General features: G+C 47.6%; 101 protein-coding genes, 1 tRNA gene, 6 pseudogenes and 1 riboswitch (2 of these 109 running past the window's edge). Of the genes and pseudogenes, 86 read left to right on the plus strand and 22 right to left on the minus strand.

From position 1 onward, the window contains the following. The 16 genes and pseudogenes from DXD12_RS04475 to DXD12_RS04550 all read left to right on the plus strand — a co-directional run. Positions 1 to 623: the 3' portion of a CHC2 zinc finger domain-containing protein gene (locus DXD12_RS04475; protein WP_181975445.1), read on the plus strand. Its footprint begins 22 nt before the window's first position; 623 of the gene's 645 nt are visible here — the last part of the coding sequence; its start codon lies off the left edge, out of view; its stop codon occupies positions 621 to 623. A 13-nt stretch (positions 624 to 636) separates the two neighbouring features. After that, on the plus strand, positions 637 to 1,935 hold the full coding sequence (locus DXD12_RS04480; protein ID WP_015540959.1) for a virulence-associated E family protein: 1,299 nt from the start codon (positions 637 to 639) through the stop codon (positions 1,933 to 1,935). Between the two features lie 253 nt (positions 1,936 to 2,188). Further along, positions 2,189 to 2,386 carry a hypothetical protein gene (locus tag DXD12_RS04485; RefSeq protein WP_055052370.1) on the plus strand — a complete coding sequence of 66 codons (198 nt, stop codon included), beginning with the start codon at positions 2,189 to 2,191 and terminating at the stop codon, positions 2,384 to 2,386. Next, on the plus strand, positions 2,387 to 4,057 hold the full coding sequence (locus tag DXD12_RS04490) for a recombinase family protein (RefSeq protein WP_015540961.1): 1,671 nt from the start codon (positions 2,387 to 2,389) through the stop codon (positions 4,055 to 4,057). Positions 4,058 to 4,148: 91 nt separating this feature from the next. Continuing rightward, positions 4,149 to 4,232, plus strand: a pseudogene (locus DXD12_RS04495) (Maff2 family protein); the annotation flags it as partial. Positions 4,233 to 4,257: 25 nt separating this feature from the next. Next, the gene (locus DXD12_RS04500) at positions 4,258 to 5,124 is read left to right on the plus strand and encodes a VirB6/TrbL-like conjugal transfer protein, CD1112 family (RefSeq protein ID WP_002304374.1); all 867 of its coding nucleotides are present in this window, start codon (positions 4,258 to 4,260) and stop codon (positions 5,122 to 5,124) included. A 17-nt stretch (positions 5,125 to 5,141) separates the two neighbouring features. Continuing rightward, positions 5,142 to 5,576: a PrgI family protein gene (locus tag DXD12_RS04505; protein WP_002304375.1), complete on the plus strand. Its 435-nt coding sequence runs from the start codon at positions 5,142 to 5,144 to the stop codon at positions 5,574 to 5,576. Beyond that, positions 5,536 to 7,923 carry a VirB4-like conjugal transfer ATPase, CD1110 family gene (locus DXD12_RS04510; RefSeq protein WP_002588967.1) on the plus strand — a complete coding sequence of 796 codons (2,388 nt, stop codon included), beginning with the start codon at positions 5,536 to 5,538 and terminating at the stop codon, positions 7,921 to 7,923. The genes DXD12_RS04505 and DXD12_RS04510 overlap by 41 nt, the downstream gene beginning before the upstream one ends. A 3-nt stretch (positions 7,924 to 7,926) precedes the next feature. Continuing rightward, positions 7,927 to 9,663 carry a CD1108 family mobile element protein gene (locus tag DXD12_RS04515; protein ID WP_118637576.1) on the plus strand — a complete coding sequence of 579 codons (1,737 nt, stop codon included), beginning with the start codon at positions 7,927 to 7,929 and terminating at the stop codon, positions 9,661 to 9,663. Positions 9,664 to 9,677: 14 nt separating this feature from the next. Then, a complete protein-coding gene (locus DXD12_RS04520) occupies positions 9,678 to 9,935 on the plus strand; it encodes a DUF4315 family protein (RefSeq protein ID WP_002304378.1) in 258 nt (85 codons plus the stop codon). Next, positions 9,925 to 10,608, plus strand: coding sequence for a DUF4366 domain-containing protein (locus DXD12_RS04525; RefSeq protein WP_002578950.1), 684 nt, complete (start codon positions 9,925 to 9,927; stop codon positions 10,606 to 10,608). The genes DXD12_RS04520 and DXD12_RS04525 overlap by 11 nt, the downstream gene beginning before the upstream one ends. 151 nt (positions 10,609 to 10,759) lie before the next feature. After that, positions 10,760 to 11,992, plus strand: a complete 1,233-nt coding sequence (locus tag DXD12_RS04530) for an ATP-binding protein (protein WP_002304383.1) — start codon at positions 10,760 to 10,762, stop codon at positions 11,990 to 11,992. 177 nt (positions 11,993 to 12,169) lie between these two features. Then, the gene (locus DXD12_RS04535; RefSeq protein ID WP_002578949.1) at positions 12,170 to 14,245 is read left to right on the plus strand and encodes a DNA topoisomerase 3; all 2,076 of its coding nucleotides are present in this window, start codon (positions 12,170 to 12,172) and stop codon (positions 14,243 to 14,245) included. After that, on the plus strand, positions 14,242 to 15,087 hold the full coding sequence (locus DXD12_RS04540; protein WP_002304387.1) for an LPD16 domain-containing protein: 846 nt from the start codon (positions 14,242 to 14,244) through the stop codon (positions 15,085 to 15,087). Before DXD12_RS04535 ends, DXD12_RS04540 begins: the two co-directional genes overlap by 4 nt. A gap of 13 nt (positions 15,088 to 15,100) precedes the next feature. Continuing rightward, complete coding sequence (locus DXD12_RS04545) at positions 15,101 to 15,697, plus strand: YodL domain-containing protein (protein ID WP_002304389.1); 597 nt, start codon at positions 15,101 to 15,103, stop codon at positions 15,695 to 15,697. Beyond that, positions 15,694 to 15,900, plus strand: a complete 207-nt coding sequence (locus DXD12_RS04550; RefSeq protein ID WP_002578948.1) for a transposon-transfer assisting family protein — start codon at positions 15,694 to 15,696, stop codon at positions 15,898 to 15,900. The genes DXD12_RS04545 and DXD12_RS04550 overlap by 4 nt, the downstream gene beginning before the upstream one ends. 48 nt (positions 15,901 to 15,948) lie before the next feature. Here the strand turns inward: DXD12_RS04550 and DXD12_RS15555 are convergent, their stop codons facing one another. Continuing rightward, entirely contained in the window at positions 15,949 to 16,542 is a 594-nt protein-coding gene (locus tag DXD12_RS15555; protein ID WP_021386789.1) for a hypothetical protein, read from the minus strand. Between the two features lie 163 nt (positions 16,543 to 16,705). On the opposite strand from DXD12_RS15555, the gene DXD12_RS15560 reads away from it, so the two are divergent. The 5 genes from DXD12_RS15560 (at position 16,706) to DXD12_RS04570 (ending at position 26,457) form a co-directional block, all read left to right on the plus strand. Continuing rightward, positions 16,706 to 17,044 (plus strand): TnpV protein, encoded by a 339-nt coding sequence (locus tag DXD12_RS15560; RefSeq protein ID WP_118199520.1) that lies wholly within the window; start codon positions 16,706 to 16,708, stop codon positions 17,042 to 17,044. 1,502 nt (positions 17,045 to 18,546) lie between these two features. Next, positions 18,547 to 24,249: an LPD11 domain-containing protein gene (locus DXD12_RS04555; RefSeq protein WP_223385287.1), complete on the plus strand. Its 5,703-nt coding sequence runs from the start codon at positions 18,547 to 18,549 to the stop codon at positions 24,247 to 24,249. Beyond that, entirely contained in the window at positions 24,249 to 24,581 is a 333-nt protein-coding gene (gene mobC / locus DXD12_RS04560) for a plasmid mobilization relaxosome protein MobC (RefSeq protein WP_002578947.1), read from the plus strand. The genes DXD12_RS04555 and mobC overlap by 1 nt, the downstream gene beginning before the upstream one ends. A 116-nt stretch (positions 24,582 to 24,697) precedes the next feature. Next, positions 24,698 to 24,982, plus strand: coding sequence for a hypothetical protein (locus tag DXD12_RS04565; protein WP_002578946.1), 285 nt, complete (start codon positions 24,698 to 24,700; stop codon positions 24,980 to 24,982). A 62-nt stretch (positions 24,983 to 25,044) separates the two neighbouring features. Beyond that, a complete protein-coding gene (locus tag DXD12_RS04570) occupies positions 25,045 to 26,457 on the plus strand; it encodes a relaxase/mobilization nuclease domain-containing protein (protein WP_002578945.1) in 1,413 nt (470 codons plus the stop codon). A gap of 352 nt (positions 26,458 to 26,809) precedes the next feature. On the opposite strand, the pseudogene DXD12_RS04575 reads toward DXD12_RS04570, so the two are convergent. The 3 genes and pseudogenes from DXD12_RS04575 to DXD12_RS04590 form a co-directional block, all read right to left on the minus strand. Continuing rightward, a pseudogene (locus tag DXD12_RS04575) lies at positions 26,810 to 26,998 on the minus strand (topoisomerase DNA-binding C4 zinc finger domain-containing protein); the annotation flags it as partial. A gap of 169 nt (positions 26,999 to 27,167) precedes the next feature. Then, on the minus strand, positions 27,168 to 27,905 hold the full coding sequence (gene erm(B) / locus DXD12_RS04585) for a 23S rRNA (adenine(2058)-N(6))-methyltransferase Erm(B) (RefSeq protein ID WP_118219131.1): 738 nt from the start codon (positions 27,903 to 27,905) through the stop codon (positions 27,168 to 27,170). A gap of 18 nt (positions 27,906 to 27,923) precedes the next feature. Then, positions 27,924 to 28,556 (minus strand): N-terminal phage integrase SAM-like domain-containing protein, encoded by a 633-nt coding sequence (locus DXD12_RS04590; RefSeq protein WP_235844072.1) that lies wholly within the window; start codon positions 28,554 to 28,556, stop codon positions 27,924 to 27,926. 382 nt (positions 28,557 to 28,938) lie between these two features. Between DXD12_RS04590 and DXD12_RS04595 the strand changes: the two genes are divergently transcribed. Next, complete coding sequence (locus DXD12_RS04595; protein WP_002578940.1) at positions 28,939 to 29,316, plus strand: helix-turn-helix transcriptional regulator; 378 nt, start codon at positions 28,939 to 28,941, stop codon at positions 29,314 to 29,316. 162 nt (positions 29,317 to 29,478) lie between these two features. Here DXD12_RS04595 and DXD12_RS04600 read toward each other — a convergent pair whose 3' ends face one another. Together DXD12_RS04600 and DXD12_RS04605 are read right to left on the minus strand one after the other, a co-directional pair. Further along, positions 29,479 to 30,033: an ImmA/IrrE family metallo-endopeptidase gene (locus tag DXD12_RS04600; RefSeq protein ID WP_002304410.1), complete on the minus strand. Its 555-nt coding sequence runs from the start codon at positions 30,031 to 30,033 to the stop codon at positions 29,479 to 29,481. Between the two features lie 51 nt (positions 30,034 to 30,084). Next, a complete protein-coding gene (locus tag DXD12_RS04605; protein WP_002304411.1) occupies positions 30,085 to 30,534 on the minus strand; it encodes a helix-turn-helix transcriptional regulator in 450 nt (149 codons plus the stop codon). Positions 30,535 to 30,820: 286 nt separating this feature from the next. On the opposite strand from DXD12_RS04605, the gene DXD12_RS04610 reads away from it, so the two are divergent. The 24 genes and pseudogenes from DXD12_RS04610 to DXD12_RS04730 all read left to right on the plus strand — a co-directional run bounded on the left by DXD12_RS04610 (position 30,821) and on the right by DXD12_RS04730 (position 48,019). Next, positions 30,821 to 31,384, plus strand: a complete 564-nt coding sequence (locus DXD12_RS04610; RefSeq protein WP_002304412.1) for a hypothetical protein — start codon at positions 30,821 to 30,823, stop codon at positions 31,382 to 31,384. Positions 31,385 to 31,646: 262 nt separating this feature from the next. Further along, positions 31,647 to 31,952 (plus strand): helix-turn-helix transcriptional regulator, encoded by a 306-nt coding sequence (locus DXD12_RS04615; RefSeq protein ID WP_002304413.1) that lies wholly within the window; start codon positions 31,647 to 31,649, stop codon positions 31,950 to 31,952. Positions 31,953 to 32,466: 514 nt separating this feature from the next. Then, positions 32,467 to 32,874, plus strand: coding sequence for a type II toxin-antitoxin system PemK/MazF family toxin (locus tag DXD12_RS04620; RefSeq protein ID WP_002578938.1), 408 nt, complete (start codon positions 32,467 to 32,469; stop codon positions 32,872 to 32,874). Positions 32,875 to 32,880: 6 nt separating this feature from the next. Continuing rightward, a complete protein-coding gene (locus tag DXD12_RS04625; RefSeq protein WP_002304418.1) occupies positions 32,881 to 33,117 on the plus strand; it encodes a helix-turn-helix domain-containing protein in 237 nt (78 codons plus the stop codon). Between the two features lie 117 nt (positions 33,118 to 33,234). After that, complete coding sequence (locus DXD12_RS04630; protein WP_002304420.1) at positions 33,235 to 33,858, plus strand: helix-turn-helix domain-containing protein; 624 nt, start codon at positions 33,235 to 33,237, stop codon at positions 33,856 to 33,858. Between the two features lie 4 nt (positions 33,859 to 33,862). Continuing rightward, positions 33,863 to 35,236, plus strand: a complete 1,374-nt coding sequence (locus tag DXD12_RS04635; RefSeq protein WP_002304423.1) for a site-specific integrase — start codon at positions 33,863 to 33,865, stop codon at positions 35,234 to 35,236. A gap of 85 nt (positions 35,237 to 35,321) precedes the next feature. After that, positions 35,322 to 35,627: a hypothetical protein gene (locus DXD12_RS04640; RefSeq protein WP_002304425.1), complete on the plus strand. Its 306-nt coding sequence runs from the start codon at positions 35,322 to 35,324 to the stop codon at positions 35,625 to 35,627. 751 nt (positions 35,628 to 36,378) lie between these two features. Further along, complete coding sequence (locus DXD12_RS04645) at positions 36,379 to 36,993, plus strand: ParB/RepB/Spo0J family partition protein (protein WP_242995809.1); 615 nt, start codon at positions 36,379 to 36,381, stop codon at positions 36,991 to 36,993. Continuing rightward, positions 36,911 to 37,246, plus strand: a pseudogene (locus DXD12_RS04650) (AAA family ATPase); the annotation flags it as partial. The gene DXD12_RS04645 and the pseudogene DXD12_RS04650, both read left to right, overlap by 83 nt. Next, a pseudogene (locus DXD12_RS04655) lies at positions 37,240 to 37,542 on the plus strand (NifB/NifX family molybdenum-iron cluster-binding protein); the annotation flags it as partial. The pseudogenes DXD12_RS04650 and DXD12_RS04655, both read left to right, overlap by 7 nt. A gap of 264 nt (positions 37,543 to 37,806) precedes the next feature. Continuing rightward, the gene (locus tag DXD12_RS04660) at positions 37,807 to 38,016 is read left to right on the plus strand and encodes a DUF6219 family protein (RefSeq protein WP_015516636.1); all 210 of its coding nucleotides are present in this window, start codon (positions 37,807 to 37,809) and stop codon (positions 38,014 to 38,016) included. A 3-nt stretch (positions 38,017 to 38,019) separates the two neighbouring features. Beyond that, a complete protein-coding gene (bcp, locus tag DXD12_RS04665) occupies positions 38,020 to 38,475 on the plus strand; it encodes a thioredoxin-dependent thiol peroxidase (RefSeq protein WP_118293336.1) in 456 nt (151 codons plus the stop codon). Continuing rightward, entirely contained in the window at positions 38,475 to 39,224 is a 750-nt protein-coding gene (gene yaaA / locus DXD12_RS04670; protein ID WP_118522287.1) for a peroxide stress protein YaaA, read from the plus strand. The genes bcp and yaaA overlap by 1 nt, the downstream gene beginning before the upstream one ends. Positions 39,225 to 39,351: 127 nt before the next feature. Then, positions 39,352 to 39,759, plus strand: a complete 408-nt coding sequence (locus DXD12_RS04675; protein WP_107000938.1) for a transcriptional repressor — start codon at positions 39,352 to 39,354, stop codon at positions 39,757 to 39,759. Next, complete coding sequence (gene rbr / locus DXD12_RS15765; RefSeq protein WP_107000937.1) at positions 39,752 to 40,933, plus strand: rubrerythrin; 1,182 nt, start codon at positions 39,752 to 39,754, stop codon at positions 40,931 to 40,933. The genes DXD12_RS04675 and rbr overlap by 8 nt, the downstream gene beginning before the upstream one ends. A 16-nt stretch (positions 40,934 to 40,949) precedes the next feature. Then, positions 40,950 to 41,249, plus strand: a pseudogene (locus tag DXD12_RS04685) (L-lactate dehydrogenase); the annotation flags it as partial. A gap of 27 nt (positions 41,250 to 41,276) precedes the next feature. Continuing rightward, complete coding sequence (locus tag DXD12_RS04690) at positions 41,277 to 41,651, plus strand: desulfoferrodoxin family protein (RefSeq protein ID WP_107000936.1); 375 nt, start codon at positions 41,277 to 41,279, stop codon at positions 41,649 to 41,651. 90 nt (positions 41,652 to 41,741) lie between these two features. Then, complete coding sequence (locus DXD12_RS04695) at positions 41,742 to 41,900, plus strand: rubredoxin (protein ID WP_107000935.1); 159 nt, start codon at positions 41,742 to 41,744, stop codon at positions 41,898 to 41,900. A 573-nt stretch (positions 41,901 to 42,473) separates the two neighbouring features. Beyond that, a pseudogene (locus DXD12_RS04705) lies at positions 42,474 to 42,746 on the plus strand (antirestriction protein ArdA); the annotation flags it as partial. A 116-nt stretch (positions 42,747 to 42,862) separates the two neighbouring features. After that, positions 42,863 to 44,296 carry a phospholipase D family protein gene (locus DXD12_RS04710; protein ID WP_118570494.1) on the plus strand — a complete coding sequence of 478 codons (1,434 nt, stop codon included), beginning with the start codon at positions 42,863 to 42,865 and terminating at the stop codon, positions 44,294 to 44,296. Between the two features lie 18 nt (positions 44,297 to 44,314). Beyond that, the gene (locus DXD12_RS04715; RefSeq protein ID WP_107000933.1) at positions 44,315 to 44,986 is read left to right on the plus strand and encodes a response regulator transcription factor; all 672 of its coding nucleotides are present in this window, start codon (positions 44,315 to 44,317) and stop codon (positions 44,984 to 44,986) included. After that, on the plus strand, positions 44,986 to 46,029 hold the full coding sequence (locus DXD12_RS04720) for a HAMP domain-containing sensor histidine kinase (protein ID WP_118482275.1): 1,044 nt from the start codon (positions 44,986 to 44,988) through the stop codon (positions 46,027 to 46,029). The genes DXD12_RS04715 and DXD12_RS04720 overlap by 1 nt, the downstream gene beginning before the upstream one ends. 31 nt (positions 46,030 to 46,060) lie before the next feature. After that, the gene (locus tag DXD12_RS04725) at positions 46,061 to 47,149 is read left to right on the plus strand and encodes an FUSC family protein (protein WP_118637578.1); all 1,089 of its coding nucleotides are present in this window, start codon (positions 46,061 to 46,063) and stop codon (positions 47,147 to 47,149) included. A 246-nt stretch (positions 47,150 to 47,395) separates the two neighbouring features. After that, positions 47,396 to 48,019 carry a DUF6088 family protein gene (locus DXD12_RS04730; RefSeq protein WP_147354007.1) on the plus strand — a complete coding sequence of 208 codons (624 nt, stop codon included), beginning with the start codon at positions 47,396 to 47,398 and terminating at the stop codon, positions 48,017 to 48,019. 387 nt (positions 48,020 to 48,406) lie between these two features. Here the strand turns inward: DXD12_RS04730 and DXD12_RS04735 are convergent, their stop codons facing one another. From DXD12_RS04735 to DXD12_RS04740, 3 genes are read right to left on the minus strand one after another with little or no spacing between them, the layout of a single operon-like run. Next, the gene (locus tag DXD12_RS04735; RefSeq protein WP_118637582.1) at positions 48,407 to 49,156 is read right to left on the minus strand and encodes a hypothetical protein; all 750 of its coding nucleotides are present in this window, start codon (positions 49,154 to 49,156) and stop codon (positions 48,407 to 48,409) included. After that, positions 49,153 to 49,521 carry a hypothetical protein gene (locus DXD12_RS15130; RefSeq protein WP_147354008.1) on the minus strand — a complete coding sequence of 123 codons (369 nt, stop codon included), beginning with the start codon at positions 49,519 to 49,521 and terminating at the stop codon, positions 49,153 to 49,155. The genes DXD12_RS04735 and DXD12_RS15130 overlap by 4 nt, the downstream gene beginning before the upstream one ends. Continuing rightward, positions 49,439 to 50,530: a hypothetical protein gene (locus DXD12_RS04740; protein WP_118637584.1), complete on the minus strand. Its 1,092-nt coding sequence runs from the start codon at positions 50,528 to 50,530 to the stop codon at positions 49,439 to 49,441. The genes DXD12_RS15130 and DXD12_RS04740 overlap by 83 nt, the downstream gene beginning before the upstream one ends. Positions 50,531 to 51,155: 625 nt before the next feature. On the opposite strand from DXD12_RS04740, the gene DXD12_RS15575 reads away from it, so the two are divergent. The 5 genes from DXD12_RS15575 to DXD12_RS04765 all read left to right on the plus strand — a co-directional run bounded on the left by DXD12_RS15575 (position 51,156) and on the right by DXD12_RS04765 (position 57,002). Beyond that, positions 51,156 to 52,454: a DUF5688 family protein gene (locus DXD12_RS15575; protein WP_279221039.1), complete on the plus strand. Its 1,299-nt coding sequence runs from the start codon at positions 51,156 to 51,158 to the stop codon at positions 52,452 to 52,454. A 475-nt stretch (positions 52,455 to 52,929) separates the two neighbouring features. Continuing rightward, positions 52,930 to 53,121 carry a hypothetical protein gene (locus DXD12_RS15580; protein WP_243105347.1) on the plus strand — a complete coding sequence of 64 codons (192 nt, stop codon included), beginning with the start codon at positions 52,930 to 52,932 and terminating at the stop codon, positions 53,119 to 53,121. A 509-nt stretch (positions 53,122 to 53,630) separates the two neighbouring features. Further along, positions 53,631 to 55,271, plus strand: coding sequence for a hydroxylamine reductase (gene hcp, locus DXD12_RS04755; RefSeq protein WP_118637586.1), 1,641 nt, complete (start codon positions 53,631 to 53,633; stop codon positions 55,269 to 55,271). A gap of 382 nt (positions 55,272 to 55,653) precedes the next feature. Next, positions 55,654 to 56,139: a YbaK/EbsC family protein gene (locus tag DXD12_RS04760; RefSeq protein WP_118637588.1), complete on the plus strand. Its 486-nt coding sequence runs from the start codon at positions 55,654 to 55,656 to the stop codon at positions 56,137 to 56,139. Between the two features lie 26 nt (positions 56,140 to 56,165). Beyond that, complete coding sequence (locus DXD12_RS04765) at positions 56,166 to 57,002, plus strand: Tim44-like domain-containing protein (protein WP_118293331.1); 837 nt, start codon at positions 56,166 to 56,168, stop codon at positions 57,000 to 57,002. Between the two features lie 135 nt (positions 57,003 to 57,137). On the opposite strand, the gene DXD12_RS04770 is transcribed toward DXD12_RS04765, so the two are convergent. Together DXD12_RS04770 and DXD12_RS04775 are read right to left on the minus strand one after the other, a co-directional pair. Then, complete coding sequence (locus DXD12_RS04770; RefSeq protein ID WP_118637590.1) at positions 57,138 to 58,091, minus strand: alpha/beta hydrolase; 954 nt, start codon at positions 58,089 to 58,091, stop codon at positions 57,138 to 57,140. 66 nt (positions 58,092 to 58,157) lie between these two features. After that, the gene (locus tag DXD12_RS04775) at positions 58,158 to 59,966 is read right to left on the minus strand and encodes a phosphatidylglycerol lysyltransferase domain-containing protein (RefSeq protein WP_118637592.1); all 1,809 of its coding nucleotides are present in this window, start codon (positions 59,964 to 59,966) and stop codon (positions 58,158 to 58,160) included. 489 nt (positions 59,967 to 60,455) lie between these two features. Between DXD12_RS04775 and DXD12_RS04780 the strand changes: the two genes are divergently transcribed. Further along, positions 60,456 to 61,646: an iron-containing alcohol dehydrogenase gene (locus DXD12_RS04780; RefSeq protein WP_022359140.1), complete on the plus strand. Its 1,191-nt coding sequence runs from the start codon at positions 60,456 to 60,458 to the stop codon at positions 61,644 to 61,646. Positions 61,647 to 61,834: 188 nt separating this feature from the next. Here the strand turns inward: DXD12_RS04780 and DXD12_RS04785 are convergent, their stop codons facing one another. Continuing rightward, complete coding sequence (locus DXD12_RS04785) at positions 61,835 to 63,124, minus strand: RelA/SpoT domain-containing protein (protein WP_118637594.1); 1,290 nt, start codon at positions 63,122 to 63,124, stop codon at positions 61,835 to 61,837. Between the two features lie 413 nt (positions 63,125 to 63,537). On the opposite strand from DXD12_RS04785, the gene DXD12_RS04790 reads away from it, so the two are divergent. Beyond that, positions 63,538 to 64,521: a 3'-5' exonuclease gene (locus tag DXD12_RS04790; RefSeq protein ID WP_118637596.1), complete on the plus strand. Its 984-nt coding sequence runs from the start codon at positions 63,538 to 63,540 to the stop codon at positions 64,519 to 64,521. A gap of 158 nt (positions 64,522 to 64,679) precedes the next feature. Here the strand turns inward: DXD12_RS04790 and DXD12_RS04795 are convergent, their stop codons facing one another. Further along, on the minus strand, positions 64,680 to 66,896 hold the full coding sequence (locus DXD12_RS04795) for a TIGR01906 family membrane protein (protein WP_118637598.1): 2,217 nt from the start codon (positions 66,894 to 66,896) through the stop codon (positions 64,680 to 64,682). 440 nt (positions 66,897 to 67,336) lie between these two features. On the opposite strand from DXD12_RS04795, the gene DXD12_RS04800 reads away from it, so the two are divergent. After that, the gene (locus DXD12_RS04800; protein WP_107000922.1) at positions 67,337 to 67,999 is read left to right on the plus strand and encodes an HAD family phosphatase; all 663 of its coding nucleotides are present in this window, start codon (positions 67,337 to 67,339) and stop codon (positions 67,997 to 67,999) included. 140 nt (positions 68,000 to 68,139) lie between these two features. On the opposite strand, the gene DXD12_RS04805 is transcribed toward DXD12_RS04800, so the two are convergent. Beyond that, positions 68,140 to 69,042, minus strand: a complete 903-nt coding sequence (locus DXD12_RS04805) for an SH3 domain-containing protein (protein ID WP_118468986.1) — start codon at positions 69,040 to 69,042, stop codon at positions 68,140 to 68,142. Between the two features lie 576 nt (positions 69,043 to 69,618). Between DXD12_RS04805 and trmB the strand changes: the two genes are divergently transcribed. From trmB to trxA, 3 genes are all read left to right on the plus strand, one after another. Continuing rightward, the gene (gene trmB, locus DXD12_RS04815) at positions 69,619 to 70,254 is read left to right on the plus strand and encodes a tRNA (guanosine(46)-N7)-methyltransferase TrmB (RefSeq protein WP_022359132.1); all 636 of its coding nucleotides are present in this window, start codon (positions 69,619 to 69,621) and stop codon (positions 70,252 to 70,254) included. A 217-nt stretch (positions 70,255 to 70,471) separates the two neighbouring features. Then, entirely contained in the window at positions 70,472 to 70,615 is a 144-nt protein-coding gene (locus DXD12_RS15245) for a hypothetical protein (protein ID WP_181357206.1), read from the plus strand. A 61-nt stretch (positions 70,616 to 70,676) separates the two neighbouring features. Continuing rightward, complete coding sequence (gene trxA / locus DXD12_RS04820) at positions 70,677 to 70,994, plus strand: thioredoxin (RefSeq protein ID WP_022359131.1); 318 nt, start codon at positions 70,677 to 70,679, stop codon at positions 70,992 to 70,994. Positions 70,995 to 71,255: 261 nt separating this feature from the next. On the opposite strand, the gene DXD12_RS04825 is transcribed toward trxA, so the two are convergent. Beyond that, positions 71,256 to 71,328, minus strand: a tRNA-Lys gene (locus DXD12_RS04825). A gap of 735 nt (positions 71,329 to 72,063) precedes the next feature. Between DXD12_RS04825 and nrdD the strand changes: the two genes are divergently transcribed. Together nrdD and nrdG are read left to right on the plus strand one after the other, a co-directional pair. Beyond that, on the plus strand, positions 72,064 to 74,253 hold the full coding sequence (nrdD, locus tag DXD12_RS04830) for an anaerobic ribonucleoside-triphosphate reductase (RefSeq protein ID WP_022359130.1): 2,190 nt from the start codon (positions 72,064 to 72,066) through the stop codon (positions 74,251 to 74,253). A 47-nt stretch (positions 74,254 to 74,300) separates the two neighbouring features. Next, positions 74,301 to 74,804 (plus strand): anaerobic ribonucleoside-triphosphate reductase activating protein, encoded by a 504-nt coding sequence (gene nrdG, locus DXD12_RS04835; protein ID WP_118637602.1) that lies wholly within the window; start codon positions 74,301 to 74,303, stop codon positions 74,802 to 74,804. A gap of 178 nt (positions 74,805 to 74,982) precedes the next feature. Here nrdG and DXD12_RS04840 read toward each other — a convergent pair whose 3' ends face one another. Both DXD12_RS04840 and DXD12_RS04845 read right to left on the minus strand, forming a co-directional pair. Next, on the minus strand, positions 74,983 to 75,222 hold the full coding sequence (locus tag DXD12_RS04840) for a helix-turn-helix transcriptional regulator (protein ID WP_022359127.1): 240 nt from the start codon (positions 75,220 to 75,222) through the stop codon (positions 74,983 to 74,985). A gap of 215 nt (positions 75,223 to 75,437) precedes the next feature. After that, the gene (locus DXD12_RS04845; RefSeq protein WP_118637604.1) at positions 75,438 to 76,355 is read right to left on the minus strand and encodes an AraC family transcriptional regulator; all 918 of its coding nucleotides are present in this window, start codon (positions 76,353 to 76,355) and stop codon (positions 75,438 to 75,440) included. A 436-nt stretch (positions 76,356 to 76,791) separates the two neighbouring features. Between DXD12_RS04845 and DXD12_RS04850 the strand changes: the two genes are divergently transcribed. The 25 genes from DXD12_RS04850 to DXD12_RS04970 all read left to right on the plus strand — a co-directional run bounded on the left by DXD12_RS04850 (position 76,792) and on the right by DXD12_RS04970 (position 108,012). Then, positions 76,792 to 78,735, plus strand: a complete 1,944-nt coding sequence (locus DXD12_RS04850; protein ID WP_118637606.1) for a beta-L-arabinofuranosidase domain-containing protein — start codon at positions 76,792 to 76,794, stop codon at positions 78,733 to 78,735. A gap of 105 nt (positions 78,736 to 78,840) precedes the next feature. Continuing rightward, a complete protein-coding gene (locus tag DXD12_RS04855) occupies positions 78,841 to 79,776 on the plus strand; it encodes an ABC transporter permease (protein ID WP_118524694.1) in 936 nt (311 codons plus the stop codon). Between the two features lie 11 nt (positions 79,777 to 79,787). Then, a complete protein-coding gene (gene opp3C, locus DXD12_RS04860) occupies positions 79,788 to 80,912 on the plus strand; it encodes an oligopeptide ABC transporter permease (protein WP_227589457.1) in 1,125 nt (374 codons plus the stop codon). An 11-nt stretch (positions 80,913 to 80,923) separates the two neighbouring features. Then, positions 80,924 to 82,003, plus strand: a complete 1,080-nt coding sequence (locus DXD12_RS04865; RefSeq protein ID WP_022359122.1) for an ABC transporter ATP-binding protein — start codon at positions 80,924 to 80,926, stop codon at positions 82,001 to 82,003. Further along, positions 82,000 to 82,938: an ATP-binding cassette domain-containing protein gene (locus DXD12_RS04870; protein WP_022359121.1), complete on the plus strand. Its 939-nt coding sequence runs from the start codon at positions 82,000 to 82,002 to the stop codon at positions 82,936 to 82,938. Before DXD12_RS04865 ends, DXD12_RS04870 begins: the two co-directional genes overlap by 4 nt. Positions 82,939 to 83,131: 193 nt before the next feature. Beyond that, positions 83,132 to 84,820, plus strand: a complete 1,689-nt coding sequence (locus DXD12_RS04875; protein ID WP_227589458.1) for a peptide ABC transporter substrate-binding protein — start codon at positions 83,132 to 83,134, stop codon at positions 84,818 to 84,820. Between the two features lie 257 nt (positions 84,821 to 85,077). Continuing rightward, entirely contained in the window at positions 85,078 to 85,785 is a 708-nt protein-coding gene (locus DXD12_RS04880) for an FCD domain-containing protein (RefSeq protein ID WP_118493254.1), read from the plus strand. 585 nt (positions 85,786 to 86,370) lie between these two features. Further along, positions 86,371 to 86,490: riboswitch (molybdenum cofactor riboswitch) on the plus strand. Positions 86,491 to 86,683: 193 nt separating this feature from the next. After that, positions 86,684 to 87,124: a DVU_1555 family C-GCAxxG-C-C protein gene (locus DXD12_RS04885; RefSeq protein WP_107000907.1), complete on the plus strand. Its 441-nt coding sequence runs from the start codon at positions 86,684 to 86,686 to the stop codon at positions 87,122 to 87,124. 85 nt (positions 87,125 to 87,209) lie between these two features. Further along, complete coding sequence (locus DXD12_RS04890) at positions 87,210 to 90,131, plus strand: molybdopterin cofactor-binding domain-containing protein (RefSeq protein ID WP_022359117.1); 2,922 nt, start codon at positions 87,210 to 87,212, stop codon at positions 90,129 to 90,131. A 414-nt stretch (positions 90,132 to 90,545) separates the two neighbouring features. After that, positions 90,546 to 92,840: a pyridine nucleotide-disulfide oxidoreductase/dicluster-binding protein gene (locus tag DXD12_RS04895; RefSeq protein WP_182457027.1), complete on the plus strand. Its 2,295-nt coding sequence runs from the start codon at positions 90,546 to 90,548 to the stop codon at positions 92,838 to 92,840. 5 nt (positions 92,841 to 92,845) lie between these two features. Continuing rightward, positions 92,846 to 93,082, plus strand: a complete 237-nt coding sequence (locus tag DXD12_RS04900) for a DVU_1557 family redox protein (RefSeq protein ID WP_022360474.1) — start codon at positions 92,846 to 92,848, stop codon at positions 93,080 to 93,082. A 169-nt stretch (positions 93,083 to 93,251) separates the two neighbouring features. Beyond that, positions 93,252 to 94,778, plus strand: a complete 1,527-nt coding sequence (gene trsS / locus DXD12_RS04905; protein ID WP_207665260.1) for a radical SAM (seleno)protein TrsS — start codon at positions 93,252 to 93,254, stop codon at positions 94,776 to 94,778. Positions 94,779 to 94,807: 29 nt separating this feature from the next. After that, on the plus strand, positions 94,808 to 96,697 hold the full coding sequence (locus DXD12_RS04910) for a DVU_1553 family AMP-dependent CoA ligase (RefSeq protein ID WP_118637610.1): 1,890 nt from the start codon (positions 94,808 to 94,810) through the stop codon (positions 96,695 to 96,697). Between the two features lie 129 nt (positions 96,698 to 96,826). Beyond that, positions 96,827 to 97,228 carry a NifB/NifX family molybdenum-iron cluster-binding protein gene (locus DXD12_RS04915; RefSeq protein WP_022360477.1) on the plus strand — a complete coding sequence of 134 codons (402 nt, stop codon included), beginning with the start codon at positions 96,827 to 96,829 and terminating at the stop codon, positions 97,226 to 97,228. An 11-nt stretch (positions 97,229 to 97,239) separates the two neighbouring features. Continuing rightward, on the plus strand, positions 97,240 to 98,925 hold the full coding sequence (locus DXD12_RS04920) for a DVU_1551 family NTP transferase (protein WP_118637612.1): 1,686 nt from the start codon (positions 97,240 to 97,242) through the stop codon (positions 98,923 to 98,925). Positions 98,926 to 98,946: 21 nt separating this feature from the next. Further along, positions 98,947 to 99,966 (plus strand): molybdopterin-binding protein, encoded by a 1,020-nt coding sequence (locus DXD12_RS04925; RefSeq protein ID WP_118637614.1) that lies wholly within the window; start codon positions 98,947 to 98,949, stop codon positions 99,964 to 99,966. A gap of 69 nt (positions 99,967 to 100,035) precedes the next feature. After that, complete coding sequence (locus DXD12_RS04930; protein WP_182457028.1) at positions 100,036 to 101,112, plus strand: XdhC/CoxI family protein; 1,077 nt, start codon at positions 100,036 to 100,038, stop codon at positions 101,110 to 101,112. Positions 101,113 to 101,503: 391 nt separating this feature from the next. Continuing rightward, positions 101,504 to 102,364 carry a molybdate ABC transporter substrate-binding protein gene (modA, locus tag DXD12_RS04935; protein WP_118468947.1) on the plus strand — a complete coding sequence of 287 codons (861 nt, stop codon included), beginning with the start codon at positions 101,504 to 101,506 and terminating at the stop codon, positions 102,362 to 102,364. A gap of 262 nt (positions 102,365 to 102,626) precedes the next feature. Beyond that, positions 102,627 to 103,406 (plus strand): molybdate ABC transporter permease subunit, encoded by a 780-nt coding sequence (gene modB / locus DXD12_RS04940; RefSeq protein WP_118637618.1) that lies wholly within the window; start codon positions 102,627 to 102,629, stop codon positions 103,404 to 103,406. Next, positions 103,403 to 104,491 carry a sulfate/molybdate ABC transporter ATP-binding protein gene (locus DXD12_RS04945; RefSeq protein ID WP_118471667.1) on the plus strand — a complete coding sequence of 363 codons (1,089 nt, stop codon included), beginning with the start codon at positions 103,403 to 103,405 and terminating at the stop codon, positions 104,489 to 104,491. Before modB ends, DXD12_RS04945 begins: the two co-directional genes overlap by 4 nt. A 22-nt stretch (positions 104,492 to 104,513) precedes the next feature. Next, the gene (locus tag DXD12_RS04950) at positions 104,514 to 105,503 is read left to right on the plus strand and encodes an NTP transferase domain-containing protein (RefSeq protein ID WP_182457029.1); all 990 of its coding nucleotides are present in this window, start codon (positions 104,514 to 104,516) and stop codon (positions 105,501 to 105,503) included. Beyond that, positions 105,478 to 105,954, plus strand: coding sequence for a cyclic pyranopterin monophosphate synthase MoaC (gene moaC, locus DXD12_RS04955; protein WP_022360485.1), 477 nt, complete (start codon positions 105,478 to 105,480; stop codon positions 105,952 to 105,954). Before DXD12_RS04950 ends, moaC begins: the two co-directional genes overlap by 26 nt. Then, complete coding sequence (moaA, locus tag DXD12_RS04960; RefSeq protein WP_118637622.1) at positions 105,951 to 106,931, plus strand: GTP 3',8-cyclase MoaA; 981 nt, start codon at positions 105,951 to 105,953, stop codon at positions 106,929 to 106,931. Before moaC ends, moaA begins: the two co-directional genes overlap by 4 nt. 125 nt (positions 106,932 to 107,056) lie before the next feature. Further along, entirely contained in the window at positions 107,057 to 107,494 is a 438-nt protein-coding gene (locus tag DXD12_RS04965; protein WP_022360487.1) for an MOSC domain-containing protein, read from the plus strand. A gap of 29 nt (positions 107,495 to 107,523) precedes the next feature. Continuing rightward, the gene (locus tag DXD12_RS04970; protein ID WP_118637624.1) at positions 107,524 to 108,012 is read left to right on the plus strand and encodes a MogA/MoaB family molybdenum cofactor biosynthesis protein; all 489 of its coding nucleotides are present in this window, start codon (positions 107,524 to 107,526) and stop codon (positions 108,010 to 108,012) included. 176 nt (positions 108,013 to 108,188) lie between these two features. Here the strand turns inward: DXD12_RS04970 and DXD12_RS04975 are convergent, their stop codons facing one another. The 5 genes from DXD12_RS04975 to DXD12_RS04995 form a co-directional block, all read right to left on the minus strand. After that, a complete protein-coding gene (locus DXD12_RS04975) occupies positions 108,189 to 108,890 on the minus strand; it encodes a response regulator transcription factor (protein WP_118637626.1) in 702 nt (233 codons plus the stop codon). Next, a complete protein-coding gene (locus tag DXD12_RS04980) occupies positions 108,883 to 110,844 on the minus strand; it encodes a DUF4118 domain-containing protein (RefSeq protein WP_118637628.1) in 1,962 nt (653 codons plus the stop codon). The genes DXD12_RS04975 and DXD12_RS04980 overlap by 8 nt, the downstream gene beginning before the upstream one ends. Positions 110,845 to 110,925: 81 nt before the next feature. Then, positions 110,926 to 111,210 carry a hypothetical protein gene (locus DXD12_RS04985; protein ID WP_147341938.1) on the minus strand — a complete coding sequence of 95 codons (285 nt, stop codon included), beginning with the start codon at positions 111,208 to 111,210 and terminating at the stop codon, positions 110,926 to 110,928. A 17-nt stretch (positions 111,211 to 111,227) separates the two neighbouring features. Next, positions 111,228 to 111,875 (minus strand): TrkA family potassium uptake protein, encoded by a 648-nt coding sequence (locus tag DXD12_RS04990; protein ID WP_022360492.1) that lies wholly within the window; start codon positions 111,873 to 111,875, stop codon positions 111,228 to 111,230. A gap of 13 nt (positions 111,876 to 111,888) precedes the next feature. Further along, positions 111,889 to 113,229 (minus strand): potassium transporter TrkG, encoded by a 1,341-nt coding sequence (locus tag DXD12_RS04995; protein WP_118637630.1) that lies wholly within the window; start codon positions 113,227 to 113,229, stop codon positions 111,889 to 111,891. Positions 113,230 to 113,593: 364 nt separating this feature from the next. On the opposite strand from DXD12_RS04995, the gene DXD12_RS05000 reads away from it, so the two are divergent. Beyond that, positions 113,594 to 114,361: an NAD(P)-binding domain-containing protein gene (locus DXD12_RS05000; RefSeq protein WP_118637632.1), complete on the plus strand. Its 768-nt coding sequence runs from the start codon at positions 113,594 to 113,596 to the stop codon at positions 114,359 to 114,361. Between the two features lie 261 nt (positions 114,362 to 114,622). Beyond that, positions 114,623 to 115,343, plus strand: partial view of an ATP phosphoribosyltransferase regulatory subunit gene (locus DXD12_RS05005; protein WP_118637634.1) — the 5' portion only. The gene runs 452 nt beyond the window's last position; the window shows 721 of its 1,173 coding nt (coding positions 1-721); it begins with the start codon at positions 114,623 to 114,625; the stop codon falls past the right edge of the window.

Genomic DNA, 115,343 nt, shown 5'->3' on the forward strand with positions numbered 1-115,343 from the left:
AGCAGTCTGTTACCACCCGGCAGGCTGCTGAGCATTACGGTATCCGGGTAGGAAGAAACGGGATGTGCGTCTGCCCCTTCCATGACGATAAAAATCCCAGCATGAAGGTAGACCGGCGCTTCCATTGCTTCGGCTGTCAGGCAGACGGGGATGTGATTGACTTTGTTTCCCGTCTGGAAAACGTCAGCCCCAAGGAAGCCGCCCTCATGCTGGCGCAGGACTTCTCCATCCCCTATGAGGATAAGGAGCCGCCAAGCAGGAGCCGCCGCCCCCAGCCCCGGCAGGAAAGCCCGGAGCAACAATTTAAGCGCATGGAACGCCACTGTTTCCGGGTACTGTCCGACTATCACAATCTGCTGCGCCGCTGGAAGCGGGACTATGCCTCCAAGACACCGGACGAGGAATGGCACCCGCTTTTCGTGGAAGCCTTGCAGAAACAAGCCCATGTGAAATATCTGCTGGATGTGCTGCTGTTCTCCGACATAGAGGAACGGGCTGCCCTGATTGCCAGCTACGGAAAGGAAGTGAGGAACCTTGAGCGGAGAATGGCAGACCTTGCCGCCCGAACTGCGGCAGGCCGTGACAGACACCATCGAAGCCGCACCCCCGCCCCGGAGCGTTGAGGAAGTCAAGGCCATGCTGGAAAGCACCGAGAAAGGCGGCGTGCGGAACAGTATCCACAACTGCCTTACCGTGTTCCAGTATGACCCCATCCTTTCCGGGGCGGTTGCGAAAAATCTCCTGACCGAGCGCATTGACCTTCTAAAGCCCATCGGCAGGAAACGCAGAACCGGCAGCAAGGCCATGACCGACACGGATATGAAATATATCCGGCTGTATCTGGAAGATACCTACGGCCTGACCAGCGAGAAAAAGATAGCAGACGCCGCCGATCTGGCCGCAGACGCCAACAGCTACCATCCCATCCGGGACTATCTGAGCGGCCTTGTCTGGGACGGGAAAGAGCGTATCCGCTACTGCCTGCGGCACTTTCTGGGAGCCGACACGGACAACTTCACTTACCATTCCCTGCGGCTGTTCCTGCTGGGAGCCATCCACCGGGCTTTCAGCCCCGGCTGTAAGTTTGAGGTCATGCTCTGTCTGGTAGGCGGTCAGGGAGCCGGGAAATCCACCTTCTTCCGGCTGCTGGCCGTAAAGGACGAGTGGTTTTCCGATGATTTGCGGAAGCTGGACGATGATAACGTGTACCGGAAGTTACAAGGCCACTGGATAATTGAAATGTCGGAGATGATTGCCACTGCCAACGCCAAGAGCATAGAGGAAATCAAGTCATTTTTAAGCCGCCAGAAGGAGGTCTATAAAATCCCCTACGAAACCCACCCGGAGGACAGGCTGCGGCAATGCGTGTTTGGCGGGACTTCCAATGCGCTGGACTTCCTGCCCCTTGACCGTTCCGGGAACCGGCGCTTCCTGCCGGTCATGGTCTACCCTGAACAGGCCGAGGTACACATTTTGGACGATGAAGCCGCTTCCAGAGCCTATATCGAACAGGTATGGGCGGAAGCCATGACGACCTACAAAAGCGGCGATTTTAAGCTGTCTTTTACACCCGAAATGATACAGTACCTCAAAGAACACCAGCGGGATTTCATGCCGGAGGACACCAAGGCCGGGATGATACAGGCATACCTTGACCGCTACACCGGCAGCGCCGTATGCTCCAAGCAGCTTTTTAAGGAAGCCCTGAACCACCCCTTTGACGAGCCGAAGCAATGGGAAATCCGGGAAGTCAACGACATCATGAACCACTGTATCACGGGATGGAAGTATTTCTCCAATCCCCGGATATTTGAAGGATACGGCAGGCAAAAGGGCTGGGAACGGGAAGCCCCGGCAACGGGCGCTGACAACGGGCGTGAAAAAACGCCGGACGGATTTGTGGAAGTGACCGAGCAGATGGAACTTCCCTTCTGAAAAATCCGGGGAAACCACAGCCGGTTGCCGACCCCGTTGCTATCCCGTTGCCGAGCCGGTTGCCGGGAAAAAGCCCGTAACTGCGGGCTTTTCTCCGCTCTGACAACCAAAGCAACAGAAAAATAAAAGAAAAAGTAAATAAACAGTAACCCGCCAGACAGAGATTGTTTTCGAGGTTTTTTGAAGCCCGTTGCCGGACTTCGTTGCCGACCCTCTCCTGTCTGGCTTATTTCATTTATGGAGGTAACTGCCTATGGCAAAAAGCAAAACTGAAATCCATGTCACAACGGTATTTGACGGCGAACTGGACGCTACGGACGTTTTCGTGAGCCTGATTGCACAGAAATACAGCCAGAGAAATGATAAAGAATATCTTGTGAAAAAGCAAGATTTAGAGTATAATAAAGACAAGGTTCAGCATGACCGTGTTCCGTCTGGATTGTGCGGGTAAATGGTTATGATGAACGGAATGGAATATACAGGCATGGACGCAATACTGGCGGGCAGCTTCCGGGCGGCTATCTATTGCAGGCTTTCCAAGGACGATGACCTTGACGGGGAGAGCGCCAGCATTGCAAACCAGCGGGATATGCTGGAAAACTACTGCGAGAAGCAGGGATGGGAGGTTGTTGCAGTCTATCAGGACGATGGCTACACGGGGCTGAACATGGAGCGCCCCGACCTGAAACGGATGTTGAAAGCCATCGAGCGCAGGCAGGCCAACCTTGTGATAACGAAAGACCTATCCAGACTGGGTAGGAATTACTTGCAGACCGGCTTCCTGATTGAAGATTTCTTTCCCCGCCACGGCGTCCGGTATATCGCCATGAATGACGGTATCGACACCATGCGGGACAACAACGACATTGCACCGTTCAAGAATATCCTCAACGAGATGTACAGCAAGGACATTTCCAAGAAGGTTCATTCCTCTTATCTGCTGAAAGCCCAGAAAGGCCAGTTTACCGGCTGCCTTGCCCCCTTCGGCTACCAGAAAGACCCGGAGGACAAAAACCACCTGCTGATTGACGAGGAAACAGCTCCCATTGTCCGGCGTCTGTTTGCATGGGCGCTGGAAGGACACGGCCCCAACTACATCCGGCGCAGGCTGGAAGAAGAAAAAATCCCCTGCCCGACCTACTGGAACCGGGTACGGGGGCTGCGGAACGTGTCAACCAAGTGGGAAAAGAAAGACCCGGTAAACGGGCGGTATATCTGGGACTTTACCGTGATTAAGGACATCCTGATGAACCCCGTCTACACCGGCGCTATCGCTTCCCAGAAGAAGGAATACCGCTTCAAAATCGGCACCATCGGGGAGAAAAAGCCGGAGGAATGGATTGTCGTGGAGAACCAGCATGAGCCGCTTGTTGACCGCAAGACCTTTGACATCGTGCAGCGCAAGCTGAAATCCCGGCAGCGCCCCCGCCAGACCGGGGAAATCAGCCTGTTTGCGGGGCTTATCAAATGCGGCGAGTGCGGGAAGTCGCTGACTATCCGCTACACCAACGAGAAGCACCCGAAGCAGATTTATTCCTGTAAGACCTACAACGCCTACGGAAAGCAGCACTGTTCCCAGCACCGGGTTGAGTACGACACCCTGTACCGGCTTGTCCTGAACAAAATCCGGGAGTGCGCCAGAGCAGCCCTGATGGACGGGGAGGCCGTTGCCGAGAAGCTGTCCGACACCTGCGAAGCCGAGCAGAAAGGCCAGCGGGAAGCGTTGGAGCGTTCCCTTGCCAAAGACGAGGAACGGATTGACGTTCTGGAAAAGATGGTGCTGCGGCTGTATGAGGACATGGTTGCCGGACGTATCAGCGAAGCGAACTTCAATCTGCTGATGGAAAAGACGCAGAAGGAACAGGCCGAGTTGAAAACAAGGGTTGAGGAAGGCCGGAAGAAGCTGGCCGATGAAATCCGGCTTGCGTGTGACGCCCGCCAGTGGGTAGAAGCCATTCAGGAATACGCCGACATCACGGAACTGGACGCCGCCACCCTCAACCGCCTGATTAAAGAAATCGTTGTCCATGAGAGCATAGACAGCGATAAGACAAGACACATTTCTATCGAAATTCATTTCAATCTCAAACCCATCCCGGAAGTGGAGCAGGTCACAGCCTGACCTGCCCCGCCGGGGCGGTTCTTAAAAAACTCCATAGATATTTCTTGACACGCCGCCGCCCGCCATCGAGCCGGTTTCCTACACCTATTTGGGTATGAAACAGCTCATGGCTGGCGGCGGTGTTGCCCTCATCGGCACCACCCTTGTACCTCTGCTCTCCGGACTGTTCGGTTAATCACAAAACAAGGAGGTAATCGCCTTTGGACAGCATACTCCAACAGATCACAGACTGGCTGAAAGAAATGCTCGTTTCAGCTATTATGGGAAATCTGTCGGGGATGTTTGAGTCCGTCAACAACCAGGTTGGCGAGATAGCAACCTCCGTTGGCATGACCCCGGCGAATTTTTCGCCGGGTGTCTTTGCCATGGTACGAAACATCTCCGAGTCAGTGATTATCCCAATCGCAGGCTTGATTCTGACCTTCATTGCCTGTTATGAGCTAATTCAGATGATTATTGACCACAACAATCTGGCAAATTTTGAAACCTGGATCTTCTTCAAATGGGTGTTCAAGACTTTTGTTGCGGTCATGTTAATCACAAACACATTCAATATCACGATGGCTGTGTTTGATGTGACACAGCACGTTATAAACGCAAGCGCCGGTATCATATCCGGAAATACTGCCATAGATGCTTCGGCATTGGAAACAATGGAAGAAACGCTGATGGCAATGGATTTGGGTCCTTTGCTCGGCTTGTTCCTGCAATCCTTTATCGTGCAGGTCACGATGTCCGCTTTGGCAATCATCATCTTTGTGATCGTCTACGGTCGAATGATTGAAATTTATCTGATGGTCAGCCTTGCCCCGATTCCGCTTTCCACTTTTGGAAACAGAGAACAGAGCAATATCGGACAGAATTATCTGCGTTCGCTGTTTGCAATCGGATTCCAGGGATTCCTGATTATGATCTGCGTGGGCATTTATGCGGTGCTGATTCAGTCTATCGCATTCAGTGATGACATCATCGGTTCTATCTGGGGTGTTATGGGCTACACCGTCCTTTTGTGCTTCACCCTGTTTAAGACTGGTTCGCTTGCGAAGGGTGTATTCAGCGCTCACTAAGGGAAGGAGGAAATTGTTTGGCAGCGTATATTCCCGTACCTCGTGACCTGACGAGGGTAAAAACAAAAGTGTTCTTCAATCTGACGAAACGGCAGTTACTTTGCTTTGGTGCGGCGGCGCTCATCGGAGTGCCGATTTTCTTTCTGGTCAAAGCAACCGGAAATGTGAGCCTTGCAGCACTGTCCATGATGATCGTCATGTTACCGTTGTTCTTTCTGGCAATGTATGAAAAGGATAGTCAGCCGTTGGAAGTGGTTGTAGAACACTTCATTCAGACCAAATTCGTTCGTCCCAAGGTTCGCCCTTATCAGACGGACAACTATTATGACGCTTTGATGCGTCAGTACAAACTGGAAAAGGAGGTTGAACGAATTGTTTTTCAAAAAGAAGCCACAGGCAAGAAACATCAAAATGCCTGCAAATCTGAATCGGAAGCAGCAGCGAGAAATTAAAGCTGTTGTGGAACGGGCAAAGAAGGACAACGGTATTCCGCAGACTGCACAGCAGTCCATTCCCTTTCAGAGAATGTTCCCGGATGGCATCTGCCGTGTCACTGACAGTTATTACACCAAGACCATTCAGTTTCAGGACATCAACTATCAGCTGGCACAGCAGGAAGATAAGACTGCCATCTTCGATGAGTGGTGCAGTTTCCTGAATTTCTTTGACAGCTCCATTCACTTTGAGCTTTCCTTTATGAACCTGAGTACCGATGCTGAAAGCTTTGAAAAGAGTATCCGTATCCCGTTCAAGAAGGACAGCTTCAATCCCGTCCGTGCCGAGTATAGCCAGATGCTGAAAAAGCAGTTGGCGCAGGGCAACAACGGCTTGACCAAAACCAAGTACCTGACATTCGGCATTGAAGCCGAATCCATGCGGCAGGCAAAGCCGAGACTCAACCATATCGAAAACGATCTGCTCAATAACTTTCGGCGTTTGGGTGTCATTGCCACTACCATGAACGGCAAAGAGCGGCTGCATCTGATGCACTCTATGTTCCACATGGGTGATAATGATAAGTTCTTCTTCGATTGGAAGTATCTTGTGGAATCCGGGCTGTCCGTAAAGGACTTCATTGCTCCGACGGCGTTTGCCTTTAAGACCAACCGCACCTTCCAGATGGGCAGTATCTTCGGTTCGATGTCTTATCTGGCAATTACGGCATCAGACCTGTCTGATCGTATGCTGGCGGATTTTCTGGATATGGAATCCACGCAGATCGTGACCATGCACATCCAGTCGGTTGACCAGACTGCGGCGATTAAGACCATCAAGAGAATCATCACCGAGCTTGACCGTTCCAAAATCGAGGAACAGAAAAAGGCTGTGCGTTCTGGCTATGACATGGACATTATCCCATCTGACCTTGCTACCTATGGTAAAGATGCGAAGTCACTTCTGAAAGAATTGCAGAGCCAGAATGAGCGAATGTTCATGGTGACATTTCTGGTGCTGAACACCGGGCGCACCGAGCAGGAACTGGAGAACAATGTGTTCCAGGCACAGAGCATCGCCCAGAAGCATAACTGCAATCTGCGTCGTTTGGATTTTCAGCAGGAATCCGGACTGATGAGCAGCCTGCCTTTGGCACAAAACCTGATTGAGATTCGTCGTGGCCTGACTACCAGTTCCACGGCTATTTTTGTGCCTTTCACCACGCAGGAGCTGTTCCAGAATGGTGGAGAAACGCTCTATTACGGGCTGAATGCTCTGTCGAACAACCTTATCATGGTGGACAGAAAGAAGCTCAAGAACCCCAACGGACTGATTCTGGGTACTCCCGGTTCCGGTAAATCCTTTTCCGCAAAGCGTGAAATCACCAATGCGTTCCTGGTTACGGATGACGATATTATCATCTGCGACCCCGAAGCGGAATATGCGGCTCTGGTTCACAAGTTCAATGGTCAGGTGGTAAAAATCAGCTCCTCCAGTACCAACTATATCAACCCTATGGACATCAACCTGAACTACTCTGAGGATGACAACCCGGTAGCACTGAAAGCTGATTTTATCCTGTCCCTCTGTGAGTTGATTATGGGCAGTAAGGATGGCTTGCAACCTATCGAAAAGACGGTTATCGACCGTTGTGTGCATCAGATCTACCAGAGATATTTCGACAATCCTGCACCTGAGAATATGCCGATCCTTGAGGATTTGTATGATGCCCTTCTGAAGCAGGACGAAAAAGAAGCTCATCATGTAGCGACCGCCTTGGAAATCTATGTTAAGGGTTCTCTGAAACTGTTTAACAACAGAACCAATGTGGATATTCAGAATCGTCTGGTATGCTTCGACATTAAGGAACTTGGCAATCAGCTGAAGAAAATCGGTATGCTGATCGTTCAGGATCAAGTCTGGGGGCGTGTAACTGCCAACCGTTCTGCCGGTAAATCGACCAGATATTATATTGACGAGTTCCATCTGCTTCTGAAGGAAGAACAGACGGCAACCTATTCCGTAGAAATCTGGAAGCGATTTCGTAAATGGGGCGGCTTGCCGACCGGTATTACCCAGAATGTCAAAGACCTGCTTCGTTCCCCGGAGATTGCCAACATCCTCGAAAACTCTGATTTCATCTATATGCTGAATCAGGCAAGCGATGACCGAAGTATTCTGGCACAGCGGCTGAACATTTCGCCGCATCAGCTGTCCTATGTAACCAACTCCGGCGAGGGCGAAGGACTTCTGTTCTATGGCAATGTGATTCTTCCGTTCATTGACCGATTCCCGACCGATCTGGAACTGTATCGCATTATGACCACGAAGTTAAACGAGGTGGCACAGGAAAAGGAGGCGTAATGTATGGCGAAAAGACCTATACGACTCCGTTTTACCGAAGATGACCTTGCAGATTCTCATGTGAAGAAAGCTGCCGACCGTGCAGATAAGGCGGTTGACAAGGCTGAGAAAGCGGCAGATAAATTGGCTTCCAAAAAGGCAAAGCCGAAGCTAAAGCTGGAAACAGATGCAACCGGTTCCCGTAAAGCAAAGCTCCGTTTTGAAAAAGCGGAGTTTGCGGAAATCGAGCGCCCATCTGTGGTAAAGCACATGGCAAGCCGTGGTGCCGCAGTCACGCTCACATCCAAAGCACATCGGGCGGTGTCAGAATATGAGGATGATAATATCGGCGTTCAGGCTGTGCAGGAAACGACCAAGGCTGTTGAATCCACTGCCTATACCGTCGATCATGCCGTTTACAGCCACAAGCTGAAAGCCTACGACAAGGCAGAAAAGCTGGTAGAAAAATCAGATAAGGCAAATGTAAATGCCCTGTATGAGAAGTTCAAAAAGGACAACCCCGATGCCGGTTCCAACCCGTTCTCCCGTTGGCAACAGAAAAGGGCAATCAAGAAAGAATATGCTGCCGCCAAAGCTGGTAAGAATACCGCTTCGACAACAGCTTCTGCATCTAAGGGTGCAGGCAAGGCAACGGGCAAAGCAGCTCAGGGAGCCAAGAACATCACAGAAAGAGTAACGGAGTTTTGCACCACACACTCTAAAATGATCCTGTTTGTTTTGATCGCTGGACTGCTTTTTATGATCCTCTCAGGGATGTTCTCGTCTTGTTCGGCTATGTTCCAAGGCGGCACACAGATCGTTCTGGGAACTTCTTTTACCGCAAAAGAGGAAGATATTATCGGTGCGGACAATGATTACAAGGCTTTGGAAGCTACGCTCCGCAATAAAATCAATAATATCGAGCGTACTCATAGCGGATATGACGAGTACCGGTATGACCTTGATGAAATCAACCACAATCCTTACGAGCTTGCGGCATATCTGACGGTAAAATTCGAGGACTACACCAGAGATGAGGTGCAGACTACCCTGCAATGGCTGTTTGAGCAACAATATGAGCTGACCCTCACAGAAGAAGTGGAAACCCGCACAAAAACTGTCACCTACACTGACCCGACTACTGGAAAAACCAAAACAAAAACGAAAGAGTATAAGTATTATATTCTGAATGTGAAGCTCAGAAATAAGGGCTTGAACAGTGTGATTTCAAATTCCGGCTTGTCGGAAGATGATATGGAGCGATATAGAATTTTGCTTCAGACAAGGGGCAACAGACCGGATATTTTCGGAAATGACATTTACGCCACCCCTGGCGGCGAGTACACCGATTATGATATTCCGGGCGAAGCGCTGACAGACACAAGATTTGCCAATATGATTCGGGAAGCTGAAAAATATCTGGGATACCCGTATGTGTGGGGCGGCAGCAGCCCGTCTACCTCCTTTGACTGCTCCGGATTTGTTTCCTATGTAATCAATCACTGCGGAAACGGTTGGAGTGTTGGTCGTTTGACCGCAAACGGTTTGATGGGCGTATGCGACATTATCCCGAAAAGCTCTGCCAAACCGGGAGATTTGATTTTCTTCCAAGGCACTTATGATACCTCCGGTGCATCACACGTTGGTATCTATGTTGGCAATGGTATGATGATCCACTGCGGAAACCCCATTTCCTACGCTTCTATCGAATCGAATTACTGGCAACAGCATTTTTACTGCTTCGGCAGAATCAGAAACTAAAGGAGGGATGGCGATTGAGTGCCAAGTTAGACAGAATAGGTGCAGACCTTGAAAAAGCCCGTAAGAAACGGGCAGAATGGGATGCTAAGGTGAAAGACCTGGAACGCAGATACCGTGAGGAGGAAAATTCCGAAATCCATGAGATGGTTCATGCTGCGAACCTGAATCCCGAACAGCTTTCCGAGCTGCTCCGTATGTTTGCTGCGGATATGGCTCCGAAGCCTGATACGATCAATACTATGAATGAGGAGGAAACGCAGAATGAGATTTAAGAAAATTGGAGCCGCATTGCTGGCGTGTGCAATGTGTTTTGGCGTGTTTTCTACAACGGCATTTGCCTATGTAGATGAAAGCGTAGCGACTGAAGAACCTGCGGTCGAAGAAAAAGTTCCCGAAACAGAGCCGGAGGAGCCGATGCTACCGCTTACTCCCGACGGCAATCTGACTTTGGTTGATGACGCTGGCTCGCCTACGAAAAGCGGAAAGCAGTTCATTACCGCTGTAACCAAAAACGGAAACTACTTCTATATCATCATTGACCGTGATGATAAGGGCGAGGAAACCGTGCATTTTCTGAATCAGGTGGATGAAGCCGACCTGCTCAAGCTGATGGACGAGGAAGAAGTTGCAGAGTTCACCAAGCCGGTTGAGGAAACAAAGCCGGAAGTAGTTGAAACAGTTCCTGAAATTACAGAACCGACACCGGAGGAAAAGCCGAAATCCACAAATATGCTCCCGGCGATTCTTACTCTGATTGTGCTTGCCTGTGGTGGTGGATTCTTCGTATTTAAGAAAGTCCAGGAAAAGAAGAAGGCACAGGAAGCGGCAAAGCCTGACCCAGATGCTGATTATGTGGACGATGACGAGGACTATGGGTACGATCCGGAGTTTGAGGACGACGATGAAGATAGCTCCGTCGATGAAGATGATAATGAACCTGTGTAAACAGGATAGGCTTGATGCCTGGGGCAGCCTTCGGGTTGCCTTTACATAGTTTCCGCTTTCAAAAAATAAAAAAATTTGCGTTTTTGAAAGTGACATCTTGCATATACTATTAGCAGACAGTATAATAAGTACAGCGAAGCGGTTTCGAGAAATGAAAAAACTTCAATTTTTGAAAGCGGGTGACTATATGAAAACAATCACGAGAGCAAAATATCTCGATAGAATCATTGAACTGAATGGTACTCCTGACATCAAGATCATCACGGGCATTCGTCGATCTGGTAAGTCCAAATTGATGCAGGCGTATATTGCGTATCTGAAAAGCAATTTTGAAAACATCAATATTATCTTCATCGACTTCATGGATTTGGCGTATGAAGAAATCAAGGAATACCATGCCTTACACGCCTATGTGGAAGAACATTATCAGGAAGGAAAAACGAACTACCTGTTTGTAGACGAGGTTCAGATGTGTCCCAAGTTTGAGTTGGCAATCAATAGCCTGTACTCTAAGGGAAAATACGACATCTATGTAACAGGCTCTAATGCTTTCCTGTTGAGTGCAGATCTGGCAACTCTGTTTACCGGACGCTATATTGAAATTCATGTGTTTCCTTTCAGCTTCCAGGAATATTGCCAGTATTATGATGATATTAGTGACAAAGATAAGCTCTTTGATGAGTACGCTATCAAGGGCGGTTTAGCAGGTTCCTATGCTTATAGAACCGAAAAAGACAGAACAAACTATATCAAAGAGGTCTACGAAACGATTGTTACAAGGGATTTGGTACAGAAATATACTCTCCCGGACACTTTGGTTTTACAACGTCTGAGCGAGTTCCTTATGGATAATATCAGCAACCTGACTTCTCCGAATAAGGTCAGTCAGCTACTGACAGCAAATGAGACTCCAACCAATCATGTAACCGTCGGCAAGTACATTAAGTATTTGTGCAATGCTTTTGTATTTTATGATATTAAGAGATATGACATCCGAGGTAAGAAATACCTTGAAAGCTCTGAAAAGTTCTATTTGTGTGACAGCGGTATTCGATATGCAATACTGGGAAGCAGAAATATAGACTATGGCAGAGTATATGAAAACGTTGTTTGTATCGAGCTTCTTCGCCGTGGATATGATGTCTATGTCGGCAAGCTCTATCAAAAGGAAATCGACTTTGTTGCTCAGAGAGGTAGCGAAAAGATTTATATTCAGGTCAGCGACAACATTTCCGGGCAGGAAACATTTGAGAGAGAATGCTCTCCTCTGCTTCAGATTCGAGACGCTTATCCGAAAATGATTATTGCCAGAACCAAACATCCCCAATATAGCTATGAAGGAATCGAAATTCACGATATAGCCGATTGGTTGCTACAAGAATAAGCAAGGTGAAATATCTCCGTCATTCTCTTTTGAAATGATGGAGATATTTTTATTATGACGGAGATTGTAGAACAGAAAATTGTATCAGGTTGCAAAAATCCTTTCCGAACTTTTTACATAGCAGTCATGCACTACGGTGTGTGGCTGCTTATTTTTTTGTGAAAGGAGCAGATGCAAATGAAATTAGTTTTGGCTGAAAAGCCTTCGGTTGCACAGAGTATTGCCAAAGTGTTAGGTGCTGCCAAGCGTGAGGATGGCTACTTAGAGGGAAACGGATATGTGGTCAGCTGGTGTGTAGGGCATTTGGTGGAGCTGGCACAGCCGGAAGTCTATGATGCGAAGTACAGCAAATGGGCTTATGCAGACCTTCCTATCTTCCCGATGGACTGGCAGTATGAGGTTTCTGCCGGTACGAAAAAACAGTTTGGGATTCTGAAAAAGCTCATGGCCAGAGAAGATGTTGCGAGTCTTGTGTGTGCAACAGATGCCGGTCGTGAGGGCGAGCTGATCTTTCGGTTGGTGTACCACAAAGCCGGGTGCAGAAAGCCGTTTGAGCGGCTTTGGATTTCCTCGATGGAAGATGTAGCAATCAAGGAGGGCTTTGAAAATCTCAGGTCTGGAACGGAATATGATGCTTTGTATGAAGCAGCACTGTGTCGAGAACGAGCCGACTGGATTGTTGGTATTAACGCTACTCGACTTTTTTCGACCCTTTACGGGCAGACCCTGAATGTTGGTCGTGTTATGACCCCTACCCTTGCTATGGCTGTTATGCGAGAAGCTGCCATTTCCGCATTCAAGCCTGAACTGTTCTACACAGTTCAGATTGGATTGGATGGTTTTACGGCTGCAAGCGAACGCTTCAAAACCAAGGCAGCAGCCGAAGCTGTCAAACAAAGCTGTTCGGTGGCAATCGTTCAGAAAGCTGAATGTAAGGAGAAAACAGAAAAGCCGCCTGCGCTCTATGACCTGACCAGTTTACAGAGAGAAGCCAACCGTGTGCTTGGCTACACGGCACAGCAGACCTTGGACTACACGCAGAACCTCTATGAAAAGAAACTGGTCACTTATCCCCGTACCGACAGCAGGTTTCTGACGGAAGATATGGCACATAGCCTGACCGACCTCGTAAAGCTGGCTTTCCACACATTCCCCGTGGAGGATGTGGATAACATACCAGTTCATGCAGAGCAGGTTGTGAATAACAAAAAGGTCACAGATCACCATGCCATCATTCCGACCAGAGAATTGCAGAAATGCAATCTGAGCGAACTTCCCAAGGGTGAACTTGCAATTTTGCAACTGATCTCGAATCGGTTGTGCGTAGCTGTTGGCGATCCGCACCGATACGCAGAGACAGTTATTGAGCTGGACTGTGGCGGTACCGTGTTTTCCACCAAAGGCAAAACTGTTGTGCAGGATGGATGGAAAGCTCTGGTTCAGAAAAATGATTCGACAAAATCCGACGAAAACGTGCAGACACTCCCTTCTGTTTCCGTTGGTGACGAAATGACCGTCAGCGGCACGGAAATCAAGGAAGGGAAAACATCTCCCCCTAAACACTTTACCGAGGATACTCTGCTTTCTGCTATGGAAACTGCCGGTGCGGACGAAATGCCTGATGAGGTGGAGCGCAAAGGTTTGGGAACGCCTGCGACCCGTGCCGGTATCATTGAGAAGCTGGTTCGCATCGGTTTTCTGGAGCGTAAGGGTGATAAGAAAACCAAACACCTGATTCCGACCCACAAGGGTACGGCTCTGGTAACAGTCATGCCGGAACAGATTCAGTCCCCATCCATGACGGCGGATTGGGAAGAAAAATTGTTGCTCATTGAGAAAGGCGAATATGCCAGCGAGGACTTTATGGACGAGATCAAAGATGTGATTGCCGGTCTGATTCAGAACTATGAAGTAATCCGTGATTCCGAGGTTATGATGTCGAAAGAAGCCAATTCTATCGGCAAATGCCCGCTCTGCGGCAGTGCTGTAGAGGACAAAGCCAAGGCATTTTTCTGTTCCAACAGAGCTTGCAAATTTGCCCTCTGGAAAAACAATCGCTACTTTGCGAGCATCGGCAAGAGCATGACTTCTGCCACGGCGCAGAAATTGCTTGGTTCCGGCAAGGTAAAGCTCAAGAATTGCAAGTCCGAAAGAACGGGCAACACCTTTGATGCCACCGTCTTTATGGAGGTATCAGATGATGGCAAAACGAAGTTCAGTATGGAATTTGAAAATGGAGGAAAGCGCAAATGACAAATGAGTACAACCCGGATGGTAAGGAAATCCGATTTATCGACAGCCATTATAAGGATTTGTTTCATATCCCCGATGGCAGCTGTGTGCAGATTCACTACCCGGATGAAATGGTTGTGAAGCCCTGCACCTTCATTGACGAGTATCATACGCAGATCGGATACAATGTGTTTCATATCTGCCAGTTTGCAGAAATTATGGAGCGCAACGGCGCAAGCTATATGCCGGAGCCTGAGATTATGGGCGATGAAGCCGCATGGAAGGTCGGAAAGGATAGAATCCTTGCGGTGCAGACCTGCGAAGATGGTTACGACTACACCCTGTTGGATGAAAACTACAACGAGATTGATGGCGGTCAGGTTGATAACCCTGAACTGTCCATGCTCGAAGTCCGCCGGGATATTCTGGAATCCTTCGGGCTGGAGCGCCGGGAACTGCGGGCAATGTTCTATGAGGATGTCATGGAGCAGGCTTTTGAAGTCGGCAGACAGGCGGTGGTGGTCAATGACCCTATCGCTGAGCTTGCTTTTAAGCTCGACCGTTTTGCAGAGAACTTCGACCCCTATGAATATATGGATCAGGTCGATGATGTGCAGGCGCATATCCAAGAAATCAAGGCAGATCTTGCCGCTGGTAATACGGCTCCGTATCGTGAGTTCCTGAATACAGCCATTGAAGAAGCCCGTGAGGAAACTGCGGTTGAGGTTGCCAAAGTGCTGAAAAGTCAGCTGGATAAGCTCGACTCTCCGAAGCGTGAGTCGGTCATGGAAAAACTGGCACAGGCCGCAGAAAAAGCTGCGCCTGCCAGTCCCTCTCCCAAACGCAAAGAGCCTGAACGATAAGGAGGACACGGATATGAAAAACGAAAAATGGGATGATGTTCACGGAAATACCACCCCGGATGACAGAATGGTTGCTTTTCTGGAAAGCCCCACGGATTCCTATGCGATTCTTCAGCTGCGGGAAGATGTAGACGATAATATCCCGCTCATGTTTGCAAATTACAGCTACCTTCAGAAGAAAGAAATGGAGCCTGAGATTGACCGTTACGAGGTGGTCTATCATGGCTCCATTTCTATGTCCGAGGATGTGAATCGGCAGCTGGAAGATTTGTATGTAAAGTTCAATATTGACCACCCGGATGATTTCCGTGGTCACAGTATGTCGGTCAGCGACATCGTAGCCTTAAAGGTAGTCGGTGAGGTATCCTTTCACTATGTAGATTCTGTTGGGTTTCAGAAGCTGGAAAACTTTATGAAGTCCGAAAACTACCTGAAAAACGCAGAGATGGCAATGGAAGATGATTATGGGATGATTGACGGTATCATCAATAACGGAAAAGCGTCCGGATTAGAGGAACGTCCTTCGGTGTTGGAGCAGTTAAAGGAAAAGCCCGTGCCGGATGTTTCCCATAAGCCGCCCAAGAGCCACCCGGAAAGGGAGATTGAATGATGGATTTCACACAGGATGAGCGGAACATGATGATGCTTTACAGCCCTGGCACAAGGTCAGGGCTGTGTGAAGCACTGACACTGATGAAGGAACAGCTTTCGGAGGACGAGTCAGAGCTTTTTGCTTTGGCAGACTCGGTTCTCCGTAAAGTTTCAGCCATGGACGATGCCGCCTTTGAGAAGCTGAACCTTTATCCGGATTGATAGGATTGGAGGGATACAATGAACGCAAAAGAGCGATTTTATTCCGGATTAGCAAAAGAAACGATTGGGAAAATCACCTCGAACACAGATAACTGGACTTCGTTTTTGAGAACGATGTCCCGCAACTATGAGTTCACCTATCCGGAACAGGTGATGATTTATGCTCAGCGCCCCAATGCGACCTTTTGCAAGCCCTATGAGGACTGGAACGCTGAAAATTACCGCAGATATGTAAAGCGTGGCTCTACCGGCATTGCTCTGTTTGTGATGAACAGGGATAAACCGTATCTGCGCTATGTGTTTGATGTGGCGGATACCGGCGTTCGCCGTTCTTCCCCGGAACTGAAACCGTGGGAGGTGACGCCTGAAAACCGCTCCTATGTCATGGAAGCGATGGAGCGTACCTTCGGTGTTGCCGCTGACGGGGTACTGGAAGCACAGCTTGAAGATATTGCATCCGCACTGGCGGCTGAGTATTGGGACGATTACAAAAAGCAGTTCCTCGACATCGTTGCCAACAGCTTCCTTGAGGAGTATGATGAACTCAACATCGAAGTAGCTTTCAAAAATGCGGTGGCAAACAGCGTATCCTATACGATGTATTGCCGGTTCGTGGAAAGTCCCGACAACTACTTCGAGCATGAGGATTTCCAGAAGGTGTTTGATTTTAACACCAGACAGACGGTAAATGCCCTTGGTACTGCGGTGAATGCCATCAGCACAAGGATGTTTCAGGAAATCGAAAAAGCGATTGGAGAACATGAGCAGATTAAAGCTACCGAAAGGAGTACAGATTATGAGCGAGATGACTTACAGACAGGCCGGAGATTATCAGATTCCGAACCTTCAGTTGGAGAACGAGGGAGAGAAACCTCTGGGCAAGTACGGCAGGATGCGTCGAGCATTTTTGGAACAGAACAATCCGATGCTCCTGAACGACATGATTCTGACGGAGAGCCTGTTCCCGCACCTGTGGGAGATCGAGGAAACAGCGAAAGCCAGAGTGGAGTTTCTGATGGAGCAGTACCTGAAGGACAGCCCCGCACCGGACAAGGAAACGCAGCAGATGGCGTGGGTGCAGCACATGAACAGCCTGAAAGCACAGGCGGAGGAAGTCGTGATGACGGAGCTTATCAACAGCTGAGTCTGAACCTTTTCCTCTCCGAAAATGAACAAATCAGTTTTATCGACCGAGCAGAGAGCTTTACGCCCTCTGCTTTTTCTTTTGCCCAGGAAGAAATCGACCACTTCCTTCTGCTTGGTAGCAATACCGATGAAGCCCGAAAAGTCGTAGCGCTGGAATATATGAAGCAGAAGCCGTTGGAAGAAATCGTTCAGACCTTAAAGCAGGTCTATCACGGCGGCTATGGTCTGAAAGAAGATAGCGGGAATATCTGTGCGTGGTATGCCGAGGACGGTATCCACCTTGCCAAAGGTTCCTCTGCCATTGACAGCCCCAGAGCGCAGATCGTTTCTTGGGAAACGGTTGCCGAGCGCATTGGAGAACTGCTTGAAAATGGTCGGTTCGCAACTAATGTGGAACTGGTAGAAGCATCCGGATATGAGCGTCAGAAGTTGGCAGAATCCCTGTGGCATCTTTATCACGATTTGAGTGAAGAAGCCCGTTCCAGCAACTATCTGGCAATTCTTCATCAGGAACCGTTTCGTGGTTTCCCTGACGAAACCGCAGACTTGGCTGAAAAGTTGGATGACCCTCGTTTCCACGCAACCTTGGTACAGCAGTATTCGGAATTTAGAAAAACCCTTGCGGAAAATCCCGATCTGCTTCGTTTTCACTATCACAAGCTGAATCTCATTCAGAAACAGCTGTATGAGTTGAATATGCCTTTGCGTGAGTATCAGACCGATATGATGCAGATGCCCCTTGTCCGCCAGTTCATTACGGATGATGAAGTCAATGCAGACTTGACCCGTGGAAGCGGCTTTTCCGGTGGTAAAGCCCGTATTTATAACTACTGGCAGGAGAATCATTCTGCCAAGGAAAAGATGGACTTCCTGAAGCATGAATACGGAACCGGTGGTCATTCCCATGCCTGCTCTGGTGCAACGCACAGCGGTCAGGATCACGATGCCAAGGGTGTTGCTTACACCAAGAGCGGTTGCGATAAATTGCAGATGTCCTGGGCGCAGGTGGTGCAGAGAATCGACGGTCTGATACGAAAGGGACGCTACCTCAGCCCGGAGGAAGAAGCGGAACGACAGGCTATCGAAGAAGCTAAAACTGATCCGTTGGAAGATGTTTATGACCGTTTCGCAGTGATTGATACCGAGGATGGCGAGTATGCGATCTGGGATAATCAGACCGATGACTACTATGTAGACCCGGAAGGCGTTACGGAATACTTCACGGACGAATGGCTTGCCAATGACTATTTGGAGGAAGTTCGTCAGTCCGTAGCTGCGATGGAGTCGGTTCAGCCAGAAGCGCCTGTGGCAGAGCCTGCCGAAGTTGTGGAAGCATCTGCTTCCGAGGAACCGAAATGGAATTATCAGGTCGGTGACACGGTATATCTGGACGATACAGCTTTCCGTGTGGAGCAGATCACGGACAGAGAAGTTCAGCTGCGTGACCCTACGCTTGCTTATCCCATCTTCCGTGCCGAGAATCGTGAGAATTTCGAGCGTATGCTCTCTCAGGACGAAAGAAACCATGCGGTAAGGGTTGATGCCCAAACCGAAGAAAAGCCCGTTACAGAGGATTTTCTGGGCAAAACCGAACCGAGGGACTACACCCCTGAGTATCAGCTGTTAGACCGTCTGCGTATGGACTGCGAATACTTCCTTGGTGCAGGACAGCACAGCGAAAAGCATCTGTGGGCAGGCAACCGCCATGCACAGATTGCCAAGATGCGTGAGCTGTATGAAATGATTCCCGACAAACCAGAATGGCTGACACCTGAGATGATTAACAGCTACGAGGAGCGCATGGCTCCCCGCTATCTGGTTGCCGCCTACCATCACTTTGAAAACGGCTTCGATGATAAACTGGACTACTACACTCTGGAAGAAGCGGAAAAAGCTGCCCAGGGCTATGTGGACGGAACCATGGAGGATGACGGATTCAAGTACGATGGTGCTGCCGTTTACGATCAGCAGGAGCATAAGTGCATCCGTATCTATGGGGACTACCCTGACGAAAAGGCACACGCACAGGTCAGAGCCAGTGCGGAACCCGAACAGCAGGAACCGGAACACTTCATCGATCATTTTTATGTTGCCGAGGACATTCAGAAGCGGGGTGCGCTGGACATCAAGGAATACAGTTCCTTTGATGATGCCCTGCGAGCCTACTATGCACTTCCTGACACGCAGAGAAAAGCCCTGGGTGCAATGAATACCAGAGATCTGCCGGGTAGTCTGGACTTCGTACAGTGCGTAGATGGAAAGGACACCATCATTCAGGATTATGCCCAGGTGGACGGATGGCAGAATGCCGAAGTCATGGACATTATCGCTCAGCTTGAGCAGTCCATCACCACCAGAGAAATCCCACCTGTTCCTGCGGTGAACTTCCACATCACGGATGACAACATCGGTGAAGGTGGACCGAAGCAGAAATTCGCAAGAAACATCGCAGCCATTGAAACTCTGTTCAAACTGGAAAGCGAGAACAGGAACGCCACTACCGAAGAACAGGAGATTTTGTCGAATTATGTCGGTTGGGGCGGTCTGGCAGATGCCTTTGACCCGGACAAGGGAAATTGGGCGAAGGAGTATCAGACACTGAAAAACCTGCTTTCCGAAGATGAATATGCTGCGGCAAGAGCTTCCACCCTGAACGCACATTACACCAGCCCTACGGTCATTCGCTCCATCTACGATGCGGTCGGACAGATGGGCTTTGAAACAGGAAATATTCTGGAGCCTGCTATGGGTATCGGCAACTTCTTTGGTATGCTCCCTCCTGAAATGCAGAGCAGCCGTTTGTATGGTGTGGAACTGGATTCCATCACCGGCAGAATTGCTCAGAAGCTCTATCCCAACGCAGAAATCAAAGTAGCCGGTTTTGAAACGACAGACCGCCGAGACTTTTACGATCTGGCTGTGGGTAATGTCCCTTTCGGCAACTACAAAGTGTCCGACAAGCCGTATGACAAGCTGGGATTCTCCATTCACAACTATTTCTTTGCCAAGGCTTTGGATCAGGTTCGTCCCGGTGGTGTGGTCGCTTTTGTGACAAGCCGTTACACCATGGATTCCAAGAACTCTGACGCAAGGCGATATATGGCGCAGAGGGCGGAACTGCTTGGTGCAATCCGTCTGCCAAACGATGCCTTTAAGAAAAACGCAGGCACGGAAGTCGTGTCCGACATCCTGTTCCTGCAAAAGCGTGACCATCCGATTGACATTGTACCGGAATGGGTAAACCTTGACCGCACCGAAGAAGGACACACCATGAACAGCTACTTTGTCGCTCATCCTGAAATGGTTCTGGGCGATACGGTGGAAGAAAGTACCGCCTACGGCATGGACATTACAGTGCGTCCCATTGAGGGCATGGAACTGTCCGAACTTCTGAAAGAAGCAGTTTCCCACATCCAAGGAACCTATCAGGCTGTGGAGCTTCCCGAAGCTGACAAGGGTAAGGAAATCGAAACCATTCCTGCAACCCCGGATGTAAAGAATTTCTCTTATACCGTGGTGGATGGCAATGTGTACTTCCGTGAAAACTCCCTGATGCGCCGTGTAGACCTGAATGAGAAAGCAAAAGACCGTGTGATGGGCATGGTGGAACTTCGTGGTATCGTCAACGAGCTGATCGAATATCAGCTTGAGGATTACCCGGATGAAATGATTACTCAGAAACAGGCAGAACTGAATGATGCCTACGATGCGTTTGCCGCAAAGAACGGGCTTATCAATAATCGAGCCAATGGTCAGGCATTTGCTGACGATTCCTCCTACTATCTCCTGTGTTCTCTGGAAAATGTGGATGAGGACGGCAATCTGAAAAGCAAGGCGGATATGTTCACCAAGCGAACCATCAAGCCGGAACGCAGAGTGACGAGCGTGGATACGCCGTCCGAAGCTCTGGCAATCTCTATCGGTGAGCGTGGCAAGGTGGATTTGCCGTTTATGGCACAGCTGCTTGGAACACCTGGAGAATACGATGCGATTCAGGCAGAGCTTCGAGGGGTGATCTTCAAAGACCCGATGGCTCCCGATGCTGTGGAAGTTGGATGGCAGACTGCCGATGATTACCTTTCCGGTGATGTAAGAAGCAAGCTGCGTGTCGCACAGATGGCGGCAGACAGGGATTCTTCCTTCCACATCAATGTGGAAGCCTTGCAGAAAGCACAGCCGAAGGACTTGGATGCGTCCGAGATTGATGTGCGTTTGGGTGCAACATGGATTGATGCCGATTATATTCAGCAGTTCATGGAGGAAACCTTTGAAACGCCGTATTACTTGCGCCGTTCCATTGAGGTCAAGTTCTCCGAGCTGACCGCAGAGTGGCGCATCAACGGTAAGAGTTCTCCCAACTACAACGATGTGGCGGCGTATGTCACCTACGGTACAGAGCGAGCCAACGCATATCGGATTCTGGAGGAAACGCTGAATCTGAAGGATATTCGTATCTATGATACGATTGAAGATGCAGATGGTAAGCAGAAGCGTGTCCTCAATAAAAAAGAAACTACCCTGGCACAGCAGAAACAGCAGGCAATCAAGGATGCGTTCCGAGATTGGATTTGGAGAGATCCGCACAGACGAGAAACCCTTTCCACCAAGTACAACGAACTTTTTAACTCCACCAGACCTCGTGAGTATGATGGCTCTCATATCCGTTTCGGCGGCATGAACCCGGATATTACCCTCCGTGAACACCAGAGAAATGCTATCGCTCATGTGCTATATGGTGGAAATACGCTGCTTGCACACGAAGTTGGTGCGGGCAAGACCTTCGAGATGGCTGCATCGGCTATGGAGAGTAAACGGCTTGGATTGAGCCAGAAATCCCTGTTCGTTGTGCCGAATCACTTGACCTTACAGTGGGCAAACGAGTTCCTGCACCTCTATCCGAGTGCCAAGCTCCTTGTTGCCACCAAGAAGGATTTTGAAACAGCAAACCGTAAGAAGTTCTGCGCTCGTATCGCAACGGGTGACTATGATGCAGTCATCATCGGTCACAGCCAGTTTGAAAAAATCCCGCTTTCTGCCGAACGACAGGAACGGCAGCTGCGGGAGCAGATTGATGAGATCGAGGGTGCGATTGCGGAGCTGAAATGGCAGCGTGGCGAAAACTTCACGATCAAGCAGATGGAGAAAACACGAAAATCATTGGAAGCCAGACTGGACAAGCTCCTTGCCGCTGACAAGAAAGATGATGTCATTACCTTTGAGCAGTTGGGTGTAGACCGGCTGTTTGTGGACGAAAGCCATGCGTTCAAGAATTTGTTCCTCTACACAAAAATGCGAAATGTGGCAGGTCTGTCCACCTCCGAAGCCCAGAAATCTTCGGATATGTTTATGAAGTGCCGCTATATGGATGAGCTGACCGGCGGGCGTGGTGTGATCTTTGCAACCGGTACTCCAGTAAGTAACTCGATGACCGAGCTTTATACGGTCATGCGCTATCTCCAGTACAGTACGCTCCAGCAAAAGAACCTGACCCATTTTGATTCCTGGGCATCGACCTTCGGAGAAACAACAACTGCGATTGAGCTTGCACCGGAGGGAACCGGCTATCGTGCCAGAACCCGATTTGCGAAGTTCTTCAACCTGCCTGAACTGATGAATATGTTCAAGGAGGTTGCCGACATCAAGACCTCTGACCAGTTGCATCTCCCTGTTCCCGAAGCAAAGTTTGAAACGGTTGTGGTTCAGCCCTCTGAGTACCAGAAGGATATGGTGGCTTCCCTTTCAGAGAGAGCAGCAGATGTTCATGCCGGTATTGTAGACCCGTCCGTCGATAATATGCTCAAGATTACCAGCGACGGACGAAAATTGGGACTGGATCAGCGGCTAATGAACACCCTGTTACCCGATGACCCTGACAGCAAGCTCAATGCCTGCGTGGGAAATATCCTGCGTATCTGGCAGGACGGTCAGGCTGACAAATTGACCCAGTTGGTGTTCTGCGACCTTAGCACACCGAAAAATGATGGAACCTTCAATGTCTATGATGATGTCAAAACCAAGCTGATTGCAAACGGTGTGCCTGCGGAAGAAGTTGCCTTTATCCATGATGCAGATACCGAGGCAAAGAAAAAAGACCTCTTTGCCAAGGTTCGTACCGGGCAGGTGCGAGTGCTTCTTGGCAGTACGCAAAAGATGGGTGCAGGAACCAACGTCCAGGACAAATTGGTGGCAGTTCACCACTTGGATGTGGGTTGGCGTCCGTCTGATATGACCCAGAGAAACGGTCGTATCATCCGTCAGGGCAACCGGAACAAAGAGGTTCAGGTGTATCAGTATGTGACCGAGGGAACCTTCGATGCCTACCTGTATCAGACCTTGGAAAACAAGCAGAAGTTTATTTCTCAGATTATGACCTCCAAATCACCGGTTCGCTCCTGTGACGATGTGGATGAGCAGGCGCTGTCCTATGCGGAGATCAAGGCGCTGTGTGCCGGCAATCCGCTTATCAAGGAAAAGATGGACTTGGACATTGATGTGGCAAGGCTGAAGGTGCTGAAAGCTGACCACCAGAGCCAGCAGTACCGTATGGAAGATAAGCTTCTGAAATACTTCCCGGCTGAGATTGAAAAGCAGACAGGCTATATTCATGGCTTTGAAGCTGATATTAAAACCGTGGAAGCACACCCGCAGATTGCCGATGGCTTTTGCGGCATGGAAATCATGGGCAAAGCCTACACCGAAAAGGCAGATGCCGGTGAAATCCTCCTTGCGGCTTGTAAGGACACGAAAAGTGCCGATCCGGTTCCTCTTGGCAGTTACCGTGGCTTTCAGATGGAGCTTTCGTTTGACAGTTTCCGGAACGAGTTCGATGTGACCCTGAAGGGCGCTGTGAGCCACAGAGTAGCCCTTGGAACGGACGCACGAGGAAATATCACCCGACTGGACAATGCCCTTGCAGGCATCCTTGAGCGCTTAGAACGAGCCAATGAGCAGTTGAATAATCTCTACAATCAGCAGGAAGCAGCCAAGGCGGAGGTTGGAAAACCGTTCCCGCAGGAAGCAGAGCTGACAGCCAAAAGTCAGCGACTGGCAGAACTGGATGCAGCCCTGAATATGGAGGACTCTGTGGAAAATCGTGACGAAAGAAGCGAGTCAGAGCGTCCTTCTGTGTTGGCTGATCTGAAATCCAAAGCGGAGCATATCCCGCCTGCAAAATACTCTGAAACCCGTGAGGAGGTGTTGTAATGGCAAAGCGAGATCAGGATGTTCATTTCCTTGCATCCAAGGAGGAGGTCGAGCGAATCCATGAGAAGATGGACGAGCTTGGCATCCGCAGCATGGGAGCCTATCTGCGGAAAATGGCTCTGGATGGTTACTGTATCAGACTGGATTTGCAGGATGTGAAAGCCCTGGTTTCGCTCCTGCGAATCTGCTCCAACAACCTGAACCAGTACGCAAAGCGAGCGAACGAAACAGGCAGCATCTATCGTGCTGACATTGAGGATTTGCAAAAACGGCTGGAGGAGATCTGGACGGACATGAGAGAAGTTCTTGTTCGCCTGTCCTCAATCCAGTAATCCGACAACTTGTTGGGAAGTCGCAGTTTCGGCTGCGGCTTTTACATAAGGGTTGACATCATTGCGTTATGGCAGATACCCTTGTACAATATAATTAAAAGAAAGGGGTTGAGCCTATGAAGCTGGTATTGAAGATATTGGCACTGCCGGTGCTGTTCGTTGTAAAAGTGATTTGCATTCTTGGAAATCTGCTTACAAATGTTGTGTCCTATGTAATTGGTTTATTGCTCTTGGTCATTGGCGGATCTGCGATTTACTGCATTGTAAAGGCTTTGTGGCAGTCCCTGCTTATTCTTGTGGTTCTTGGAATTGCGACAATAGCAGCGGTGTTCTTGCTCGTCTGGGCTGTTATGAAAGTCGAGAATATTGGAGAAAGTCTGGGAGCATTTATCAGGTCATAAGATAATATCAGAGAAAAGTCACCGACCGGTGGCTTTTTCTTTTTGGGAAGGAAGTGATGGGAATGGCAGCTACAAGATTGATTGCACTCCATGTGAATAAGGGAAAGACGGTCGCTCAATGTTTGGCAGACAGAACCGACTACTCACAAAATGCCGCAAAAACCAATGATGGCGAATTTATCAGTTCCTATGAGTGTGATCCAAAGACAGCAGATGAGGAATTTCTGCTTTCCAAACGGCAGTATCAGCATATTACCGGCAGACAGCAGAAGAACAATATCATCGCATACCAGATACGCCAGTCCTTTAAGCCGGGAGAAATCACCCCGGAAGAAGCGAACCAAGTCGGCTATGAAACAGCGATGCGATGGACAAAGGGAAAACACGCTTTCATCGTTGCGACCCACATCGACAAATCCCACATTCACAATCATATCATTTATAATTCGACCTCGCTGGATGCCACACGGAAATTCAAAAACTTCTTTCTTTCCGGTCTGGCGGTGCAAAGACTCAGTGATATGGTTTGCCTGGAACACGGGCTGTCCATTATTACACCGAAGCCGTATCGGGAGCGCCAGAAAAGAACTGTTTATCCCAAGAAGCGTACCCAGCGTGACGAATTATGTGATGCGATTGATGCGGTGCTGAAGCAGAAACCAAAGAGCTTTGATGGCTTTGTTCAGGCTCTGGCTGACATGGGATTTGAGTTCAAGGATGGAAAGCAGCCTGCGTTCAAGGGCGAGAATCAGAAGCGTTTCATTCGGCTGCGTTCCCTGGGCGAAGGATATAGCAAAGAGGAAATTCAAGCGGTTATCTCCGGCAAGAACCTGCACAAATCAAAAGGCGGCTCTGCCAAGGCTCCTGCCCCGAAGCAGTTCCAGATGCTGATTGATATTCAGGCAAAGATGGCCGAGGGCAAGACGGTCGGTTATGAAAAGTGGGCGAAGAAGTTCAACCGAAAAGAAGCTGCCCGAACGGTAATCCTACTGAAAGAAAAAGGCTTGGGCAACTACGACGATCTGACTGCTCATATTGAAAATCTGTCTGCCCGGTTCGATGCGCTTTCTGATTCTATCAAGGTCGCAGAGAAACGTATGGTTGAGGTTCAGGCGTTGCAGCAGCACATCAAAAATTATCGCAACACAAGGCAAATTTATATCGAGTACCGCAAGTCTGGATATAGCAAAAAATTCTTTGAAGAACACCGTCAGGAAATCACAATTCATAAAGCGGCGAAGCAAGCCTTTGATGAATTGCAGATTACAAAGCTCCCGTCCATGCAATCATTGTATGAGGAGTTTCATCAGCTGGCAGTCCAGAAAAAGCAGGACTACGCTGAGTACCGTCAGATCAGAAAAGAGAAAGAAGAACTGCTGATTGCCAAACGGACGGTTGAAACGATTTTGAATATCGACAGGCAGAAAGAGCAGGAAAAAGAGAAAGAGAAAGAGGAAAAGAAGAACTTCCGTTAAAGCAAAAAGCCACGGTCTGCACTCCCCAAAGGGTGCGGATCGTGGCTGCTTTTTTGCTTTTCGATTTCGGTGCTTTCAACCATGGGCAAATTTTTATTCTACTGTTCTTTGAGAAACGATTGAAAATCGTGTAGCCATCATCGGCAGATGATGTTCAAAGGGGATTGGGGATGCTTCCCCAACAAGCAAATTTGCGAAGATTGCACCGAAGGGAAAATCGAGAAAATGAGTGAACCTGTACAGGTTTACACTGCTTGCCAATTTGTGAGATTATGAATTTAGTATCGAGAATAGGGTACACCTAAATTTTGCAATGCTGCAACCCTATCATCGTTGCATGGATGAGTTGAGTATCTTTCGTTTTGATTCCTTTTACCAGGGTTTCTTTTCCCTCTAGTAATTCTTTTACATTTGTTTTGGTGAGTTTTTTCTTTCTAAAATGTTCAGCTAAAGTGAAGGTACATTCAGGATAATTTGAACAACCATAAAACGATTTTTTTAATACAATATTGTTGCCACACTTAGGACATTTTCCTACAAGGGGTCCCGAGCGCTTAGTGGGAATTTGTACCCCTTATCGATACAAATTCCCCGTAGGCGCTAGGGACCTCTTTAGCTCCTTGGAAGCTGTCAGTAGTATACCTAATAATTTATCTACATTCCCTTTAGTAACGTGTAACTTTCCAAATTTACAAAAGCGACTCATAGAATTATTTCCTCCCGTTAAATGATAGATAACTATTAAAAATAGACAATACTTGCTCATAAGTAACGGTACTTAAATTGTTTACTTTGGCGTGTTTCATTGCTTGATGAAACTGATTTTTAGTAAACAGTTGACGATATTCTCGATTGACCCATTTTGAAACAAAGTACGTATATAGCTTCCAATATTTATCTGGAACATCTGTGGTATGGCGGGTAAGTTTTATTAAGACACTGTTTACTTTTGGTTTAGGATGAAAGCATTCCGCTGGCAGCTTAAGCAATTGCTGAATCGAGACTTGAGTGTGCAAGAGCAACCCTAGTGTTCGGTGAATATCCAAGGTACGCTTGTAGAATCCTTCTTCAACAATCAGATAGATGTCAGACGCATGGCTTTCAAAAACCACTTTTTTAATAATTTGTGTGCTTAAATGGTAAGGAATACTCCCAACAATTTTATACCTCTGTTTGTTAGGGAATTGAAACTGTAGAATATCTTGGTGAATTAAAGTGACACGAGTATTCAGTTTTAATTTTTCTGACGATAAGTTGAATAGATGACTGTCTAATTCAATAGACGTTACCTGTTTACTTATTTTAGCCAGTTTCGTCGTTAAATGCCCTTTACCTGTTCCAATTTCGTAAACGGTATCGGTTTCTTTTAAATTCAATTGTTTTATTATTTGGTTGAGTACTTTTTCACTCGTTAAAAAGTTTTGAGAATATTTTATATTTTTGTTCATGTAATCACTCCTTCTTAATTACAAATTTTTAGCATCTACTAATATACCAATATTGCAGGAATCAAGATTAGAATACAAGTATTGGCATAATTTTTCCTGTTCAGCACGACTCAAAACTCTCATTTCCTTCGTTTGACGTTTTATCTGTATAGATCGTGCGTCACAAGAAATGGCTTTCCCGTTTCGGGTGGCAAATTGTAAGACATTTCGAATTAGAGATAAAATATCTGAAACAGTTTTAGAGGAAAGTCCATTCTCCTTTAATCCACCAGAAACAAGGAAAAAATTACACTGCGTTTCAATAAACTCGTGTGTTATATCACGCAATTGTTTGCTTCCGAACACAGGAAGTATATACGAGCTGAGAAGATTCCTATATTTGTTGCTTGTAGATTCCTTCACTTTAGGACATATAGCTTGAAACCATTCCATAGCAACCTGTTCAAATTGATCTGAGCTAATTTCTGGATCGACAGTGACAGAATTACTCGTGCACGAACTTTGACTGATAAGTTTTGCCTTGACTTCTCGATATGACTTTGCATAAACATAACCGTAATTGGCTTTGCCTGTAGAAGATCGGGACTTAATGTATCTTCCTTCCCATCTGCCGTCTTTCCTTTTGTAAATATTTTCTCCTTTTCGTGCCATAAGGTACACCTCCTTCAATATGACTATAATTCTGACGGCAAATTGTGACTTTGGAACTTTCTAAGATGGATTTTTGTGCAAAACCTCGTGTTTTATGTCCCTAACATATTGACAAACAGTGCGACAATTTGTAAAATAAAGATATAAACTAAAAAAAACAGAGAAGAATGCGATTCGTGGAGTAATGTACTCTACGAATTTTTTATTTTAAAGAACCTCAAGATAGCTCATATTGTCGTCTTGGGGTTCTTTTCATTCTATCATTTAATGCAATCTGCCTATAAAATTTTATCATATTGCATTTATAAATGCAACTTGCACCCGATGTTGGTTGTTGAGATTTTTGGTACATTTTATAATGTATAGCAGAATCATACACAGCATGGAGGTGATTGAAACGCAACCGGAAATTGATTACGTTAAGATTGGTCAGCGCATTAGAGCTGCCCGACTGGAAAAGGGTTATAGTCAGGCTGATTTGGGTGCGTTGGTTGGTTGCTCGAACAATCATATGAGCCATGTTGAAGTTGGACAGACGAAAGTTTCTTTGGCAATGCTTCTAAAACTGGCATTCGTCTTGGAAAAGAACTTTGACTATTTTTTACTGGATACCCCATATGCAAAATGCGACAGCATCATTGATAATGAGATTGCTGCAAAACTGAAAAAGTGTAATGTAACAACATTGATAACCGTAGGAAAGTTGATTGATGTCTTGATTGACCAGCAAGAGATGATAAAAAAAGCGGAGCTTGATTGATATAATGAAAAAGAAGCCCATTGACGGTACAGAGTGAACTGCTATGGGGTTCTTTTTTGCAGCACAATATACTGATTCTTTAAGAAGCAAAAAGTCCACCAGTCATGATGCACTACGCATCGTACTGGTGGACTTTTTCTGTAAAGATATAAAAATAGATATTCATATATCGCCATAACCAATGTCGTTATCGTAGGCATGAAGATCTTCTTTCAGGAAATCTGCTTTACGAATATACATCGAATTTACCAGCTCTCCTTTTTCGTGGAGCAGGCTGAATTTGTAGTCTAATAATGCTGCCGGTACATAGAGCATTTTAGCCGTTTCAAAAAATGTGTGTTCCGAAAGGCATTCCAGGACTTTCCCATCTTCTAACAGAAGCTCCGCCGCAAAGAAGTTTGCTTCATTTTCTTCGATTGATCTATCATCAAAAACTTCCATTTCTTGAAAGCCGTGCATCATAGCGATTTTTGTATGCAGGACAGCGTGTCCTAATTCATGTGCGACTAATATACGCTCCAGGATACCGTTCACATTGTGATCTATCACGATATTCTTTTGTCTGGACTGGTAATAGAAGAAGCCCTTCAATTTCTTCTGTAAATCGTAATAGTGGATTTTGATACCTAACAGCTGACATAGCTCGTAAGGGTCTCTGGTGTGATATTTTCGCACAAGCTTATCGACAGTTTCAATGATATGCTCTGCCGTTTTCATTTGCTTCACCTCCGAATCGCACACAGAAAACATATTCTGTGCTTGAGGATTTTACTCTTTATCTTTATGCTTTCTGTATTTCTTCGGAGTGTACTTTTCCCGTGCTGTTTTCTTAGAGTCCATATAAACTGACATAATCGCCTGGAAGAATACATCTTTTGCGTCCTCGTCCAATTCTCCACCGGCAAACAGAGAATTTACACGACCCAACACTTCCTGAGCTTCTTTTGCTCCTTTTGAACCGAAGTTTTCCTTTGCCTCTAAAATAAACATATCCTGATCTATATGGCTCTGGCTATCCGTTTCAGATTCGTCCAAAAGATAGGACACAGAGATATGCAGTGCTTCAGCAAGTTTTCTGATGTTGCTTTTTCTGGGGAGTGTTCCGAGCTGCTCATAGGTGTAAAGGGATCTTTCGGAAATGCCGGTCATCTGGGCAAGCTCCGTTTGAGATAGGTTCATAGCCAAACGAGCTTCTTTAATTTTTTCTCCAAATGTCATGGTAGTATCCTTCCTTTCAAAAAATATTTATTCGTAACTTCCGATTATTTGTTGACAAACTTCTGGAAAATGCTATAATAAGAATCATAACAGAAGTTTTAATTCCACTTAATTATATATCGGAACTTTTATAAAGTCAAGAACTTCCGATTTCACTTCTGTTATTTTAATCAAATATCGGAAGTTATAGTCATTCTTGTCCCATGGTATTTGTTTCCCTTTAGCCAAGTGACAGGAGTTAGAAAGGAATTCTTATTTTATGGATTAGGCTGAAAGGAGATTCTGAATGAGCAGATATAATACACAGGTATTAAGCAGTATTCGAATGCTTTGCCGGATGCAGAACATTGACGAGAAGGTTCTGTATGAAAGAGCAAAGCTGATTTTATCCATATATCGAGAGGTGTGCTGGTCTACCATTGATCGTGCGAATGATGTATGTGATACCCTTATTTGTACTTACGGTGACAGCTTAGATGGTGCATTGATTTATCTGGAGAACTTTGCTCCGGATGAAGCGAGAGAACGATTTGAAGAACGCATTCGCAGCTTATTTGAGACAAAGTGGATCATTGAACTGGTAGATATGGCTATGTTGAAAATCAGAGAATATCCAGATAAAGGCGCTCTGTACTGTGAGATTATCTCAAAGGCATATCTCAACCGCTTCAAGTACAGGGAATCAGAAATGCTGGAGGTTTTGAATATGGAACGCAGCACCTACTATGACCGAAAGAAAGAAGCGATACTGTTATTTGGTCTGTCACTTTGGGGAACAGCCATTCCTAAATTGAAAGATTTCCTGGAAAGTGCCCGGGAGGAAGAAGCATTGTGTTATTGTGAATGCTAAGACAGGATTTTAGTCCGACTAAAATCCGATGAAAATACGACGGTTCCCCTACTGAAAGTCCGACTTGTCCAGTGTTAAAATGGCTATGCTGGGAGATAGCGGCATAAAATTGAATAGAGAGAGTTACGCCTCGTGCCTGTAATGGGTACGGGGCTTTTTTTATACCTGCCTATTTTCCCCCATAATTAACACAAAGGCATGAACGAGAGCTTGGAGTAATTTACTCCGGCTCTTTTTTTATGCCTGCAAGGAGGACAGGCAGATGGCAAAGGGTATTGAGAATCGGGCACGATCTCCTCCCGCTGTTTTTGATTTTGCAACTTCACAAATTCAAAAACACGGAGGAACGAAAATGTATTACGACTTGGTTGAAAGCGGAAAAAGAATTAAAGCCTTGAGAAAGGAACATGGGCTTACACAGGAACAGCTTGCGGAGCAGTTAGGTGTTGCCGCAAACACCATTGCACGAATTGAAACCGGCAACAGAGGTATCTCTATTGATTTGGCAATCGAACTGGTTGTGCGCTTTGAGACAACCCTTGATTACATATTTTTAGGTCGTGAATAACCTCAAAACTATACCTACGAGGCAATAAAAACTTGCATGAGGAACAGGTACAATTTAGATACAGCCAAAGAAAATCGGCTGCTTGATCCTTGAAAACTGAATACACAGTCATCGAATACGTTCCTGTTGCCGGTGCGAGAGCATCAGCCACATCAGCGGTACGCCGAGACGTATCGGATAGAGAAACAGAACGACTTTCTTCTATAAATTAAGCGCTTGTCTCTCTCCCGATGCCAGCGATCAATACTGGCTTGTAAATATTGGGTTGCTCCCAATACGGCCATGAAAGCAACAGGATTAAAGATACTTCTCTACGGAGCTGGCGGAGAACCCGGCAGAGGTTAGATTCCTATGGAACTGATTCGCAATCAGTCGTTCGGTGATTCCCTGAGGGCGTAAGCCCTCTTTCCCAGGGGTGCGTGGCAAATATGGGACACATAGACTTTTGGACTGACTGCCTGATTCCTTTCTGGCAGTCAGTTATTACATAGCCAACGAAAGGAGGTCATGGCACATGATGAAAGAAAATTGGGTATATTGCCGTGGTGATATTTATTGCGCCAAGCTGGACCCGGTAGTTGGGTCGGAACAAGGCGGCATCCGTCCGGTTATCGTCATTCAGAACGATACCGGTAATAAACACGCTCCCACATTGATTGTGGCAACGGTCACCACCAGAATCCATAAGAAAGCGAATATGCCGACGCACTTTGTTATTTACGACAATCCTGCATTCAAAGAAGCGTCCGTTGTTCAGCTGGAACAGATTCGTACCATTGATAAAAGCAGGATTGATAATTACTTAGGTAAGGTAACGCCCCGTGAAATGGTAGCGATTGAGAAAGCCTTATCTGTCAGCCTGGCAATGGAACAGCTGAAAAAGCGTTCCCCAAAACATAAAGCAAAGAGAGCGAAGGAGTGAACATAAATGTTTGAAGAAAGAATCGCTGCCATGAATCAGCGCACCGAAGAAGCGATGGCTGCTAACGCAGTTCAGTTTGATAAGAGAACCTATACGGTTGATGAGATTCAGGATATTCTGGGCATCAGCAGAACCAGCGCATACAACCTTGTGAAAAAGAAAGTTTTCCATAGCGTCCGCATCGGTGGCAGTATCAGAATCTCCAAAAAGAGTTTTGATGAGTGGTTGGATCATCAAATGTAAGATTTGTCAAGGGCGTCGTACAACCCGGCGACAAACTTCAAAACATATTGAGAGTTCGATAAAATGTAGCCATGACAAGAAACACATGGCTACATTTTTTACATAGGAGGTTGTACGATGGCAGAAATGAGAAAACGCACGAGTATGTCTGTTCTGGAAATGGGCAGGATGCTCGGTCTTGGTAAAACGGAGTCATACTGGCTCATTAAGAAGAATTACTTCAAAACCATTCTTGTCGGCAACACCATGAGGGTGATGATCGACAGCTTTGAAGAATGGTATGCCAATCAGTTCAAATACCAGAAGGTCGATGGAACCCCTCCCGGCGAGGAATTGAAGAAAACTACATATTCAATGGAGGAGCTTGGACAGCGCCTTGGGCTGAAAGAAGCGACTGCTTACGAACTGGTTGCCAAAGGGCATTTTGATGTGGTCGATGTCCTGGGCAAGCGCAGAGTGACAAAGGAGAGCTTTGAAAGATGGTATGCTTCTCAAACCGATTACCGCACGGTAGAGGATCAGGAACTGGATGCAGATATTATGGCATCCACCTACGGTCTGCCGGAAATGGCAAGAATGCTTGGGGTACATCGTCAGACCATTTACTATATCGTTGCCAATGAAGATTTTGAGCTTATCAAGGTTGGCAGGTATAAGCGAGCTACCAAAGAGAGCTTTGAAAAATGGTATCACAATCAGACCCGCTACCAGTTAGCGGAAGATAGACAGGAAAGGAGCTGATTACATGGCATCTATCGTTAAGAGAAAAAAGAAGTATTCTGTGGTTTATACATACACCGATGAGAACGGCAACAAGCGTCAGAAGTGGGAAACCTTTGAAACGAATGCCGAAGCAAAGAAAAGGAAGTTGCAGGTTGAATATGAGCAGGAGTCCGGAACCTTTATTCCCCCTTCTGCTAAAACCGTCAATGATCTTTTGGATGAGTATATGTCAATCTATGGTGTGAACACCTGGGCGATGTCTACCTATGAAAGCAGAAAGAGCCTGATTGCAAACTATATTCGTCCCCTCATCGGTGATATGAAGCTGGAGGATGTCACGCCGAGAATCATGGACAAGTATTACCGAGATTTGCTTTCTGTCAAAGCGGTTTCTTCTAAGTATGTAAAAGCCCGTACAGAATATCTGACTCCGCATACTGTCCGAGAGGTTCACAAGACATTGCGAAATGCTTTCAATCAAGCGGTCAAGTGGGAATTGATGACCAGAAACCCTGTGGAGCACGCTACGCTGCCGAAAGAAGAACACAAGACCAGGGATATCTGGACAGCAGAAGTGCTCCAGAAGGCTCTGGAAGCCTGTGACGATGATATTCTTCGTCTGGCTATTAACCTTGCCTTCTCCTGTTCCCTGCGAATGGGCGAGCTTCTGGGGCTTACCTGGGACTGTATTGACATTTCCCCCACCAGTATTGAACTTGGTCAGGCAAGCATCTTCGTTGAAAAGGAGTTGCAGAGAGTAAATCGTGAAGCGATGGCAGATCTGGACGGTAAGGACATCATGTTCAAGTTCCCACCGACCTTCGCCAGTACGCATACCGCATTGGTTCTCAAAACTCCTAAGACCAAAACAAGTGTCCGCAAGGTGTTCTTACCGAAAACCGTAGCGGAAATGTTGGTACAGCGAAAGGCTGACATCGAAGAACTGAAAGACCTTTTCGGTGACGAGTTCGTAGACTTCAATCTGGTTTTCTGTTCTTCCAATGGCAAGCCGATTGAGGGGCAGGTTATCAACCGTGCTTTCAATAAGCTGATTGAGGAGAAGGGACTGCCGAAAGTGGTTTTCCATAGTCTCCGACATTCCAGTATCACTTACAAGCTGAAGCTGAACGGCGGCGATATGAAATCCGTTCAAGGCGATTCCGGTCATGCACAGGTCAAGATGGTAGCGGATGTTTACTCCCATATCATCGACGATGACCGCAGACTGAACGCTGAAAGAATGGAAGCTGCGTTCTACTCAGGCAGACAGGCAACGCCTGAGCCGGTTCAACCAGCCGCAACGGAAAGCTCCGCTGATGATAAAGAACTTCTTCTGAAGCTTCTGCAAAATCCGGAAATGGCAGCACTCCTGAAGTCGCTGGCAAAAACATTATAGTAACTGCAAGGGCAGATCCTTTTACATAGCTACAATAGCTGTAAAAGGGTCTGCCCTTATTTTTTTGTTATGGAGGTCAACGAGTATGGATAGAATCTTTATGGACGAGTATTACGAGCATCTGAGAGCTGACAATATCGAGGCATTTTCCAAGGAAAGGAACGACGAATATGTTGGCAGAGCTGAGGAATACAAAGCAGCAAAGTCGGCATTGCTTGAAGGATTGGGACTTGAGCATTTGTTTGACCATAGCCATGAACTGACTCCGAAAGAGAAAGAAATATGGATGCTGTTCGATAGGGTTGATGTAGCAGAGCTTCTTGCAAGGGATGCTTTTGCCAAGGGTGCTTATATGCTCGGCGCTGAGGATAGAGAGATTATGCTGAAATAAAAAAAGACCTGCTTCGGCGGGTCTAAATTACATAGAATCATTGAGTCTGAAAAACCTTTGAAATTCTTAATAATTCTGGTTGAAAAATTCATTTTGAAATGATATATAAAACAGACTGAAATCTGTGTCTAAGGACACCCGCACCCTCACACGAGAATGAATAGGATTTCCTATCATTTCGCATCACGAGAAGTTACATAGTGACATTTACTTGCACTTGCAACGTCCACCAAAAATCGAAAGACTTGCTAATTTCGAGCCAATCGGACGGTGTAAAATCCCTCTGAATTAGCTATCACAGCGTAGTATCAGATGGGATTTGAAATGCTGAAAAACCTTGTATTTCCAAGCATTTTTAAGCATTAGATGCCACTTCCCGATGTCGTATCGGGTCTACTCCTAAGCACTAGTTGAGGGTTCGATTCCCCCTGGGAACGTGCATTTTTTGCAGCAATGATCGTAAAAGTTCATTGCTGCTTTTTCTTTTTTCCGGTGCTCGTGAGCACCGAGAGAACACTTAAACGCAGATATTGAGCACCGAAATTTCTTAACGGGCACCAATGCAATAATTCAATCCTGGTACCGAACGGAGATAACTACAGCGTAGGATAAGGATTGGGGTGTCAATGAATGTAAATATGGTTTTCTTGCCTGAACAAAACAGGCCTGACGGATCTATCCGCTCAGATTAGATTAAGAATCTATTCTGGGCGGATTTTTTCGTTACAGATATTTTAGAGGAGGATAGCTTATGGATAAAAAAACGGATGTAAGAGATCCGGATGAAAAAGTTGTTGAGATTGAAATGGAACGGTTAAGAGCATTTTCAAATCATCCATTTAAAGTGATCGGAGACAGTCAGATGATTGAGCTGCAGGACAGCATAAAAAAGTATGGTGTACTGAATCCATTGATTGTTCGTCCAAAGATTGAAGGCTACTACGAAATTATTTCTGGCCACAGAAGAAAATATGCGGCTGAGAAGCTGGGATATAAGAAAATTCCGGTAATCATTTGTATGTTGCAGGATGATGAAGCAGTAGTGATCATGGTCGATTCCAATTTGCAGAGAGAGCAAATTACACCAAGTGAAAAGGCCTATGCCTATAAGATGAAATATGATGCCATCAAAAAAAAGGCAGGCAGAAAGAATTGTAGTCAAGTTGACCACAATACAGGAAAGAGGAGTATTGACGTAATCGGAGAACTTTGTGGTGACAGTGCGAAGCAGGTGCATAGCAGTATCAAATCAAAAAGGTGGAGTTGGAAAGACGGTATCGTGCGTGAATTTAGGAATCGGATTGGCACAGGAAGGGAAAAAGGTTCTTCTGATAGATGCAGATCCGCAGGGCAGTCTCACAATTAGTTTAGGGTATGAGGAACCGGATGAAATGGAGTATTCTCTTGCAACGCTGATGCTAAATATTGTGAATGATGAAAAACTGAACATGGAAAAAACAATCCTTCATCATAAGGAAGGTGTGGATCTGATACCGGCCAATATAGAATTATCAGCGATTGAGGTATCTTTGGTAAACGCAATGAGCAGGGAACTGATTATGAGGTCACTTATTGAGAGATTAAGGGAATTTTATGATTTTATCATTATAGATTGTATTCAGAAGTAGTAGATACGAATGGAAGCGGACATGGTGCATTGGCAGGAGTTCTTAATGCATTAAATGCCGATGTTTTGATCTGCGGCGGAATAGGAGGAGGTGCCCAGACTGCGTTAGCGGTAGCAGGCATTAAGCTTTTTGGCGGAGTTTCAAGAGATGCAGATAAAGCAGTAGAAGCTTTTATCAATGATACACTTGATTATAATCCAGATGTTAAGTGTTCTCACCATGAGCACAGCCACGGAGAGGGACATACATGTGGTAAACATGGATGTGGAAACCATAGCTGTCATTAAGAAGAATAGCAAAAAATACAATACGAAAGGATGCGTCAAGGTAATGGGAGAATTATCGTGATACATCCTTTTGTATTATTTGATAAGATGGCAGATTACATTTTCAATAAGGCGGTTAAAAACTGTGAATGCTACATCGATCTCTACATGGATTGAGTATTTTTCTTTTCTTACTTGTAGAAAGTGATGAATGGAAGGTATAATATTGTTAATGATCCAGAGATATTTATTTTGGAAACAGCTTAATCAATTTGGAGGTATAAAATGAAAGCACATAAATATTGGTCAATCGGAGCAATAGTTACAATGGTTGGAACTTTTTATACAGGATATAAAGGGTTAAAAGCAGCACACAAATACTTTGCATTTGGCTCTCTGATATGCATGATTATGGCAGTCTATTCTGGTCATAAAATGATTTCAGGTAATAAAAGAACAAGAAAACAGGTGGAAAATACAAAAGCGGAGGAATAGTAAATGTTAGAGATAGGAACAAAAGCACCGGATTTTGAATTGCCGGATCAGAACGGAGAAGTGCATAAATTAAGTGATTATTTAGGTAAAAAAATAATTTTATATTTTTATCCAAAGGATAATACACCAGGATGTACGAAGCAGGCATGTGGCTTTTCTGAGCGTTATCCACAATTCACCGAGAAAGGTGCGGTGATCCTTGGAGTCAGTAAGGATTCTGTAGCCTCTCACAAGAAATTTGAGGAAAAATATGGATTGGCATTTACACTTTTGGCAGATCCGGAGCGTAAGGTGATCGAAGCATATGATGTCTGGAAAGAAAAGAAAAAATATGGCAAGGTTTCTATGGGTGTGGTAAGAACCACATATCTTATTGACGAGCAGGGAATCATTAGAAAGGCAAATGATAAAGTCAAGGCGGCAGATGATCCTGAAAATATGCTTAAGGAATTAAATTGATGAAGATTATATTGTCACCTGCAAAAAAGATGATTGTAGATACAGATAACATAGCACCGGTTGAACTGCCTGCCTTTATTGATAAGACAGCAGAGATATTGAGCTGGATGAAAAGCAAATCAAAAGAGGAACTGAAAGCTATCTGGAAATGTAATGACAAGATTGCAGAGCAGAACTTTCACAGATTGGAAAATATGGATCTTTATAACAGACTTACTCCGGCTGTTTTAGCATATGAAGGAATTGCATTTCAATATATGGCACCAGCTGTGTTTGAAATCCAGCAGTTTGAGTATCTGCAAAATCATTTAAGAATCCTGTCTGCGTTTTATGGCATTTTAAAACCACTGGATGGTGTGACTCCTTATCGCCTTGAAATGCAGGCAAAAGCTGAGATTGAAGAAACAACAAATCTATATGATTACTGGGGGGACCGGTTATATCATTCAGTAATTGATGACAGCAGGATTATCATTAATCTTGCATCAAAAGAATACTCGAAATGTATAGAAAAGTATCTGACACCACAGGACAGATATATTACGATTGTATTTTGTGAGTTATCCGGAGATAAATTGGTAACAAAAGGTACCTATGCCAAGATGGCTCGTGGTGAAATGGTCAGATTCATAGCGGAAAATAATATTGAAAATCCGGTGGAGATTCAGAAATTTGACAGACTCGGATATTCGTTTAGGTCTGATTTATCTTCAGATTCAGAATATGTATTTGAACGCAAAATAAAATAGTTATTCAGGTAAAAGATGCTCAGTTTAGCACCTTTTATAATAATGAGAATTATTACTATTTTTATTGACAACAGGATGATGGCGGTATATAATCCTTATTAAGAACTAATCCTAATAAGGAGGACGGATGACAAGTAGGAGAAATACCATTCAAAAAGATCTCGTAAGAAATACCGTATACGAAATGAGAAGACACGTTACGGCAATTGAAGTGTATGAATTTATAAAAGAAGCATATCCATCAATTGGAAAAGGAACTGTATATAGAAATCTTGATATATTGGTAGAGGAAGGTGCATTAAGAAAGGTTGAAGTTCCGAATGGACCGAACCGATTTGATTTTACATTGAAAAATCATTACCATGTAAGATGTATAAAGTGCGGTGAAATTTTTGATGTGGATATGGATCAAATACCGGATTTGCTGGAAAGAATTCATAACACTCATGGAATTGAATTTGTGGATTACGATATTTCATTTAAAGGCATTTGCCCGAAATGCAGGGAGAAGGTAAAGGAGGAACAGCATGGATAGGAAAGCAATGTATAAGTTGAGTTATGGACTGTTTATATTGACCGCTAAAGAAGCAGAAAAAGATAACGGATGCATCATTAATACAGCCATTCAGGCAGCTTCGGAACCAAACCAGTTAAGTATCTGTGTAAATAAGGCAAATTATACGCATGATATGATTCAAAGAACCGGAAAATTTACTGTATCAGTCTTAAGTCAGAAGGCACAATTTGAATTGTTCAAACATTTTGGCTTCCAATCAGGAAGAGATACCAATAAGTTTGAAGCATTTGAGCAGTGTGCCAGGGGCACGAATGGTATTTATTATATTACAGAAGGTACAAATGCATACATTTCTGTGACAGTTACTAAAACAGAGGACTTAGGTTCACATACGATGTTTATCGGTGAGATAACCGATATGGAAGTTTTAAGCAATGTTCCTTCAGTAACATATGATTATTATCAGAATAACATTAAGCCTAAGCCACAGGAGGTTGGAAAAACAGAGGACAGTCAGACAATATGGCGTTGCAGAATTTGCGGATATGAATATGTAGGCGAGGAATTACCGGATGACTTTATATGTCCTTTGTGCAAGCACCCGGCATCAGATTTTGAAAAAGTAGTAAAGAAAACGGAGGTAAAAGAGATGGCAGAAAACAAATATGTAGGAACACAGACAGAGAAGAATTTACAGGAGGCATTTGCGGGGGAATCACAGGCAAGAAATAAGTATACCTATTTTGCTTCTGTAGCGAAAAAGGAAGGTTACGAGCAGATGTCAGCATTGTTTTTAAAGACTGCAGATAATGAGAAAGAACATGCAAAGATGTGGTTCAAGGAATTAGCAGGAATTGGTGATACAAAGGAAAACCTGGCGGCAGCGGCAGAAGGCGAAAATTATGAGTGGACAGATATGTATGACGGCTTTGCTAAAACAGCTGAGGAAGAAGGATTCCCTGAGCTTGCAGCAAAATTCAGGGCAGTAGGTGAGATTGAGAAGCACCATGAGGAAAGATATCGTGCACTTCTTAAGAATATTGAAACTGCACAGGTATTTGAAAAGAGCGAAGTTAAGGTATGGGAATGCCGTAACTGCGGACATATTGTGGTAGGAACAAAGGCTCCTGAGGTATGTCCGGTATGTAACCATCCACAAAGCTATTTTGAAGTACATGAAGAGAATTATTAAGGAGATAAGATTATTAGCAGTCAAGAACAGTGCTTATGAAATAATAAATAAAAAGCACGCTACATATTATGGAATGGCAATGTCTGTAAAAAGAATCTGTGAAGTAATTATGAGAAATGAAAAATCAATACTTCCGGTATCGCACATAATTCATGGCGTATATGATATTGACGGAGTATCGTTAAGTATGCCAGTTATTGTAGGTGTTGATGGTATTGAGTCTAATATACCTATTAATTTAAGTGGTGAGGAAGCATTAAAGCTTAAGAAATCTGCAGATTCTTTGAAAAAGATTATAGAGACGATTGAACTATAAATTATACACATGGAAGGAGATAAAAGCATGGAAGTAAAGTATTATATATGTAAGCATTGTGGAAACATTGTTGAAAAGGTAAAGGATAAAGGTGTTCCTGTAATTTGTTGCGGAGAACCTATGCAGGAATTAAAAGCCGGTGTGACAGATGCGGCTGTTGAGAAGCACGTGCCTGTATATACAGTGGAAGGCAATTATGTTCATGTCGTGGTCGGAGAGACAAAACATCCAATGCTTGAAGAACATTTCATTGAGTGGATTACATTAAATACCAATCAGGGAATATACAGAAAACAGTTAAATCCAGGGCAGGAGCCGATAGCAGATTTTTGTCTTTGCGATGGTGAACAGGTAGAAGAAGTATATGCATATTGTAACCTGCATGGATTATGGAAATGCTAAAAGCATTTATACATATTAAGATTTAAGAACAACACAAATATAACCGTAATATAGGCTGTGTATTAATGTATTTACAAGGAGGAACAACAAATGAAATATGTATGTGATGTTTGCGGATGGGAATACGATGAGGAGAAGGGATATCCAGAAGGTGGTATTGCACCTGGTACAAAGTGGGAGGATATTCCGGAAGATTTTGAATGTCCGTTATGTTTTGTAGGCAAAGACCAGTTTTCAAAGGCTGAATAAAAATGAAAGCAGGACTAATGGATGTATGAAATGAAACCAGAATATTATAATGGAATAAATATGATAGAATTGACATAATATTGGAAAATCTTCGTGATTATACAGTAAAACACTTTACTGATGAAGAGCAGTATATGGAATCTATTAATTATAAGAAGTTATTTACACAGAAAGTTCAACATCTGAAATTTATACACAAACTTGATGAATTTATAGAACATCATAATGATGAGATAGAAGATCAAGATGAACAGATTATGGTTATATGTGTAGAGTCTGCGGATAGAGGATAGGGGAATGTGCAGCATGTTTCCGTATTACTCCCATGTTGTTACCAATTGCTATCCTTTTGCTACCATTCTACCTCTTTTTTTCAGAATTGACCTGTGCTAATATTATCATAGACAAATGAGACATGAGCTACAAACTTACATTTCATTTGTTTCTCTTTTGCAAAAGAATACGGACAAAATATAAAGCGTCTGCTCATTGCCGGAATGGTGATGAGTATGGCGCTTTTTTTGATGCCGAAAACCGGGTGATGACCTGAAAAATGAAACAGGAGGAAATAGCATGGCATATGAATATGGCCACGATTGCCCATTTGAAGCTTACATCACGAATCTCGGAAAATATAACGAAGGGGAGTTGGTAGGCGAATGGGTAAAGTTTCCTACCACATCAGAAGATCTGAAAAAAGTATTTGAACGAATTGGAATCGGTTCAAAAGATGACTTTGGTAATCCTTATGAAGAATGGTTCATAAGAGATTATGACTGTTATGTCGATGGGCTGTATGAAATGCTGGGAGAATACGAAAGTCTGGATGAACTCAATTATCTGGCTTTCTTTAAAAAGAAGCCGGTCATATTTTTTTATGAAAAATAAATTTTGTTGAGGTTAAATTGAGATTGACTTTGTATTGTATAAGTATGAAATAAAAAGGAATCAGGTGCTGTACAATGAAAAAGCATAAAATATGTAAAATCCTTCTTGTTATACTGGCAATTTTTTTATGTGTGGCTTTTTATGAATTGCTCGGAATCTGCGTTGCATATAAAAAGCAGCCGGAAGTGTCCAATACAACCAAAAAAGAAACAAAAAATGGGTCATGGAACGAATGCAGTGAAAATACAGAACGGGCAGTAATCATAGAAAAGAATCCAGAAGCGCTTTTACAAAGAGTGCGTTTGATCAAGAATGCAAAAGAAGACATTATTCTTTCTACTTTTGCATTTCAATCCGATGAAAGTGGAAAATTGATCTTAGGAGCACTGCATGATGCGGCAGACAGAGGTGTGCATGTTCGTCTGTTAGTAGATGGAATGGAGAGCTGGATTGATATGGAAGGAAATCCGTATTTCTATGGATTATCTTCCCATGAGAATGTTGAAATTAAACTGTATAATAAGGCCAATCCGTTGAAACCATGGAAGATGATGGGGAGAATGCATGATAAATATTTGATTGCAGATGGTAAGACATATATTCTTGGTGGAAGAAATACATACAATTATTTCCTGGGTGATTTTCTGGGACATAAGAACTATGACAGAGATGTGTTAGTGGTTTGCAATGAACCTGAGAAAGAAAATTCAGTTAACCAGTTGTTAGAGTATTTTGAAACGATATGGGAACAAGAAGACAGTGGTTATTTTCATGACAATAAAAAACTGGCAAATAGAAAATCTGTAAAGAACGCAGTTTTAGAGCTGCAGAACGGCTATCAGAAATATTTTGAAGAGAATAAGGAAAGAATCTGCGATACCGATTACACGGACGAAACTTTTGAGACAGAAAAGATTGCATTAGTGTCAAATCCTATCCACACAGGTCCCAAGGAACCAGTAGTCTGGTATCAACTGGGAGAACTAATGAAAAATGCAAAAGAGCGCGTGAAAATTCATACACCATATATTATCTGCAATGATATGATGTATAATACATGGAAAGAGATTGCGGAGAGAGTTCCGGATTTTTCTATCATGACCAATTCGGTTGCCAACAATGGAAATCCGTTTGGTTCTGCTGATTATGCGAGAAACAGAAACAGAATTTTAAATACAGGAATTGATATCTGGGAGTATGAAGGCGGCTATTCTTACCACGGAAAAAGCATCCTGATCGATGATGATCTATCCGTAATCGGTTCCTTTAACATGGATATGAGAAGCACGTATCTGGATACGGAACTGATGCTTGTAATACGTAGCAAAGAGATTAATAAACAGTTGGAAGAAGGCATGATGGAATATGAAAGAGTGTCCCGACAGGTATTGGAAGATGGAACCTATCGTGATCCGTATCATGTAGAGCCAATTGAATTGACAAAGAAGCGTCAGAGAAACGTACTTTTGGTACAGCATCTGCTTGGATGGGCAAGATATCTGTTCTGATAAAGGAGGAAGAAGATCGTGTTTCAAATATTAATTGTAGAAGATGATAAAGAATTAAGCCAGCTATTCCAAAAAGTGCTTGAGAAGAATGGATATCAGGTCAAAAGTGCATCGGATGGAGCACTGGCATTAGAAATATTGGATAAAGAGTATATTGATCTGATCATTTCCGATATTATGATGCCGGTTATGGATGGTTATGAACTGGTGTCGAAACTCCGTTCAGCAGGATATCAGATACCGGTACTTATGATCACTGCGAAAGGTTCCTTTGATGATATGCGCCAGGGATTTCTTTCGGGAAGTGACGATTATATGGTAAAACCGGTAAATGTGAATGAAATGGTTTTAAGAGTCGGAGCACTGCTTCGCCGTGCACAGATACTGAATGAACACAAAATTGTGATCGGTTCAACAGAGTTTGATTATGATGCAATGACGGTTACAACTGATAAGGAAAGTCTTGTTTTGCCTAAAAAAGAATTCCTGCTTTTATATAAGCTTGCAGCTTCGCCAGGCAGAACATTTACAAAACAACAGTTGATGGATGAAGTATGGGGATACGAGACGGAGGCAGACCCACATACGATAGAGGTACATATAGGAAGAATCAGGGAGCGTTTGAAAGATAACCCTGATTTTGAAATCGTAACAATGCGTGGAATTGGATACAAGGTGGTGAAAAAATAATGGAACAAAAGAAAGAAAAAGGATTGCGGATCCGATCCTGTCTGACTGGTGCAATCTGGCTGGCACTTGTATTTTCAACAGTCATATCTGCGTTATTATTTGCTTTTTTGAATCATTTTTTTAATCTGCCTGGTAGCATACCTGTGCTTGGCTGGCTTTTGATTTTTAATACATTGATTGCAGGGCTGATCACTTCCTTTATCAATGCAAAGTTACTGGAACCAATTACCAGACTCAGTAAAGCAATGAAGGAAGTTTCGCAGGGAGATTTTGAACAGCACTTGGAAACGAACAGCCGTATCGCAGAAGTTGGAGAATCTTATCAAAGTTTTAATGTGATGACAAAAGAGCTTCGTGCAACAGAAGTACTGCAGATGGATTTTGTCTCCAATGTTTCTCATGAGTTTAAGACCCCGATCAATGCCATTGAAGGATATACAATGCTGCTTCAGGGAGAAGAACTGTCTCCGGATCAAGAGGAATATGTAGAAAAAATCTTATTTAACACCCAAAGACTTTCTGGATTGGTTGGTAATATTTTGCTGTTATCCAAGTTAGAGAATCAGAACATACCAATGAAAAAAACAGAATATCGTTTGGATGAACAGATCCGTCAGGCATTTCTTTCCCTGGAGACAAAATGGACAGAAAAAGAAATTGGTTTCCAGGTAGAGCTGGAGGAAGTTAAATATACTGGGAATGAAGGACTTTTTATGCATATATGGATGAATCTTTTAGATAATGCGATTAAGTTCAGTCCTGCAAAGGGGACAATTATGATGTTTCTGAAGCAGGAAAAGGATTCTGTAATGTTTATTCTGGAAGATGAAGGACCGGGAATAGAGGATGATGTGAAAACCAGAATATTTGACAAGTTCTATCAGGCAGACGGTTCTCACAAAGCAGAAGGAAATGGTCTCGGCCTTGCACTTGTGAAACGGATCGTAGATAGTGCTGGCGGGACGATCAAGGCAGAAAACCGGGAATATGGAGGATGCAGATTTGTTGTAGAGCTTCCAATACAGAAAGATGAGGCCATATAAGTTTAAGAAAAACAGATAGAGGAGGAATTACATGACATTTTATCAGGAATTGCAGTTAAATCAGGCAGGTTCTAAAAATCTGTTGAAAAAGAGTGAAACAGTGAAAGAAAAATTATATCATATGTGGGTATATCTGGTGAAGATAGCTGTTACAATGGCATTTTGTTTTTTATTTGTTACTATTTTCAGTATCTTATTTGGAAATGAGAATAGTATTGTGGGTGTAGTAGTTTTATTATGCCTTATGGTATTTCGGAATGCGGATCTGGGGATCCACACCGGACAATCTACGATGCTTTTGGCTTTGTTCTTTGTAATTATGACTGTATGTCCGCATTTAGCAAATCAGTTTTCACCGGTACTTGGAATGCTGTTAAATATTGCGGCACTGGCTGTGTTGATTCTGTTCGGATGCCATAATCCATTCATGTTTAACCAATCCACATTGGTTCTTGGTTATCTGTTATTGTATGGATATGATGTAACAGGAAAAAGTTATCAGATGCGATTAACCGGAATGGCATTAGGTGCAGCACTTACCTGTTTCGTATTTTATCGAAATCATAAAAACAGAACGTATAAAAGAAATTTGAATGATTTGGTACAGGAATTTGATATATCTTCTTCCAGAACAAAATGGCAGATATGTCAGATTTTATGCGTACCGATTGTCCTTTGCATTGCAGAACTTTGTAATATGCCACGTGCAATGTGGGCTGGTATTGCGGCCATGTCCGCGATTTTGCCGTTTATGGAAGATATGCACTACAGAGTCCGTAAAAGGATTGTCGGAAATATTGCAGGTGTTATATGTTTTACAGTATTATATTTTCTGCTTCCTTCGTCAATCTATGCATATATAGGAATCCTTGGCGGAATTGGTGTAGGACTTTCTGCAAAATATGGCTGGCAGGCAGTATTTAACACATTTGGTGCTTTGGCCATTGCTACAGAGAGTTATGGACTAAAAGGAGCAGTTGGTCTTAGAGTGATTCAGAATGTTTTTGGCGTTGTATTTGCATTAATATTTTGTTCTATGTTTTATTGGCTTATGTCGAAAAAAGGAAACAGTGGTAACCGTGGCTGCAAAATAACGTGGGTTAGAAAGAAAAAAGGTTAATCCGGAGATGGCAGCTTTGCTGACGAGTCTGGCAAAGAGTATAAAGATGTAAGGGAAAATGTAAGATCTGTTGGCTTTGGGAAGAATCCTAAGGGTGACAGATCTTTTTTTTTGTTTTATTCTGCTTTGGATATACTAACCATAGTGCTAAAATTACATTGCCAGATCGTGAAAACAGGATATAGAATATAATTAACAAAAATAATCATATAGGTTATAAATATTTAGGAGAAAGGAATGAGGTTTATGTTATATGAATTTTTGAAAGACAATTATAAGGAAGCAGAGCCTATATTCTTTTCTGATATAGTGATTAAGGGAATTACAAAATCTGCAGTAAATCAGCAGCTAAAAAAGCTGTGCGATGAGGGAAAACTACAAAAATATGAGAATGGCATTTATTATTTGCCTAAGAAATCACGACTAAAAACAAAGGTGGGCGTAAATGCAGATACGGTTGCCAGATACAAATATGTTTCCAGAGGTGGAAAAGTAGATGGTTTCTATTCTGGTAATACATTTGCTAATCAGCTGGGAATTTCAACGCAGGTTCCCAATAAAGTTGAGATTGTTAGCAATAACATGGCGGCAAAAGTACGAGAAGTTCCAATTGGAAAGAGAATGTTCATAGTAAGAAGACCAGTGGTTCCGGTAAATGAAGAAAATGTCTATGTGCTGCAGTTACTTGACTTATTAAAGAATCTGGATGTGTATCTGGATGAAAGCTATGATGTGGCTCATGACAAAGTATCTCAATTTGTGCGGATACATGGCATCACAAAAAAAGACGTGGATAGTTATATAAGAGAGTTTCCGATTGCAGTATTTAAATATTATTATGAATTGAGGTTGGATGATGTATTTGCATAAAGATGATAACTGTAAAACAGAACTACATTGAACCGGTCAGAAGTATATTACGATAAGAGATAATTCACCCACAGACAAGCCAAGATTATCGCGTTAAGATAAAGAAAAAGCAAAGGAGATAATCTTATGGCAATCACAGTTAATGAAGCAGAAAAAAGATGCTAAGAGGCTATTCTGTTGCCTCTTTGATTTCCGGCTTTCTGGTATAGCGGTTCATGATGGCAAGCTCATGGAGGGTTCCGATCTGGTCGGTGCTCTCAATCTGGTAAGCCAGCCTCTTTTCGCTTTCGGTTAGGTTTATGGTTTGGCTCCTTTCTAAAAATGGGCGTAAAAAAACGCCATAGGTTGTTAGCTTACAACGTAAAAAGACGCCTACAAGAGACGTCTTTAAATACTTTGAATTATTTGTTTTATGGAATCAATATTGTCATGGTTATAGTCTTTAAGAAAACTATGATAATCTGAAGATAAACGTAATGCAATTTTTTTTGCTTTAATTAAATCAAAGAAAGATTTACCATTTGCTATTTGCTCATAATCTTCAAGCATGAATGTGAGAATAAACATTTCTCTGTTGTTTTGATATTTTTCGATAATGCGTAAAACTTTAGTGAGACCATAGGCATCATGAAATTCGTTTTCATTTCCTGTTAGTCCTTTTTGAGTAAAAATAATTCCAAAAGGGACATCCGTACTTACTAATAGACTGTAGAATTTTCCAACATAAGTAACATTTAAAGTAGAAGCATAGTTTTTGCATTCTCCTAATGCTATATCGGATTCTATTTCAAGTATATCTCTAGCAAGATTGAACTCATGAAGTGCTTGTTTGCCTCTTTCTGAAAGGATTATTACCTCATCAATCTCGTTAGTACCAGTATGAATATTTCGATATATTTCAAAAAAATAAGATTTCTGTATTAGGAAAGAAACTAAATTTTCAAGGCGATCACCTTTCTCTTTGGTCGTTTCGGTTGATTTGTCAAAAGGTCGCTTTAAGTTTGCTAATAAGACAGAAAAATCTTGTTTATCTTCCTCAGACCAAGCGGTTAACTCATAAAAGATATCTAGTGGTCTTTGAATGATTTCTTGAAGATACTCTTTAATACTATAATTCTCTTTTTTTATATCAGTCATATGTGCAACACCTTATAAAGAACAATTATATCTTCAGAAACAGATAAAGCACTATTACAAAAATCACAAGTATAGTTTTCGTTGAAATCCGTTAAGGTATCTAAAAATATTCCTTTACTTCTACCACATTTCATGCAATAAACTTCGTAAATATTTCTTACAAAACCAGCCTTCTTTAAATCCTCCATAAATAAATAGGCTGTTTTTATATCAATGACTAATTTCGATTTTAAATGACCTGGGTAAATAAAGTCACCGGGATGAATTACAGAGAAGAAACTATCACATTGTTTTTTCTGATATGGGGTCAGATTGTATGAGATTTTCAAGTTCTCTATTACATCCAATAAGGTAATTTCTGACATAACTCATCACCTCCTTATCTCCTAGAAGTTCACCGTAAAACATAAATAGACTATAATCAGTTCCCTTGTAATTATGAGTAATACCGAATTTTATATCGCGATCATCCAGTTTTACTTTTACCATTGGCATATCAGATTTTATTTCAATTTCTTTGATAAAGGCTTCTAGTTTATCTTTAATCAAATTTGTATTGATATCGGTATCAAACAGTTCCTTATTCTCTTTGATAAAAGCTCTTAGTTCTCCAAGAATTGGCATGACACCATCACCATCATCATATGCTTCTAAGTATGCAGTAGTACCATTACGTTGCATTCTTTGCGCATAAATGGAAATATTATCTTTTTCTGATTTTATATAGTCTATTACTGCCTTAAAATCAATGTTCTCTGTTGTAATACCCAGTGTAGAACTTAAATAATCAAGAATTTCATTGATTTTATCCCGATAGAAATTGTATGAATTTTTATATGCAATACCAACTCGATCAAAACGAAGTTCTATTATATTATGTTCTTTATCTAAAACACAGATAACAACAAAATTGATTTGGTTTCCAGTATCATTATTAAGTAAATTAGAAAACTTTAAATACACTAGATTACCAACAATATATAATGACGGTTTCTGATATTCATCAATTAGAGAATTTCCTTTTTTGTCGAATAAATTTACTGTTTTGTTTTTTACCAGTTCTTCAATTTTTGTTGAAGCAATTTCAGAACATTTAAAATAACAAAAATGTCGATATTGACGTTTATACTCAAATTCCTCAATAAATTGCAATACATTATCCACGTGTAAAATATTATTGATTTTCTCATCAAGAGAATCGTATTCAGAAACATCAATAATATCTGCAAAATTTAGAGAGAGTTGAGGCGTTTTCTTGCGATTATTTATAACTAGTCCGTCGTTGACTGCCTGTTTTAAAAGCTCTTTTTTTAAATATGCAGGAAAAAATTCTGCAATTGTTTTCTGCATGTTAGTTTTATATAAATGCTCCATAAACGTCTCCTCCAAAATCGCATAGTTAATTATAGTATATCACATGAGAGAAGTATATGCAATTTTTTTAAAAAAACACTTGACTTTTTTTACGTGAAGTGGTATAAGAAAATAACAAAATTTCTAAAGGAGAGCCGTTAAATCAAAATTGAGATTTCAGATTCAGAGTAATATATCTCGTAAGTCATTGTGTTCTTGCTAAGAATTTGCTAATTGAACACCTTGAAATCGGGCGAAATCCGTTGAATGAGGTGTAATACTTTAACAGGTCAAACGCCCGAAAAACCCAGTAAAATCAATGGTTTTCTTGAATAGGAAGTTATGTAGTCGGAAACCGCACGAGGTGGTATGCCATACTCCTAAGCGTGGGGGCGGAGGTTCAAATCCACTTTGGGACGCCAGCTAACAACGCCGAAAGCCTTTGTTTTCAAGGGTTTTCGGCTTTTCTTATTATTAAAATGCCTGAATTTGAAAATCGGGAAGCACGCACAAGAAAATATACTTTTTCGTGACAGAATAAAATCGAACTTTTGCCAGAAAACAAAAAATCTTGCTAATCATTAGCAGAAAAACGGCTGTTTTTGCTAATGAAAAATAGCTTCCTGCTAATTTGCCGAAAAGCCTTTTGGGAACTTTCCCTCACATTTCCGTAGAGCCTGCGGAGGTTACGAGGTTGCAGGGAATGTCTTATTCCGGGATTACGGTCAGACAGGAAGGTGCTCAGATGTCTATGACGGTCAATCTGGATTCGTTCTATCGGGACTATGAATCCGGTGCTGTTTATGAAGATGTTCTGCAAGGCATTACCGATTATGTGGTCACGCACATTTCACAGACACTGGAGTTTGATTTTGATGTGCTGAAAAGTTACGAAAGTATGCGACCGTATCTGACGGTTCAGATGGTTGAGAAGAACCGAAATGCAGAAAAGCTTGCAGAAATTCCTTATGAGATTGTTGAGGATATGGCGGTTGTGTATCGGTTTCAGGTGGGAGATTTACCGGATGGTACGGCTTCAATCCTGATAACAAATCCGATGCTGGAACATTACGGCATTACGCTGGGACAGCTTCATCAGGATGCAATGGAAATGGCACAGAAGAATGAGCCGTTGTCGATTAAAAACATGGACGAGATCATGTATGAAATGACAAATGGCTTTATGGGTTCGTTGGATGATGCCGATTCTCCAATGTATGTAGCCACCAATGCCAGTAAGGTAAATGGTGCTGCTGTGATGAATTATCCTGATTTTATGGAGCAGGCAACAGAAAAACTGCAAGGAAGTTTTTATATCCTGCCTTCGTCTATCCATGAGCTGATTATGATTCTGGATTCATTTGGGATGCGGTCGCAAAAGTGTTTGAACAGGCAGAATACTTTGAGTATTGTTCCCGAAAAGACAGGCTATGTTCACAGCGATTATCTGGAAGTGCTGGAAGCTGCGGAAAGCAACAGCAAACTGGATACGGCACTTCTGATGATGCTGATGAATCTGCTGATGGAAAATCAGAACCAGACACAGATGGGCAATGATAATGCAGCTCTGACACTGGACGGCAATCTGACTCTGGTTGACGATGTGGGTTCGTCTACGGGTGCGGGCAAGCAGTTCATTACGGCAGTCACCAAGAACGGCAACTATTTTTATATCATCATCGACCGTGATGAGGACGGGAACGAAAATGTCCACTTCTTGAACCAGGTGGACGAAGCCGATCTGCTCAATCTCATGGACGAGGAAGAAGCGGCACAGTACACCCAGCCTGAGCCTGAGGCGACTACAACTCCCGAACCGGAAGTCAAAGAAACAGAGCCGCAAGTGACCGAGCCTGTGACGGAAGAAAAGGCAAAAACGAATTTGCTGCCTGCGATTCTTGCTGTCATTGCACTTGCCGCTGGCGGTGGGTTCTTTGGTTATTAAAAGCTCAAAGAAAAGCAGAAAGAAAAAGAAGCGGCAAAGCCTGACCCGGATGCGGACTATGTGGATGATGACGATTTGGACTTCTCCGATGAGGAGGATAACGAGCCGGTGTAAGGCTTGTTGGTAATCTTCGGATTGCCTTTACATAGGAACTACTGGCTGCAAACAGTTTTGGAACGGAAAAATGTAAAAAAGTTGCAAAAATCCTTTCCAGAATGAGTATATTCCCTGTGGATGTGGGGAGTTTATCTCCGTCATACCTATTGAAATCTCCGTCATTTGGCGATAAAATGATGGAGACAAATCTGAAATGAGGGAGATTCCTATGAGAGATTTTGATTATATTACAAGTCCTGCGAAGTTACTGATACCTGAAATTGTTCAGATGGTTAGCGGCATCCACGAACATAAAGGCAAATAGGAATTATTTCTCGAAGTCAATGTAGATGAACTGAAAACACTCTTAGAAGTTGCTTTGATTCAGAGTACGGGAGCATCCAATCGAATCGAAGGTATTTTTACAAGCGATAAGCGTTTGGAAGAATTGGTAAGCCAACTAACAGATGACTTGCACAAAGTAGTCGGCTTTGAAACAGACTATGAATTTATTACAAAACGAAAAATGAAAGAAATTCAAAAACTAAGCAAACAGCCACCCGAAAAATAAGGAAAAACACATTTCTTAATTCTCATCAAAAAAAGACTATATTGTAAAACGAAAAAGCACCGCCGGAAAAGCTATATAGAATAAGCCTTTCTGCGGTGTTTGTCCAAATATTACTGTCAAAGACGGGATTATACCACAAATGCCGAGCTTTTCGAAGCTCGGCGTTTTATGTTGGATAAAAACACGAAGCTGCCGCACATTAGTGCGACAGCCCCGAAGTACTCTGGCTGGGTGGCTTAATGCCACTCAGGGGCAGGTACCAGAAACGATGGAAAACTTATAGGAACTTACACCCGGAAAGAGCTGAGGTTCATATTCTGGAAGATGAAGAGAAAAAAAGAAGTAGCCGCAACCTTAAGTACAGAAGGCCTAAAGCTGAGTGACAATGATTTTGGTATGCTGCAGGAGATTAAGAGCGGTAAACTTTTGGCTCTATCCCTATCAAGAATATAAATCACGCAAAATGCAGATTATATAAGACACGATAGATGCGATAGGAGGAGTGAACAATGGAACAGAAAATGTTTTGTTATCAATGTCAGGAAACGGCCGGATGCAAGGGCTGTACGGTGGTCGGTGTCTGCGGTAAGCAGCCGGATGTGGCGGCAATGCAGGATTTGCTCGTGTGGGTGACGAAGGGTATCAGCGCGGTGACGACACGGCTTCGCGAGGAGGGACGTGCGGTGGCAGATGAGGTCAACCATCTGGTTACCGAAAATCTGTTTACGACGATCACGAATGCCAATTTTGATAAGGCGGCGATTGAAAAAAGAATTGAAAAGACGCTGGAAATGAAGACGGCACTGTGGGAGCAGCTGGAACGTCGGGACAATCTGCCGGAGGCGGCTGGCTGGACAGGTGAACCGTCTGAATTTATAAAAAAAGCGTCGGAAGCGGGCGTTCTGATCGGGCAGAACGAGGATATTATTTCCCTTCGCAGCTTGATTACGTATGGCTTGAAAGGTTTGTCTGCCTATACCCGGCATGCGAACGTTCTGCTGCAGGAGGACCGGGAGGCGGATGCATTTTTACAGCGGGCGCTTGCGGCGACGCTGGATGACAGCCTGAGTGTGGATGATTTGATTCACCTGACGCTGGAAACTGGCGAATATGGTGTCCGGGGAATGGCGCTTTTGGATCGAGCAAACACAGAGACTTATGGAAATCCGGAGATTACTACGGTTGATATCGGTGTCGGAAGTAATCCGGGTATTCTGGTTTCGGGACACGATCTGCGCGATATGGAAATGCTTCTGGACCAGACGCAGGGAAGCGGCGTCGATGTATATACGCACTCGGAGATGCTTCCGGCGCAGTATTATCCGGCATTTAAGAAATATCCGAATTTTAAGGGTAATTACGGCAATGCGTGGTGGTGCCAGAGGGAGGAATTTGAGACGTTCAACGGACCGATCCTGATGACAACGAACTGCATCGTGCCGCCGAAGGACAGCTACAAGGATCGCCTCTACACAACCGGTGCGGCGGGATATCCGGGCTGCACATATATCAACGGTGGAATTGGAGGAAAGAAGGATTTTTCAGTGATCATCCAGCATGCGAAGCGCTGTGAGCCGCCGGTCGGGATTGAGCAAGGACAGATTGTCGGCGGCTTCGCCCATGCACAGGTGCTGGCACTGGCAGATAAGGTAGTGGATGCGGTCAAATCGGGAAAAATCCGAAAGTTTGTCGTCATGGCGGGGTGTGATGGGCGTGCTAAGAGCCGCACTTACTACACCGATTTTGCAAAGGCGCTGCCGGAGGACACGGTAATTCTGACGGCTGGCTGTGCGAAATACCGCTACAATAAGCTGAATCTGGGCGATATTGAAGGGATTCCGCGTGTCCTAGATGCGGGGCAGTGCAATGATTCATATTCCCTGGCGGTCATTGCGATGAAGCTGCAGGAGATTTTTGGGCTGGATGACATCAACGACCTGCCGATTATTTACAATATTGCCTGGTATGAGCAGAAGGCGGTCATCGTTCTTCTGGCGCTTCTCTCACTCGGTGTCAAGAATATCCATCTTGGGCCGACGCTTCCGGCATTTTTAAGTCCGAATGTGGTAAATGTATTGGTGGAAAAGTTTGGAATCGCGGGAATTGACAGCGTGGAGAGCGATATGGAATTATTTTTTGGAAAAAAATGATAAATACAGGACGGAACTGGATAAAAGGGAATCAAACAAAGTCGGAATTTGGAACTGAAATCTGGAGATAGATTTGCAAAAAATCTGTGTTGGTTTTACAAAAAGCGGTCGGAACGATCTTGAAAATGGCAGTTAGTGAAATAGGGGGCGGTTCTCTGGCAAATGCAGGGAACTGCCTTTTTCGTGTAATAGGAAATTCCTTGGAATTCCCTATTACACAAAAAGACACTAACGTGCCAATGATGTGCATTCTTTTTTATTTATAGAAATATTGATATGGAAAATGAAAGTGTGATATGATGGGAAAGATGAATGAGTTCTAAAATATAAAAGAAATTGATACGGCAGATCAATCGATAGAGGATACGGGAGGAAAACAACCATGTCACTGGAAAAAGCAGAAAATTACTTAAAGGAAGCCGGATTTTTGGATCATGTTATCGAGTTAAAAGAGTCCACAGCGACGGTTGCGCTGGCAGCGGAGGCATTAGGCGTGGAGCCGGGGATGATTGCGAAAACGATGTCCTTTTTGCAGGGAGAACAGCCGGTATTGATTTTGACAGAAGGTACTGCGAAAGTGGATAACCGGAAATATAAAGATACGTTTCACGTGAAAGCAAAGATGATCCCGTTTGAGCAGGTGGAGGAGGTTACCGGTCATGCGCCGGGTGGGGTCTGCCCGTTTGGTATCAAGAATGGAATCGAAGTGTATCTGGATGAGAGCCTGAAGCGTTTTGAGACGGTTTATCCGGCAGCGGGAGACGACCACAGCGCGGTACGTCTCACGATCCCGGAGTTGGAAGAAGTGTCTGGAGCGAAAGGCTGGGTGGATGTCTGCAGGGAGCCGGAGGATCAGCAGCACGAGTAGGTGTGGGAGATTTTAGGAGAATTCATATGAGAGATGTGAAAGCAACGGGGAGAAGCTGGGGAGAAAATGAAAACGGCGGAATCAGGGTGGGTTCCAGATTGGGAAAGAAAGGTCACTTGTGCCGGAAAACGTTCGTCCGTCTGCTTTGCCTGGCAGCAGCCATGATGGTTCTTGGATCTTTTACCGCCTTTGCCAGAGCGGGAGGTGCTTCCGGCGGCGGAGGCGGCGGAGGTGGCGGAGGTGGTTCTTCCCATCATCATACAAGCAGCAGCCGGGGACAAGGCGGACGGGCAGGTGCGTTTCAGGCGCTTTTGCTTACGGGAACCTTTGTGATTTTGGGAAGTGCCGGAACCATTACATACCTGCACCGGGCAAAAAAGAAACAGGCGGCAGCCCGTGAAAAATTGAAAGAATTTTCCATCGGAGAAGATCATTGGGATCGGAGTGAGATACAGGAGCGGGTGCGGGAATCATATTACCGGATTCAGGAATGCTGGCGGGATCGAGATCTGGAAAAAGGGCATCCTTACCTGAGCCAGAAGATGCAGCAGGAGTTTCAGACGAAATTTGAGTGGAGCAGGATGCGCCATGAGGTGTTTGTCATGGAAGGGATCCAGCTTCTGGATGCGATTTTGGTGGAAGCGGAGAATGAGGACGGCGACGACCGCGACTATATCTGGTATTTGATCCATGGAAAGATGATCGACTATGTGTATCACGAAGAAACCGGAGAACTTTTGAAGGGATCCCGGAAAATGGAAGATTTCTTCGAATATTGGAGGTTTGTTCTGGAAGATGGAAACTGGGTGCTGGATGAGATCTGCCAGAAGGAAGAAGTGGATAATGGGCGGAAGTTGTGCTGAGAGGTGCTTTGAGTTGAGTGCTCGAAACACGGCAGCTGCGGATGCTGTCCGGTAGAGATGTTTGAAGAGGAAAAGTATAGAACCTAAAAGTGAATGGAGCAAGGAAAGCGGAGCAGCAGGAAGAGTGAGGAGACTTTAGCTGCGGCGCAGAAATGCCAGAATTACGCGCAGATAAGGCGCCGGTGTACGGAATATGGAAGTATGCCGTCCCCCGGTCATTAAAAGAAGCCGACTGGTTGGAATCTGCCTTGCTAACCAGCGGGAGTGTGAGGGCTTAATGAGATCCCGGGTTCCGGCGATCAGCAGCACAGGAACGGAGATGGTTTGCAATTTCCGGGCACTTAAACGGGGCGAGTGAAGTAAAAGAGAAGTCAGATTTCGACGGCGGAGGACGCGGTGCGTCAGCCGGGTAAGAAAGTCAGGCTTCTTTTTTTGTTCTGCCGGAATCCGGGGGAAAATTGACCCGAAATGGCATTGCCTTTCTTTGTCGGCACAAACTGCGGATGTGGCGGAAACAGAGAAATTCTTCTGAAATGGCAGGGAAACTTTCGGGGTGGACAGTGCAGAGACCACAGAGGACCCGGAGGATGCAGAGGCAGAAGAGAAGCTGCATTTTAAAACAGGCAGCAGGAGATTCCCCAGGAGATTTAAAATGCTGTGCAGCATTTGGGCGGCAAGGTGCAGCGGCGTGAGCAGCCCGTCCGGTGAGGCGTTGGCGCTGATACAGATGAGCGTTTTCAGCCGCTCCGGGTATTTGCATGCGATCTCCAGCCCGATATTGGCACCATCGCTGAATCCCAGCAGGTGGACGGAGGAAAGATGTAAGTGGTTAAGCAGGGCGATAACGTCGTCTGCCATATCCTTTGTAGAGAACCCGTGGAGCGCTGTGTGGACAGACAGCCGGGAACGCCCATGTCCCCGGCTGTCCATCAGAATCACCTGAAAATCGGGCAGAAACGTGCGCAGAAATGGGTAAAAGACGGCAAGGGACTGGCTGTTTCCATGCAGGATGAGGAGCGGTGTGCCGCTGCCGTACTGTTCATAGTAGATTTCTGCGCCGGAGGTGGTGAGATAGCCGGAATGTTTCATCGTAAGAGCGCCTCTTTTCTGGTAAAAAAATGAACTTTACTGCATCCAGCATGATAAAAGCTGAGTTTAGTCTGCCTTTTTATCTGCATCTGTCTGCTTTCTTGTGTCGGGCTGCCTCGTGCTGGAAGAAGCAGCCCAACTTACCTGGCGAGATGGTTTACTCTGATGTGTCGGGGAAGTCCTCTTGTTTCTCAGCCGCTGCGCCCATCCTTTTACCAGATCCTCCGCTGCCTCGCGGATCTGATGCGGATTCTGAATCGTCACAAGGGCATAAAACATGTCTGGTGTTGGAATCTTCGGCAGGTAAATATAATAGGAAGGAACCCATTCGGTCGGGCTGTATTTTTCCTTGGCACGGTAGAGGTCGCGGAATCCATAACAGTCATTCAGGTGGTCGTAAGCGAAGCAGAGCAGCTTTTCGACCGGGTTAGAGCTGTCATTTTCCAGACCAGCGAGCGGGGCAACACCGAGGCTGCCGTACTCAATGCCCTCGTCTTTGAAAACCTGAAATGCGTCGTAAAGAATCGTCTCCATCACGCCGCTCGGTGCGCCGGTTCCGTGGCGGGTGACGTCCGCCATGTAGCCTCTTTTGCCGAGAAATGGGACAAACACGATGAATGCCACGATTTTTCCGTCGGCGTCGGTGGCGTAGAAATATCGCTTGTCCATCGGATTTTCCAGCCCGACAGTTCCCATAACGAAAGTCAGCATCGAACTCTTTTTCTGTTGCAGCCATTCGTTCGTGATGCGGTTCAGATCTGCCTCAATTTGTGCATCCCGCTGCTTCAGCGGGCAGTATTCATGGACGACGACCCCGGCCTTCCGGGCGTGGTTGATGTTCATCCGCATCTTGGCGCCTTTCTTGCCAGAGATTTCATAGTCCGCAAGGTGGAAACGGGCTTCCTCCCCGTTTTTGACCCATCCAAAGCCCTGCTTCTTATATTCTTCCAGAAAATGGTCAGTGACGCTGATAAAAAACAGGTTGTGAGCGCTGCGTTGGCAAAATTCTTTAAATTCTGCCAGGAGAACCGGAAAATCGCTGTCCGCGCAGATGGGATCGCCGTTGATGACGATGGTGCTGCCGACGACTCCGTAGGGGATGACGCCGTCCACCTTCTGACCGAAATATAGGAGCTTGTCATCCTCCAGCGTCAGGTAGGCGCTGGGATTCTGGCTGTACAGGTTGACAAGGGTGCGGGCATGCATCAAATCCGAAGCATGGCTGACTGGACGCAGCAGCCATGGGCGGACCGCATACAGAATGGAGGCGAGGATGCAGCCCCAGCTGAACCAGAATGTAACCAGTTCGACTACATGTGTTTCACGTGAAACATTGCTCGGATTTCCCATGCCGAAAATCATGGCAGTTCCCTGAATGAGACTATCCATCAGCGAGTCAAGTGAGGTTTCTCCCAGCGGTTTTACCGAAAAATGATAGCTGATACCGGCATTGACGATGATGCCTGCCAGTGCCAGCAGCAGAAACAGGAGAGAGCGTCCGAGGCTGCGCCGGTCAGACGGGCAGCAGAAGTCCTTCCGAAAACACAGGAGAAGCAGAAATAATACGGCTTCTGCCAGGTGAAACGGAAGATACAAAGGCGAAGAAAGTGCTGTCAGCCCGCGTAAAAAGCTTAAAAACAGCAGGAGAACAGCAATGTTCCAGGCGGCGCGCTTGCGTTTCCAAAGCTGGAAGGTCAGGATGAAGAGCACGACAGAAAAGGCACGCTGTACCATGTGCCCCATTTCCAGAAGGATACCGACGCGGTTTGCCAGTCCCAGCCCTGGCAGGAAGCTGAGAATAAAAAGTACAAGGGAAAGAACGCCAAGTGCGCCGATCAAGGTGTTTTCCAGTTGGATTCGTGAGTTCTGTTTCATATTATAATGTCCTCCGTGTCAGTCTTGTACAGATATAATCTGTAAGGTGCTATGAAACGGGCATAAGCGCACAGGCGGCTTATGCTTGCCCTTGTTATAGTACGGAAAAACAGGGATGTCAAGATAAGATTTTGCATGGAAATAGGAGTGGAGAAATTCCGTTACTGTTTACGGGTAGGCATTTTTGGAACCGAAAGTGCCGTAAGAAAACGTGGTGGAAGCAGGAATTCTTTATGATAGAGGCAAAGGCACAGGGGGATTATGCAGACAGAAAAGGAACGGTTCAAAATGGAGAAAAGAAGCAGTTTGTTGGATGATTGACAAGCGAAGAACGCAGTTTCTATGGAAATCAAAGTAATAAAATGTAAAATTTTTGAAAAATATACAAATATATCAAAAATAAATAGTTAAAACAGTTGAAATCCACCAGAACGCGTGTTATAATCTGGGTATAGGGTGGTTAAAAAATTAACAGGAGGTAGTATCAATATGGCTAGATTTACATTACCGAGGGATCTCTATCATGGAGAAGGATCTTTAGCGGAACTGAAAAATCTGAAAGGCAAAAAGGCAGTCGTTGTCGTTGGCGGTGGTTCCATGAAACGCTTCGGTTTCCTTCAGAAAGTAGAAGATTATCTGAAAGAAGCTGGCATGGAAGTGGCTCTGTTTGAGGGAGTAGAGCCAGATCCGAGCGTTGAGACTGTTATGAAGGGCGCAAAGCTTATGCAGGAATTTGGTCCGGACTGGATCGTAGCGATCGGCGGTGGTTCTCCAATTGATGCAGCGAAAGCGATGTGGGCATTCTACGAGTATCCAGATACCAAGTTTGAGGATCTGATCACTCCGTTCAATTTCCCGACACTGCGTACAAAAGCAAAATTCTGCGCGATTCCGTCTACTTCTGGTACAGCAACTGAGGTTACGGCATTCAGCGTTATTACCGATTATCATAAGGGTATCAAATATCCGTTAGCAGATTTCAATATCACACCAGATGTAGCGATCGTGGATCCGGAGCTGGCTGAGACCATGCCGCAGAAGCTGACCGCAAACACCGGTATGGATGCGATGACCCATGCGATCGAGGCGTATGTATCCACACTTCATTGTGATTACACCGACCCGCTGGCACTTCACGCAATCAAGATGATTCATACCTATCTGGTTAAATCTTACAATGGCGACAAAGAAGCGAGAGCACGTATGCACAACGCACAATGCCTGGCAGGTATGGCATTCTCCAATGCACTGCTTGGTATCGTCCATTCCATGGCACACAAGACAGGTGCTGCTTACTCCGGCGGACATATCGTTCACGGTGCAGCGAATGCGATGTATCTTCCGAAGGTTATTAAATTTAACTCCAAGGAACCAGAGGCAGCTTCCCGTTATGCAGATATCGCGAAGTTCATCGGTTTACAGGGAGACAGCGACGAGGCTCTGGTTGACGCTCTGATCGCCGAGATCAAAGAGATGAACAAGCAGTTAAATATCGCTCCGAGCATTAAGCTCTATGAGGGCGGAATCATTGATGAGAAAGAATTCAATGACAAACTGGCAACCGTAGCAGAGCTGGCAGTTGGCGATGCATGTACCGGTTCCAACCCGCGTTCGATCAATCCGGAGCAGATGGCGAAACTTCTGACCTGTTGCTTCTATGATACAGAGGTTGATTTCTAATTTAAGAAGCTTCTGAATTTGGAATGCAAAATTAGAATGTAAAACATCGTGTTTCGATGTTGGAAGCGGTTCTGAAAAGAATCAAATATGTAAAATAAAAAGCCATCCGGCTAAAAACTGGATGGCTTTTATCGTTGTTTTTTTGTTATCTGATGTTTTGCATTTTTGGTGATTGGCGCGTTTGTGTCCTATGTGTTTTCTGCGTGGCTGTTTTTCTCACCGTTTTCTCCGTCTGCCATTGCGTCATGCTGTCCGGTCAGCTGTGCCAGAAGTGCTTTCGCTTCCTCCGTACAGCGGAGAATCTGTGCCTGGTCCGGCAGCTCGATGTCGTGGATCAGGACATTCCGCAGCTTGCGGAGTTGGACAATCTGGTTGATCATTTCTTTGTCAAAGAGATCCATCCGCTTGAGCGTATTGATATTGAAGGCACCGCGGGAACGCGGCGAGGTGTGCCGTGCAGTCTTGTTGAGCAGGCGCTCTAATGGCACCCACTCCTCGAGGAACTGGTTGACTGCATGCAGGGTTTCCGGTGAGGCGGTCTCCGGTTCCGTCCGCAGCTCCTGGTAGCACTGGTAGCGCTTTTCATTGCCGGAGATAATCTGATCGATGATCTGCTGGGAAATGGTGCGCCGATCCTTTTCAAATTTGACAGACCGAAGAATCGGGGTAATATCTTTGAGACCGGTAAGCTGTAAACGCTGCAAAAGCCGGTAGAGCAGGGCAATATTTCCCATTCGAAGTTCGATGTCCTCGGTTTTGAGATGGCTGCTCAGGAAATTATAGAGATAGGACGCCAGCTCGTACTGGCTTCCAAACGCGGCATTGCGGCTGCGGAGCCGCTCATTTCCGGCTGCCTGTAGGCGTTCCAGCGCGATCTCACCGGCAAGGACCAGACCATTTAACTCATCTAAGATCGACAGCTCTTCCTCGGATAAAGTTCCCTGCATTGGCTTGTAAATCAGATCGTGTTCAACCTCAGACCAGGCGTGCATGATCAGGGACGCCACCTGGATCTCGATGCGCGCCGATCCGTATTTTTTCTGTGATTCATTCAAAATTTCATCGCGCATCCGCGCACGGTAATGGTTCGCCCAATAGCCGGAAAACCGTTTGTGGTAAGTCGGGGGTTTCGACTGTTCCGGGAATTGTTTAAATTCCAGGATGTTGAAAAGCTCCGAGATGATCGCATCTACCTTGCCGCGGTCACCGGGGAAATACAGGGAGACGCGTACACCGGACAGATCGGCAATGTCGTCGTAGATTTCCTCGATTGTCTGGTATGGTTCTTCACGTCTGGAATTGCGCCGCTGCACTTTTGTGCGGAGTCTGGCGGGATTCTTGGCACGAGAGGTCACGATCGCCCGGATACCGGCATTTTGCAGGGCGAGCTGGAGTTTCTCTGCCGCGAGCCGCCCTGCTGCGTCGTAGAACGTCCATTTCATCTTGTATGTATCGATAAATTGTTGTATTAAATCCATAAGAAGCCCCTCCCAAGGTGCATAATAAAGCTTAGAAGAAAGCATTCTGATAAAAGAAATGCTTCTTCGTTCTATCATGAAGTATAGCAAAGATGGAAGCACTCTGCCAGTGGTTCTATGTAAAAAATATGTTACTGTACACGCATACGTGTCCAGTAACGGAATTTGCCGTGGCTTCGCATTTAAATACGGCAAATTCCTGCTACCACCACGTTTTCTTACGGCACTTTCGGTTCCAAAAGTGCCTACCCGTGTATAGTAACAAAAAGATTACTGTCCCCACATGTGTGCCCGGTAACCTGATATGGACTTATACACAGATTTGTGGTAAAGTTATGGACAGTGACAACGTGAAGAAAGAAAAGTAAGAGGTAACGCGGAGAAAACGGAACCGTTACAAAGAGACGAGAATTATGGGACAGTTTATAGTATTGGATCTGGAATGGAACCAGAGTCCGGCGGGCAAGGAAGGCTCGATGAACCGGCTTCCATTTGAGATTATTGAGATAGGCGCGGTAAAATTAAATAAAAATCTTCAAATCATTTCGGAATTTCGCCGTCTGATCCGCCCGCGGGTGTATCGGCAGATGCATTATAAGATATCAGAAGTGACGCATATGTCGATCGAGCAGCTTGACACAGAAGGCGAGGATTTTGTGCGTGCGATGACCGAATTTTTAGAATGGTGCGGGGATGATTACCGGTTCTGTACGTGGGGCTCGATGGATCTGACCGAATTGCAGCGGAATATGGTATATCACGGGATGGAGCTGCAGTTTCCATCGCCGCTTCTCTATTATGATTTGCAGAAAATCTATGCCCTGATCCACGGCACCAAGCAAAAGGAGTCGTTAGATACCGTGGTAGAGGAATTGCACCTCACGGAAGACCGCCCGTTCCACCGGGCGCTGGATGATGCGTACTACACGGGGCGTGTCATGAGTGAGATGGACTTTTACAGCATGATGGAGTATGTTTCAGTGGATTATTACCAGCCGCCGCTGACGGAGGAGGAAGAGATCTACCTGGAATTTCCAGAATATGCGAAATTTGTGTCGCGTGAGCATGAGACGAAGGAAGAGATTTTGGAGGAACGGCGTGTGGCGGAGATGGTTTGTTACAAATGCCGCCGGACCTTGCGGAAAAAGATCCGCTGGTTTTCCTCAAACCAGAAATTTTACTTCTGTCTGGCGGTCTGCCCGGAGCACGGTTATATGAAGGGAAAGATCCGGATGAAGAAGTCGGAGGACGGCTCGTTCTTTGCTGTTAAGACGACGAAGCTGGTCGGTGAAGAGGGAGCGGCCTACGTGGAGCAGAAGAAGGAGGAAACGAAGAAGAAGCGCGCGGAACGCAACAAGGCGAAGAAGTCTGGAAAGGCGGCAGAAACAGCCGAGTAGGGTGAAGGCAGCCGGGCGGATGGAGCGTATGAAATAGGAATTAGAGAAAAGAAAAAATTCATAGAAAAGAGTTACTGGATATGGAAATGTTTCTCCTGCCTGTTTAGAGTAAGGTAAAAGAAGAGAATTTCCACATCTGGTAACTCTTTTTGTGTCAGTTATGGGATTTTATGCGATCGTTTCTTTCTTTTTTTCGCCAGCGCCGTTCGGCGGTCCTGCATCATCAGGTCGAAATCTGCTTCGGACATTCCGCTGTCGCGCAGACGTTCCGCGCGCCGTCTGCGGCGTTCTGCGAGGGCGTCCTCCTCCTGGCGGCGCTGCATCTGGAGAAAACGGATGCCGGCGGTGACCGCGCCGATCACGACAAGAATGGCGGTCAGTGCAGCGATGAATGCCGGTGGAACGCGGACGGAAATATGAAACAGCTGTCCAAAGGATTTACCGGTGGAACTATTTTCCTGATTAGCAGCCGATTCGGGCGGATTGGAGAGCGGCAAGGCCTCCGAGGAGCCGTTTGAAAGGGCAGTGTCGGAGCTGTCCTGCGCGGTAGCTGTTGCCGCCTGGGATACAAGCTTTTCGGGAATATCTGCCGCTGTCTGGCTGCTGTCGGTGAGGGTCAGATATGCCTGGCCAACCTTGTGATCGCCGAGCGAATAAGTGACACAGGCGATCGTGCCGTCCGGTGCGCCAGCCGGGATCTCATAGTCGAAGGAGGTCGTTGTCTCCGAGAAATCCGCTGTTTTTGGAAGTACCACGCGGCTATCTGGGTCGATGGACAGGGATTCGCCCCCGGCGGTAGATACATCTGCAATTTTCAAATCTTTTCCGATATTTGAAAAAGTTTGATCATAATCTGCAATTTTGACCGACTGGAAATTGTTAAATCCAAAGTCGAGCAGCCGGCTGGTATCCTCATACTGCGTGTTGTTGCTGTGCAGGATGACGGTAATCAGTGTCGTATCGCCCTGTCTGGCACCATTGACCAGTGTGTTGAGGGCGATGGAGGTATAACCGGTTTTGCCGCCGAGGACGTCCGGACGGTAGTACTGCGGCCAGTTCTTTTTGACCAGCTTATTGCCCGGGGAGATGCCCTGTCCCTCGGGATTTTTCTGGTTCGGCGGCAGTTTATAGTAGGTTGTCTCGACGATCTTGGCAAACGTAGGATTTTCAAATGCCGCCCGCGTGATGAGCGCCATGTCGTAGGCGCTGACATAGTGTTCCTCGTTATTCAAACCGCTCGGATTTGCAAAATGCGAATCCTGGCACCCAAGCTCGGCGGCTTTTTCATTCATCAAAACAGCAAATGCATCAGCGGAGCCAGCTACGTGCTCGGCGAGTGCGTTGGCAGCCTCATTGGCTGATTTTAAAAGCAGGGCGTAGAGGCAGTCCTTGACGCTGGCAGTATCGCCTGTATCGTATCCGGCGCTGCTGCTGTTGGATTCCACGTTGTAGACCGCGCTCTCGGAAAAGGTGACTGTCTCATCGAGGGAACAGTGCTCCAGAACGATGAGGGAGGTCAGAACCTTCGTGATACTGGCAGGAGAGTAGGTTTCATGGATATTTTTTCCATATAAAACGACTCCGGTGTTGGCGTCCATGACGATCCCGGCATCGGAGTCAATGGAAATGTCCGCTGGCCAGTCGGTGGAGGCAAGCGCCTGCATCGGGGCGGCGAGCAGGGACAGCAAAAGTGTACCAATTAAAAACAAGGACAACTTGCTGCCTGTGCTGCCAGCTATTTTCGTCTTCAAATCCGGAGCAGCCGGGTGGCTGGAACTACCTGGAGAGCTGACGCCTCCGGAATTTCCGGAATTTTCTGCCCCTGATTTGCCCCTGCGGTGTTCCCGCAGGATACATGCAAGGCAGAGAAGAAACAGGGCGCCGGTCATCAGGCAGAAGGTGATGCCGATCCGGGCGGCGGTGTCCATGAAAAATGGTTCCGGCACGATGTTGATCAGAAGATCGGTCCGCGGATCGAGCTGCCAGAGATCATTGGTAAAGAAGATTTTGTGGAAAATAATAAAATATTTCGTAAAATCAGTGGAAATGATCCCGGCAAGCAGGGCGGTCACGCCCAGAAATAAAACCGTCCCGGCGCAGAGCATCCGTGGCAGCAGGTGTTTTAACGGAACCTTGAAAAGTGCCAGCAGTGCAACCGATGCCGCTGCCAGAAACAGGCAGAGGCGGCGCAGCGCCAGTCCTCCGAGAAAGAGGTTACGGACATCCGCCATGTGCGCCTTCTCCCTGGCGTTGAAAAATTCGCGCGGCGTCCAGTAGGCGACGGCTTCCACCGAAGTGATCAGAAACACGATCATCAGACTGAAAGCACAGATAAGCCCCAGAAGCCAGCTTAAATATGTTTTTTTCTGTGTCATATAAAACCTTTCGCGGCTGTCAGGTTGTGGTACAGCTGCAGCCTTTCATTCTATGTGATAAATTTGTAAATGGGTTGTTTGTTCTATTTCCCTTGAAACGGCTCTGTATGTCAAAGTTTCCGCTTCGCTATCCAGTATAACAGTTTCGGGGAAGCATGAAAAGGCGCGGAATGGAAAAATATGTGAAATTTTTGTTACTGTTTACGGGTAGGCACTTTTGGAACCGAAAGTGCCGTAAGAAAACATGGTGGTAGCAGGAATTTGCCGTATTTAAATGCGAAGCCACGGCAAATTCCGTTACTGGGCACGATGCGTGAACAGTAATAAATTTTTCGAAAGAATGGCGGGAGGGTGGAATAGGGGCTTGTCAGCTGGCGGGTGATTCCTGTATACTGGGGGAAGATGTTATAATCTGGAGCAGAAAGAGAGAGGATACGAATATGATAAAGGCAGTCATCTTTGATATGGATGGGGTCATCATTGACAGTGAAGGAATTTATCTGAATTATCTGTATGAATATGCAAAAACGAAAAATCCGGAGGTGACTCTGGAGAGTCTGCACGGGACGGTGGGGACGACGAAGCAGGATTGCTGGATGGTTGTGGAGAAGGCGATCCACAATGGTCAGACCTGGCAGGAGCTGCATGACGAGTATCTGGGGCGCTGGACGGACATTTTTAATTCGATTGATTATCTCTCGATCTTCCGCCCGGAGATTCTGGATGTGATGGATCGCCTGAAAGCAGAGGGCTTCCGGCTGGCGGTCGCATCCGCGACGAATATTGAGCAGGTGGAGCGCATTTTAAAGGAAAATGGCGTGGCGTCCCGTCTGGAGCGGATGATCAGTGCGAGTACGTTCAAGCGCAGCAAGCCGGATCCGGCGGTTTACCTCTATACGGCGGAGCAGATGGGCCTGCAGCCGGAGGAGTGCCTTGTGATTGAGGATTCGACGGTCGGCATCACGGCGGGGCACTGCGCGGGAATGACAGTGGCGGCGCTCATCGATAACCGTTTTTCCTTTGACCGGAGTCTGGCGGACTATGAGTTAAATTCGCTGGAGGAGATTGTGCCGCTGGCGGAGAAAATTCGGGATTTGAAGTAAAATTTGAGTTGAGTAAATTCAGGGATTCATTGCGGAAAGTATAATTGCGAAAGTGATGAACCATTGTACAAAGAAAATGAAAAGGAACCATGTATGTCAGGGAGAAGAATCACTGCATGTATGGTTCCTTTTTTGGCTGATTACTGCGAAACCTGCCGGATAAAGTCTCTGGAAACGTAGGCTTCCTGTCCGTTGTAGCTGATTACCGCCCATTTTTCGTCGTAATCACGGAGATATTCCACATCGGTATCTGGTGCCAGAACGCCAATCCTGTCAGTGTCGGTGGATGGTTCCGGACGGACATTGACTGTATCGGTGGTCCGGTAAACGGTCGATTCTGCGGCAACGGTCTCTGCCTCGGTTTCTGGAGCCAGCGATTCGGTGCTGACGGCTGCAGTAGAATCCGGTTTGGCATCCGTCGCAGGGCGTATCATCTTGATGATCAAAAGCAGCAGGATGATAATAATAATCAGAAGCACTGGTTTAATAATGCTTCGAAATTCAAAAGACGGACCGCCTGCATAGGCGCGCGGACGGCGTCCCCCGGAGCTGCCGGAACGTGTGCCGGCAGGTTTTCCGTTTCCAGAGCCGGCAGAGGGATGGCGGCTGTTCCCGCGGAGGCGGGAAGAAGCGGAGGTTGGAGCTGCACTTCGGGAAGCCCGGGTGGATTTTTTTGTGTCATTGTAGTCATTTGCGAAGGTGTAGACCTCCTGCGACAGAAGGTGATGCGCCTGATTGGCGTTGTAGGCGCTGTTGTCTCCCTCATGGATCGCCTTGTTGCCGATCGTGCGGATCTTGTGGTAATGTTCGCAGGTGGTCTTGCTGATTTTTCCGGCGCTGTAGAGGGCGTCGATCATCTCCAGAAGACCGGTTTCCAGAATGCCATACCGCTCGCAGAGGCATTTGACCATGTATTCAAGGGTCTGGCGGGCTTTCACCATCGCCAGGTTATAATTCTTCTGTCCGATCAGGCGCTCGGTCTCGCGGACCCCGCCGTGGATCTGTTCCCAGGTGCTCTGACCTGTGTTAGCTGTTGTTCCCATAGGCATATCCTCCTGTGTATATGATGCAGGTCCGAAACCGGCGTGCCGGCGTCTGTTCCCGGACGGATACTGACTTTTGAATGTCCGGCGAAGGGGTGAAAAGACGGCAGCCATTTCGTGACCGTATGTTTGGTTTTGTTCTAAAATTATTATAATATAATCGCTTGAATTATTCATCTATAAAATGATAAAAATTGGAAAAGTTATGAAATTCGTAAGAAAAGGACACAAAGTCGGACGGATTAGAAAGGACGGCATGGAGGAGAGTGGAGGCTGTTTATGGGCAGGCATTTTTGGAGTCGAAAGTGCCGCAAGAAAACGTGGGGGCAGCAGGAATTTGCCGTATTTAAATGCGAAGCCACGGCGAATTCCGTTACTGGGCACGTATGCGTGAACAGTAACACGGGGATCGTAAAATGGTGTGAAAATAGAGCACCTTTGCTTGCGAAATGGGGGCTTCAATGGTAAGATAAGGATAGATCCGGCGGGTAAGCCGGGGCGTCTCAACGGAATGATACGGTACGGAAGAAAGTCCATCCGGGACGGCGCAGATTGTAGACAGCAGGAGGAACGAAGATGAGATTACGCCATATACCGGGCGCAGAGCAGATGATAGAAGAAACCCCGCATGTGGTTCATGGGGCGAAGGAGAAGAAGGGAACCTGGCAGCAGATTTTTGGAAATGACCATCCGATCCGTATCGAGGTGGGTATGGGTAAAGGTCAGTTTATTTTGGAGCAGGCGTCCCGCAACCCGGATGTGAATTTTGTGGGTATTGAGAAATATTCGACGGTTCTTTTAAAGGCGATCCGCAAGAGAGAACAGATGGAACTGTCCAATATCTATTTCTTATGTGAGGATGCCAGAGAACTGGCAGAGATTTTTGGACCGGGGGAAGTAGAGCGGATTTATTTGAATTTTTCGGATCCGTGGCCGAAGGACCGCCATGCGAGACGGAGACTGACCTCGCCGCCATTTATGGCAGTGTACGATCAGATTCTCCAGAAGGATGGAAGAGTCGAGTTCAAGACGGATAACCAGGATTTATTTTCCTATTCTCTGGAAGCTATCCCGGAGGCGGGCTGGCGCATCACAGAATATACCCGTGACCTGCACCACAGTGAGATGGCAGAGGGCAACGTCATGACCGAGTACGAGGCAAAGTTCTCGGCGCAGGGCAAGCCGATCTGCAAGCTGGTGGCAGTGCGGTAGGAAAATCGTTACTGGGCACGTATGCGTGAACAGTAACAAATCGGGCAGGATTTGACGGTTATCTGAGCTGGCAGAGCCGGAATAAAGAAAATAAAAGCTGCATATATTTACTATAATATAAAGAAGGATGGCTGGATGCGCGGCGGTGCTTTTTGTGAGAAACCTGGACTCACATGAATGGTAACGAGGCGCGCAGAGCGTTTGCCAGAAGTCAGGAATGGATATTAAAAAGCAGCTTACACGAAAACTTATTCAGGCGACCAGCGATAAGGTGGAACTGAATAAACAGGCGTTAAAATGGAAAAAATCGATGGAAGAGGCAGCAAAGGCACTGGGAGGCGGTAAAAAGAAGCCGTCGTAAAGAGAAACAGGGCACTTCTGTTGACTGCCTGTATGGATAGAACGAAAGGAGGAAATGAGTGATGGAGATGAAGTTTACGACCGCGAATTTTGAGGAGGAGGTACTGAAATCGGAGATTCCGGTACTGGTTGATTTTTATGCAGACTGGTGCGGTCCGTGCCAGATGATGGCGCCGGTGATCGGGCAGCTGGCGGGCGAGTATGAGGGAAGAGTGAAGATCGGAAAGCTGAATGTCGATGAGAACCCGGATATTGCAGTCCAGTATAAGGTTATGTCGATCCCGACGATGATTATTTTCCGGAATGGGGAAGTGTTCAGCAAGGAAGTCGGCGCTAGTTCAAAGAAGGAAGTGGAGAAGGCGATTGGGCGGGCGCTGTAAAAGCTACGTCTTTGGAGTCCGGCGTGGGGCAGTTTGAAAAGAGTCGCATCTTTGAAATCCGGCGTGCGGCAGCTCGAAAAAGCTGGCGCTTTTCCTCGCTGTAGGGCATTCGCCCTATAAAACAAAAAAGGTATAACTTCTGATGCTTATGTGCGAGCACAACGCCTCAGAAGCCATACCTTTTTTATTTTGCACGCCTCATTGCCTAAACACAAAGTGCCTGCCCCACAGCTCTCGGTCTGCGAAACAAGCACTTGATAGTGCGCCTTCAGGGACTCGAACCCTGGACAAATAGATTAAGAGTCTACTGCTCTACCAACTGAGCTAAAGGCGCTTATTTTGTTTTCTTGCGGATGCCTCATCCGTAAGACATGAGTTATTCTACTCCATCCAGAATAAAATGTCAACAGTTTTTTAAATATTTTTAAAAATATTTTAAAAAGCATTATTTTCGGTATTTTTAAAACAGATAAGGGTATGGGCGAAGGAGACTCAGAGGGTATATGGGATGCAGCCATGGGAGAAATGACGAGGTGGGTTTTGCACATGGGACGGTGGATAAGTCTGGAAAGAACGTCGTGGAAAGGGGATCACAGATTTGGGTGTTTGTAAAGGGAGAAAATGATTTTTGTGCAAAATTCTGATTCGAAAAAATATAGGGGAATCCTCTTCCATTTTTAATCTAATTGGTGTATGCTTAAATACGTCACGACAAACACACTATATATTGTGTTATGAAAGAAAACGAGTTCAATATTTTGTGTGTAATTCTAAAAATTACCTAAATACAAATCAAAAATAAAGCCAATCGTAAGACAAGTCGGAACGGAAAAGAATCCTGTCAGTGAAGGCATCCGGACATGAAAAATAGCCTGTCAGAAGAAGGCGCTGCTCTCATGAATGAGGAAATGAGAGTAAGCTGGGGGACGGGAAATGGATACAGATGGATGTTCGATGTATGCCATAAAAGTAGAAAGAGAAATCACAGAAACAGGAACCGGCGAGTCAATTTATAGATTATAGAAGACAAGTCATAAAACGGGCTTAAGGGTAAGGAGAGGGAACAGGGATGGAAGACACAGTAACAACCAATGTAATCAAACGAAATGGAGAAGAAGTACATTTTGACCGGGCGAAGATCGTAAATGCGATCACGAAAGCAAACGGCAATGTGGAGCGTATTCACCAGATGAACCCGTACCAGATTGAAGCGATTGCAGATACGATCGCCGAGCAGGTGCAGGAGATGCCGCACGCGGTGAATGTGGAAGATATCCAGGATATGGTAGAGACCAGCATTATGGAGATGCGTGGTTATGAGGTTGCACAGAAATATGTGCGCTACCGCTACCGCAGGGAGTTAAAACGCAAGTCCAACACGACCGATAACGGCATCCTGGCACTTTTGGACCATATTAATGAAGAAGTGAATCAGGAAAACTCCAACAAGAACCCGGTCATCAACTCGACCCAGCGTGACTACATGGCGGGCGAGGTCAGCAAGGACTTATCCAAGCGTGTGCTGCTGCCGGAGGAGATCGTCCGCGCGCATGAGGAAGGCATCATCCATTTCCATGATACCGACTATTTTGCACAGAAGGAGCACAACTGCGACCTGATCAATCTGGAGGATATGCTGCAGAATGGCACTGTGATCAGTGAGACGATGATCGAGAAGCCGCACAGTTTCTTTACGGCCTGCAACGTGACCACCCAGATCGTGGCGCAGGTAGCCAGCAACCAGTATGGCGGACAGTCCTTTACTCTGGCGCATCTGGCACCGTTTGTGGACATCAGCCGTCAGAAGCTGCGCAAGAACGTGATTGCAGAGCGCACCGAGTGCGGCGAGGCACTGGATGAGGATATCATCAACCGCGTGACCGAACGCCGTCTGCGCGAGGAGGTTAAGAGCGGCATCCAGACGATCCAGTACCAGCTTATCACCCTGATGACCTGTAACGGACAGGCTCCGTTTGTCACGGTATTTATGTATCTGGACGAAGTTCCGGAGGGACGGACCAGAGATGACCTTGCGATGATCATCGAGGAAGTGATGCTGCAGAGAATGCAGGGCGTCAAGAATGAAAAGGGCGTCTGGATTACACCGGCGTTCCCGAAGCTTATCTATGTGCTGGATGAGGACAATATTACGGAAGGTTCGAAATATTGGCACCTGACTGAGCTGGCAGCGAAATGTACCGCGAAACGGATGGTTCCGGACTACATTTCCGCTAAGATTATGAAAGAATTAAAGAAGGGCGAGGTTTACCCGTGCATGGGCTGCCGTTCTTTCCTGACGGTAGAGGATTCCCAGATGCTGCCGAACGGCAGGCATAAATTCTATGGACGTTTCAACCAGGGGGTTGTCACGATTAACCTGGTCGATGTGGCTTGTTCTTCGGAGGGAGATATGGACCGTTTCTGGCAGATTCTCGATGAGAGACTGGAACTGTGCCATCGTGCGCTCCGCTGCCGTCATGAGAGGCTGCTCGGCACGATCTCCGATGTGGCGCCGATTCTGTGGCAGAATGGTGCGCTTGCCCGCCTGAAAAAGGGTGAGACGATCGACAAACTCCTGTACAACGGCTATTCTACGATTTCTCTGGGATATGCAGGTCTGTATGAGATGTGTATGCGGATGTTAGGAAAATCCCACACCGATCCGGAGGCGAAGCCATTTGCACTGAAAGTTATGCAACGTCTGAATGATAAATGCAAAGAGTGGAGAGAGGCGGAGAACATCAGCTATTCTGTATACGGCACGCCGATGGAGTCTACGACTTATAAATTTGCAAAATGCCTGCAGAAGCGCTTCGGTATCATTCCGGGCGTTACGGATAAGAACTATATCACGAACAGCTACCATGTACACGTATCCGAGAAGATTGATGCGTTCAGTAAGCTGAAATTTGAGGCAGAGTTTCAGAAGCTCTCCCCGGGCGGTGCGATCAGCTACATCGAGGTGCCGAATATGCAGACTAATATTCCGGCAGTTCTCTCTGTAATGCAGTTTATCTACAATAACATTATGTACGCGGAGCTGAACACCAAGAGTGATTTCTGTGAGAAGTGTGGCTATGACGGCGAGATCAAGATTGTTGAGGATGAGGCTGGCAAGCTGGTGTGGGAGTGCCCGAACTGCGGCAACCGCGACCAGAACAAGCTCTTTGTCGCACGTCGTACCTGCGGCTACATCGGAACTCAGTTCTGGAATCAGGGACGTACCCAGGAGATCCGCGATCGGGTGCTGCATCTGTAGGATGTGGTGAAAGCCTCCGAGAGTACATTGGTCTAGGGGAGGAAGATATGTATTACGGAACCATTAAAAAGCATGATATTGCCAACGGTCCTGGCGTGCGCGTCAGCTTGTTTGTGTCGGGCTGCCGCCATCACTGCAAGGGCTGTTTCAATGCGGAGACGTGGGATTTCCGATATGGACAGTTATATACAGAAGAGACGGAGAAAGAGATTTTAGCGGCATTGGAGCCGGGATATATACAGGGCTTTACGCTGCTCGGCGGAGAACCGTTTGAGCCGGAAAACCAGGTGGAGCTGGTACATTTACTTCAGAAGGTGCGCGAGACGTATCCGGAGAAGGATATCTGGTGCTACAGCGGCTATCTGTGGGATCGGGATCTGGCAGCCGGCGGCGTGGTCCATACAGAGGTGACAGACGAGATGTTGTCCTACGTGGATGTGCTGGTGGACGGCGAGTTTGTCGAGGCAGAGAAGGATCTGACGCTCCAGTTCCGCGGCAGCCGGAATCAGAGGATTCTGGAGCTTAAAAAGCTGCGGAAGCAGGGAAAATAGGAAAGTTCAGGTTTACAGAGAGGGAGTTACAGAAATTGCTGCAGTAACCGCGTAAGAACGCTTTTTACTTGAAAATAGGATCGCTAAAAAGAGCTGTCACAAAAGCTGGTGCAAACCGTCGATGGACAGCTCTTTTTTTGCGTGCGATCCGCACATGAAATCACTTGTTTCCGAATGTTTAATACATTCCATCGTAAGGATCTTCTTCCTCATGAACTTCAAATAGATCGCCGGGCGTACAGTCCAGTGCGGAGCAGATGCGGGCGATGGTGCTGAAGCGGATGGATTCAGTTTCATTGTCCAGAATCCGGCTGGCATTTTTATAGCCAAGCCCGGTCATGGCGATAAAACGGTATTTCGTCAGACGTTTTTCAGCCAGAAGTTTATGAATGCGAAGTTTAATCGTGACAGTTTTCAATTCGGAATTTCCTCCTTTGTATACACACAGTGTTACATTAAATATAAAGGATTTTCAATGTGCGGATAACTGACTTAAACAATAGCTGATGTAGAGGAACTGATAGATACATTAAAAAACTGTTCACTGGTTTGTGTATAAAAAAGAACTGCCACGCTCATGACAGTTCTTACGAAAACAAATAGATAGTAAAAAACACCAGCTGTGAATCGCCTCTAAGGCGCCTCACTCCCCCCATTCTCTTCTGCGTAAAACATCCGGTACTGCGCCGGGGTGATGCCGATCTCCTGCTTAAATACGCGGATAAAATAGGATGGGATCCGCAGTCCTACCATCTCACCGACCGACTGGATCGTGGCGTCGGAGTGGAGGAGAAGCTGGGAGGCGTGTTCGATCCGCAGTTTTTTCAGGTACTGCATCGGGCTGGCACCGTATGCCTGGTGGAAGCTGCGGATTAAGTGGGACGGGCTGTAGGAATACTGGCGCGCCAGATCGTTTAAGGAGATCTCCTCCGTGTAGTGGGCATCCAGATAGTCGCGCAGCGTCCGGGCGATGCTTTCCTTCTCGCGGCTGTAGCAGTACGGCGCATAGAGAACCTGGAGAAATTCAATGAAATCATTCTGGAGCTCAAACGGCGTCCGCACGGAGGACGGAAAGCTCTTTTTCTGTGTGTATTTGCTGAAAGAAACCAGGTTCATCCGCTGCAGATACTTTTCCAGCTTCTCCCGGTTGGCTTCCGGCACGGTGCCGGTGCGCGGCAGGGAGAGAATGAAATTCTGCGGCGAATAGTAAAATTTCGGCGCGGCGCGCCGGGTTACGTTGTCCGGGTAAAATTCATCGGACAGGCTGTATTTGCCGTTGGTATAGAAATGCACCCAGCTCGTCGTGGTCTTTTCCTGGCAGACGCGGCTGCCGCGGTGCGGGGTATCGGGGGTAATGATAAAAAACTGCCCGGCATTCAGTTCAATGCGGAACGGATCCTGTTCGAGATACAAAGTTCCGCTGTGAACATAGATAAGATCAAAGACATTTCGGATCGTCCGGCGCTCATGGATATCGCCGGGGCGGTAAACACATCCGCCTCCGACGATAAAATAAGGAAGGGGTGGACAGTTTAAATTAATAAAATTCATGATGTATGTACTCCCGTTAAAAAAACAGCCACGTAACAGGAATCCTGTCTGAATCGCAGAGAAGCAAACGAAAAACAGGACAACTTTGTCAGGTTGTTAAACAAATTTAAAATATCAATTTTATTATATCAAATAGAGAGAAAAACAGCAAGAATCTGTTTGGAAAATTCCTTATATTTGCAGAAATAAAACACTATACTTGGGAAAATAAGAGAGGATGAATGAAAAATCAGAGAAAAAGAAAGAATGAAATCAGGCTGATTTTGTTCTATAAAAATACGCGTATTCTTTTCTATAATATGCAAAATGTGTTAGATCGCTTTTCCACTATTTGAATGGTATACTTATAAGAAAACATACAAAAAAAGAAGTCTTTTTCAGATTATTGATAGGCGCTTACGGATAAGTGAATAATAAATCAGGAGGTTTTCTGTGAATGGTAAAAAAGGAGACAAGTTTCATTGATTTGAAACAGGTAAAGATAGACGACCCGTTCTTTTCGCGGGTACAGAATGTGGTAATTCACACGATGCTTCCGTATCAGGAACGGGTGCTTCACGATGAGGTGTCCGGAATCCGAAAGAGCCATGTGATTAAAAACTTCCGCATTGCAGCGGGAGATGAGAAAGGAACGTATTACGGGCGTGTATTTCAGGACAGCGACCTGGCGAAATGGCTGGAGGCGGTGGCGTACTCACTGACCGTCGAGGCAAATCCAGAGCTGGAGGCGCGTGCCGATGCGATCATCGACCTGATCGGGCGGGCGCAGCAGCCGGACGGCTACCTGGATACCTATTTCATTGCGGCGGAGCCGGAACATAAGTGGCAGAACCTGACGGACTGCCATGAGATGTACTGCGCCGGACATATGACGGAGGCAGGCGTCGCGTACTATCAGGCGACGGGAAAGACGAAGCTTTTAGATATCTGCTGCAAGCTGTGCGATCATATCGATCGGCGGTTCGGACGGGAAGCAGGCAAAGTAACCGGCATTCCGGGACATGAGGAGATCGAGCTGGCGCTGATGCGGCTTTATCAGGCGACCGGGGAAGAGAGATACCGGAAGCTGGCGGCATATTTTATCGATGAGCGCGGACGGGATCCGGAGTTCTTCCATAAAGAAGCGGCGGCTAGAAGCTGGAGCCGCACCGATTACATGGACAAGCAGCCGCCGTCCTACATGCAGAACCACAAGCCGGTGCGTGAGCAGGATACGGTGGAAGGACACGCGGTCCGTTGTATGTATCTTCTGACGGCGGCGGCAAACCTGGCAGCGCAGAATCATGATGAGGCGCTGATGGCGGCCTGCCGGAAGATGTGGGACAACATGGTAGACCGGCGGATGTACATAACGGGTGGAATCGGTTCCACCTATTACGGCGAGGCATTTACCGTGGATTATGATTTGCCGAATGATACCGCTTACGCGGAAACGTGTGCGGCGGTGGGGGTCTGCTTCTTCGCGAAACAGATGCTGGAGGCGGATCCGGACGCGCGGTATGCAGATATTCTGGAGCGGGAGATTTACAACGGAACCATCAGCGGCATGCAGTTAGACGGAACGAAATTCTTTTATATCAATCAGCTTGAAGCCAATCCGGGCATGCCGACCAACGCATACGGCGAGGAAGAGTACACGCCGGAGCGGATCGGCTGGTATGACTGTGCATGCTGCCCTCCGAACCTGGCGCGTCTGATGACTTCACTTGGTTCTTATGTATGGTCTTCAAGTGAAGATACGATCTATTCCCACCTGTTTGTCGGGGGAACGGCTTCCTTTGAAACGGCGGGCGGCGTGAAGATAGCGCTTACATCGAAATATCCGTGGAACGGATCCGTTACCTACACGGTAGAACCGGAGAAGGCGGGAGCAGAATTTACTTTGGCAGTCCGTTATCCGGGCTGGTGCCATCAGATGCAGGTGAAGGTTAATGACATACCGGTTTCCGGGGCAGTCAAGACAGACAAGGGCTACTGGATGATCCAGAGAAGCTGGCAGCCTGGTGATACTGTTTCCTGCGAGATGGAGATGGAGCCGGAGCGGGTCTATGCACACCCGATGGTGCGGGCGGATGCCGGATGCGTGGCACTCAGACGCGGACCAATCATCTACACCTTTGAGGGCGTGGACAACGGAGAGGATCTTCAGACACTGCGGATTCCGCGGGAGGCGAAGATTGAAGCGCTTCCGTATCAGGCGGATCTGCTGGAAGGTATCGTGGCGCTGCGCGTGACGGGCTGCCGGAAGAAAACAGCGGTTAATCCGGCGCTTTATGCAGAAGATGCGGCACCGGAAGAGGTGGTAACCCTGCAGGCAATTCCGTACTATGCATGGTGCAACCGCGGCATGACGCATATGCGCGTGTGGATGCAGGAATAGAGAGACAAAACCGTTTGTCTTATTTTATACTTCGGAGTTGAAAGAATATCCGGGCTATAAGAGAAGGAGAGAGATGTATTATATAAGAAAGAAGGGAGTACGGACATGAAGAAATATATCGGAAAACGTATCATGATTTCTCTTGTCACGCTTCTGATCATCATCCTGGTACTTTTTATGCTGCTGCAGCTGATGCCGGGATCTCCGTTCAACGATGAAAAGCTGACCGCGGATCAGATTGCGATGATGTCGAAGAAATATGGACTGGACAAACCGTTGATCGTACAGTTTTTCACGTATGTGAAGAACCTGCTGCAGGGCGATTTTGGTGTATCGTATGTTATCTCCAAGGATACCTCCATCTCGGTTCTGTTAAAGAACCGTGTGCCGGTCAGCTTTGGAATCGGACTGGAGGCAGTTTCCTTCGGTGCGGTAGTCGGACTGATTTTAGGTATTCTGGCAGCGCTCAAGAAAAATAGCTGGCTTGATACCATCTGTACTGTGATTTCAGTTCTGGGCGTCAGCCTTCCGTCCTATGTTTTTGCATTGGTTATGGCATATTTCATCGGCTACAAGGCACAGTGGCTGCCGCTTCTGTTTGACGGCAAGAGGTTCTTCGCATCGTCGATCATGCCGATGCTGGCGCTGTCGATGTTTACGGTAGCGACGGTGGCTCGATTTACGAGAACCTCCCTTCTGGAGGTGCTGGACAGCGACTACATGCTGCTTGCGGAGAGCAAGGGAATCACGGGACGCCCGCTTCTGGTGCGCCATGCACTTCGAAACGCGCTGATCCCGATCATTACGGTACTGGCGCCGCTGGTTGTCGATCTGATGATTGGTTCCCTGGTTATCGAGAAGATCTTCTCGATTCCGGGCATCGGAAGTTTAATGATTGCAGCGATTCAGTCCAACGATTACAACGTGACGATTTCGCTGGCATTTATCTACAGTGTCATGTACATTGTCCTGATGCTGGTGGTTGACGTCCTGTACGGAATTATCGACCCGAGAATCCGTCTGGCGAAGAAATCGGATTGAGAGGTGATGGCATGAAAAAACGGAGTGACGAAAAGACAGATGAGAAAATGACAGGTGGGGATGCGGCTTCTGTTCGGGAGCATGTGTTATCACCCGAAGAATATTTAAGCCAGATCGAATTCCTGGACGATGATTTTGAATTCCAGCACAAAGACGGCTTTGAACATGTCGATACAAACTTTGCAAGCCAGAGCTACTGGAAAGAGGCAATTGCACGGTTTAAGAAAAATAAGGGCGCAATGTTCAGCTTTGTCTGTATTCTGTTTCTGATTGTGATGGCGCTTGTCGGACCTCACATGAACCAGTTTACCTACGATCAGCAGATTATTACCAACCAGAACATGGCGCCGAGAGTGCCGGGACTGGAAAATATGGGTATCTTAGATGGTTCTGAGACGATCCGTACATCCACCGGAAGTAAAGAAATCAACTATTATGAGAGCAACGATCTGACCGATACCTACTACTGGTTTGGTTCCGATTCGCTGGGACGCGACCTCTGGACCAGAACCTGGAGCGGAACGCGGATCAGCCTGTATGTAGCGGTGCTGGCGGTATTCATCGACCTTGCGTTTGGTCTGACGTATGGACTTGTATCCGGATATTTTGGTGGAAAAGTCGATATGATCATGCAGCGTATCGTCGAGATACTAAACAGTATTCCGTACCTGATCACGGTTACCCTGCTTTTGTTAGTCATGAAACCGGGGCTTATGTCCATCACGTTCGCCCTGATGTTTTCCGGGTGGCTGGGCATGAGCCGAATCGCCCGCGCGGAGGTCTTAAAGCTGAAAGAGCAGGAATATGTGCTTGCTTCCCGGACGCTGGGAGCAAAGAGTTTCCGCATTATTTTCAAAGAGATTTTACCAAATATTTTTGGTCCTCTGATTACACAGACGATGTTCTCGATCCCGCATGCGATCTTTACCGAGGCATTCTTAGCCTTTATTGGCCTGGGTGTGCCGGAGCCGATGGCTTCGCTGGGTTCCCTGATTTCGAGTGGATATCAGAACTTTACAAGCCATCCGTACATGATCGTGTTCCCGTTAATTGTCATGGGACTTCTGATGCTGTGCTTTAACATGCTGGCGGATGGTCTGCGTGATGCATTGGATCCGAAGATGAAGGATATGTAGGAGGAAATGGCATGGAGAAAAAAGAAGAAATTTTACGAGTGCGGAATCTGGACATTTCCTTCGAGACGACAGCCGGAGTGGTCAATGCCGTCCGGGGTGTCAACCTGACGGTAAACCGGGGCGAGACGGTTGCAATCGTTGGGGAATCCGGTTCCGGTAAATCGGTTTCTGCGAAGGCGATCATGGGAATCCTGGCAAAGAACGGAACGATCGACCGCGGACAGATCACATTTTCATATTACCGTAACCCGGAGGAACGGGTCACCAGAGAAATTCTGCAGATGAAAAAAGAGGAAATCCGCCGCCATATCAACGGAAAACGGATCGCGATGGTCTTCCAGGATCCGATGACCTCCTTAAACCCGCTGATGCCGGTTGGGAAACAGATCATGGAAGGCATGATCTGGCATTACCATACACCGAAGGAAGAGGCATATAAGAAGGCGCTGGAGCTGATGAAGCTGGTCGGCATCACCGACGCGGAGAAGCGAATCAAAAACTATCCGCACCAGCTCTCCGGTGGTATGCGCCAGAGAATTGTCATTGCGATCGCACTGGCGTGCGATCCGGAGCTTTTAATCTGCGACGAGCCGACGACGGCGCTGGACGTTACGATTCAGTCGAAGATTCTGGAACTGATTCAGGAGATTCAGAAAAAACGGCAGCTGTCGGTTATCTATATCACGCACGATCTGGGCGTCGTTGCGAAGGTTGCCGATTATGTCAACGTCATGTATGCAGGCAAGATCGTCGAGAGCGGCACGGTCGAGGATGTATTCTACGATCCGCGCCACCCGTACACATGGGGACTTCTCTCCGCGATGCCAGATCTGGGAACGGACGACGAACGTCTTTACACAATCCCGGGCAGCCCGCCAAACCTGCTTCACAAGGTAACGGGCGATGCGTTTGCACCGCGGAATAAATATGCGTTAAACATTGACAGTCGTCTGGAGCCGCCGATGTTCAAGATATCGGAGACGCACAGCGCCGCGACATGGCTGCTGCATCCGAAGGCGCCGAAGGTCGATATGCCGCCGGAGCTTCGGGATCGAATTGAGAGAATGAAGAAAGAGGGGGGAATCGCATGAGTACAGTGACAGAGACAAACAAAAAGCCCCTTCTGGAAGTAAAAGGACTCAAGCAATACTTTCCGGTCAGCCGGAAATTTACCGTAAAAGCGGTTGAGGATGTCAGTTTTTATATCAATCCGGGCGAGACCTATGGTCTTGTGGGGGAATCCGGATCGGGAAAGACGACGATCGGGCGGGCGCTGATCCGCCTTTACGATCCGACCGCAGGACAAATTACCTTTGACGGGATGGATATTTCCGGAAAAATGAGCCGCCAGACAGAGGCGAGACTCAGAAGTGATATGCAGATGATTTTCCAGGATCCGATGGCATGTTTAAATCCGCGCCAGAAAGTAGCGGATATCATTGCACAGGGGCTGGATATCCATCACCGGTACCATTCCCAGAAAGAACGGACCGAGATGGTGGCAGACATCCTCCACAAGGTAGGTCTGGCGCCGGAACATGCAAACCGGTACCCGCATCAGTTTTCCGGTGGTCAGCGGCAGCGTGTCGGCATCGCCCGGGCGCTTGTCATGAACCCGAAGCTGATCATTGCCGATGAGTGTATCTCGGCGCTCGATATGTCCATTCAGGCGCAGGTTGTCAACCTGATGAAGGACATCCAGGACGAGACGGGGCTTGCATACCTCTTCATCGCCCACGACCTCTCGATGGTTAAATATATTTCCGACCGCATCGGCGTTCTTCATCTGGGCTACCTTCTGGAGACGGGCACGACGGAGGAGATCTTCTCCCATCCGGTACATCCGTACACCCGAAGCCTGATTTCGGCGATCCCGAACCCGAACCCGGTGGTAGAGCGCAGCCGGATTGCACTGCACTATGATTATAAGACGAGCGGTCTGGATTACGGCGCAGGTACGATGCATCAGATTGAGGGCACACATTTTGTGCGCGGAACCGATGCAGATTTGGAAAAATGGGTGTAGATTTAAAAGAAAGCCGATGCATTCCGGCACAAAATCAACCATAATAAATGTGATAAAATGACCTGTTTAGCGGGTGATTTTATAGATGAGCCGAACCAGCAGACAACTGAGGATAGACAGCCGGGACCAGGAAATGCAGCATGAAACGGGAATGGTTTGGTTTTATTAAAAAAACAAAAAAGGAGGAAGTATTATGAAGCTAAGAAAAGTAATGGCGTGGACGCTGGCTTCTGCCATGTTTGCTGGACTTTTGGCAGGCTGCGGCGGCTCGACCCAGACAACAGAGACAGCAGCGGCTGAATCTGGAAGCGAAGAGGGCGGCAGCTCGGCTGAGGGCGGCAAGGTGCTTCGCTATCAGGCAAGCACTCTGGTAGACTCCCTGGATCCGGCACTTTCCAACGACTACACATCCAGTGGTGTTATCTCCCAGTTTATGATGGGTCTGATGACCAAGGATGAGTCAGGTGCTCCGGTTTATGGCGTGGCGGAGAGTGAGGAGAAGTCCGAGGATGGTCTGACCCTGACCTTCAAGATCCGTGACGACGCAAAATGGTCCAACGGCGATCCGGTAACGGCAAACGATTTCGTTTACGCATGGAGACGAGTAGCCGATCCGGCAACTGCAAGTGATTACCAGTTCTTTATCACAACTGCCTGCATCGCAAATGCAGAAGAGGTAACAACAGGTGAAAAACCGGTTGAGGAACTGGGTGTAGAGGCAGCGGACGATAAGACATTAGTCGTAACTTTAAGCTCTCCGTGTGCTATCTTTGATTACCTGATGGCATCCGGCGCATGCTTCCTGCCTTTAAATCAGAAATTTGTAGAGAGCTGCGGCGGTAACTTTGCAACTTCCGCAGATACCCTGTTAGCAGATGGTCCGTTCAAGGTATCTTCCTATGAGCCGTCTGCCATGAAGGTAGAATTAGTAAAGAATGATCAGTTCTTCGGCGCATCCGATGTGAAACTCGACGGCGTTGAGTTCTCGATCATTACCGACAGCCAGACAGCAGCCCTTTCTTTTGAGAATGGCGATCTGGACGTTGTAACCTTAAGCGGTAACCTGGTAGAGCAGTATGAGGATGATCCGAGATTCTCCACCAGAAGTGACGGTTACAACTGGTATCTGACCCCGAACATGAAGAAAGAGGGGCTTGACAATGTAAATATCCGTAAGGCACTGGCAAAATCGTATGACAAAGAAGCGATCACAACCCGTGTTCTGAAGGATGGTTCCACACCGATGGATTACTTCGTACCGCAGGGCCTTGCAACCAATGAAAAGGGCGAAGATTTCCGTGAGGCAGCAGGCAGCGCATATGACAGCTGGACCTACGATGTAGAGGCAGCAAAAGAGCTGTGGAAGACAGGCCTTGGCGAGCTTGGCAAAGATTCCTTATCCTTCACTTTAATGTGTGAAGATACTGATTCTGCACAGGCTGTTGCACAGTTCTTACAGAGCGAGTGGCAGAACAACCTGCCGGGTCTGACCATCGAACTTCAGGTACTTCCGAAGAAAGCCCGTCTGGAATACATGCAGAAAGGTGAATATGATATCGGTCTTACCCGCTGGGGTCCGGACTACGCAGATCCGATGACTGATCTGGATATGTGGATAACCGGCAGCTCCACCAACTACTCCCAGTTCTCCGATGCAGACTACGATGCAACCATCCAGTCCGCAAAGAAGGGCGATCTGGCACTCGACCAGGATGCTCGTTGGGAAGCTTTAGTTGGCTGTGAGAAGACGCTGGCAGATCAGTGTGTTCTGTTCCCGATTTACGGACAGTCTGTAGCCGTTATGACCAATCCGGATGTAAGCGGTATCCAGTACTACTCCGTAGGGCTTCCTTATCTGTTCATCAATGTAGATAAAAAGTAATAAATAAAAACAGATGGATCAAAATCTGAAATGATTTTAGATTCAAAGCGGACCGCAGAGTGAGAAAATGTACCCTGCGGTTCGCTTTTTTTGTTATTTTATGGCATTTTCGCTGTCAAACTGCAGCCTGCTTGTAACGGTTCACAGGTGGGAATTTTCTGAACTGAAAATTCCGTACGATACAGTAAGGGATGATTTACACGAATCGGAAATGATGATACAATCATAGAAATAGTACATAGTATTGAGGTGGAAAAATGGCAGGGAAAAAACGAAACAGCAGCTTTGAAATACTGACAGCCATGCAGGACTTAAACACTCCGGCGGGAGCACTCCAGCTGGCGCAGATCCTGCATCTTCCGTCCGCCAGCATCGGGCGGGAGCTTCTGGAGCTGGAGAAAGCAGGGCTGCTTGTCAAGGTGCAGAACAAGGGGCGAATCCTGACGCCGCAGGGCGAACGCTTTCTGGAAGAAGAACGGTCACGCCGGGAGAAGATGAAGGCGGCGAATGAGCTTATCGAGGCGGCGTCGATGGAGACAGAAAGCGGGCTGGAGGATATTCTTTTGGTGCGGAAACTCCTGGAAGGATATGCGGCGGAGGCATGTGCAGAGCGGATAGAGCCGAAGGAACTTCAGAAATTAAAAGATCTGCAGGCAGACTATCTCTATGCAATCCGCCATGGAAGGGCGGGAAGCGAGGAAGATCTGGCGTTCCATCTGAAAATCGCGCATCTCTCAGGCAGCCCGTCTATCTTGCGAATGTTAAAGCTCATCCTGACCGACCAGGACGCTTATGCGCGCTTCAACCAGGCGGCAGTCCGCTCTGACGAAGTCCGGGAAAATGAACACGAAAGCCTTCTGGCAGCGATTGAAGCCGGAGACGGGGCACTGGCGCGCCGGGAGATGGAGCGGCATCTGGAGCATGTAGGGGAGAACCTGCAGGCGTATTTTGCGGGGAGAAAGTAGGATTTGTACGGATTATAAATAAGAAAAAATTTATGCAAATCACATCTTCGATGTGGAATTTGTATGTGCAAGAATTCTGTTCTTAAATATGCTTGCGTTATCTGAAATAAAAAATAATGGTCTGCAGAATAAAATTTAAAACAGAAAAAGAAAATGAAAAAAGGATACTTAAAAATGTGAGGATTTATAGCGGATAAATAACAGATATTCATGTTTGATTATGAATCAAAAAGATATAAATTTCATACAAGTGAAATCCAAGTGAACAAAATTCACGTTTAAACAAATGAAAATGAAAAATTATGAAAGCGTGTGAACCGTTATTTTTTTAAAAAATACTCGATCAAATAGTAGAAAGGAAGAATACAAATCTTCAAATAATACAACATTTGAACGGAAGTTATGCTGAAATTCTGTAAGTAAACAGATATTACAAGGGTAAAATAGCATGTTGAAAATCCCGTATTGAGGTAAAATAAGGGGCGAACAAGTGTCCTGTCGATGTAAAAAATTTCAAAATTATGAAAAATGAGATTGACTTTCGATGAAAAGCAGAGTACCATAGAGGTATCAAAACCAAAATAGAAACAATCTGTTTTTCGAGCCGAAATTGCTAAGCGGGAAACCGTATGCAGTCAGGCCAATGGGTACATCTGGAAATGGAAGTGCCTTCCGCATTTGAAAAGAAAGAGAGATTCGCTTTACATCGATGGATACGAGAAGCTGTCAGGCTTCTTGTATAGATAGGGTATATATGTGCTGACAGATAGGTATAGATATAGGTGTATCCATATCTATAGGTGCAGATGTATATACAAACTCGGATACGTTAAGCGGTACTGTCTTTTCAGAGGCGGTGCCGCTTTTCTTTTTGTGTTTCTAAGAACAGGAGGTGCGGATGGAGCCGGATATTAAAAAACTGAACCAGCTGCTTTTATCGGGAAGCTGCTGCAGTCAGGCACTTGTATCACTGGGACTTACCCTTAAGGGCGAGGAGAACCCGAGCCTTCTGAAGGCATCTGCAGCACTCTGTCTGGGAGTCAGAAGCGGGCTGACCTGCGGAGCTCTGACCGGTGCGGCGATGATGATGGCGCTCTTTGAGCCGGAAGCGGCATACAGCGAGATGATACCGGAACTGGCAGACTGGTTTCAGGAAAACTATGGTGAAATCTATGGAGGAAGTGATTGTCATTCGATTTTAGGAGATAACATGGCCAACAAGGCACTTCGGTGTCCCCAGGTGGTAGAGAATACCTACCGCAAGGCCAGAGAACTTCTGGAGGACTATGGCGTGGATCTGGCGGATCTGGCAGAGATGCTGGAAAACGCGGATGACTAAGGAATCGTAAGTATTGGGTATGATGCGGAAGGATAGTCGGAAGCATCAGGGCTCTATTTATTTTAAAGAAGGAGGACGAAACAGCATGAAATTAAGAAAAATGATGTTGAACATCAACGGTGTTGATCGTATGTTTATGTGCGATCCGGAAAACGATAAACTGTCAGATGTTCTGCGCCGGATCGGTCTGACCGGTGTTAAGGTTGGATGTGGAACCGGTGTCTGCGGTTCATGTTCCATCATTCTGAACGGACAGGTAATCCGTTCCTGTACCAAGAAAATCAGCCAGGTAGAAGAGTATTCCAAGATTACCACCATCGAGGGTATCGGTACTCCGCAGCATCTGCATCCGTTACAGGTTGCATGGATGAACTGCGGTGCTGTACAGTGTGGTTTCTGTGTACCAGGCTTCATCGTTTCCGCATATGCTCTGTTAGAGCAGAACCCGGATCCGACCCGTGAAGAGGTTCGTGACTGGTTCCAGAAGACAAGAAACGTATGCCGTTGTACCGGATACAAACAGATTGTAGATGCAGTTATGGCTGCAGCTAAGGTTATGCGTGGCGAGTGCAGCATCGAGGATATCAAGTTCCACAATCCGGAAGATGGCAACTACTACGGAAAACCGGTTGTTCGTCAGGATGCACTTGGTAAGGTTTGTGGTCTGACCGACTACGGCGATGATCAGGCTCTTAAGATGCCGCAGGGCGTTTTATATGCAGCTATCGTTCAGCCGAAGGTTACCCATCATGCAAAGATTCTGGCTATCCATACTGAGGAAGCTGAGAAGATGCCGGGCGTTGTTAAGGTTATCACAGCAAAAGACCTCATCGCAGCAGGCGGAACTAACATCATGGCTGAGGGTCAGTTCCATGAGAGAAGTACTGTTATGACACCATCCCGTAAAGTTCTTCAGGATGAGAAGATCTATCGTTACGGTGATGTTATCGCTATGGTAGTAGCTCATACACATCGTCAGGCTCGTGCAGCAGCCGCTAAGGTTACGATGGAATACGAGCAGCTGCCAGAGTATCTGACATATCTGGATGCAGTTATGCCGGATGCTATCCGTATCCATGAGGATACTCCGAACATCTTCTGCGAGCAGCCGGTATTAAAGGGAGCAGGTCTGGAAGATGCAGAAGAGGTAAGAGACTTAATCGACAAAGCACCGCATGTAGTAGAAGGAAGCTTCTCCTCCTCCCGTGAGCCGCATCTTTCCATCGAGGGTTGTGTACTTCAGTCTTACTGGGGCGATGATGGCCTGCTGACCATTCAGTGTAAATCCCAGTGTGTATACTCCTCGATCGGACGTCTGGGTAACTGCCTTGGTGTACCGAAGGATAAATACCGTATCATCATGAACCCGACCGGCGCAAGCTTTGGATGGTCTACCAACGCAGGCGATATCGCACTGTGTGCAGCTTGTACCGTAGTTACCGGCGAGCCGGTATCCCTGTCCATGTCCTATGAAGAGCATCAGCACTTCAGCGGCAAACGCTGCCCGGCATACTCCAATGGCCGTCTGGCATGTGATAATGAAGGTAAGATCCTGGCTGCTGAATTTGATATCGGTATGGACCACGGCGCTTACTCCTGGGGCGGTGACGACGTTATGACCAAACCGGCACGTTTCACCTTCTTCCCGTACAATGTACCGAACGTAGCAGGTCTGGTTCGTGTAGCGAACGTTAACCATGCATTTGGTACTGCTTACAGAAGCTACGGTTCTCCGCAGGCATATACACTCAGCGAGCCGCTGATGGATATGATGGCAGAAGAACTGGGCATGGATCCGTTCGAGTTCCGTTATAAGAATATCTGCCGTGAAGGCGATAAGAATATCAACAGCTATGTATATCCGCAGTATCCGATGGAGAAGATCATGGATACCATGCGTCCAATCTATGAGAAGGCGGTGGCTGATGCGAAAGCAGCTGACACACCGGAGAAGAGAAGAGGCGTTGGTATCGCATGGGGCGGCTTCAACGTTACTGAGGGCGGCGGCGACAGCGCTGAGGTTGCTCTTGAGCTTATGCCGGGCAACAAGATCCGCAAATACGACACATGGCATGCAATGGGCCAGGGTGCTACAACCGGTTCTCTGGTAGTAACACTGGAAGCTCTGAAAGAAATGCATCTGACACCAGAAGATATCCAGCTGATTCAGAATGATACCAAGACCTGTCCGGATACCGGTATGGCTGGTGCCAGCCGTTCCCTGTACATGGATGGTAATGCAACCATCATCGCAGCTAACAAGCTTCTGGCAGCTATGAGAAAAGAAGATGGTACACTTCGTACCTATGATGAGATGAAGGCAGAAGGCATCGAGACCAAGTATCTCGGCCGTTACGAGACCAACACAACTCCGGGTCTGTGCCGTCTGGATCCGAATACCGGTATCGGCGACCCGACTCCGGCATTCACATACTGCCTGAACCTGGCAGAGGTTGAGGTTGATACTAAGACCGGTAAGACTACCGTTCTGAAATTCACCTGTGTTGACTTCGTTGGACGTATCGGTAATATCGATGCTGTTAACGGTCAGGCATACAGCGGTATCATGCATGGTATCGGCTTCGCCCTGAAAGAGGACTACGCAGACGTTAAGAAACATGCGAACATGTTTGGCGCTGGTACTTCCTACATCAAGGATGTTCCGGATGATATCAACCTGATTCATATCGATGGCGCTATCTCTGATGGTCCGTTCGGTTCTTCAGGTGCTTCTGAGGCATTCCAGGCATCTGGCCACTGTGCAGTTCTGAATGGTATCTACAATGCCTGCGGCGTACGTATCCATGAGATCCCGGCACTTCCGGAGAAGGTAAAAGCTGGTCTGGATGCAATTGCAAAGGGCGAGAAACCGTACGAGCCGAAGAAATACTTCCTTGGTTCCGATATGTATGAGGAACTGGAGAATATCAAAGAGAATCCGGTACAGGTAGGAACCCAGAGCTTCTACGTATCCCTGGATGATCCGACAGCTGAGCGTCCGTTCTAATCCGATTCGGAAGAGGAATGCGTGGCTGCACATGAAGCGGGCAGCTGCGGCAAGGCGTATCGCGTGATTGTAAATAAGAATTAAATAAAAGCTGCTGCGAACCTGCAGAATCTATGTTTAGAGAGGTAGGTTTTGCAGCGGCTTTTTTGTAATTATGGTATATAATAAAAAGTATTAAAAGTTGGCTCTTAGAATTTTTACTTATCGATTGAGGACGGGATAAATGATTCTGGGAGAGGATAAATGGTTACTGTTCACGGGTAGGCACTTTTGGAACCGAAAGTGCCGTAAGAAAACGTGGTGGCAGCAGGAATTTGCCGTATTTAAATGCGAAGCCACGGCAAATTCCGTTACTGGGCACGTACGCGTGAACAGTAACGATAAATGCAGGAGAAAAGAAGGGAGGTCCGCCCTGTGAGCTATTTGGAAGATTTTGAGAAGACGCTGGCGGAGAAATGCCATCAGAACGAGCCGCCGTTCTGCCAGGCAGCCTGTCCGTTCCGGCTGGATATCAAGGGGCTGGAAGAAAAGTGGAAAAAGGGCCGTTTCAACGCGGCGTACCGGACCTATCAGAATACGGTGGGATTTCCGGATATTGTGTCGAAGCTGTGTAGCCATCCGTGCGAGAAGGCATGTCTGCGTGCGAAGCTGGACGGGGGAATCGCGATCGGGTTTTTAGAGCGGGCGACTGTCGAGTACGCGAAGCGGAAGGCACCGAATGCGTATAACCTGCCGTCGAAAGGAAAAAAGATCGCGATCGTCGGAGGCGGTCTTTCGGGGCTTGGCTGTGCACTGCGTCTCTGCAATAAAAAGTACGAGGTAACGGTTTATGAGCGGGAAATGGTTCTGGGCGGTCAGGCGAGAAACCAGATGGATCCGGCGGAATTTGATGCGGAGATCGAAGCGCAGTTCCAGTTTGAGGAATTTTCACGCCATCTTGGTGAAACGGTAACGGATCTGGAGGCACTCCGGGCGGACTATGATGCCGTGTATGTGGCAACTGGGGCAGACGGCGCGGACTTTGGTCTGGAAATGGACCCGGACGGCGCATTTGCGACCCGGACCCAGGGCGTTTTCATTGGCGGTTCTCTGACGGGCGGCGACAGCATGAAGGCGCTGGCGGATGGGCTGGCGGTTTCGCTTGCGATCGAACGGTATCTGAAAACGGGCGGCATGAATGAGCCATTTCGAAAGGAAGGGACACTTTTAAAGCTTCAAACGGATGGGATTGAGCGTGCCGAGCGGGTGGTTCCGGCAAACGGGGAATCGTATACGGAGGAAGAGGCGATGCAGGAGATCGCGCGCTGCCAGAAGTGTTCGTGTGATGCCTGTATGCGTGCTTGTGATCTGATGCGCCTGCATGAGAAAACACCGCGCCGTTTGTATGAAGAGGTTTACATAACAATCCATCCCGGTACGTTATCGCGCGATGGTACGTGGGCGACGAGACTGATCAGCACCTGCGATCACTGCGGGCTGTGCAAGGAGGTCTGCCCGCAGCATATTGATTTTAGCCAGTTTTTGCTCGAAAGTATGCGGGCAATGCGGAAAAAGGGCGCGATGCCGTGGCCATTTCATGATTTCTGGCTGCGCGACATGGCGTATGCCTCCGGAAAAGCGGGGCTTACGCGGAAACCGGAGAATGTTAAGCAGAGTTCCTACGCCTTCTTTCCGGGATGCCAGCTCGCCGGTTCGGATCCGCGCTATGTGACGCGGACATATGAGTGGCTGCATTCCAAAAAGCCGGATGCGGCGATCTGGATGACCTGCTGCGGTGCACCTGCCGAGTGGGCAGGCGAAGTGGACATCCACGCGGCACATCTGGAAAAAATGCGGCAGCAGTGGAGAGAACTGGGCGAACCAACCGTGATTTTAGCCTGCCCGAACTGCCGGAAGATGTTTGAAGAATACCTGCCGGAGCTGCCGGTCGTTTTCCTGGAGGAAGTGATGGAAGAGTGGGGCGTGGAGAAAGATGCTGCTTTGGAACCGGACAATGCTGAAAAGGGTGAAATGGAAGCGGGAAGTACCCAGCAAGCGCAGTCGTATGCCTTGTTTGATCCATGCGCCAGCCGCTATTATCCGGAACTGCAGGAGAGCGTGCGTCACCTGGCGGATGCGGCGGGGATTGTCTGGGAAAATCTGCCGTATGACGGTAAAAAGGCGCGCTGCTGCGGATATGGCGGACATATCGGGATTGCTTCTCCGAGCCACACAAGCTATATGACAGCTTCCCGTGCAAAAGAGGAGGAGCTGCCATATGTGACCTACTGCGTCAACTGCCGGGAGTCCTTTGCAGGACAGGGCAAGGAGGCGGTACATATCCTCGATTTGCTGTTTGGGTTAAATGGTGCGGGACGTCCGGCAGCGACGGTGACAGAGCGTTGGCACAACCGACTGGCGGCAAAACGGGAACTGCTTAAGACGTATTGGAATGAGACGATCGAAGAGGAAACACACATGAAATTAGAAGTTGAGAAGGAGCTGGAACGCAAATTGTCAGCGGGTCAGATTTTGATCGAAGATATGGAACAGGTCATTGAACACTGTGAGCGGGAAGACCGCGGTATCATCGACCCGGAGACGGGACATCGAATCGGGCATCTGAAGATCCAGCATATGACCTACTGGGCAGAGTACGAGGTGCTGCCGGAGGGCGGTTATAAGCTCTGGAATGGCTACAGCCACCGCATGAATCTGGAAGGAGAGTGATGAGTATGCCGACGATTGATGGAGGCGGAAGAGATCAGCGGATCAAAGAGGCATTGGAAAAAAAAGTCATCTGCCGCCGGTGTCAGGTGGAAATGGTGCCGAAATCCACATTTTTTGACTATCTGGGGCACAATTTCCACACCGAGATCCTGTGCTGTCCGAAGTGCGGCGAGGTATATCTGCCGGAAGCGCTGGTAAAAGGACGTATGGCGGATGTGGAGAGAGAGCTGGAAGATAAGTAGATAGTAGATATAAGTATGATTCATGAGAGATGCTTTTGGATCTGAAAAGGATAGGTGAGACAGGCTGGCTGCGGGGATTTGCCATGTGTGAACATGAGAACACAGCCCATCTGCGGCTGGCTTTATCATGGGAGAACTGTAATGAATTGAGATAAGGGGATGAAGGACGATGGTAATGAACTTACAGGACAGAGCCCTCCTGCCAGAAGAAATGCGCCATACATACAGTGTCTGTCCGGTCTGTTTAAAACGCATTCCGGCAAAGCGGGAAGAGCGGGACGGGCAGATATATCTGGTAAAAACCTGCCCGGATCACGGGACATTTTCCAGTGTAATCTGGAGAAATAAGCGTAAGTTTGCCGACTGGCGCGGGGAACGTCCGGCGGTGGGAGAAAATGAAAATCTAAATTGCCCGGCTGGCTGCGGTCTGTGTGCGGAGCACAGGCGCGCCACCTGCTGTACCCTACTGGAGATCACAGCGCGGTGCAATATGAACTGTACCTTCTGTTTTGCGGAGCCGGACGGGGCACAGGATCCGTCCTTAGACACGGTAAAACGCTGGATCGACGATCTGACGGATCCGGGAAAAACACTTTTGCAGCTTTCCGGCGGGGAACCGACAGTGCGGGACGATCTGCCGGAGATCGTGGCGTATGCGAAGCAGGTTGGCTGTAAATATGTGCAGTTAAACAGCAACGGTCTGCGCCTGGCGGAGGACGAGGCGTTTGTAAAGCGTCTGGCAGATGCGGGACTTTCGTTTGTATTTATGCAGTTTGACGGCGTGGACGATGCCGTATATGAAAAACTGCGCCGCCGCCCGATGCTGGAAGTGAAAAAACGGGCGATCGAGCAGTGCGGCCGGTATGGAATCGGCGTGACGCTTGTTCCGGTCCTTGTTCCGGGCGTCAATACGGAGCAGATCGGGGACATCATCCGGTTTGCCATTCAGCGGTCGCCGTATGTGCGCGGCGTGCATTTCCAGCCGGTCAGCTATTTTGGACGTATCCCGGAGCTGCCGGCGGATGATGACCGCTATACGCTGGATGAACTTTTGGAGGCGGTTGTCAGCCAGAGCGGGGGGCTTATCAAAGAGGAACAGATCGCGCCATCCTGCTGCGATCACCCGATGTGTGGGTTCCACGGGGATTTTATCGTGATGCCTGGGGATAAATTGATGCCGCTGACAAATTATAGTGGAAAAACCGAGACAGAAGCGGAGGGCGAAGGCTGCTGCTGCGGTCCGGATCCGGCGGAGAAGAACCGAGAATTTGTCGGACGCCGCTGGGAACGGCGCGATGTGGAAGAGGCGTGTTGCTGTGGAGAAAGCCAGCCAGAAAAAGAAAGCTGCTGCTGCGATGCCAATGCAGATGCGTATCTGTTGGAGAAAGCGCAGCCCGAACCAGGAAGCTGCTGCTGTGGCGGAACTCAACCAGAACCAGGAAACTGCGGTTATGGCGGAACTCAGCCAGAACCAGAATCCTGCTGCTGTGGAGAAGAGTCGGTTGACATAACAAATATGGAGGACTTCTTAAAGCGTGCCAAAAGCCACGGCTTTACGATCACATCCATGGCGTTTCAGGATGCCGGAAATCTCGATATCGAGCGCCTGCGCCAGTGCAGCCTGCATGTGTATAAAGACGGGAAGAAGATTCCGTTCTGTGCATACTACTTGTCTCCGATGGAAAGAGGCAGATAATAGAAGCGCAGAAAGGAGAGGTGCAAAAAATGGATACAAATGAGTGCAGTCTCTGCCGTCCCGGTGGATTTGCGCTGACGAGGCAGATGTTCCAGTTTGCGGGAATTGAGATACCAGAGGCGGGAGCGGCAGATACGGAGTCTACAGACCCTGCAGTGCCGCTTCGCGTCATCGACATCGGCTGCGGAACCGGCGGCACGATGCGATGGCTTTCTGAGCATTGCCCGGGCTGGCAGATTTCCGGCTTGGATAAGAATCCGGATGTGCATGAACCTGGCTGGATAGAGACTGGATGTGCGGAGAAACTGCCATATCCAGATCAGACGGCAGATATCATTCTGATGGAATGCAGTTGTTCCAAAGCTGCGGAACCGGCGGCGGCGCTCCAGGAGGCGTACCGGGTGTTAAAGCCGGAGGGATGGCTTTTGATGAGCGATATGTATGCCCGGAAAAAAGAGCTTTTCTTAGACGGGATGCTGGGACGGCTGGAGTCCGCTAAAACAATCCGTGACCGGCTGGCGGAGGCGGGATTTGTGCTTGCAAAGATGCAGGACGCGTCGGGAACATTGGCGGAGTGGATCGGGCAGCAGATCTTTGATGGAAATCTGGAATCCGTCTGCGCGGCGCTGGGGGCGGAACGGAAGATTTTAAAAGAAGCGGGCTGCGGTTATTTTATTGCAGCGGCGCAGCCGTCCGGGTTATGGCGGACACTTTCGTATGTAAAGGAGAAAAGTCCATTTTATCAGAAGAAATTTACATCCGTCTGGGGACAGCTTGGGGAAATGGCAGGTTCCGATGCACGGCTCGCGCCGGATTCGTTTTCATGGGCGGATTACCGGACACTTCCCCTCACAACCCCGGAGGAACTGAAAGCGGAGCCGGAAACATTTTTATGTGTTCCAGCCAAGGAGATCGCGCGGATTATCACGCTGAAAACCTCCGGCAGTACAGGGGCACCGAAGCGCCTGTTTTTTACCGAAGACGATCTGATGCAGACGGCGGATTTCTTTGAAACAGGGATGCAGTACATGGTAAAGCCAGGCGATCGGGTCACGGTTTATATGGAAGGACCGGGATTTTTTTCGATTGGAGGACTTTTAAAAGAAGGATTGGGGCGCATCCGGGTGGAGACGAAGGTTCATGGACTGATTCACGATATGGAAGCGGCAGCGCGGGACGGCGAGGGGGCAGACTGCCTGATCGGTGTCCCAAGCCAGATGTATGCGCTGGCAGCCCATGCGCCGGGACTTGGCCCGAAAACAGTGCTTTTAAGTGCTGATTATGTGCCGGTCAGCGTGCAGCGTTTTTTGGAAAAAACATGGAACTGCCGGGTCTTTACACACTGGGGGATGACGGAAACTGGTTACGGCGGCGGCGTACAGTGTGGGGCGCGTGTGGGTTACCATCTGCGGGACCGGGACCTTTTGATTGAGATTCTGGATCCGGATACGGGACAGCCGGTTCCGGAAGGGCAATACGGCGAGCTGGTTCTGACAACGCTTCGGCGGCGGGGAATGCCGCTTGTGCGCTATCGGACCGGCGATCTGGGGCGGATGATTGCAGAACCGTGTGCCTGCGGATGTTTAAAGCCCAGACTTGATAAGGTTGAGGGACGGCTGGATGACAGCGTCCGGCTGTCCGGCGGAAAAGTACTTTCCATGCACATATTAGATGAGCTTTTATTTGCCCTGGATGAGGTGGAAGATTTTCAGGCATCTTACAATGCGGCGCAGAAGCATCTGACGGTGGCTGTTATGAAGAAAGCGGGTTATGCAGATGCGGTAGGAAGCAGAGTGAAAAATGTCAAAGCAGCATTAACGGAATACTTTGGGAACTGCCTGACCGTCTCAGTGATAGAAAAAGAAATTTCCCCCTATATCGGTTCGGGAAAAAGGCGGCTGATCATCGAGGAAAAATGAAAAATGAGTGGTAAAATTCAATATCATGAAAAACTTGACGATAAGTTTTAATTGCAGTATCATAAAATTAAAAATAATCGAGAAATTTTGAAAAAAATCAGTAAAATTTGACAAGAACAAGGAGAAAAAATGAACATAGCGATTGCATCAGAGACAGAGGAGATCGACGGACTGGTGCCGGCGACTTTTAAGGAGAGTCCGTTTTTGATGATTATTGACGCGGACAAGAACCAGATTTTCCATGTCTATGGAAAACAGGATCCGGACAATCTGGTATTTGCGAAGAAGGTGGTAGAACATGACTGTGAGGCAGTCATCTGCGGACCGATCGAGAAAGAACCGTTTGAGATACTGGTAAAGGCGGGCGTGACCCGTTATCTGGGAAGCGGGCATACGGTTCAGAAGGCATATAGCTATATGAACCGTTATAAACTGGAGCTGATCCGAGATTACATCGGCGGACCGGGACCATTTGGACACAGCCATGATTTCAGCTGCGAGTGTGGGGAAGAAGAGGAACACGAGCACTAGGAAAGGACAGAATGCGGACGATTTATTTGATCCGGCATGGGAAGCCGGAATTTCCAGATGAACGGAAATATTGCATCGGGCGGACGGATCTGCCGCTTTCAGAGGAAGGGCGGACACAGATTCGGGCGCTGGGGGAGACATTTGCGGGACGCAGAATTGAAAAGATTTATACCAGCCCGTTAAAGCGCTGCCGGGAGTCAGCCGCGATCCTGCAGGAAGTGATTGACAGAAGTATTCCGATTGAGGTCGTAGATGGTCTGGCGGAGATTGACATGGGGGAATGGGATGGTCATTCCTTCGATGAAATCCGGGAACAGTTTCCAGCGGAGTATGTGGCACGAGGGGCAGATATGTACGATTTCCGACCGCCGCAGGGAGAGAGTTTTGCAGATTGTGCAGGGCGCGCCAGGACAACCTGGAATGAACTCCGGATGAAGAGCCGGGGTGATATTCTGGTGATCGGGCACGCGGGCTGGTTCCGGACATTGATCTGCGGCTGGGAGAAGCGGAAAAAGACAGAACTTCTGCAGATTCCCTTTGGCTACGGACAGGTGTATGAAAGAAAGGATTATGTATTTGACGCCTTGATCTCGGCGGCGGGGCGATCCTCGCGGATGGGGGATTTCAAACCGCTCATGAAGCTTGGCGCCCAGACGGTCCTGGAACGTGAGATACAGACGCTGCGGGCGTGCGGTGTACATGAAATCACGATCATTACCGGACGCCGGGCGGAAGATATACGCGCGGCGGCTGCGGGAACGGGAATCCATTTCATCCACAATCCGGCGTATGCGGAGACGAAAATGTTTGATTCCGTCTGCCTGGGGCTTTCCTATTATGAGGAAAAGCGGAAAACGGCAGGAAAAGAGACGCTGGATGGCATTTTCTTTTTTCCGGTGGATGTGCCGCTGTTTACACCATTTACGCTGGAATATGAAAAATACCGGTTCGCGGAGGGCGATGGGGATGTCTATCTCCCGGAATATGAGAAAACACCGGGACATCCGCTTCTGATCCGTGCAGATGTGATCACAAAACTGCTGCAGCATGACGGGACGATGGGACTTAAAGGCGCCTGTGAACAGCCGGGAATCCGCCGGATTCCCCTGGATGTGCCGGATCCGGGCTGCGCGTTTGATGCGGATACCCAGGAAGAGTTTCAGAAATTGCGTGACTGGGAGAGAAAACGACCTGTCCCGGACAAAGAGGAGTGTGAACGTCTGCTTGCATGGTTCCACACGCCGGAGGCGACGGTGCGCCATAGCAGGGTGGTTGCGGAGCTGGCCGTGGAATTGGCAGATAGAGTTCTAAAGCATAGGGCGGAAACGTGTGTGGAGATGACATACAAAAGCCCTCCAATCGATAAATACAAAATCTACGCGGCGGCGCTTCTTCATGACATCGCCAAAGCATACCCCGAACATCCAGAGACAGGGGCGGGATGGCTGCGGCTTCTGGGACATACCGGGATCGCGGATATCGTTGCGGATCATATGGATCTGCCGGAAGAAAAGCTGGGATATCTGAACGAAAGCCTGATCGTGTACCTGGCGGACAAGCAGGTACAGGGAGAACGGCGTGTAACGATCGAAGAACGGTTTGCGGCAAAACGGGAGAAATTTAAGGATAATCCGGAGGCGCTGGCGGGTGTGGAACGGCGGTATCAGCTGGCAAAGCGTGCGGAGGCATTACTGTAAAAAGGAAAAGAGGAAAATCATATGAAATTAATGAAAACAACCGAGGCAGTCGGACAGGTACTCTGCCATGACATGACGCAGATTATTCCGGACGTGACGAAGGACGCCGTATTCCGCAAGGGACATATCGTGCGTGAGGAGGACATCCCGGTACTGCTTTCGATTGGAAAAGATCATATTTATGTCTGGGAAAAGGACGATACAAAATATCATGAGGACGAGGCGGCGGACATTCTGCGCGGCATCTGCCAGAATGAGTATATGCGTGCAACCGATCCGAAGGAAGGCAAGATTGAGCTGATTGCGGAGTCGGACGGTCTGTTTCTGGTCGATGAAGAACGCCTCTTAAAGGTCAACAGCCTGCCGGAGATGATGATCGCGACCCGCCGGACGAATTTCCCGGTAAAAAAAGGTGATAAGTTAGCCGGAACCCGTGTGATCCCGCTGGTAATTGAAAAAGAAAAAATGGAAGAGGCGAAGAAGGCAGCAGGTTCAGAGCCGCTGTTAAAGCTGCTTCCGTATAAAAATAAGAAAGCGGGCATTGTGACGACCGGAAATGAAGTGTTCTATGGACGGATTGAGGATAAATTTGGTCCGGTCATCCGGGAAAAGCTTCAGGAATTTGGTGTGGAAGTTCTGGGACAGAAGATTATAGGGGACAATCCGGATAAAATCACGGAGGCAATCCAGGAATGGCTGGATCAGGGCGCCGATTTTGTTGTCTGTACCGGCGGCATGAGCGTCGATCCGGATGATACGACACCGAGCGCGATCAAGCAGACCGGAGCGGAGGTTGTCTCCTACGGCGCGCCGGTACTTCCGGGTGCGATGTTCTTGCTGGCATATATGAAGGACGGAAGACCGATCATGGGACTTCCGGGCTGCGTGATGTATGCGAAGAGGACCATCTTTGATCTGGTGCTGCCGCGTGTGATGGCAGATGTGCCAGTGACAAAAGCGGATCTGGCGAAGATGGGCGCAGGTGGTCTGTGCTTAAATTGTCCAACTTGTATTTTCCCGAACTGCGGTTTTGGTAAATAATAGAGCCAGAGAGAAGCGATGAAGCAGCAACCGCGATGGCACAACTGCGAAATGAGAAATGGATGGCTCATGCAGTATAAAAGAGAGGAAGTGCGTGATATGAATCTGTATGGGGAGATTCTGAAAAAACTGGAAGGGACGCCGTGTCTGGCGCTCGAGAGAAGCTTTGTGGGAGAAGAGGGAAATCTAGCAGATATGCGCTGTGAACTGAAAGAAGGTGCAGAGGCGTCGGAGATTGGAAAAGAAGCCCTGACACAGGGGCAGCCGGTCTGTGGGCGCGCCGGAAGCAGTTGGAATGTGGCGGAACCATTTTTCCCGAAAGAGCGCCTGATTATTCTCGGAGGCGGCCATGTGGCTCTTCCGGTGGCAGAATTTGGCGCGCGCGTCGGATTCCTGGTAACTGTGGTGGACGACCGCCTTTCCTTCGCGAATCCGGGACGTTTCCCGATGGCAGAGAAGGTGATCTGTGATGACTTTGGGCATGCGATCAAAGAACTCAAGATTCAGGAGAGCGACTATATCTGTATCGTTACGCGCGGACACCGCCATGATGCGGACTGCCTGCGGATGATTGGAAAAGGAAAAGAACCGGCGTATCTCGGCATGATTGGTTCGAGACGCCGCGTCGGTATCGTGAAACAGGAGCTTCTGGAAGAAGGCTACGATCCAGAGCGGATGAGCCGTTTAAAGAGTCCGATTGGTTTAAAGATCGGCGGTGTGACACCGGAGGAGATCGCGATCTCGATTCTGGCGGAGATCATACAGGTAAAGCGCATGGATCGGGAAGACAAACGTGTGAAAAACCGTTCCGATCTGGATTTTGATGTGCTGAAACGCCTGGCAGAGGAGCCGGATGAGCCGAAAGCAGTGGTCACGGTGATTGAATCAAAGGGATCCTCCCCGCGCGGGGCAGGTGCGAAGATGATTGTCTACCGGGACGGACGGATTCTCGGCAGCATCGGTGGCGGCTGCAGCGAGGCGGCCGTGCTGGGCGAGGCACGTTCTCTGATCGGAAGCGGCAGGTACAAAGTAGTTCATGTAGATCTGACCGGCGAGGCAGCGGAAGATGAAGGAATGGTCTGCGGCGGCATTATGGATGTGCTGGTGGAAGACTTTGCCACGGATCGGGAATCGTGTGACCGGTAAGGAAACCGAAGCACCGGCGTATTTGGATAAAAAATTTCAAATACATGAAAAATAAAAAGATAAAAATAAAATACATGAAAAAATCATCATAATAATTTCACGAAAATAGACGGAAGGGTTTGGAAAGAACAACTGGAAAATTCATAAGAATAAAGGGAAAATGCAGAAAAAAGCCACGTTATTTTTTGGTGCACATAATGACCATGTGCATTCAATAAGAATCATTGTAAAGATTGACAAAAAAAGTGCCACGTGCTACTATTTGATTAGCAAATATCATTATAATTTTCCGAAAATAACGGAAGGGTAAAAACCACATTGCTATGGCGTGAGGAATCGAAACGAGGAGGATGCCGGAAACGTGTGCGTGAAATGAGGGAGAAACCAAGATATGAGAAAAACGTGGGCACTTGTAATGGCAGCAGCGATGGCGGCAGCATCCCTGACCGCATGTTCATCCAGCAAACCGGCTGAGACAGCAGCACCGGAAACGGAGGCAGAGGCAGCTGAGACAGAGGAGACCGAAGCAGAAGCAGAGGCAACCGGCGACCAGCAGGAGATTCTGGTAGCGGCAGCAGCTAGCCTTCAGTACGTTATGGAAGACAAGATTCAGCCGGCATTTGAGAAAGAGAATCCGGACATCAAGCTGAGCTTTACCTTTGACAGTTCAGGAAAGCTGCAGACCCAGATCGAAGAGGGCGCAGATGCAGACGTATTCTTCTCCGCAGCGATGAAGCAGATGAACGCGCTGGAGGACGAGGGACTGGTTGATGCAGATTCTGTCGTAGAGCTTCTGGAAAATAAGATCGCCCTGATCGTTCCAAAGGATTCCACACTGGGAATTACCGGTTTTGAGGATATCACAAAGGCAGAGAAGATTGCACTCGGCGATCCGGAGAGTGTTCCGGTTGGACAGTACGCCAAGGAAGCCTTTGAGAATCTGGGTATGTGGGATGATGTAGAGGCTAAGACAAGCTTTGGTACCAACGTAACCGAGGTTTTAAGCTGGGTAGCAGCCGGAAGCGCAGATGCAGGTATCGTATACCTGACCGATGCAACCACCAGCGATCAGTTTGACCAGGTAAAGGTTATCGGATATGCACCGGAAGGAAGCGTATCGAAGGTTATCTATCCGGTTGGTGTTGTAAGCGCAAGCACAAAGAAAGATGCAGCACAGAAGTTTGTAGATTATCTGGGAACCGATGATGCGCTCTCCTTCTTTGCGGAGTATGGCTTCACAGCAAATAAATAAGCCGGGAGTGATGACTGTCTGGGATATGCAGCTGACTGGGTGAATAGAAAGCAGGACAGCGAAGGACAGACAGTGAACCATGTATGGAATAAAATCCGCCGCAGAATACAGGGTCCGTTGAAAACCAGGTGTTCTGCGGCAGTTTTTATCTCAGTCGAGAAGACTCCCACCTCTTTAGGTGGCGAATAATAGCAAATTTGTCTCAGTGGGAGTTGGGTCTCACGGACGTTCGACTTGATTCATAGGAAGGGGGGGAAGAAAGATGGACTGGTCTCCGATATGGATATCGATGAAAACAGCAACGCTGTCGATCATTATTACGTTTTTTCTGGGAGTCTGGATGGCGCGGCTGGTGGTATCGGCACGCTCTGAGAAAGTGAAAATGGTGCTGGACGGCATCCTGACGCTTCCGATGGTCCTGCCGCCGACGGTAGCAGGCTTCTTCCTGCTGATGATTTTCGGTGTAAAACGACCGCTCGGACAGCTGTTTCTGGAATTGTTTGGCGTCAAGATTGTATTTTCATGGGCGGCAACGGTGATCGCGGCGGTGGCGATCTCATTTCCGCTTATGTACCGGGCAGCGCGCGGCGCGTTTGAACAGGTCGATGTGACGCTTATCTATGCGGCTCGGACGCTGGGATTTTCCGAGAGCCGCATTTTCTGGAAGGTAATTCTGCCGTCGGCGATGCCGGGCGTCTTAAGCGGCGCGATCCTTGCCTTTGCGAGAGGACTGGGCGAGTTCGGTGCGACCGCGATGCTGGCGGGCAATATCGCCGGAAAGACGCAGACACTGCCGCTTGCCATCTATTCACAGGTGGCGGCTGGAAAAATGTCGATGGCATACCAGTATGTGTGGATCATCGTGGTGATTTCCTTCCTGGTCGTCGTGCTGATGAATGTGCTGTCGCGGCGGGATATGCGCGGACGCAGCAATCATAAAAAGAAAGATAACAGTGTGGAAGCGGGCGGTCAGGATGCAAAGGTTTCGGTGGAACTGTTTGCGGACGGGGAAGCGGATGCACAGAAGGGAGGCGCGCGATGAGCCTGCAGGCGGCAATCAAAAAGAGATTTTCCGGCTTTTCGCTGGACGTATCGCTTAATACCGATGGCGGCGTCATGGGCATTCTCGGCGCTTCCGGAAGCGGCAAGAGCATGACGCTCAAGTGTATCGCCGGAATTGAGACGCCGGACGAAGGGCGGATCGTGTTAAACGGCAGGGTGCTCTTTGATTCGGAAAAGCACATCAACCTGCCGCCGCAGAAGCGGAAAGTCGGTTATTTATTCCAAAATTATGCATTGTTTCCGAATATGACCGTAGAAACCAACATTGCAGCGGGGCTTTCGGGCAGCAAGGAGGAAAAACAGGAGGCAGTTGCCCGCATGATCCGTCTCTTTAAATTAGAAGGGCTTGAAAAAAGGTATCCGTCCCAGCTTTCCGGCGGACAGCAGCAGCGTGTGGCGCTGGCGCGCATTCTCGTCTATGAGCCGGATGTGATCATGCTGGATGAACCATTTTCGGCGCTTGATTATTATCTGAAGGAACAACTGCAGTTCCAGGTGCGCGAGGTACTCCGCGGGTACACGGGCGATGTGCTGATGGTCAGCCACAGCCGGGACGAGGTCTATCGGTTCTGCGAGAAGAGCATCATCTTAAACCGCGGACAGGTGGCGATGAAGGGAGAGACGCGGGCGATTTTCCAGAAACCGGAAAATGTCACTGCGGCACGCCTGACAGGTTGTAAAAACTTCAGCCGGATCCGGCGGATCGGCGAATATGAGGTGGAGGCGCTAGACTGGGGACTCACGTTTCAGACCGAAGAAGCGGTTGCCGCGGAGCATGCCTATATCGGCATCCGGGCGCACCAGTTTTACCCAGCGCGCGGCAGTGCGAATGAATTTACGTGCGAGTGGGGGGACACACTCTGCCAGCCATTTGAGTGGGATGTTTTGCTGCGTCCGGTGGAAAATGCAGGGGCAGCGGGTGACAAAGAAAATGCACTGGAACGCGAGGTGATCTGGTGGAAGGTAGACTATAAGCAGAGTGATTCACTAAACCAGTATCAGCGCGGAGACCGCGTCCGGCTGGGAATTGCACCGGGAGATATCATGCTTTTAAAAGAAGGTTAGAATGATAGAAAAGGGGATATGTATGGCAGATGGGAAAACAGGCGCGATCATCCTGGCGGCAGGGCGGTCGGCGCACATGGAAGAATTAAAGCCGATGCTCCGGATGGGGCAGACCACGATGATACAGAGGGAGATCGACACGATCCGGCAGGCAGGGATCTCGCCGATCGTTGTCGTGACCGGGTATCAGGCAGATGTGCTGGAACGTCATATTTCACACCGTGGTGCGGTCTGTATCCGAAACAAGCGGTATGAGACATCGCAGATGTACGGCTCAATCTGCATGGGACTGCGCCATATCCAGAAAAAAGCCGATCGGGTGCTGTTGTTCCCTGCCGACGTGCCGATGATCACGGCGGACACAATCGAGAAGATGGCGCAGGCGCCCGGAAGCATGGCAGTACCGGTCTGTCAGGGAAAAAAAGGACACCCGGTCATGCTGTCGAAGGAAGTGTTTGGACATATCTTAACGTACCGGGGTGGAAAAGGACTCCGCGGCGCAATGGATGCGTGGGGCGAAGGTGTCCGGGAGATCGAGGTTGAAGATCCGGGTGTTTTACTGGACACCAACACGAAAATGGACTACGAATCGCTGCTTGCCTACGAAAAAGACAGGCAGAAGCGCGGGGAGCTGGCATTTCGGGCGTCGATTTCGCTGAGCCGCGAGGAAGAATGCTTCAGCGCGCTGACGGCGGATTTTCTGGAGGCAGTTGCTGAGAGTGGTTCAATGCTCGGTGCCTGTCAGATCCGGGATATTTCTTACAGCAAGGGCTGGAAAATGCTCAAGATCGCGGAGGCGCAGCTGGGAATCCGGTTTTTAGAGCGCCAGACGGGCGGAAGCAAGGGCGGATTTTCTGTGCTGACGCCGGAGGGAAAGGTGTTTTTAGAAAAATTCCGCCGGATGGAAGCAGCAGTGCAGGCGGCAGCAGAAGCAGCGTTTGAGAAAATCTTTCTGGAGCCGGAAGAAGAGGAAAAGGAGGATACAGATGGAAGAGAAATTAACGCATTTTGATGAAAAGGGAAATGCGATCATGGTAGATGTAACGGAAAAGAAGATTACCAGCCGGACGGCGACGGCATCCGGCAAGATTCACGTCAATGAAGCTGTCATGAAGGCGGTTCTGGAGGGAACGGTTGCCAAGGGCGATGTGCTGGGGGTGGCGCGTGTGGCGGGAATCATGGCGGTGAAGCAGACCGCACACCTGATCCCGATGTGCCACACACTTCTCATCACGAAATGCAGCGTGGATTTTGAGGTGGATGAAAAAGAGCTGACGATCAAAGCACTTTGTACTGCTAAGCTGGAAGGAAAGACCGGCGTCGAGATGGAGGCGCTGACCGGTGTCAGCGTGGCGCTTCTGACCATTTATGATATGTGCAAGGCGATCGACAAGCGGATGGAGATCGGAGAGATACATCTCGATGCAAAATCGGGAGGAAAGAGCGGGGAATTTGTGCGATGATAGACGGATACGGCAGAACGATCGACTACGTCCGGATCTCCGTGACCGACCGGTGCAACCTGCGCTGTGTGTACTGTATGCCGGAGGAAGGCGTCTGCAGCATTTCACATGAAGAGATCCTGCGGTTTGGTGAGATCGAGAGGGTCTGCCAGATTCTGGCAGAGAACGGCATTCAGAAAATCAAGCTGACCGGAGGCGAACCGCTGGTGCGCCGGAGACTGCCGGAGTTAGCAGCAGCGTTAAAACGGATTCCGGGAATCAAGAGCCTGACGATCACGACGAACGGTGTTTTATTAGAAGAAATGTACGATGCGCTGGCGGACGCGGGGGTTGATTCAGTCACGATCAGCCTGGATACGCTGGATGCGTCGGTGTACCGGCAGCTCACACGCCGGGATGAGATCGAAGCGGTCAGACGCGGCCTTCGGACGGCGATCCAGAAAGGCAGGATGCAGATCAAGATAAATTGTGTGCCGGTGCTTGGGATCGAGGAGCAAAAGCTTTTAGAGGTGGCGGAACTGGCGAAAAACCATAACGTGCACGTGCGTTTCATCGAAATGATGCCCATCGGCATGGGAACGCAGTTTGCCTTTGTGAAAGAAGATGCGTTGAAGCATGCGCTGGAAGAGTCATTTGGAACCTTTACCCCGTGCGGGGACGTGGCAGGAAATGGCCCGTGCCATTATTTCGCAGTCCCTGGCTTTCAGGGACGGATCGGTTTTATCAGCGCGGTCAGCCATAAATTCTGTTCCGAATGCAATCGGATCCGGCTGACATCGGAAGGATTCTTAAAGACCTGTCTCCAGTATGACAATGGGGTGGAATTAAAGACCATTCTGCGCGGCGGCGGTACCGATGAAGACCTGCGCCGGGCGATCGGACAGGCGCTTGCGGAAAAGCCGAAGGGACATAATTTTGAGAAAAAGACGGAATTTACGGATCGGGAACACCGGGGAATGTCCCAGATAGGCGGATAAGCAGGGTGTTTGTGAGGATTATGATTATGGTTTCTGCGGTGAAAGTGTGAGCCGGCGGAATGTTACAAGTGAAATATCGTATATGAAATCGGAAAATTTATGGATAAAGAAAAGGGGAAACAATCATGGGAAAAGTAATCGCAACGTGTACCAGTGAAATCAAAGGTGTTCAGAAGAAAAATGTCCATCAGGTCTGTCTTATCGAGGACTATGGAATCGAGGGTGACGCCCATGCGGGCAAATGGCACCGTCAGGTCAGCCTTCTTTCATATGACAGGATTCAGGAATTCCGCGCGCGCGGTGCAAAGGTCGAGGACGGCGCATTCGGCGAAAATCTGGTCGTGGAAGGAATCGATTTCAAGACGCTCCCGATCGGGACAAAATTTAAATGCAACGACGTCGTGCTGGAATTGACACAGATCGGAAAAGAATGCCACCATGGATGCGCGATCTTCCAGGCAATGGGCGATTGCATCATGCCGCGCGAGGGCGTATTTACGAAGGTGCTGCACGGCGGCGTGATCAAAGAGGGAGATAATCTGGAGATTCTGGAAGAAGCGTAGGAAAGAGATCAAAGAGAGGTGGGAAACCAATGAGAGCAGCAATTATTACATCCAGTGACTCTGGGTACGCGGGAAAACGGGAGGACGTGAGTGGTCCGGTAATCGCAGAAATGGTGAGAGAGGCTGGTTATGATGTGGTCTGGCAGAAGGTGCTGCCGGATGACCAGGCGATGTTGGAAGAGGTGATGAAGGAGATCTGCGATGAGGGAAAGGCCGATCTGCTCTTAACAACGGGCGGAACGGGATTTTCTCCGCGCGACGTGATGCCGGAGGCGACGCTGGCGGTCGCGGAACGGATGGTTCCGGGTATCCCGGAGGCGATGCGGGCATACAGCTTACAATTTACAAAGCGGACGATGTTAAGCCGAGCGGCAAGCGGGATCCGCAAACGCACGCTGATCGTCAACCTGCCGGGCAGTCCGAAGGCGGTGCAGGAGTGTCTGGAATACATTTTGCCACAGCTGGATCATGGATTAAAAATCCTTTTGGGGCTTGATGGGGAATGTGCTAGAAAGTAGGGAAAGCAGCAAAAACGAAGATGGAAAAACAGATATAATATATGAGACGATGTATGCTAATAGCGAGGACTTTCAAGTCCTCGCTATTTCAACGATGGTCAGCGCATTTGTGGCTGAATGGAATGACCACAAGAAATCTACTCCATTCAGTCATGAATGTTCCGTTCAGGAATTACTTACTCGATGCGGAGCATCCGATAGCCGATTCCGATGTGTGTTTGTATGTATTGCTGCCCGTCTTTTCCGCGTTCCAGCTTTTTGCGCAAGGTTGCCATGAACACCCGCAGAGAAGCGATATCGTTTTCCCAACTGCTGCCCCAAATCTGCTGCGTGATATAGGTGTGTGTCAGAACCTTACCAACATTTTTGGAGAGCAGGCACAGCAGCTTGTATTCGATGGGTGTCAGGTGTAGCTCTGTGCCGTCAAGATATGCGCAGCCTGCCGCATAGTCGATTTTCAGCGCACCATTCGTAAAAATCGGAGAATCCTGCACGGAGTCTGTTTTCATCATCGACAGTCTCCGCTGCGTCACCCGCAGTCGTGCCAACAGTTCGTCCACGGAAAAAGGCTTCGTTAGATAATCATCCGCCCCAGCATCCAGCGCCCCGATTTTATCGGAATCCTCTGTTCTGGCGCTGATCACAATGATCGGCATATTCGACCACGACCGGATTTTTCGGATGACTTCCACGCCGTCCATATCCGGCAGCCCCAGATCAAGCAGTACAATGTCCGGGTTGTGAGACAGCGCTTCCATCACGGCACTTGCGCCGTTTTGCGCCGAAAGATACCTATATTCGTGAGTTTTTAGTGTCATCGTTATTAAATTTCGCACCGGGGTATCATCTTCTACAACGAGGATGAGCGGCTTATTCATTTAAGTTCACCTCACTAAGTGGTATTGTAAAGGAAAAGATGCAGCCATGCGGCGAATTGTCTTTCAACGTCATTTCACCATGATGTGCATGAACAATGGTTTGACAGAGCGTAAGTCCTAGTCCAAGACTTCGGCGGCTGTCGCCAATTGGATTGCCCCCAGTAAAGAACATTTCAAAAACACGTTCCTTCAGTTCATTCGGAATACCGGGACCGTTATCGCTGACACATATTTCAGCCATATTTTCTCGCGGGATTGCCGTGATCCAGATGTTCGAGCCAACCGGGGTATATTTGACTGCGTTATTCACCAGATTGATGAGCACCTGCATGATGAGTCCTGCGTCCATCCGTGCCAGCAACAGTACGTCTCCGCAATCTACTGCGATGTGATGTTCTGCCGCTCTTCGGTCAATATGCCTGAGTGCTTCCGATATGATGTCATCCACGACCTGATCAGAAAGGTGCAGCTTTACGCTGCCGTCTACAATTTTCGTAATGGAAAGCAAGTTCTCAACCAGTCCCGTCAGCCATTGTGCATCGTCATAAATGTCCGTAAAAATCTGTTTCCGTGTCTGCTCATCCAACACGTCATAGCTGTGCAGCAGCGTATCTGCGTTGCCGGAAATCGAGGTCAGTGGTGTCCTGAGATCATGAGAAATCGAACGCAAAAGATTGGCGCGAAGCTGTTCGTTCTTTGCAAGAACGGCAGCTTCTTCCTTTTCTCTGGCATTTCGCAGGTTATCCAGCGCCAGAGAGCACTCGCCGAGGATGGAGAACAGAACGCTGGATGTAAATGCGTCAGGCTGCGTTTGCTTTTCCATCGGAATCCCGACAACACCGTAAATCTGCTGTCCGGTACGGATGGCAAGATACAGCCGTTTTGCTTTTGGAAAGTTTTGCGTCGTTGCTCCGGCGCGCTTGCGGTTTTGCCAGACCCATTGAACCACGTTCTGTTCCCGGTCGGTATCTGGGATGCTGTATGGACTACTTCCGTCAGCCGGATAAATGTTCCCATCCAGCAGAGCGTTGCCCTGTGCCGGGTAAATCAGAACGTCTCGCTGCATGAGCTTTTGTATCTGCGTCGCGGTCATCCGATAGACCTCCTCCGGCGTTTCCGCTTTTTGGAGCTGTCTGTTCATATCAAAAAGGAGCTTCGTGCGATAAGCGTCCCGTGCGGATAGCTGTGCGTGGGCTTTGAGCTTGGCCGCAAGTGTACTTGTCAAAAGTGCAGCCGCGAACATGACGGCAAAGGTTATTGGGTATTTGCTGCCATAGGCTGCCAAAGACAGCCGGGGCTCCGTCATAAAATAATTGAACAGGAGGACACTCAAAAAAGCGGACAGCACACCGCAGGTATATCCGCTGGTAAAAGTGGAAGTCAGAAGCACACCCAGCAGGTAAACCATGATGATATTGGCATTTGCAAAGCTGAGCCGCAGAAAAATCCATCCGATGACCGTCGTAACTGCCAGAATTCCGATGGTCAGAAGTAGTTCCCGGGCGGTCGGAAACGCCGGGCGGATAGTAAGCGGCTGATTTCTGCGGCAGTTCTTATAGGCTTCCACATCCGGAATAATATAAATATCTACCTCCGGTGCAAGCGTAATGAGCTGTTCTGTCAGCGTCGATTCGCTCCAGAAATGCCGCCGCTGTATGCCGCTTCGTCCAATCACAATTTTGGTCACATCAGAGAGCCGCACATATTCCGCGATCTGTGTCGCCACATCTTCACCATGCGTTGTGACAATTTCTGCGCCAAGCTGCTGCCCCAGACGCATATTCGCCTGCAAACGGACGGTATCTTCCGCGTTCATATCAGCGTCTCCGGGGGTCTGCACGTAAAGTGCGGTAAGACTGGCGCAAAATGCCTGTGCCATTTTCCCTGCCATTCGTACAATGCGTTCATTGGATGGAGACGAGGACAGGCACACAAGAATATGCTCTTTTGGCATTTCGCTTCCTTTATTCTGCACATTTTCACCACCCCTCTTAAACAATATTATAGCAATTATAGCACCAAAATGTGAAGGTTTCTACTGCGCCCAATTGGATTTGTTGTCCGGAAAAGAAATTTGCTCTGAATCATAGATCACGATTTCTACATGGGCATGACTATTGCGAAACTGAGAAAATGTTTCCTCAAGTTCGTCAGGAGAAATATTTCCGACCAGATGCACGCACGGTTCAGCCTGCTGTTGTTCAGACGATTCTTTGATGCGCTTCTGATTTTCGTCCAGAAAGCGATCCAGCCGTTTCATCAAAAACCAGCCGAACAGGAACATTAGCGCCGTCCCAGCGATCAAAACGCTATCTTCCATATACCCTCACCGTCCATTCAGATTCGGAAGCACTTTTGCAGCGCTTTGTATTCGCCCAACGCTAAAATCGTTATTTCCCCGGACAGCACCGTATCCGGCGTAATGGAAGCGTCGATTTTTCCTGAATGTTTGATGCCGAGAATGTTAATGCCATACTTTCTGCGAATATCCAGTTCACCAACACTTTTGCCGATCCACCCGGCCGGAACTTCTACTTCAAAAATGGCGTGCTGCTCGTCGATCTCTATGTAGTCGAAAATATGGTCGGCAGTGTATCGGATCGCTGCCCATTTTGCCACCTGTTTTTCCGGGTAGACTACCTGGTCGGCACCGTTGCGAAGCAGAAACTTTGCCTGCACATCACGCTCGGCACGCGACACCACGCACTTCGCCCCCAGCTCTTTCAGCAGCGAGGTGGTTTCCAGCGAGTTCTGAAAGTTACCGCTGATGGTTACGATGCAGACATCAAAATTTCCGATGCCAAGAGAGCGAAGAAACTCCGCGTTTGTACTGTCGCCAATTTGTGCGTTGGTGACATATGGCAGCACATCATTGATTCGTTCCTCGTTTGTATCGACCGCCATGACCTGATGCCCCAGTTGAGAAAGCTGTACTGCAATATGCCGTCCGAAGCGGCCTGTGCCAATCAATAGAATGTTTTTCATGTGAAAAGACTCCTTATCCAATCGTGATTTTTTCCTGCGGCAGCTTTGCATTCCCTACTTTTTTGCTGGAGAATGTCGCATAAATGAGGGTAAGACCGCCGACTCTGCCCAGATACATGAGCGTGATCAACACCATTTGCGATGGAATGTGCAGCTGCGGTGTAATACCAAGTGTCAATCCCACCGTTCCGACCGCCGATGCCGTTTCATACAGGCAGGCAGACAGCGGAAGATTCTCATATGCGCTGATAAAGACAGCACCGCCAAAGAACAGCATCAAGTACATCGTCAGAATGGTCGCGGCGGTTTTGACGGCGCTGCAATCGATTCTGCGTCCGAAAAATTGGGCACTATCGCGCTGGCGGAAGGTTGCAGTGGCATTGGCAAGCAGAACCGCCAGTGTCGTTGTTTTCATGCCGCCTGCTGTAGAACCTGGAGAACCGCCGATGAGCATCAAAAGGATTATTACGCCCTGTGATGCACCGGACATCGTGGAAAGATTTACCGTGTTGAAGCCCGCTGTCCTCGGCGTGACAGACTGAAAAAAGGATGCCAGCAGCCGGTTTCCGGCGGGAAGCGTGGAAAAGTCTGAAAAGAAGAAAAACATAGCAGGCAGAAAAATTAAAAAACCTGTCGTGACCAGAATCACCTTGCTCTGCATTCGGTAGCGATGAAACCGCCACTTGTTTTCAAAGATGTCATCCCACGTCAGAAATCCAATACCGCCGATCACGATCAGCAGCATAATCGTGATATTGATTACCGGGCTGTCCGCGTAGCCGGTAAGAGATGGATAGCGGTTGCTTTCTGTCCCAAGAATGTCAAACCCGGCATTGCAAAAAGCGGATATGGAATGAAATACCGCCATCCAGATGCCGCGCCATCCATAGTCCCGGCAGAATACCGGCAGCACGGCAAGCGCTCCCAGCAGCTCAATCAGAAACGTCCCTCGCAGGATGAAGCGTGTCAGACGGACGATTCCGCCGACCTTTGGTGCTGAAATTGCATCCTGCATGGTGCTGCGCTGCATCAGAGAGATTTTTCGCCCGGACAAAAGCGCAAACAATGCTGCTGCGGTTACGACACCAAGACCACCAATTTGGATCAGTGCCAGAATAACCACCTGCCCAAAGGTTGACCAGTAGCTGCCAGTATCCTGTACTACAAGCCCTGTCACGCAGACGGCAGAGGTCGCAGTAAACAGCGTTTCATTGAATGGAGTTACATTCTCTCCAGTCGTGGAGATCGGCAGCATCAGCAGTAGCGCTCCGAGTAGAATGACCCCGGCAAAACCCAATGTGATAATTTGAAAAGACGAAAGACGGCGCTTTCGTCGAATAAGCTCTTCCGGCATAAAGGCAGCTCCTTATTTTTGTGATGGTCATATTATACAGCTGGAGATTTTAAAAGCGGATAAGGGAGATTTAACGATGTATTAAGATTGAATAAAGATGAGGAGATTGCTTGTGCAGATTGGGCAAGATGGTTTATTTCAATCGCTTTATTTGCGGAAGTGAGGTGCGAAGGTTGAGGGAGGAATTACGATGAAAACCCGGAAAAGTGCGCCGAGATATGAGTAGGATGCTGGAAAATATGTGTTTTTGGTTGTATACTGTGTATGTGAATAAAATCGGGGGAGTAACTATCAGAAAAGTTCGCTCGGAATCGTCTGGAAAAATTTCGGGTAAACGGAGAGGAGAAAGAGAGGATAGAAGTTTATGAAACTGGGATTTATTGGAACGGGAATCATTACGACGTCCGTCGTGACTGGATTCTGCGAGAGCGGAATGGAGAATCTGCAGATCGTTGTATCGCCGAGAAATAAAGAACGGGCGCAGATGCTGCATGAGAAATACCCGGAGATCGTGTCGGTCGCGGCGGATAACCAGGAAGTTGTGGACCGGTCGGACTGGGTCTTTGCGGCGCTCCTTCCGAAGGCGGCGGAAGAGATCTTAAAACCGCTTCATATCGGACCGGAGAAGAAGTTTATCAATCTGGTTGCAACGCTGAGCTTAAAGCGCATCGAGGAAATGTTTGGACCGAGAGAGATTCTGGCGGATGTTGTGCCTCTGACCTTTGCGGCGAACCGCTTCGGACCGGTGGTGATTTACCCGGATATCCCGGAGGTAGTCGATCTGATGAGTCACGTCGGCAAGCCGGTTCCGGTCGATACGCCGAAGCAGATCGCGATCCTTAGGAGCACGACGGGCCTGATGAGCGCTTACTATATGCTTCTGACCGTCATTATCCAGTGGTGTGAGAGAAACGGGCTGGATGAGCCGTCCGCACGGGCATACATCACCGAATTTACTGGGGCGCTGTCCCGCAAGGCAGCGACGTGGGACGGGGATCTGGAAGACCTTGCCAGAGAAATGACACCGGGAGGACTGAACTGGATGGCGCTGACGCATCTGGAGGAAAAGGATGCGTATACGCCTTGGACGGAGATTTTGGGGCCGATTTTGGAGAAGGTTATAAAAGAATAGAGTCGAGGTGGAAAAACTCGGGGCGCACATTTCTCACGCCCCGAGTTTTTCTTTTAATTAAAGTGTGAGCAATCTAAAAAAGTAGTTGCTTTTTTTAAGAAGGAATGATAGTATATAGAAAACACTTTAGTACGCTACCATGATAGCAAGATAAACAAAAGTGATGGGAGCTATAACGGCAGGATATAGACGAGCGGGTGATTGTCCGGCGGATTTTGTTGAGGCGGGGCGGTTGCGGCGGCAGTTGAGAGGAGATAGAGCATGAATTTAGAGATTCAGAGCCTTCGGAGGGCGGAGGCGGCGACGCTTCGCCTGAGAGGTCTTTATGAGAGCTATGGATACCGCAAGTACCGGATGGGGCGGTTTGAGGAATATAGTTTGTATGCAGCGAATAAAAGTTTCCTGCTGGGGGAAAATGTGCCGACATTTACGGATCTGGACGGACGCCTGATGGCTCTCAAGCCGGACGTGACGCTGAGCATCGCGAAGAACACCAAGGCAGATAAAAATACGTGCGAGAAGGTCTATTATCTGGAGAGTGTGTACCGTGAGAGCAAGGAAAGCCACACTTACAAAGAGATCAGCCAGATGGGACTGGAGTGCATGGGCGGCGTGGATGACTGCGTGATCGCGGAGGTGCTGGCGTTAGCGCTCAAGAGTCTGGCGGATTTTGAGACGGACTATGTGCTCAAGATTTCCAACATGGATTTCGTGGTGGGACTGATGGAAGAGCTTCCGGTCAATGCCGATCAGAAAGATATCATTTTAGGGCTGATCCGGACGAAAAACCGCAGCGGGCTGGAAAAACTGTGCGCGGATCTGGCACTGCCGGAGGGCGATACAGAGAAATTGATGAAGGTTTCCGGGCTGTACGGAGAGTTTGGGCGTGTGCTGGCAGAGGCAGGTGCGATCGCGGATACGCCGAAAATGAAAGAGGCGGTTGCACTTTTATCCCGCCTGTATGAGGTTCTGGAGGCGATGG

It is taken from the genome of Clostridium sp. TF11-13AC, from assembly GCF_003481065.1.
GTDB lineage: Bacteria > Bacillota > Clostridia > Lachnospirales > Lachnospiraceae > Otoolea > Otoolea fessa.

Bases quoted from the DNA above. Each gene is read 5' to 3' on its own strand.
- DXD12_RS04480 (WP_015540959.1), top strand. From the start codon at position 637: ATGCTGGAAAGCACCGAGAAAGGCGGCGTGCGGAACAGTATCCACAAC.
- DXD12_RS04485 (WP_055052370.1), top strand. From the start codon at position 2,189: ATGGCAAAAAGCAAAACTGAAATCCATGTCACAACGGTATTTGACGGC.
- DXD12_RS04490 (WP_015540961.1), top strand. From the start codon at position 2,387: ATGGTTATGATGAACGGAATGGAATATACAGGCATGGACGCAATACTG.
- DXD12_RS04510 (WP_002588967.1), top strand. From the start codon at position 5,536: ATGCCTGCAAATCTGAATCGGAAGCAGCAGCGAGAAATTAAAGCTGTT.
- DXD12_RS04515 (WP_118637576.1), top strand. From the start codon at position 7,927: ATGGCGAAAAGACCTATACGACTCCGTTTTACCGAAGATGACCTTGCA.
- DXD12_RS04525 (WP_002578950.1), top strand. From the start codon at position 9,925: ATGAGATTTAAGAAAATTGGAGCCGCATTGCTGGCGTGTGCAATGTGT.
- DXD12_RS04530 (WP_002304383.1), top strand. From the start codon at position 10,760: ATGAAAAAACTTCAATTTTTGAAAGCGGGTGACTATATGAAAACAATC.
- DXD12_RS04535 (WP_002578949.1), top strand. From the start codon at position 12,170: ATGAAATTAGTTTTGGCTGAAAAGCCTTCGGTTGCACAGAGTATTGCC.
- DXD12_RS04540 (WP_002304387.1), top strand. From the start codon at position 14,242: ATGACAAATGAGTACAACCCGGATGGTAAGGAAATCCGATTTATCGAC.
- DXD12_RS04545 (WP_002304389.1), top strand. From the start codon at position 15,101: ATGAAAAACGAAAAATGGGATGATGTTCACGGAAATACCACCCCGGAT.
- DXD12_RS04550 (WP_002578948.1), top strand. From the start codon at position 15,694: ATGATGGATTTCACACAGGATGAGCGGAACATGATGATGCTTTACAGC.
- DXD12_RS15555 (WP_021386789.1), bottom strand. From the start codon at position 16,542: ATGCTCGAAGTAGTTGTCGGGACTTTCCACGAACCGGCAATACATCGT.
- DXD12_RS15560 (WP_118199520.1), top strand. From the start codon at position 16,706: ATGACTTACAGACAGGCCGGAGATTATCAGATTCCGAACCTTCAGTTG.
- DXD12_RS04555 (WP_223385287.1), top strand. From the start codon at position 18,547: ATGCTCTCTCAGGACGAAAGAAACCATGCGGTAAGGGTTGATGCCCAA.
- mobC (WP_002578947.1), top strand. From the start codon at position 24,249: ATGGCAAAGCGAGATCAGGATGTTCATTTCCTTGCATCCAAGGAGGAG.
- DXD12_RS04565 (WP_002578946.1), top strand. From the start codon at position 24,698: ATGAAGCTGGTATTGAAGATATTGGCACTGCCGGTGCTGTTCGTTGTA.
- DXD12_RS04570 (WP_002578945.1), top strand. From the start codon at position 25,045: ATGGCAGCTACAAGATTGATTGCACTCCATGTGAATAAGGGAAAGACG.
- DXD12_RS04590 (WP_235844072.1), bottom strand. From the start codon at position 28,556: ATGGCACGAAAAGGAGAAAATATTTACAAAAGGAAAGACGGCAGATGG.
- DXD12_RS04595 (WP_002578940.1), top strand. From the start codon at position 28,939: ATGGAGGTGATTGAAACGCAACCGGAAATTGATTACGTTAAGATTGGT.
- DXD12_RS04600 (WP_002304410.1), bottom strand. From the start codon at position 30,033: ATGAAAACGGCAGAGCATATCATTGAAACTGTCGATAAGCTTGTGCGA.
- DXD12_RS04605 (WP_002304411.1), bottom strand. From the start codon at position 30,534: ATGACATTTGGAGAAAAAATTAAAGAAGCTCGTTTGGCTATGAACCTA.
- DXD12_RS04610 (WP_002304412.1), top strand. From the start codon at position 30,821: ATGAGCAGATATAATACACAGGTATTAAGCAGTATTCGAATGCTTTGC.
- DXD12_RS04615 (WP_002304413.1), top strand. From the start codon at position 31,647: ATGGCAAAGGGTATTGAGAATCGGGCACGATCTCCTCCCGCTGTTTTT.
- DXD12_RS04620 (WP_002578938.1), top strand. From the start codon at position 32,467: ATGATGAAAGAAAATTGGGTATATTGCCGTGGTGATATTTATTGCGCC.
- DXD12_RS04625 (WP_002304418.1), top strand. From the start codon at position 32,881: ATGTTTGAAGAAAGAATCGCTGCCATGAATCAGCGCACCGAAGAAGCG.
- DXD12_RS04630 (WP_002304420.1), top strand. From the start codon at position 33,235: ATGGCAGAAATGAGAAAACGCACGAGTATGTCTGTTCTGGAAATGGGC.
- DXD12_RS04635 (WP_002304423.1), top strand. From the start codon at position 33,863: ATGGCATCTATCGTTAAGAGAAAAAAGAAGTATTCTGTGGTTTATACA.
- DXD12_RS04640 (WP_002304425.1), top strand. From the start codon at position 35,322: ATGGATAGAATCTTTATGGACGAGTATTACGAGCATCTGAGAGCTGAC.
- DXD12_RS04645 (WP_242995809.1), top strand. From the start codon at position 36,379: ATGGATAAAAAAACGGATGTAAGAGATCCGGATGAAAAAGTTGTTGAG.
- DXD12_RS04660 (WP_015516636.1), top strand. From the start codon at position 37,807: ATGAAAGCACATAAATATTGGTCAATCGGAGCAATAGTTACAATGGTT.
- bcp (WP_118293336.1), top strand. From the start codon at position 38,020: ATGTTAGAGATAGGAACAAAAGCACCGGATTTTGAATTGCCGGATCAG.
- yaaA (WP_118522287.1), top strand. From the start codon at position 38,475: ATGAAGATTATATTGTCACCTGCAAAAAAGATGATTGTAGATACAGAT.
- DXD12_RS04675 (WP_107000938.1), top strand. From the start codon at position 39,352: ATGACAAGTAGGAGAAATACCATTCAAAAAGATCTCGTAAGAAATACC.
- rbr (WP_107000937.1), top strand. From the start codon at position 39,752: ATGGATAGGAAAGCAATGTATAAGTTGAGTTATGGACTGTTTATATTG.
- DXD12_RS04690 (WP_107000936.1), top strand. From the start codon at position 41,277: ATGGAAGTAAAGTATTATATATGTAAGCATTGTGGAAACATTGTTGAA.
- DXD12_RS04695 (WP_107000935.1), top strand. From the start codon at position 41,742: ATGAAATATGTATGTGATGTTTGCGGATGGGAATACGATGAGGAGAAG.
- DXD12_RS04710 (WP_118570494.1), top strand. From the start codon at position 42,863: ATGAAAAAGCATAAAATATGTAAAATCCTTCTTGTTATACTGGCAATT.
- DXD12_RS04720 (WP_118482275.1), top strand. From the start codon at position 44,986: ATGGAACAAAAGAAAGAAAAAGGATTGCGGATCCGATCCTGTCTGACT.
- DXD12_RS04725 (WP_118637578.1), top strand. From the start codon at position 46,061: ATGACATTTTATCAGGAATTGCAGTTAAATCAGGCAGGTTCTAAAAAT.
- DXD12_RS04730 (WP_147354007.1), top strand. From the start codon at position 47,396: ATGTTATATGAATTTTTGAAAGACAATTATAAGGAAGCAGAGCCTATA.
- DXD12_RS04735 (WP_118637582.1), bottom strand. From the start codon at position 49,156: ATGACTGATATAAAAAAAGAGAATTATAGTATTAAAGAGTATCTTCAA.
- DXD12_RS15130 (WP_147354008.1), bottom strand. From the start codon at position 49,521: ATGTCAGAAATTACCTTATTGGATGTAATAGAGAACTTGAAAATCTCA.
- DXD12_RS04740 (WP_118637584.1), bottom strand. From the start codon at position 50,530: ATGGAGCATTTATATAAAACTAACATGCAGAAAACAATTGCAGAATTT.
- hcp (WP_118637586.1), top strand. From the start codon at position 53,631: ATGGAACAGAAAATGTTTTGTTATCAATGTCAGGAAACGGCCGGATGC.
- DXD12_RS04760 (WP_118637588.1), top strand. From the start codon at position 55,654: ATGTCACTGGAAAAAGCAGAAAATTACTTAAAGGAAGCCGGATTTTTG.
- DXD12_RS04765 (WP_118293331.1), top strand. From the start codon at position 56,166: ATGAGAGATGTGAAAGCAACGGGGAGAAGCTGGGGAGAAAATGAAAAC.
- DXD12_RS04770 (WP_118637590.1), bottom strand. From the start codon at position 58,091: ATGAAACATTCCGGCTATCTCACCACCTCCGGCGCAGAAATCTACTAT.
- DXD12_RS04775 (WP_118637592.1), bottom strand. From the start codon at position 59,966: ATGAAACAGAACTCACGAATCCAACTGGAAAACACCTTGATCGGCGCA.
- DXD12_RS04780 (WP_022359140.1), top strand. From the start codon at position 60,456: ATGGCTAGATTTACATTACCGAGGGATCTCTATCATGGAGAAGGATCT.
- DXD12_RS04785 (WP_118637594.1), bottom strand. From the start codon at position 63,124: ATGGATTTAATACAACAATTTATCGATACATACAAGATGAAATGGACG.
- DXD12_RS04790 (WP_118637596.1), top strand. From the start codon at position 63,538: ATGGGACAGTTTATAGTATTGGATCTGGAATGGAACCAGAGTCCGGCG.
- DXD12_RS04795 (WP_118637598.1), bottom strand. From the start codon at position 66,896: ATGACACAGAAAAAAACATATTTAAGCTGGCTTCTGGGGCTTATCTGT.
- DXD12_RS04800 (WP_107000922.1), top strand. From the start codon at position 67,337: ATGATAAAGGCAGTCATCTTTGATATGGATGGGGTCATCATTGACAGT.
- DXD12_RS04805 (WP_118468986.1), bottom strand. From the start codon at position 69,042: ATGGGAACAACAGCTAACACAGGTCAGAGCACCTGGGAACAGATCCAC.
- trmB (WP_022359132.1), top strand. From the start codon at position 69,619: ATGAGATTACGCCATATACCGGGCGCAGAGCAGATGATAGAAGAAACC.
- DXD12_RS15245 (WP_181357206.1), top strand. From the start codon at position 70,472: ATGGATATTAAAAAGCAGCTTACACGAAAACTTATTCAGGCGACCAGC.
- trxA (WP_022359131.1), top strand. From the start codon at position 70,677: ATGGAGATGAAGTTTACGACCGCGAATTTTGAGGAGGAGGTACTGAAA.
- nrdD (WP_022359130.1), top strand. From the start codon at position 72,064: ATGGAAGACACAGTAACAACCAATGTAATCAAACGAAATGGAGAAGAA.
- nrdG (WP_118637602.1), top strand. From the start codon at position 74,301: ATGTATTACGGAACCATTAAAAAGCATGATATTGCCAACGGTCCTGGC.
- DXD12_RS04845 (WP_118637604.1), bottom strand. From the start codon at position 76,355: ATGAATTTTATTAATTTAAACTGTCCACCCCTTCCTTATTTTATCGTC.
- DXD12_RS04850 (WP_118637606.1), top strand. From the start codon at position 76,792: ATGGTAAAAAAGGAGACAAGTTTCATTGATTTGAAACAGGTAAAGATA.
- DXD12_RS04855 (WP_118524694.1), top strand. From the start codon at position 78,841: ATGAAGAAATATATCGGAAAACGTATCATGATTTCTCTTGTCACGCTT.
- opp3C (WP_227589457.1), top strand. From the start codon at position 79,788: ATGAAAAAACGGAGTGACGAAAAGACAGATGAGAAAATGACAGGTGGG.
- DXD12_RS04865 (WP_022359122.1), top strand. From the start codon at position 80,924: ATGGAGAAAAAAGAAGAAATTTTACGAGTGCGGAATCTGGACATTTCC.
- DXD12_RS04870 (WP_022359121.1), top strand. From the start codon at position 82,000: ATGAGTACAGTGACAGAGACAAACAAAAAGCCCCTTCTGGAAGTAAAA.
- DXD12_RS04875 (WP_227589458.1), top strand. From the start codon at position 83,132: ATGAAGCTAAGAAAAGTAATGGCGTGGACGCTGGCTTCTGCCATGTTT.
- DXD12_RS04880 (WP_118493254.1), top strand. From the start codon at position 85,078: ATGGCAGGGAAAAAACGAAACAGCAGCTTTGAAATACTGACAGCCATG.
- DXD12_RS04885 (WP_107000907.1), top strand. From the start codon at position 86,684: ATGGAGCCGGATATTAAAAAACTGAACCAGCTGCTTTTATCGGGAAGC.
- DXD12_RS04890 (WP_022359117.1), top strand. From the start codon at position 87,210: ATGAAATTAAGAAAAATGATGTTGAACATCAACGGTGTTGATCGTATG.
- DXD12_RS04900 (WP_022360474.1), top strand. From the start codon at position 92,846: ATGCCGACGATTGATGGAGGCGGAAGAGATCAGCGGATCAAAGAGGCA.
- trsS (WP_207665260.1), top strand. From the start codon at position 93,252: ATGGTAATGAACTTACAGGACAGAGCCCTCCTGCCAGAAGAAATGCGC.
- DXD12_RS04910 (WP_118637610.1), top strand. From the start codon at position 94,808: ATGGATACAAATGAGTGCAGTCTCTGCCGTCCCGGTGGATTTGCGCTG.
- DXD12_RS04915 (WP_022360477.1), top strand. From the start codon at position 96,827: ATGAACATAGCGATTGCATCAGAGACAGAGGAGATCGACGGACTGGTG.
- DXD12_RS04920 (WP_118637612.1), top strand. From the start codon at position 97,240: ATGCGGACGATTTATTTGATCCGGCATGGGAAGCCGGAATTTCCAGAT.
- DXD12_RS04925 (WP_118637614.1), top strand. From the start codon at position 98,947: ATGAAATTAATGAAAACAACCGAGGCAGTCGGACAGGTACTCTGCCAT.
- DXD12_RS04930 (WP_182457028.1), top strand. From the start codon at position 100,036: ATGCAGTATAAAAGAGAGGAAGTGCGTGATATGAATCTGTATGGGGAG.
- modA (WP_118468947.1), top strand. From the start codon at position 101,504: ATGAGAAAAACGTGGGCACTTGTAATGGCAGCAGCGATGGCGGCAGCA.
- modB (WP_118637618.1), top strand. From the start codon at position 102,627: ATGGACTGGTCTCCGATATGGATATCGATGAAAACAGCAACGCTGTCG.
- DXD12_RS04945 (WP_118471667.1), top strand. From the start codon at position 103,403: ATGAGCCTGCAGGCGGCAATCAAAAAGAGATTTTCCGGCTTTTCGCTG.
- DXD12_RS04950 (WP_182457029.1), top strand. From the start codon at position 104,514: ATGGCAGATGGGAAAACAGGCGCGATCATCCTGGCGGCAGGGCGGTCG.
- moaC (WP_022360485.1), top strand. From the start codon at position 105,478: ATGGAAGAGAAATTAACGCATTTTGATGAAAAGGGAAATGCGATCATG.
- moaA (WP_118637622.1), top strand. From the start codon at position 105,951: ATGATAGACGGATACGGCAGAACGATCGACTACGTCCGGATCTCCGTG.
- DXD12_RS04965 (WP_022360487.1), top strand. From the start codon at position 107,057: ATGGGAAAAGTAATCGCAACGTGTACCAGTGAAATCAAAGGTGTTCAG.
- DXD12_RS04970 (WP_118637624.1), top strand. From the start codon at position 107,524: ATGAGAGCAGCAATTATTACATCCAGTGACTCTGGGTACGCGGGAAAA.
- DXD12_RS04975 (WP_118637626.1), bottom strand. From the start codon at position 108,890: ATGAATAAGCCGCTCATCCTCGTTGTAGAAGATGATACCCCGGTGCGA.
- DXD12_RS04980 (WP_118637628.1), bottom strand. From the start codon at position 110,844: ATGCCAAAAGAGCATATTCTTGTGTGCCTGTCCTCGTCTCCATCCAAT.
- DXD12_RS04985 (WP_147341938.1), bottom strand. From the start codon at position 111,210: ATGGAAGATAGCGTTTTGATCGCTGGGACGGCGCTAATGTTCCTGTTC.
- DXD12_RS04990 (WP_022360492.1), bottom strand. From the start codon at position 111,875: ATGAAAAACATTCTATTGATTGGCACAGGCCGCTTCGGACGGCATATT.
- DXD12_RS04995 (WP_118637630.1), bottom strand. From the start codon at position 113,229: ATGCCGGAAGAGCTTATTCGACGAAAGCGCCGTCTTTCGTCTTTTCAA.
- DXD12_RS05000 (WP_118637632.1), top strand. From the start codon at position 113,594: ATGAAACTGGGATTTATTGGAACGGGAATCATTACGACGTCCGTCGTG.